This is a genomic window from Lysinibacillus sp. COL-1 (genome assembly GCF_059814265.1).
Map to the genome: position 1 here is coordinate 286230 of NZ_JCAWSJ010000004.1, position 115343 is coordinate 401572.

Genomic DNA, 115343 nt, shown 5'->3' on the forward strand with positions numbered 1-115343 from the left:
ATTCAGTTGAAGGTGAATTAGGGAAGGTAACAGTGAAATATGACGGCGGATGTAAAGCTGAGGTTCAACCAGTACCAAAATGTGAAAACTACACAATTGTTGTGAAAGATGATCAAGGTAATATTCGTACTAATATTTTAGAATTAACATTAAAGCAAGGTACTACAGTAGTGACAAAGGTATCTCCTGACGCATCAGGTAAGTTTATTGTTGAATCCAATCAAAACGATCCTACTAATGGTGTAAAACCTGGTGAATATACATTGTATGAGGGTAATCAATTCTTAGGTACAGTCACACTAACGTACAAGAAAAGCTGCGATTATGAATTTACAATTATACAAGCACCGAAGTGCGAAACATTCGAATTAACGGTCAAAGATGTTGATGGAGAATTAGTAGCAGATAAAACGGAAGTAACAATTAAAGATATAGATGGCAAGACGATAGCTACTGAGGAAACAAAAGACGGTAAAGTAGAATTAAAAGATTTAGAACCAGGTGTTTACGTAGTATTTGATAAGGATGGCAATAAAATTGGCGATTTCGCAAGTAATATTCATTGTCAAGCAACGGTTCAACCAAAACCGGCTTGCGAGCGCTTTACTGTAGCATTGAAAGATGAAAATAATGTGTTGGTTAAGGCTGGTAAAGATGTTGTCATTAAAGATAAACAAGGTAACATTATTTCAACAGTGATAGAAGCAGATGGTAGTATTACATTTATTTCTGAAGATGTACTTGCAGGAAAGTATGAGGTTTACGACAACAAAGTTTATTTAGGCGAAATTGAAGTTTCTTATAAACAAACTTGTAAAGCTGAATTACCTATTGCTCCAGCTTGTCCAAACTTCACATTAACAATTAACAATATGTATGGTCAGCCACGTGAAGGTGTGAAAGTTACGTTTACAGATGAAAATGGTAAAGCGGTAGAAGAGAATGGGTTAATAGAATTTGTTACAGATAGCAAAGGGCAAATTACGATTAACCACTCATTGATCAAACCGGGTAAATATATAGTTAGGGAGAATGGTAATACCATTATTGGGACAGTTACAGTAGGTAATACATGTGAGGCTAAAATACAGCCGACACCACCTACAACAGATCCAGGACAACCAGTGGAGCCGAACAATCCAAACCCAGATCCGACTAAACCAGTAGATCCAAATAACCCAAACCCAGATCCAACTAAACCGGTAGATCCAAATAAGCCAAACCCAGATCCAACTAAACCAGTAGATCCAAATAATCCAAATCCAGATCCAACTAAACCGGTAGATCCAAATAAGCCGAACACAGATTCAAATAAACCAGTGGATCCAAGTAAGCCAACGACAGATCCTAACAAACCAACGACCCCTGATAATGGTGGTACATCAGTACAAAATGTGATTGATCAAGGGAAGCAATTACCACCATATCATCCATCTAACGCTACAAAAGATACGTTAGATGCCTATAAAGATTTCCTTAATAGATATAGTAAGCTATCTAAAGACCAACAGGCAGAGGTAGCCCAAGCGATTGATATTAATCAAATCAAGGCAGACACAGCACGCTTAGAAGCGCTGCTAAGAGCACAAGGTAAATTACCACAAACAGATGGAGCAAATCAAACAGCTCTTGTCTTTGTTGGTTTACTACTTGTAGCTGGGGCAGTATGGTTTATGCGCCGCCGTGAAACAGAGGTATAATAAGAAAAAGCGTCATCCTTTTTAGGATGGCGCTTTTTGCGTATTGCTTGCATCAAAAGGTTCCTTTGGCATTTTCTAACGAGTAGCTTTGAACAAAATCTGCTTGTAATGCCAGTCGTTTAGAACCTTTTTCTGCACATGTAATCAATGTTAGTGTAGTTTGATTGGGAATATCGTCAATGATATAAACATCAGTTGCAGCAATGATTTTTTTCGTTGTTAATTTATACTCATAGACATCTTTCATATCCGTGATATAGATGATATCGCCAATTTGTGCTTGATAGAGTGGGCTGAATAAAATATCTTTTTCCTCAAAGTAGTGACCAGCCAATGCATAGTTCCCTTGACCGAGCTGTTGGTTGGGTTTCATCGTACCTGCTCCAATAGCAAGTACAGAATGGCCAACACCTTTTAAAATTGGTAGCTGCATATGTACACTTGGAACAGCAATACTGCCGATAACAGGCATATTACTAGCTTTTACTTGTGCTTGGAGTACCTCAGCGATAGATAATGATTGAACGGCTTCAAACTCAAAATCAGCTGCTGCTTTTTTGTTTTTTTCAATGTCTTTAACGCTGTAGTCAGTTGTATTTAATTGGTCACTCAAATGAGCGATAATAGCATGTTGAATCGGATTAATAAATATTAATAATAGGCCAAAAAGTAACACGCAAACGAGCAAGGTCAGTCTAAATTTATTCATTTTGTATAACACATCCTAGTTATTGAAATAACGGAACGATGATTGTCAGTTTAAAAATGGGTAGAGCTAAGATGCTCTACCCATCTTCATCTTATTTATCACTAAAACGAACGCCTGCAACCCCATAATGGTTTTTTGACATTTCTTCGATAAAAACTGTTACATTTTCTGCAGGTGCATTAACTGTACGCGAAACGGCCTCTGTTACTTCCTTTACAAGGGCGCGTTTTTGCTCCTCTGTACGACCTTCAAGCATTTTCACTGTTACGTATGGCATAATATTGCCTCCTTTATAGAATAATGTTGTATAGTTAGTTTATAAGAAAGTATAAACTTCTTACTTGCGTTGAGGCATAAGTGCGCGTTAGAAATAGTGTGTTATACGACAAAATACGCGATATGCTTTCCTTTATAATAGCAGAATGGAGGATATTTAAGTATGGCAAATGAAGAAAAACCAAAACAAAAAATGGGTTTTACCATTATAAAAAACGATCCAACAGATGGACATAAAGGGTTTGGAATTGGTTCACTTTCATTAGAGAATGTATCGCCCGTTATGATTGATGTAGAAGAGGGGACAGCTACTGTTGAAATTGGTGCCATGCATGCACGAAGTGATGTTGAGCGAGGTATTAAATTTACGATGGACCGTGCTGATTCAGAAGGTGGGAAATCCTATTGGTTAGTGTGGGTGACGGTAGACCATAAAGAAGATGGACCCTATTATGCGGGTGTAACAGCTTGTGAAATGGTCGTTAACCGTGAAAAGAGACGTGGCTATAAAATTCTAGCTGACCATGTGAACAAAATGGATAAATCCATGAAGCGTCAGATTATTGTAGAGCATATGGATGCACCGTCTAAAAAAGTGTTGGCTACATTCCTAGAGCAACTTAATCCAGATTTGTGGGGACGTAGTGATGAGCAACTGCGTCAAGACTTATTTGTCGAATAGACCAATAATGATTGAACAATCTGTGACATTTTGCGATCGCTTTCGATATTAGGTTGAAAGTGGGTTTGAAACAAAGTACACTTGATGCAGAGCTTACATTTTAGTAAGCTAGGACACTTGGTATCGCGAATATGATGAGCGCTATGCGGCATTTGAATAACCCAAACCCAAGCCAAATGCCCCATGATGCTCATACTTCGCGTACCATAAAAAAAGAAAAGCTTTCTGTTCCCACGGACACGTCTCCGGGGAAGAGAAAGCTTTTCTTATTTATTCGTCTATTAGTTACTTTGTCGAGAGCCTTCATAACATAGAACGAGAGCTGTTCAAAAAGGTTTCCGCATTATTGTTTATTTTTATCATCACCTTTAAAAAGTGAGAATGGCAGCATGTTCCAAAATTCTCCCCATGTATCACTGTCGAGAATATCGAAGTTTGTACATTTTTCAGTTGGTACATCCTTAGCTTCTACATAAACAAGACGTTGTTTTGGACAAGCATCAGTAGCGAGTTTACCTGTTTCGATATCAATGACAACGCCCTCTACACCTTTAGGTTTTTTGAAATCCTCATTTTTCGTTCCTTTGTTGACGCTCTCCATAAAGTCAATCCAAATTTGCTTAGTGGCAGCAGTATCTTCCTTCGTTGTAAGGTTTTTACCCTGATCATAGCCGTTCCACACACCAGCAGTTAGACTTGGTGTAAAACCAATTAGCCATTGGTCACTATTGGTAGAACCTGATTTAGCCGCATAGGTGTGTGTCATGCGGGAACGAATACTAATGCCTGTAGCAGGAGAATAATCACTGAAAACCGGGTCAAAAATACCTGTCATCATCTCAGTTAAAATGTATGCATTTTCTTTTGAAATGGCCGTTTCCGCCTTGCTTGAAACATCTTTATTTTCATAAATAACGTCTCCATGAGCATTTTTTATGGACACAATGGTTGTTGGAATGGTTTGCTGTCCCTGAGATGCTAAAATATTATAAGCATTCGTCATCTCATATAATGTCGTTTCAATTGTACCGAGTGCGATAGATAAATTATCTTTAGCACCAATCCCTACACTAAAACGGTTTGCCATATCATGAAATTCCTTGAAGCCAATGTCCTCTAATGTTTTTACGGCGTAAATATTGTCTGAGATCGCAATCGCTTGAGCCATCGTCATATCATGATCTGCAAACTGACCATTGACATTTTTAGGTGCATAAGTGCCACGCCCATTATCATAGGTAAAGGTTGTCTCACCAACATCTAAAAATGTAAGCGGTGTGTAACCATTTTCTAGTGCCGCTGCATATAAAATCGGCTTGATAGTAGAGCCTGGTTGACGTTTAGCCTGTGTGACACGGTTAAATGAACTTACTGAATAGTCACGACCTCCAACTAATGCAGTGACAGCACCTGATTTCGATTCCATACTAACGAATGCTGTTTGAAGATCATTGGCAGGCATGTTTTTTACTACTGCTTCTTCAGCGGCTTTCTGGTGTTCCAGATTAAGCGTTGTTTGAATTGTCCAGCCACCTTCGCTAATATCGAGATTTTTTGACTTTAAAATTTCGCTAGCCTCTTGCCATGCCACATCAAGGAAATAAGGGGCGACAGATTTTGTGGCAACCCAGCTATCATTTTTTAAGACAAGCTGTTCATTTTCAGCTCGTGTTTTTTCTTCTTGTGTAATGGCACCTTGATCCGCCATTAGTTTTAAAATTACGTTTTGGCGATTCGTAGCCTTTTCTAAATTGGCAATAGGTGAATAGATACTTGGTCCCTTTGGTACGCCTGTTAGCATTGCAGCTTCCGCAAGTGTTAAATCAGCGGCAGATTTACCGAAGTAAAATCGACTGGCTGCTTCTACTCCATACATGCCGTGTCCATAGTATACCGTATTTAAATAGCCCTCTAATATTTCGTCCTTGTCATAAAAAACTTCTAATCTATAAGCATACAGGGCTTCATTTAATTTACGTGTCCAAGATTTTTCATGGGAAAGATAAAGATTACGTGCATATTGTTGTGTAATGGTACTAGCCCCTTGGACTTTTCCGCCCGCCTTAATATCCACTAAAATGGCACCAGCAATACGTGAATAATCAAAACCACCATGTTTATAAAAATCTTTATCCTCAACAGCAACTACTGCTTCTTTTAAATAAGGTGACATCTCATCAAGACCAACCCAATAACGTCGTTGATTTGTAAAGTGATCTCCAATTTGGTTCTCATTTTCATCTAAGAAGATGGAAGCTTTCGGTACGGTTAAAGGCGGTGCACCAGCCACTTGAACATAGATGCGTAGAGCGACAAATGCTACGACAATTGCAGATGCAAAGGCGACAAAAAGAGTAAGGGATTTCCGTGTGCGCTTTACACGCTTTTGCTTTCGATGATAGCTTTTTCGTTTCATCCGACTTCACCTCGTTTTCTTACAACTTCTAATTTTAGCTTTAGTATGTGTTTGAACACTCATCTTTAATCGAAATTCTAACTAAAAACTATTGCACTTTATTCAAAAACATCTATACTTTTTTTGTACTACTTGAAATGCGAGCATTCGACAGAAAAATCACACCTTGTAGATTTTAATCGAAATTTGCTAGATGTTCCAATAATGTATACGAGGACGAAAGGATACAGGTTTCATTACAATCCTGTAAGCCATAATAGAAGAAGTTGAAGAGAATTGATAATCAATACAATTTGTTAATGATACGGAGGGCAAGCAATGAGATTTGATGAAGCTTATTCAGGAAATGTTTTTATAAAAAGTCATCCTACCTATGAGGATGCACAAGCCGTTATTTATGGCATGCCAATGGACTGGACAGTAAGTTACCGTCCAGGATCACGTTTCGGTCCACAGCGTATCCGTGAGGTATCGATCGGTCTTGAAGAGTATAGCCCATATCTAGATCGGGAGCTTGAGGAAGTAAAGTACTTTGATGCTGGTGATATTCCACTACCTTTCGGGAATGCACAGCGCTCATTAGATGAAATCGAAAAATTTATTGAAACATTATTAGCAGATGGCAAGATTCCTGTCGGTATGGGTGGGGAGCATTTAGTGTCTTGGCCAGTTATGAAGGCTGTCTCTGCTAAATATGATGATCTTGCCATCATTCATTTTGATGCACATACCGATTTACGTGTGGAATATGAGGGAGAACCACTTTCTCACTCAACACCAATTCGTAAAATTGCGGAACATATTGGACCGAAAAATGTTTATTCTTTCGGCATTCGTTCAGGCATGAAAGAAGAATTTGAATGGGCAAAGGAAAACGGCATGCACATTTCAAAATTTGAAGTGCTTGAGCCGTTAAAAGAGGTTTTACCAACATTAGCTGGACGCAATGTGTATGTAACGATTGATATTGACGTTTTAGATCCAGCACACGCTCCAGGCACTGGTACAGTAGATTGTGGAGGTATTACATCAAAAGAATTACTAGCTTCCATCCACGCGATAGCAGCTAGTGGTGTAAATGTTGTAGGCTTTGATCTAGTAGAAGTCGCACCTATCTATGATTCATCAGAAATGACGGCAAACACAGCTTCTAAATTATTACGAGAAATGATTTTAGGCTGGGTAAAATAAATAAAGCATTGAAAACAGATTGATTGGATGGGGTTAGCTATAGGCTTGCCCCATTTTGTATTTTCTATTGAAATGAAGAATAGCTATACGTCATAAATTTGAAACTTATTTTACGTAGTTGCGTAGATAAGTTAAGTAATAGTTTCTATTTTATAGAAGAGAGAAAAATTGATGAAACAACTGTCATCTATTGGTCAGTAGAATGTATGGTTCTTTAATTTAATTAGTGATAGGAAGGAGGAGTATTATGATTTGGTCACTTCTCATCAATGATTTATTCATCTTTGTCAGTACAATGGAATACTTTTGGCTATTAGCTTCTTTGGTTTTAACTGTGCTAAGTGTTCATTTGCATCTGTATCTGGTTAATAAAATAACTATTCAAGAAGTAAAGGACGAAGCGTTTGAAGTTGACTATAATATCACAAATACTTGGACTCCACCTATGCTAACGTGGTTTGTTCTATGTATTAGGACGTCGGAAAACAGTGAGGAAGAAAGTGTATCTCCTAGTTTCATGTAAACTTTTAAACTAGGAGGAATATCATTGTTAACCTTTTTAGCACAACCGATTATTTACTTCATTCATTTCATCCATTCATTTACAGGTAGCTATGCAGTGAGTGTCATTGGCATTACGATTGCAGTAAGATTAATTCTAATGCCGCTGTTTATTCAATCTGCAAAACATCAAAAGCGCTCGAAAGAACTAATGTCAGCCATTAAGCCTGAACTAGATGCGCTTACCACTAAATATAAGAACAGTCAAAATGAATCTGAAAAAATAATAGTACAACAAAAAATGCAAGCATTAACGTCAGATTCATTGAAAAGTTCTTTATTAGGCTGTTTACCTATTATTGTTCAATTGCCTGTATTATTTTCACTGTATTACGCGATTAAGTTAGATACCGTCATCGCAAGTGAAAATTTCCTATGGATGAATTTAGGTACGATAGATATTGGCATTTCGATCATTGCTTGTTTGATTTATTTGATGCAAAGTGTTTTCTCCTTAGAGAAAAGCCAACCACTTAATATGAAGATTATGGTGTTCATTAATCCAATCATGATCCTCATTTTTAGTTTGTTCAATCCAGCGATTATCCCTATCTATTGGACAGTTAGTGCTATATTATTAATAGTTCAACAATTAATCATTAAAAAATGGTATAGATAAAATGAAACTTCTCTCTTTCGATTATGTAAAGAGAGGAGTTTTTATTTATTCTCCATCTATATTTGTGAGATGCTTTACATGACTTCTATCTTGAAAAAACAGGAGTATTCATCCTATAATAAAAAGGTTATAGTAAAAGACTAAAAGGGAGCGTCCATTATGGCGAACGAAATAAGATCGCAAGTGAACATTAAGCTCATTTCTACAATTCGTCCAAGTGATGGAGAGTCCGAAAGTTATGAAATGTGGCTCAAAGGGCAGCTACTTGAAAAAGCAGGAAGCTTATATTTGAAATATGATGAGGTGCAGGAGGATAAAACTATCCGCACAACAATGAAATTAGGACATGAGAAAGCGCTAATTATGCGTGCTGGCTCGGTCAATATGCGCTTACCACTTAACATAATTGAGCAACAAAAAGGGCATTATGAAAGTGAGTTTGGTTCCATGCCACTCATTATTGACACGAAAAAAATGACCTTTACGAAACGGGCATTAAGCGGAGATTTCCATGTACAGTACGATTTACTAATGGGTGGGCAATCCGTTGGCAACTATACATTAGATATTACATTTACGGAGGTACAATGATGAACGCAGTAGAACAAGTACAACAGGCTATAAAAGCAGCAATAGCTAAGGCTGTTGAAAAAGCAGGCTTAGTTGAGGCTGGTACAGAATTATCGATTCACTTGGAATCACCAAAGGATAAAGCAAATGGGGACTATGCAACAAACATTGCAATGCAATTAACGAAATTAGCTAAAAAACCACCTCGTGCTATTGCGGAAGCTATTTTAGAAAATCTTGAAACAGCAGGTACAGATATTGAAAAAATCGACATTGCTGGTCCTGGCTTCATGAATATCACAGTACGTAAAGATTTCCTAACTGGGGTAATTACACAGGCTCTTGAACAAGGTACTGACTACGGCCGTTCAAATGCTGGTGCTGGGGAAAAGATTCAAGTGGAGTTTGTTTCAGCAAACCCTACAGGGGACCTTCATCTAGGACATGCACGTGGAGCTTCTGTTGGAGATTCATTATGTAATGTATTAGATATGGCTGGTTACAGCGTCTCTCGTGAATATTATATTAATGATGCGGGCAATCAAATTAATAACCTAGCTTACTCATTAGAAGCACGCTATAAACAAGCACTAGGTATGGAAGCGGAGATGCCAGAAGACGGCTATCATGGGCAAGATATTATTGATATTGCGGGTAAATTAGCGGAGGAGCATGGTGAAGCTATTTTAGCAAAATCAGAGGATGAACGTTTTGCATTCTTCCGTCAACACGGTTTAGCCTTAGAATTAGATAAATTAAAAACAGACTTAGCAAACTTCCGCGTGAACTTTAATGTCTGGTATTCTGAAACGTCTCTATATGAAAACGGTAAAATCGAAGTAGCGTTAGATAAATTAAAAGCAAATGGTCATGTCTTTGAAGAAGATGGTGCTACTTGGTTCCGCTCTACAACATTTGGTGATGATAAAGACCGTGTGTTAATTAAAAATGATGGTTCGTTCACATACTTAACGCCAGATATTGCTTACCACGAAGACAAAATTGTCCGTGGTTTCGATAAATTAATCAATATTTGGGGAGCTGACCACCACGGTTATATTCCACGTATGAAAGCAGCTATTCAGGCCCTTGGCTATGATCGTGATACATTAGAAGTAGAAGTTATTCAAATGGTTCAGCTTTATAAAAACGGTGAAAAATTCAAAATGTCTAAACGGACAGGGAACGCGGTAACAATGCGTGAGCTTGTAGAAGAGGTTGGCCTTGATGCAGTACGATACTTCTTCGTGAAAACTGCAGGCGATTCTCATATGGACTTTGACCTTGATCTTGCTGTATCACAATCCAATGAAAACCCAGTGTACTATGCACAATATGCACATGCTCGTATTTCATCTATTTTACGCTCGGCAAATGAGCAAGGATTTACTGCAGCAACAGATCATCTTAATCTGTTAACAGCAGAAAAAGAAATTGATTTACTGAAAAAGATTGGCGATTTCCCGAGAGTGGTAGCAGAAGCGGCGAAACACCGTACACCACACCGAATCGCTAACTATATTCAAGAGACAGCAGCAACATTCCATAGCTTCTACAATGCAGAAAAAGTATTGGATGCTTCCAACAAGGAGTTAACAGAGGCTCGTTTAGCATTAATTACAGCTGTACGCACAACAATTGCTAATGCACTACGTTTAATCGGCGTATCTGCACCAGAAAAAATGTAATACTTTTTAAGCCCCTAACATGACGAATGTTAGGGGTTTTTTAGTGGCTAGAAGGCCAAAAATGGGCGATAACATTCTAAAAGTGGTTGATAAAACAGTAAATGTGAAAGATAAAAAGGCACAAGGAACGGATAACACTAAAAATTAGCTGTTTCAAACTTAATTTTTCTGTTAATTTCGAAAATTTTGTTGAAGTTTACGTCAACGTCAATGATATACTGTTGACAATAAGGAAAGGGGAGATGATTTTGAAGACGATTCAGGAGGTAGCAAAGGAATTCAATGTGTCTACTCGCACAATTCGTTATTATGAGGAACTTGGTCTTCTTCGTCCCGATCGCTCATCTACCAATCAACGAACCTTTTCAAAAAAAGAATTGGCGAAGCTCAAGCTTATTTTCAGAGGCAAGCGTTACGGGTTCTCACTAGAGGAAATCAAAGAGATGGTTTTACTTTTTGATTTTGATCGCTCAGGTATTCAGCAATTAGAGCGAACAGTAGAGTATGGAGAACAAAAAATTCAAGAGATTGAGAGTAAAATTGCTGAGCTGACGCAAATGAAACAGGAATTACAGCAAATGCAAGGCATGTTTAGTGAAAAATTAGCTACTTTAAAGGGAGAGATGCATGATGAATAGTTCCAGTTTGTTAGCACGAAATGCCCGTAAGTATCCAAAAAATGAAGCCATTATTTGTCATGGCAGAAGAGTGACCTATCGTGATTTAGATGAACAAGTAACACGTTTTAGTCATGCTTTGCTAGAGCAAGGAGTAAGTCAGGATGATAAGGTTTTAATCTTTATGCCGAACGTTTTAGAGTTTGTTGTAAGCTATTTTGCTATTCAGCGTATCGGGGCAATCGTTGTTCCAGTCAATGCGAAATTTACATTGCAGGAAGTAGAGTATGTGGCACAGCATGCCGAAGCGAAGGCGATTGTTGTTCATGAGGCGATTTTTGCCGCAGTTGAACAGCTAGCTGCTGTACCATTAAAAATTAAAACCGGCCAAGAAAAAGCAGGTTGGCAGCATTACGAAACAATGCTTCAAAATGCGAGCACACAAACAATTGATTGCCAGCTACAAGAAGATGACCCTTCGACTATTTTGTATACATCTGGTACGACAGGAAAACCAAAGGGTGTGTTATTTAGCTACCGTAATATTTTAACAGTGGCACAAATGATTGCTGTTGAAATGGAAGTGAAACCTGAAAGCCGTATATTGCTCATGATGCCATTAACTCATTCAGCACCATTGCATTTATTTTTAATGGCGGGCGTATTTGTAGGGTCAACAAGCGTATTAACACCAACCTTTACACCAGACCTTTTTATCGATGCCATTGAGCAGGAAAAAACGACGCATTTCTTTGGAGCGCCTGTTGCTTATTTATTAACGGCTCAGATGCCGAGGCTACAAACGGCTGATTTGTCTTCCATGAAGTGGTGGGTATATGGTGGAGCACCATTATCTCAAAATGAGGTTCGCTTCATTCAACAGGCATTCCGAACAACTAATTTAACCTGTGTTTATGGATTAACAGAGGCGGGTCCGAGTGGCTCACTGTTATTTGGCAAGGAGCATGAAACGAAGGCTGGGAGTATTGGCCAACGGGCGCCACTTGGCACAGAGCTTCGTATTGTCAATGACAATGGAGAAGATGTAAATGTGGGCGAAGTAGGAGAAATTGTCTTATTTGGTGAGGGTAATATGCTTGGCTACTTCAAGGATGAAATAGCAACCAAGGCTGCTTACATTGATGGGTGGTTAAAAACAGGAGATCTGGCTCGGATGGATGAGGACGGCTTTATTTGGATTGTGGATCGCAAAAAAGATGTCATTATTTCAGGTGGTGTCAATATTTATCCGAAGGAAATTGAAGATTGCCTATTAAGCTTTGAAGGGATATTTGAAGTTGCTGTCATTGGTATACCACATCCGCAATGGGGGGAAACCGTGAAGGCTGTATATGCTACGAAACAAGACATAGATGAGGATGCATTGAAAGCTTATTTAGAGGAACGGCTTGCGAAGTATAAACTACCACGTATTTTCGAAAAAGTGGAAGCGCTACCACGCAATGCTTCAGGCAAAATTTTAAAACAATCCTTGAAAGGACAAGAGGTGAGATAGCATGAAGGTTTTACAGCAGGAAGAAATGCGTGCAACAAACTTTTTTACAGAGGAAGAAACGCTTCAAAAAGTGTTAGAAATGATGTTAGATAAAGAGTTTTTGTCTTATGCACACAGAGAACTGACAGATTTCGGTGAGTTATGTGCAGGTGATATTGACGTAAGGGCAAAACATACTGATCGGCAGGGAGAGCCCCGCCTTGAACGGTATAATGCTTATGGAGAAGAGGTATCAGAGGTTTGGGTGAATGACGGTTACAAAAAAACAATTGAAGAGACATATAATACGGGAATTGTTGGCTACGTGCACAAAGAAATTCCACAGTTAGGTCACAAAGGGAATTATGTCTATAGCTTTGCACAAGGTTATTTACTATCTCATGCAGAGCCCGGTTTTTATTGTCCCGTGACTTTGACGATGGCTACGGCTTATCTATTAGATCATTATGCTGATGAGGATGTAAAGCAGCGTTTCTTGCCACATGTTTGTGCAACAGGAGAGACGGAGCTATACGAAGGGGCAACATTTTTAACAGAACGTCAAGGAGGGTCAGACGTTGGGGCGAATGTTGTGGAGGCCAGAAAAGTAGGCAATGAGTACCGTCTCTATGGAGAAAAATACTTCGCATCCAATGCAGGTATGTGTGGCGTAGCAATGGTGTTGGCACGTTTAGAAGGCGCACAAGCAGGCTCTAAAGGGTTAACGTTATTTGCAGTTCCATGGAATAATGAAGATGGTACGGCCAATCATCTTCGTATTCGTCGATTGAAAGATAAATTAGGCGTTCGAGCAGTCCCATCGGGCGAGGTAGAGTTTGATGGTGCCCTTGCTTATATTGTAGGGGAACAAAATAAAGGGATTTATTACATGCTAGAAGCACTAAATCTTTCGAGAATTTGTAATGCAGTCGCATCGATTGGTATTATGCGTCGAGGCTTTTTAGAGGCAAAGCATTATGTGACCAATCGATATGCATTTGGCAAGCCCTTAACACAATACCCAATGATCCAGGATACATTAGGGAAGTTTGCTGCTAAGCTGCATGTGGAAGTAGCGACAGTATTTGATCTTATTCAATTATACGATAAAGTGACAAGTGGGCAGGGAACACAACAAGATCTCATTATGAATCGTTTATATATTGCCATTATGAAAAAGGAAACGGCAGAGCAAGCCGTTCATTATGCTAGTGAAGCGATTGAATTACATGGCGGTAATGGCTATATTGAAGACTTTGTGACACCACGCTTACTAAGGGATGCACAAGTATTGACGGTATGGGAGGGAACGGCAAATATTTTGGCTTTAGAACTTATTCGTTTAGTGGATAAATTCCATGCACATGAACTGTTTGTCCGTGAAATGGAGACAAGGCTAGAGAAGCTAGCGGATAGTCCACTAGTGCAAATTGTGGAAGAGCAGTTGGTAAATCTTGCGGCTACATTACAAATTTTTAGCGCTTTAGATGAAGCAACTAAAACTTTTGAAGCAAAAGATATAGCGAAAAAGATGGCCCATCTTTATGAAAGTGTTGTAGCGGTGGAATGGGCACTAAAATTTGGCGGGAAGTACGAAAAGCTAGCGGATATCTATTTAGAGCAAACGTGGTCATTGCGACAAATAGGTGCACAAATGAAAACCGTACAATATTTTTCTGAAATTGTATAATTGCCAAGGAGTCGTCTGGAATGGAGGCGACTTCTTTTATTTTCATGTATAATGAAATCAACTGAATATTATAAAGGTTCTTTACTTAAGTAAAGTGAAAAGGGAAGTCGGTGTAATTCCGATGCGGTCCCGCCACTGTAAGTGTGAGTTTTTTCAAATAATGCCACTGAAGATTTCGGGAAGGCTTGAAAAACGCAATAAGCACGAGCCAGGAGACCTGCCTTTATAGTATAGACATGACAGCCTACGAGGATAGGGTGGTGGATTTTGTATCAGTTTTTTGGTGCGATTTTGACCCCTCATCATTCGAAGATGAGGGGTCTTATTTTGATGGAGAAAATATTTCTAACCAATTGACGCACGGATCAACAAAGGAGGATTCATATGAAGAAATTTTGGAAAATAGGATTATCAGCATTTTTAGCAGTAGGTTTGTTAGCAGCATGCGGGCAAGAAGCCAAAAATGACAAGCCAGTAGCTACGGAGCAGCAAACACAGCAAGAGACTCCACAGGTGGATGAAGCAACATTCCCAATGACCATAACAGATGCCATTGGCAAGGATGTTACACTTGAAGCACCGCCTGAAAAAATTGTTTCTCTTATTCCAAGTAACACAGAGATATTATTTGAACTTGGTTTAAATGATGAAATAGTTGGGGTGACAGACAATGATGATTATCCACCAGAAGTCGCTGAAAAGGATAAAGTTGGGGGCATGGAGTACAATATTGAAAAAATTATTGCCTTAAAGCCAGATATCGTGTTTTCGCATGAATCTAGCATGTCCCTTTCAGAAGCGGCGATTGAACAGCTTGAGTCAGCAGGTTTGAAAGTATTTGTTGTAAAAAATGCACAAGACTTTAATGAAACTTACACAACGATTGAGCTGCTTGGTCGTGCAACAGGGAAATTACCAGAGGCTGAAAAAATTATTGCTAATATGAAGGAAAAAGTGGAAGATGTTCTGACAAAAGTAAAGGATGTCGAACCCAAAAAAGTGCTAGTCGAAGCATCGGATGAACCTACTATTTATACGGCGGGTAATGGCACATTTATGAATGCTATGCTGGACATGATTCATGCAGAAAACGTAGCGGCAGATGCGAAGGATTGGTATGAAATTAGTTCAGAACAAATTATTGCGAAAAACCCAGATGTCATCGTTGTGACATATCATTATGTACCAGATATTTTAACAAAAATACCACAACGTGCTGGTTTCGATACTGTTAATGCCGTGAAAAATAAGGCAATCGTTCAAGTAGATGAAAGCACAACAAGTCGTCAAGGTCCCCGTTTAGGAGAAGGTCTTGAAGAATTAGCAAAAGCTATTTATCCAGAGGTATTTAAGTGAAAAAAATAGCACTAGCCTATGTACTAACATGTACGCTTCTTGTCATTAGTATCTGGTGTGGCGTAGCGATAGGCTCAGTTCATATTCCGTTAGAAGTTTTATGGAATCAAGCAGTTGATGAAACAGCTGCTAATATCTTTTGGAAAATCCGTCTGCCACGCGTGTTGTTAGCTGGACTAGTGGGAGCTTCTTTGGCCATTGCTGGAGCAGCTTTCCAAGGGTTGTTAAAAAACCCATTGGCAGATCCATATACATTAGGCGTCTCGTCGGGGGCATCTGTTGGTGCTGTTATTACGATTTTTTTTAGTATATCTATACCGGTCGTAGGCTTGTATGCCCTACCCACTTTTAGTATGATAGGCGCAATCATCACGATGGTAGTGGTCATGAGCTTTGCTAGAATGGTAGACCGTTCATTGAAGATGGAAACGTTAATTTTAACAGGTGTTATTTTTAGCTCATTTCTAGGTTCTCTCATTTCATTAATGATCGCTTTATCTGGAGAAGAGCTACGCCAAGTAATTGGCTGGTTACTAGGTTCTGTGTCAATGCGTGGATGGCCATATGTCCAAATGATCACGCCATTTGTTATTGTTGGTTCCATTATGCTTTGGACGCAAAGACGAGAGCTAAATGTTTTGTTATATGGTGAAGAGCGCGCGAAGCATTTAGGTGTCAATGTGAAACGTAGTAAGTATTTGATTTTAGCGGGTGGCTCCATGTTAACAGGAGCTGCTGTAGCGGTTTCTGGCACAATTGGCTTTGTAGGATTAGTTGTACCGCATATGACAAGGATGATTTGGGGTTCTGACCACCGCCATTTATTGCCATTATCGTTTTTCAATGGCGCAACTTTACTCATTGTTTGCGATTTAGTAGCACGAACAATTATTGTGCCAAGAGAGCTACCTATTGGTGTTATTACGGCGTTTATTGGTGCACCTGTTTTCTCCTATATTTTTTATAAGCAACGAAGAAGTAAGGGGGTACGGGCATGATTATTGTCGAACATCTATCAGGTGGTTATGAAGATGTACCAATCGTCAAGGACATTAGTTTTACTGTGGAAAAAGGGAAAATTCTTGGTATTCTGGGACCGAATGGTAGTGGGAAATCCACATTATTAAAGGTAATGAGTGGGATATTACCAGCTACTGCTGGAACAATCACAATTGATGGACAAAATATCCTTTCTTATAATGCCCGTGCTTTGGCGCAAAAGATGGCTGTACTACCACAGCTTCATGCAAATGCTTTCTCAAACAGTGTAAGGGAGGCCATTTCACTAGGGCGCTACCCCCATCAAACAGGTTTTTTCTCAAGTTGGTCTGAACAGGATGAACAGGCTGTTCAGCATGCCATGCTGCAAACAGGTGTGAAACGCTATGAGCACACCCCGTTAGAATTTTTATCGGGTGGTGAACAACAAAGAGTATTTGTTGCCCAGGCATTAGCGCAAACAGCAGAAATTCTACTGCTGGATGAGCCAACCAATCATCTAGACATTGCACATCAACGGCAAATCTTAGATATGGTCAGGAAGGAAGCTGTGGAGTGTGGTTTAACGGTCGTTATGGTACTACATGATATGAATTTAGCCTCTCTCTATTGTGATGAATTATTGCTTATGGAGGGTGGGCAAATGAGAGCACTTGGAGTACCGCATGAAGTATTAATAGCCTCCCAAATTGAAGAAGTTTATCAAGCACGAGTGGCTACATATGCCCATCCCGAAATACCAAAACCTCAAATTACAATGATGCCCGCAACAACTGATTACCAGCAGCGAGCTGTCATCAAAAAAGAACATTTCATGATAACGGAACACTATATTCAACTTCAATCAGAGATTCCGTTAAAAACAGTGTCCTCTGCTGTTCATAACCCAGGTATTGGCTGGCATAATTGCTTGTTAAACCGCTCTGTACCTGGTGATTATGTGATAAGTGATGTAAAAAGAGAAGTTAGTGATTTTTTGCAAAGAGAGAATTTTTCCCCAACAAGTACTGTTGTGATGCTGACAGCAGTGCCAACAGCTCTTGTTGCCATCAATGAATTTTCAGCGCCTTTTGGCAGTATGATAGTAGCTGTAACAGCTGGTGTGGGCAATGCGGTTGATGTATCACGTGTACACGAAAGACAGGATGATCCATATATTGGTACTATCAATACATGGATCATAATCAATGGCTGTTTATCGGAGGAGGCATTTTTCCAGGCACTGATGACAGCTACAGAGGCGAAAACAAAAGCTTTGCAATCAGAAGATATTCGTGACGAGCGTAGTGGAACTATTGCTACAGGAACTGCTACAGATAGTCTGTTAATTGCAGCAACTCAAAAAGGGGAAGAAATGCTGTATGGTGGCCCGATTACGGAAGTTGGTAAAATGATTGCCAAGGGTGTTTATGAAACAACAGTTCAGGCCATCAGAAATTATAAAAATCAGTTTTAGGAGATGAGAGAAATGAAGCTTTACACGAAAACAGGCGATACGGGGAAAACAAGTCTAATTGGCGGACGCGTTGATAAAGATAGCTTACGTGTTGAAACATACGGGGCGATTGATGAATTAAACTCTTTTATCGGGAAGGCAGTAAGTGAATTAGATCAAGCACTTTTTAAGGATATTTTAACAGATCTTGAAACAATTCAGCATGAACTATTCGATGCTGGTGGTGACCTTGCCAATGTGATGAAAGAACGCCACTATAAATTAACAGAGCAACCGATTGAAGTGTTGGAAGCTCGTATAGATGCTTTATCAGATGAGGCACCACCATTACAACGTTTTATTTTACCAGGTGGCGCACCAGCAGCTGCAACTTTACACATTGCTCGTACAGTTGCACGACGAGCAGAGCGTGAAATGGTGACACTTATGAAAGAAGTGGAGGACGTGCCGAAAGTTGTACAAAAATATTTAAATCGATTATCAGATTATTTATTTGCAGCCGCACGTGTTGTAAATGCTCGATTAAACGTAGCGGATATTGAATACATTCGCAGTGGCAATGTCTTCAAAAAATAAACTTGTTATGTGGATGTCGCAGCTTTTATTAATTAAATTTTAAAAAAGAAAAGTAAAAAAATGCTACTTTGAATAAATTTCAGGGTGGCTTTTTTTCTTGTAAAGTGTAAGAATATAAAATTATCAGAAATATTTCCGTTTTATGTTGACTGAATGCTCACTCATTTATTAGAATAGGAATATATTGATATAGTGACGCACATTTCCGTATGAACTAGCAAATTTGCCGCAAAGAGAGAAAATTACGACAAACTAAAGGGGGGACCAACCATGAGTCCATTATTAATTGCTAACATAGTCTTAACAGTCGTGGTTGTGCTTTATGCAGTAGGATTGTTCTTCTATCTGTTGAAAACACGCTATAAGTATGTGCAATTGGGGAAAAAGGTTGAGTTTGATGAAAGTGTTAAAGAGCGACTACGCTATATTATGGTCAATGTATTTGGTCAAAACAAGCTATTAAAGGATCCAAAGAGTGGATTAATTCACGTGATGTTTTTCTATGGATTTTTGATGGTTCAGTTAGGGGCCATTGATTTAATTTGGAAAGGACTAGCACCAGGATCACATCTGCCATTAGGTATTTTCTATGGTGTCTTTACATTCTTCCAAGAGCTTGTAGTTTTAATGATTTTAGTTGCGGTAGTGTGGGCATTTTACCGCCGCTATGTAGAAAAGCTAGTGCGTCTAAAAAGAGGATGGAAAAACGGTCTTGTGTTAATTTTCATTGGTGGCTTAATGGTCTCAACATTAATCGCTAATGGTATGGGATTAATCTGGCATGGTGAGGGGTTAACTTATACGGAGCCTGTTGCTTCAAGCATTGCTGCTATATTTGGCTTCCTACCTGCATCAGTAGCTGCTGGAGTGTTTTATGTTATGTGGTGGGCACATCTTTTAATTCTATTAACATTCCTTGTGTATGTACCACAATCTAAGCATTTCCATTTAATTGTTAGCCCACTGAATGTTTACATGAATCGTTTAGATCGTGTGGGTACATTAACGCCTATCGATTTTGAGGCATTAGAAGAAGCAGGAGAAAATGCTGAAAGTGAAGAGGATATGCCTTCAATTGGAGTTGGACGCATACAAGACTTCACACAAAAGCAAATGCTCGATCTGTATTCTTGTGTGGAATGTGGACGTTGTACCAATATGTGTCCTGCAACTGGAACAGGAAAAATGCTGTCTCCAATGGATTTAATCGTGAAATTGCGTGATCATTTAACATTTACTGGTGCTGTTGTAACAAAGCAAAAGCCTTGGGTTCCTTATCAATTTTTTGCCAATACCAAGGGTAATCAGCTTGCGATGGCTGCTGGTGCTGAAGGCGTAGTAATTGAAGATATTTACAGCCCATCTTTAATTGGCGATGTGATTACAGAAGAAGAAATTTGGGCTTGTACGACTTGTCGAAACTGTGAGGATCAATGTCCAGTAATGAATGAGCATGTTGATAAAATCATCGACCTACGTCGCTATCTAACAATGACGGAAGGAAAAGTTAATCCTGATGCACAACGTGCCATGACAAATATCGAACGACAAGGGAATCCTTGGGGCTTAAACCGTAAAGAAAAAGAGAATTGGCGTGATCTTGATCCAACAATCCATATTCCAACAGTAAAAGAGTTAAAAAAATCTGGCGAAGAAATGGAATATCTATTCTGGGTTGGTTCGATGGGGGCATTCGATAATCGCTCTCAAAAAATTGCTTTAGCTTTCTGTCGTCTATTAAACGAAGCTGGTGTGAAGTTTGCGATCTTAGGAAATAAAGAGAAAAACTCTGGGGACACACCTCGTCGTTTAGGAAATGAATTTTTATTCCAAGAATTAGCTACAGCAAATATTGATGAGTTTGAGAAAAATGATGTGAAGAAAATAGTGACAATCGACCCTCATGCTTACAATATCTTTAAAAATGAATACCAAGACTTTGGCTGGAATGGCGAAGTGTATCATCATACTGAAATACTAAATCAGTTGATTGAGGAAAATCGTCTGGCACTCAATTATGAAGTTCATGAAACAATTGTTTTCCACGATTCCTGTTACTTAGGCCGTTACAATGATGTTTATGATGCGCCGAGAGAAATTCTACGCGGTATCCCGGGTGTGAAGCTTGTGGAAATGGAACGAAATCGCGAAACTGCTATGTGCTGTGGTGCAGGTGGTGGCTTAATGTGGATGGAAGAGCATGTTGGTAATCGCATTAATGTAGCTCGTACAGAGCAAGCTCTTGCTACTAATGCATCCGTTATTTCATCTGGCTGTCCTTATTGCTTAACAATGCTGGAGGATGGTACAAAGGCAAAAGAAGTGGAAGACTCTATTGGCACATTCGATGTAGCAGAATTACTAGAGCGTTCAGTGTTCGGTGAAAAAGTGAAGGCTGTTGATCCTTCATCTGAGGAAGCTGAAGAAGAAACATTAGAGGAAGTGGTAGCATCCGTAGAAAATATTCAACAGGACGAGAATACGGAAGCGAACGCAGAAAAATGATTGCTATTGTAGAAATATTTTAGTTATCTGAAAAATATAAATTGCACAATAAAAAATTGTTTTGTAGAATAAGATTAAATGGAAATGGGAGTTGCAACTAACAAGCTCCCATTTTTCATCGATAGAAGTCGAGCGAGCGTTCAGTCAATGAAATGCTATACTACTTCATCGAGTACGTAAAACAAAAGGGGTGTTTTACTTGAATAGAGCTGTCATTTTAGCAGGAGCAAGAACTGCATTTGGTAAATTTGGAGGTTCATTATCAACATTACATGCAAGTGATCTAGGGGCAATTGCAATAAAAGGTGCGCTAGAGAAAGCAAATATTGCATCTGACGAAGTAGATGAGGTTATTTTGGGCTCTGTTTTACAAGGGGGACAGGGGCAAATACCTTCGAGGCAAGCTGCGATAAAAGCCAATTTACCAACAGCGGTAAAAACAGAAACAATCAATAAAGTTTGTGCATCAGGGATGCGTGCAGTGACATTAGCAGATCAATTGATTCGATTAGGGGACGAAGAAGTGATTATTGCTGGTGGAATGGAGTCTATGTCCAATGCTCCGTACTATCTGTTAAATGGTCGAAGTGGCTTGCGTATGGGAGATTCCACAATGGTGGATGGCATGCTTTATGACGGTTTAACATGTGCTTTCGATAAAGCGAGACCGCATATGGGGAGCTATGGTAATGCAACAGCTAAGGAATTCTCGCTCAGTCGTGAGGAACAGGATGCTTGGTCTGTTCGCAGTCATGAGCGCGCACTAGCGGCGATTGAACAAGGTTACTTTGCTGAAGAAATCGTACAAGTGGAGATTCCACAACGTAAAGGACAACCACTGGTCGTCGATACAGATGAAGCACCAAGAGCAGGTACAACGTTGGAGGTACTAGCAAAACTGAAACCAGCCTTTGACAAGGATGGCACGATCACAGCAGGTAATGCACCTGGCGTTAACGATGGTGCATGTGCCCTCGTGGTTATGAGTGAGGAACGTGCCACACGTGAAGGAAGAGAGCCATTAGCAATAATTTTAGGTCATGAAGAGCTTGCCATCGAGCCAGAAAACTTCCCACAAACACCAGGTCTTGTTATTAATAAATTGCTGAAAAAAACCAATAAATCATTGGCAGATATTGATTTGATCGAAATCAATGAGGCCTTTGCAGCAGTCGCTTTGGTCAGCAAGCAGTTAGCTGATTTAGATGCTGAAAAGGTGAATGTTAATGGCGGTGCGGTTGCTTTAGGTCATCCTATTGGAGCATCTGGTGCACGTATTATTTTAACGCTTGCACAAGAATTGAAGCGTCGTGGTGGAGGCATCGGTATTGCTGCAATTTGTTCAGGTGGGGGTCAAGGTGATGCGATTATGATTGAAGTACCAAAAACAGGGGGACTGAACTAATGGGAATTCAAAAGGTAATGGTCATTGGTGCAGGGCAAATGGGCTCTGGCATTGCACAAGTTTGTGCACAAGCAGGCTATGATGTGAAATTGAATGATATCAAACAAGAGTTCTTCGAGCGTGGAATAGGAGTTATTACAAAAAATTTATCACGTGATGTAGAAAAGGGCCGTAAAACGGAGGATGACAAAGCGGCTGTTTTAGGTCGAATTAGTATGTCACTAGATTTACAGGATGCTAGTGATGTAGATATTATCATCGAGGCAGCTGTAGAGAATATGGACATTAAGCAATCCATCTTTAAGCAACTTGATGGCATTGCACCAGCACATGCCATTTTAGCTACGAATACATCTTCGTTGCCTATTACTGAAATTGCAGCGGTAACAAATCGACCAGAGCAAGTAATTGGTATGCATTTTATGAATCCAGTGCCAGTAATGAAGCTTGTTGAAATCATTAGAGGCTTAGCAACTACGGATGAAGTATACAAAGCTGTTGAAGCGATGACAGTCAAGTTAGCGAAAACACCAGTAGAAGTGAATGACTTCCCAGGATTTATTTCAAACCGTATTTTGCTACCAATGATTAATGAAGCAATTTATGCGCTTTATGAAGGTGTAGCTACGAAGGAAGCAATTGACGATGTGATGAAGCTAGGTATGAACCATCCGATGGGACCATTAACATTAGCAGACTTCATTGGCTTAGATACTTGCCTTTACATCATGGAAATTTTACATGAGGGTCTAGGAGATAGTAAATATCGCCCTTGTCCACTGCTTCGTAAATACGTTGCAGCTGGCTGGCTAGGAAAGAAATCAGGAAGAGGCTTTTACGTTTACGAATAATCCTATGGGGATGGGGTTATGTAGATGTTGCGGGACAACTTAGAGGGGTGACATTATAGATGCAATTGCAATTTACAGATGAGCAAATGATGATGCGCGATATGGTTCGTCAATTTGCTCAGGAAAAAATTCAACCATGGGTAGGGCGGATGGAAGCAGGAGAATTTCCACGTGAGCTTCTACAACAAATGGGTGAACTTGGCTTAATGGGGATTACGACACCAGAAGACTTAGGTGGCTCTGGTATGGATTTTACATCGTATATTATTGCGATTAATGAATTGTCAAAAGTAAGCGCTGTAATGGGGGTTATTTTATCAGTGCATACTTCGGTTGGAACAAATCCAATCATTTACTTTGGAAATGAGGAACAAAAGAAGCGTTATGTACCAAAGCTTGCAGCCGGGGAATATTTAGGCGCATTTTGTTTAACAGAGCCAGGTGCAGGCTCTGACGCAGGGTCTCTACAATCAAAGGCAGTACGAGATGGCGATGAATATGTGATTAACGGCTCTAAAGTTTTTATTACAAATGGCGGAGAGGCTGATGTATATATCGTATTCGCCTCAACCAACCCTGCTGAAAAAACACGAGGTATTTCAGCTTTTATTGTTGAAAAAGGAACACCAGGTTTAATCATTGGTAAAGATGAACAAAAGATGGGTTTACATGGCTCACGCACTGTTCAACTGACATTCGATAATTGCCGCATCCCAACCGACAACCTTTTAGGGGAAGAGGGAGAAGGCTTCAAAATTGCGATGGCGAATTTAGATGTAGGGCGAATCGGTATTGCAGCACAGGCATTGGGGATTGCTGAAGCAGCACTAGAGGCGGCTACTACTTATGCAAAAGAGCGTGTGCAATTTGGTAAACCGATTGCTGCTCAACAAGGAGTTGGCTTTACACTCGCTGATATGGCAACAGCTGTTGAATCGGCAAAACTATTAGTGTATCGTGCAGCAGATTTACGTGCAAAAGGTTTACCGTGTGGAGCAGAAGCTTCAATGGCCAAACTTTTCGCATCACGAACAGCTGTACAAACGTCAATAGAAGCGGTTCAAGTTTTTGGCGGCTACGGCTACACAGAGGACTATCCAGTAGAGCGATATTTCCGTGATGCAAAGGTCACAGAAATCTATGAAGGTACAAGTGAAATTCAAAAACTAGTTATTAGTAAACATTTACTGAAATAAAGCCTGATAATAGGCTATTCTCTTAGGGATGACTTATTAAAGTGGAGTAAAGACCTCATCAAGAATGGAAACTCGCTCCAATGCTCCAATAGGATTGACAATCGCTGAACCCAGAACAACACACAGGTAACATAGAACAGAGTCTAATTAAAAAGGGGAAATGGACAATGAACTTTCAGTTAACAGAAGAGCATGAACAATTACGTGAAATGATTCGTGATTTTGCTATAAATGAAGTGGCACCAACAGCTGCTGAACGTGACGAGAATGAAGAATTTGACCGTGCAATTTTCGATAAAATGGCGGAGCTTGGGTTAACTGGTATTCCGTGGCCAGAAGAATACGGTGGAGCTGGGTTTGACTACCTTGCATATGTCATTGCTGTTGAAGAATTATCACGTGTCTGTGCCTCCACTGGGGTAACATTATCAGCACATACTTCACTGGCAGGATGGCCACTGTACAAGTTCGGTACAGAAGAACAAAAACAAAAATACCTTCGTCCAATGGCAGAAGGAAAACATATTGGTGCGTATGGTTTAACAGAACCAGGTTCAGGTTCTGATGCGGGTGGCATGAAAACATATGCTAAACGTGATGGCGATGATTATATTTTAAATGGCTCAAAAATCTTTATTACAAACGGCGGAGTGGCAGATACATATATTGTGTTTGCAGTAACAGATCCAGAAGCTAAACACGGTACATCAGCATTTATCGTGGAAGCTGGATTTAAAGGTTTCTCTGTAGGGAAGAAAGAAAAGAAATTAGGAATTCGTTCATCTCCTACAACCGAAATCATTTTCGACAACTGCCGTGTTCCAAAAGAAAACCTGCTAGGAGCTGAAGGGGAAGGTTTTAAAATTGCTATGACGACACTAGATGGTGGACGTAATGGTATTGCTGCTCAAGCTGTAGGAATTGCACAAGGAGCGCTGGATGCAGCAGTTGACTATGCCAAAGAACGTGTGCAATTTGGTAAACCAATCTCTGCTAACCAAGGTGTATCTTTTAAATTAGCAGACATGGCAACTCAAATTGAAGCTTCTCGACTTCTTACATACCAAGCGGCTTGGTTAGAGTCTAATAACCTACCATATGGTAAGGCTTCTGCAATGGCGAAATTAATGGCTGGCGATACAGCAATGAGTGTAACGACAGAGGCGGTTCAAGTATTTGGTGGCTATGGTTATACAAAGGATTATCCAGTAGAGCGCTTTATGCGTGATGCGAAAATTACTCAAATTTACGAAGGTACGCAGGAGATTCAACGTCTTGTAATCTCGCGTATGCTAACGAAATAATTGATGACAGAAAAAGATAAAAGGCCCCAAGTACAGTCAACTGTAAAAGATGAAAATTTAATCGCCATTCGTCGTGAACAAATGATTCAAGGAGCTATTAAGCTATTTAAAGAAAAAGGCTTTCATCGTGCCACGACGAGAGAAATCGCAAAAGCTGCAGGCTTTAGTATTGGTACTTTATACGAGTACATTCGTACTAAAGAAGACGTTCTTTATCTTGTTTGTGATAGTATCTATCATCATGCAATGGAGCGACTTTCAAGTTACGAGATTAAAGCTGGAACAATTGATGAGTTAAAAGAAATGATTCGAGAATATTTCGTGCAAATTGATAGCATGGTTGATGAGCTAACAATCATGTATCAAGAAACAAAATCATTGTCAAAAGAAGCACAACGCTATGTCTTTAGTAAAGAGTTTGAAATGGTTGCCACTTTTGAACGCTTGCTACAGCGCTGTGTGCAGTCTGGGGAACTAACAATGACAGACAAGCAAATTCATTTAGCAGCCAATAACTTAGTTGTCTCAGGACAAAGTTGGGCGTTCCGCAAATGGGCATTACATCGTCAACATTCAATTGATGAGTTCATCGACATGCAAATCACCTTGTTCATTTCAGGCATAAAGGGGTTCTAATATTTCGTAAGGGGTTTGTCGGCAATTGCATACATCGACATTGCAATTGTCGGCTTTTTTCAATTCATTAAGGGGAGAGAGTGGGGATTTCATATGACAAAGGTAGAAGTATATCGTCCAAAAAATCACGTACGTTTTGTGACAGCATCAAGTCTTTTTGATGGACATGATGCTTCAGTCAATATAATGCGACGCATATTACAATCGAGCGGTGTAGAAGTAATCCATTTAGGGCATAACCGTTCTGTCGAAGAAGTCGTGAATGCCGCGATTCAAGAAGATGCACAAGGTATTGCAGTTTCTTCTTATCAAGGCGGGCATATGGAATACTTTAAATATATGTATGATTTGCTGCGTGAAAAAGGGGCACCACATATTAAAATTTATGGCGGTGGTGGTGGGGTTATTTTACCTCGTGAAATTAAAGAGCTTCATACGTATGGCATTGCAGGCATTTTCTCACCAGAGGATGGCCGTGTTTTAGGGCTACAAGGGATGATTAATGAGCAAATTAAAGGAACGGACTTTCCAACTGCAACAGGCAACTATTTAGATAAATTAGAGGCTTTAACGACAGAAACGCCTGAAATTTTAGCCAATCTAATTACAGCAGCTGAGTCAAATAAGGATGAAGCTACGAAAGAGATGTTAATTGAGGCACGAAAGCGTTCAAAAGGTACACCTGTCATGGGGATTACAGGAACAGGTGGCGCAGGGAAATCTTCATTAACGGATGAGCTGATTCGCCGTTTCCTGAAAGAATTCCCAGATAAACGTGTAGCCATTCTTTCGGTCGATCCAACAAAGCAAAAAACAGGTGGAGCATTACTTGGAGATAGAATTCGCATGAACGCCATCTTCAATAACCGCGTTTATATGCGTAGTTTAGCAACACGAGGCTCTCGCACTGAATTATCTGCATCTATTGGTGATGTAATAGATGTAGTACGTGTAGCGGGCTATGATTTAATCATCGTCGAAACAAGTGGTATTGGTCAAGGTGATGCCGAAATCACAAGGTATACAGATCTTTCCATGTATGTTATGACAAGTGAATTTGGTGCACCTACACAGCTTGAGAAAATTGATATGATTGATTTTGCAGATGTCATTGCAATCAATAAGTTTGAGCGTAAAGGCTCGGAGGATGCGCTACGTCAAGTACAAAAACAATACCAACGATCTCGTGAGCTATGGGAAGAATCACTTGATAGTATGCCTGTTTATGGAACAATTGCTAGCCAGTTTAATGACAAAGGGACCAATGCATTATTCGCAGCTTTAGTTCATATTATTAACGAAAAAACAGGCTACAATTGGGAAACTAGCTATGAGCAATTTGCTAAGACGCAAAAGCAAGATGTCATTATTCCAAACGATCGTCGTTATTATTTACGTGAAATTACTGACACGGTTCGTGGCTATCATAAAAAATCAGAACAGCAGGTGGGATTTGCTCGCCGTCTGTTCCAATTAGAAGGTGCTATTACGGCAGTTAAGGAAAAAGCACCAGAGGATGCACTTATAGCATCGCTTTCTTCTTTAGCACAAGGTGTCAGAGATGAATTATCAGCAGAATCCAAGCGTATATTGGATAATTGGCAAACTTTAAAAGAAGCTTATGCTGGTGATGAGTTTGTGACGAAGGTTCGAGACAAAGAAATTCGCACTATTTTAAAAACAACAAGTCTTTCTGGCACAAAAATTCCTAAAGTAGCATTGCCGAAATTTGAGGACTACGGTGAAATATTACGCTGGGTGTACAAAGAGAATGTTCCTGGTGAGTTTCCTTATACAGCAGGTGTTTTCCAATTCAAACGTGAGGGAGAAGATCCGAAGCGTCAATTTGCTGGTGAAGGAACACCTGAACGTACAAATAAACGCTTCCACTATTTATCGAAGGATGACGATGCGAAACGTTTATCTACAGCCTTTGATTCTGTAACTCTCTATGGGGAAGATCCAGATTACCGTCCAGATATTTATGGTAAGGTCGGGGAATCGGGTGTATCGATCTGTACATTAGAGGATATGAAAAAGCTTTATGCAGGCTTTGATTTATGTGCACCGTCTACATCTGTATCTATGACCATTAATGGTCCAGCGCCTATTATTTTAGCGATGTTCATGAATACGGCGATCGATCAACAAGTTAAATTGCGCGAACAAGAGCTAGGACGGACTTTGACAGTAGAAGAGTTTACCGAGACACGTGAAAACACATTGCAGGTTGTACGTGGAACAGTACAAGCTGATATTTTAAAAGAAGATCAAGGACAGAACACATGTATTTTCTCGACAGAGTTTGCTTTACGTATGATGGGTGATATTCAGCAATACTTTATTGATCATAAGGTGCGTAACTACTATTCCGTTTCTATTTCGGGTTACCATATTGCAGAAGCTGGGGCAAATCCTATTTCCCAATTAGCTTTCACCTTAGCAAATGGCTTTACGTATGTAGAGTATTATTTAAGTCGTGGCATGAATATTAACGACTTTGCACCAAATCTATCGTTCTTCTTCTCGAATGGACTTGATCCAGAGTATACAGTAATTGGACGTGTTGCTCGTCGTATTTGGGCCATTGTAATGCGTGATAAATATGGTGCCAATGAACGTGCGCAAAAGCTAAAATATCATATTCAAACATCTGGTCGTAGTCTACATGCGCAAGAGATTGATTTTAATGATATTCGTACAACATTACAAGCATTGATGGCATTACAAGATAACTGTAACTCATTGCATACAAATGCCTATGATGAAGCTATTACAACACCTACAGAGGAATCTGTACGTCGTGCCATGGCTATCCAAATGATTATTACGAAAGAGCATGGCTTGGCAAAAAACGAAAATCCTCTGCAAGGTGCATTTGTTATAGAAGAATTGACAGATCTTGTAGAAGAAGCGGTCCTTGAGGAATTTGATCGTATTAATGATCGTGGTGGTGTTTTAGGTGCAATGGAAACGCAATATCAACGAGGTAAAATTCAAGAGGAGTCCATGTACTATGAAATGTTAAAGCATTCAGGGGAGCTACCAATCATTGGTGTCAATACGTACCTGAATCCAAATCCACCTTCAGACGCTGCTATCGATAATATGGAAATTGCTCGTGCATCCACAGAAGAGAAGGAAACGCAAATTCGCAATTTACAAGCATTCTGGAAGACGCATGAAGAAGAAAGTGAAGCTGCAATCGCACGTTTACAAGAAGTTGCTGTTAACAATGGTAATATTTTTGCTGAGCTTATGGAATCAGTAAAAGTAGCAAGCTTAGGACAAATTACAAAAGCTTTATATGAAGTTGGCGGACAATATCGTCGAAATATGTAATTGTAGACATTCAAAACTGCTTTTTTTCTAACATTTTTTTCTAATTTATGTAACAAGCTTCTCTAGTTTCTAGTGTCTAGTCTTAAGATTAGGCACTTCTTTTTATTTTCGTTATAATAGAAATGTAAAAAAAGGGGAGGCGCAGTAGGGATGAAATCATTTATTCACTACATAATTATATTAGCTTTAGTATTGGTAGCCATTTTCCTGTATAATAAGCAAATTGGCGCTATTCCTATACTACTATTATCTGTTTATTTGTTTTATCTTGGAATAAAAAAAATGCGTAATATAAAAAACAGTAATTGAAGCTAGCAAAGGGGCTAAAACTTTGTATATAATGGGTATTATGCTTATGTATAGAAAGTACCTTTTGCGTGGCCTTTTTTGCTGCGCTTGGAAAATAAAGCACCATGTAATTTTAAAACGTCCATTGTGATGAGGGAAAGGAAGTGCACGAATTGAATTTTCGTGAAATGACAAAGGAACAATTAACGGAAGAATCGTTAATTAACTTAGCTTATGCAATTTTAAATGAAAAACGTGCCTCAGTGTCTTTTAATGATTTACTAAAATTAATTCAAGAGCTTGTGGGCTATAGTGATGCAGAAATGAAATCCCGTCTGTTACAATTTTATACAGATATTAATATTGATGGCCGCTTCTTATATAATCAAGAAGCAGGATGGGGCCTACGTGAATGGTTTAAAGTAGAGCAAATTGAAGAAGAAACAGCACCTTCTGTTAAGACTCAAAAGAAAAAATCTAAAGCTGCCTTTGATGATGAAGATCTTGATGAGGATGTAGATTTAGAAGAAGAAGATATCGACTTTGACGAAGACTTCGAAGAGTTTGTTGATGAAGAAGATATTGAAGAAGAGGACGAAGAAAAAGAAGAAATCGATTTTGACGATGAAGAAATCGAAGATATTGATGAAGAAATTGATGAAGACTTTATTGATGAAGAGGAAGAAGAGTTCGACGAAGAAGAGGAAGAAAACTAATACAGTACTCTTAGAATTTTCTTTCTATTAGGCATGGAGTAAAAAATCTTGACTTCTATCACGGTTCCGTTTAATCTTTTACTTGGGCTCCTTAAAAGAAGGAGAAAGACCGTGTATATAATACGCTCCCCCTGCAAACCTATGCAGGAGGAGCGTTTTTTTGTTTTTAACTATATTCAGTTCTCCCATACATTCATCCAGAAATGAATATAAAAGTTTGGATTTATTCATGATGTATAGTAAACGGTGACTGGATAAATGTTAGAGTTTTAAGGTTTAAAGGAAAGTGGAAAAGAGATAGAACCGATTACAGCTTCGAATCGACTACATTTTTTGTAGACATTCTCGGCTTTTCTTTTTTTAGGGTATTAGAATATAAAGGATTCTGTTCCCCCCTAAGCGAGCTAGTAATTTTAGAACATCATAAGGAGGAATTTATTCATGACGAAGTATATTTTTGTAACAGGTGGGGTTGTATCATCACTTGGAAAAGGGATTGTTGCAGCATCTCTAGGTCGTTTATTAAAGAACCGTGGTTTAGAAGTTACGATTCAAAAGTTTGACCCATATATCAATATTGACCCAGGTACAATGAGCCCTTATCAACATGGTGAGGTTTTTGTAACAGATGATGGTGCTGAGGCTGATTTAGACTTAGGACATTATGAACGTTTCATTGACATTAACCTAGGGAAACATTCTACAGTAACTTCAGGTCGCGTTTACCAATCTGTATTACAGAAAGAACGTCGTGGTGATTATAATGGTGGAACAGTACAAGTAATTCCTCATATTACAAACGAAATTAAAGACCGTATCCAACGTGCTGGTCGTGAAACTAATGCAGACGTTGTTATTACAGAGGTTGGTGGGACAGTAGGGGATATTGAATCATTGCCATTCCTTGAAGCGATTCGCCAAATGAAAACAAATTTAGGTCATGACAATGTGATGTATATTCACTGTACACTTATACCTTATATTAAAGCAGCTGGTGAATTGAAAACAAAGCCTACTCAGCATTCTGTTAAAGAATTACGCTCTTTAGGTATCCAGCCAAATATTATCGTCGTACGTACAGAACAAGAAGTACCACAAGATATGAAAGAGAAATTAGCATTATTCTGTGATGTGCAACCACATGAAATTATTGAATCTCGTGATGCAGAGCATTTATATGAAGTGCCATTAAACCTGCATGCACAAGATATTGATGATATCGTTCTTGATCATTTTGGCATTGAAGCACCAGAGGCAGATATGGAAGAATGGCGCGAGCTGGTAGACAAAGTGAAGAACTTACCAAATAAAAGAAAAGTAGCATTAGTAGGGAAATATGTGGAATTACAAGATGCTTACATTTCAGTAGTTGAGGCATTAAAGCATGCGGGCTACGCATTTAACTCTGATATTGAAATTGACTGGATTAATGCAGAACATGTCAATGCAGATAACGTTGCTTCACTATTAAAAGGTGCAGATGCCATTTTAGTACCAGGCGGTTTTGGTGATCGTGGTGTTGAAGGGAAAATTTTAGCGACACAATATGCGCGTGAAAATGATGTACCGTTCCTTGGTATTTGCTTAGGTATGCAATTAGCAACAATAGAATTTGCTCGTAATGTCCTTGGTTTAAAAGGTGCACATTCTACAGAGCTTGATGCAAATACAGAGTACCCAATTATCGACTTCTTACCAGATCAAAATGATAGTGTAGATATTGGCGGTACATTACGTTTAGGATTATACCCATGTAAATTGAAAGATGGTTCAAAGGCAAGCAATGCATACGGTAAAGAGCTTGTTTATGAGCGTCACCGTCACCGCTATGAGTTTAACAATGAATATCGTGAGGCAATGGAAGCAGCAGGTCTTGTCTTCTCAGGTACAAGCCCTGATGGCAAATTGGTTGAAATTATTGAGCTACCAGGTAACAACTTCTTTGTAGCATGTCAATTCCACCCAGAGCTAGTTTCACGTCCAAATCGTCCACAACCATTGTTCCGTGATTTTATCGGAGCAACATTTAAATAATCAAAAAGAGTTGTCTCTCTATTAATGAGACAACTCTTTTTAAATGAATGTTTATAGTTCTTCTTCATCAATACCAAGCATTTCATCATAAGCAATTTTCACTGCTTCATATACAAAAAGTCCAGCAATTGCATGTGGTACAACGATTCTTTGCCCTAAATCATTAGGCAATAAACCACCTTTAAGGCGTGTAGAAACATACGTATAGGCCAAATCTGCAAGAGGATTTTCCGTATTCGCTACTTCACTCGCAACAGCAGCGAAAGGAATAAACCGTTTATTTAAGTCTTGAGCTAAAGCCAGTGCCTCCTCATCGTGCGCACTGCGTGTAAAAATGCAAACACGATCAGCTTCAGTTAAGCTTGTACTCGAAGTCCAAGGAGCTAATTTGCTAAATGGTTCAACTGCTTGAGATGCATTGGATTCAATAACTTGCATTTCACCAAAGCAAGCGAAATACACATGACCTTCTCCAATGGCTGCTTGTGCAAGGAGTCTTGCTGTTTCCTCAATAGCCTCCTCTTCATTTTGTGTTATTCTTTGTAATAATCCACTTAATTGTGTTGTTAGAATTTTTGACATGTTCCCACCTCTAACCATATTATAGGGGCGGAAAAGGTAGAAAGCAAAAGCAGATAATTTATAATACTAGAAGGTATTAAGCTGAAAAAGGAGAATTATACATAATAAAGAAAGTTTTTGTGTAAGAATAAAACTAAAAAAGGGCGGAATGAAATGTGAAACGATTACTAATTGTCGATGATCAGCAGGGAATTCGTTTACTTTTAAATGAAGTGTTGAAAAAGGAAGGTTATCTTACATATTTAGCGGCTAATGGTTCAGAGGCATTAAAATATGCAGATGAGCAACAGATGGATTGTGTTTTACTGGATATGAAGATTCCAGGGATGGACGGTATTGAAATCTTGAAACGCTTAAAAGAAAAATTTCCGAAGTTACCTGTATTTATGATGACAGCATATGGCGAATTGGATGTAGTGCAAGAAGCTTTAGAATTAGGAGCTATTCGTTACTTTACAAAACCATTTGATATTTTTGAGGTGCGAGATGAAGTAAATAAGGCTTTACAGGTGTAAAAAACAGACAGTGGACACACGGTCTGTTTTTTATGTTTATTTTGAAAGAAGCGACAGGGTATTGCCTTCAATTTCAGTGTGTTGCACTATGCTGTCGTGTAGAAAATAAGAGCCTCTGCATTTCAGGTGCAAGCCTCTGTTGAGTTACACTCCACAACGGCAGACACTGTCGCTACGTTATACTGCGGCTATCGTGTAGAAAATAATAGCCCCTGCATTTCAGGTGCAAGCCTTCGTTGAGTTGCACTCCACAACGGCAGACACTGTCGCTACGTTACACTGCGCTATCGTGTAGAAAATAATAGCCCCTGCATTTCAGGTGCAAGCCTTCGTTGAGTTGCACTCCACAACGGCAGACACTGCCGCTACGTTACACTGCGCTATCGTGTAGAAAATAAGAGCCTCTGCTTTTCAGGTGCAAGCCTCTGTTGCGTTGCACTCCACAACGGCAGACACTGTCGCTACGTTACACTGCGCTATCGTGTAGAAAATAAGAGCCCCTGCTTTTCAGGTTCAAGCGCCGCCGTTACGTTGCACTACACTTTGGCGACACTGCCGCTACGTTGCCCTCCGCTTTCGTGTAGAAAATAATAGCCCCTGCTTTTCAGGGGCTATTATTTTTGCTATGATTGAGGGGCATGTTTATGTAAAGAATAGTCCTATGAGGAGGATTTTTAGTATGGCATTAGTATCTATGAAAGAGATGTTAATTAAAGCAAAAGCAGAAGGTTATGCGGTTGGTCAATTCAACATTAATAACCTTGAATGGACTCAAGCAATTTTACAAGCAGCTGAAGAAGAAAAATCTCCAGTGATTCTTGGTGTTTCTGAAGGTGCAGGTAAATATATGGGCGGATTTATTTCCGTTGTTCATATGGTAAAAGGTTTAATGGAATCTTACGGTATTACAGTTCCTGTAGCGATTCATCTTGACCATGGTTCTAGCTTTGCAAAATGTAAAGAGGCAATTGATGCAGGCTTTACTTCAGTGATGATTGATGCATCACATCACTCATTTGAGGAAAATGTAAAAATTACTTCAGAAGTAGTAGAATACGCACATGCTAAAGGCGTTTCTGTGGAAGCAGAATTAGGAACAGTTGGTGGAGATGAAGATGGCGTAATCGGTGGTATTATTTATGCTAATCCAGAAGAATGCCGCAAAATGGTTGAACTGACAGACATCGATTGCTTAGCACCAGCACTTGGCTCTGTACATGGTCCTTACAAAGGAGAGCCAAACTTAGGCTTTAAAGAAATGGAAGAAATCTCTAAATTAGCGGATCTTCCACTTGTCTTACATGGTGGTACAGGTATCCCAACAAAGGATATTCAACGTTCCATTTCATTAGGTACAGCTAAAATCAACGTCAATACTGAAAATCAAATTGAAGCAACAAAAGTAATCCGTGAAATTCTAGACAACGACAAAGTTGTTTACGATCCACGTAAATTCCTTGGTCCAGCACGTGAAGCCATTAAGGCAACGGTTATTGGTAAAATTCGTGAATTTGGTAGTGCACAAAAAGCATAATTTTTGCATTTAATATGTTACAAAAGCATAGTTAAATACACATACTAAGAGAAGTGTTGATGCTTTCAATCGACCTTCTCTTGTTTTTGAAATAATAAAATTTTGGAAAATATTTAATAATATAAGAAAAATGATCAGGAGGAAATAAAAATGAAATTTTTCATTGATACAGCAAACTTTGAAGAGATTAAAGAGGCACATGCATGGGGTATTTTATCAGGGGTTACAACAAACCCATCATTAGTGGCTAAAGAAGAGAATGTTTCTTTCCATGATCGTCTTCGTGAAATAGCTGAGCTTGTTGATGGCTCTGTAAGCGGAGAAGTTATTGCACTTGATGCGGAAGGTATGATTAAAGAAGGTTTGGAATTAGCTGCGATTGCTCCAAACATAACAGTAAAGTTACCAATGACACCAGCTGGATTAGAGGCATGTCGTTTCTTTGCAAACAAAGGTATTAAAACAAACGTGACATTAATCTTTAGTGCGAACCAAGCATTAATGGCTGCGCGTGCAGGTGCTACATACGTATCACCATTTATCGGCCGTTTAGATGACATTGGTCAAAATGGTGTCGAGCTAATTGAAACAATAGCAGATATTTTTACCATTCATAATATCGATACGCAAATTATTGCTGCTTCTGTTCGTCATCCTCAGCATGTTACAGCAGCAGCTTTAGCTGGCGCACATATTTCAACTACACCGTTTAAAGTATTAAAGCAACTTTTCAACCATCCATTAACGGAAAAAGGAATTGAAGGATTTTTAACGGATTGGAATACGAGAAAAGGCGAATAATAAGATTATAAAGTGAGCCAATTGCAAAAAATACTACTTTCCAATCATGAGGGAGAACGCAAAATGGATGTTTATAAAATTACTGGCGAAAATCGTCTACGAGGTACAATTAAAGTTAGTGGTGCAAAAAATAGTGCAGTCGCCTTAATTCCTGCATCAATTTTGGCGAACTCTCCAGTGACTATTGGGGGGATACCCGAAATTTCAGATGCTTGGACGTTAAAGGCTTTATTAGAGGAAATTGGTGGAGAAGTTTCATTTGAGGATGGCACAATGACAATTGATCCTACAGATATGATTGCATTGCCTTTACCAAATGGCAACGTGAAAAAGTTACGCGCTTCTTATTATTTAATGGGTGCTATGCTTGGACGTTTTAAGAAGGCAGTCATAGGGTTACCTGGAGGCTGCTTTTTAGGACCACGACCAATTGACCAACATATAAAAGGCTTTGAGGCATTGGGAGCTAAAATTACCAATGAACATGGAGCCATCTATTTACGTGCAGATGAATTGATTGGGGCAAAAATTTATTTAGATGTAGCAAGTGTTGGGGCAACGATTAATATTATGTTAGCAGCAGTGCTTGCAAAGGGACGGACTGTCATTGAAAATGCCGCAAAGGAACCTGAAATCATCGATGTAGCGACACTTCTGACGAATATGGGGGCCAATATTAAAGGTGCAGGTACAAGTGTCATCCGTATTGAAGGTGTAGAAGAGCTACATGGTACCGAGCATACGATTATACCAGATCGCATTGAAGCATCTACATTTTTGATAATGGCTGCAGCAGTTGGTGATGGTATTACCATTGATAACGTTATTCCACTGCATTTAGAAGCGATTATCGCAAAGCTTCGTGAAATGGGTGTGAAAATCGAAATTGGTGAAGAAAGTATTTATGTACCAAAAACAGATCTCTCGACATTACAGGCAGTGGATGTTAAAACGCTGGTATACCCTGGATTCCCAACGGACATTCAGCAGCCACTTGCGGTGTTAATGTCACAGGCATTCGGTTCTTCTAAAGTAACAGATACTATTTATACAGCTCGATTTAAACATATTGATGAGCTTCGTCGTATGAATGCAGATGCTCGTGTAGAAGGAAATACAGCTATTATTAAAGGGCCGAGTAAATTACATGGCTCAACGGTAACAGCTACAGATCTTCGCGCGGGTGCAGCTTTAGTTTTAGCTGGTCTCTTAGCTGAAGGCGAAACAGAGGTTCAGGATATCTATCATATCGAACGTGGCTATAGCTCACTTATTGAGAAATTACGTGATTTAGGCGCTGATATTCGACGTGAAACAATCATGGCACGTGTAGCTGAGACAAAGGAATAATGAGAGCTAAAAGTTTTCAGCCAATTATGTTACAATAGAGGTAATTTGAATGTTTTGGCATAAAAAGATGCCGATAACGGGAGGCAAAGCAACAATGGAACGTAGTTTATCGATGGAAGTAGTACGAGTAACAGAAGCAGCAGCAATCGCATCCGGGAAATGGATGGGACGCGGTTTGAAAATTGAAGCAGATGATGCAGCAACAACAGCGATGCGCAAAATGTTCGATACAATTCCAATGCATGCTACAGTAGTAATTGGTGAAGGTGAAATGGATGAAGCACCAATGCTTTATATTGGTGAAGAACTTGGTTTACGAAATGGTGGTCCAAAAGTAGATATCGCAGTGGATCCTTTAGAAGGTACAAATATTGTGGCAAAAGGTACGAACGGTGCCATGACAGTACTTGCTATTGCAGATAAAGGCAATTTGTTAAATGCGCCAGACATGTACATGGAGAAAATTGCTGTAGGGCCAGAAGCGGCTGGAAAAGTGGATATAAATGCTTCTGTCACTTATAACTTATTACAAGTAGCAAAGGCTAAAAATAAAGATATTTCTGATGTAGTTGCTACTCTTTTAGATCGACCTCGCCATCAAGCAATTGTTGATGAAATTCGTGAAGCTGGCGCACGTATTAAGTTTATCCAAGATGGCGATGTTGGCGCAGCAATCAACACCGCTTTTGATGAAACGGGTATTGATATTATGTTTGGAACAGGTGGCGCTCCAGAGGGTGTTATTTCGGCAGTGGCCTTAAAATGCCTCGGTGGGGACTTCCAAGCAAAACTAGTACCAGAGGATGAAGAGCAATTAGAACGCTGCACAAAAATGGGTGTAGATGTTGAGAAAGTGCTTTATTTAGATGACCTAGTAAAAGGCGATGATGCTATTTTTGCAGCAACTGCTGTAACAGATTGCGAGCTTTTAAAGGGTGTTCAATATAAAGGTGCTTATGCCCTAACACACTCAGTAGTTATGCGAGCTAAATCCGGTACGGTTCGCTTTGTAGAAGGCCGTCACGCTCTTGAGAAAAAACCTAGATATTAATGATATTTTCTTCTAAAATATACCTAGTACATCTATTGTGCTAGGTACCTTCTTCTTAAATTAACCATCCCATATTTTAAGGCAATGTTTAGTTGTATGGTAGAAAGTGTATCAGTAGTTATTATTAAACTCAGGCTACCATATAAGCATTAACAGAGCCTATCGAAAACTTCAATGATAACCCCAATAATTGTATTATATTTTGAAAAAGACTGGAGTTGTGCATATGTCTACATTGACAATCGCTCAATTAGAAAACATGACGTTAAAAGAGCTTTACGCCCTCGCACGCCAATATAAAATTTCATATTATAGCAAGCTAACGAAAAAAGAATTAATATTTGCTATTTTGAAAACGCGTTCAGAGCAAGAGGGCTATTTCTTTATGGAAGGCGTATTAGAAATTGTTTCGCAAGAGGGCTTTGGCTTCCTACGACCAATAAACTACTCACCAAGTAAAGAAGATATTTATATTTCTGCATCTCAAATCCGTCGCTTTGACCTACGTAATGGGGACAAGGTGTCTGGGAAGGTGCGACCACCGAAGGAAAATGAACGCTATTACGGCCTTTTACAAGTAGATGCTGTCAATGGCGAAGATCCTGAAGTAGCAAAGGAACGTGTGCATTTCCCTGCATTAACACCTTTATATCCTGATCGACAAATTAAGCTTGAAACAACACAGCGCAATTTATCAACACGTATAATGGATTTAGTGGCTCCTGTAGGTTTTGGTCAGCGTGGTTTAATCGTTGCACCACCAAAGGCAGGGAAAACATCTTTATTAAAAGAAATTGCAAACGCTATTACAACCAATCATCCAGAAGCTGAATTAATTGTCTTGCTGATTGATGAACGTCCTGAGGAAGTGACAGATATTGAACGTTCTGTAAATGCAGATGTTGTCAGCTCAACATTTGATGAAGTACCAGAGAATCACGTGAAAGTGGCAGAAATTGTATTAGAACGTGCACGCCGTTTAGTTGAACATAAGCGTGATGTTATCATTTTAATGGACTCTATCACGCGTTTAGCACGTGCTTTTAACTTAGTCATTCCGCCAAGTGGACGTACACTTTCAGGTGGTATTGATCCTGCTGCTTTCCATAGACCAAAACGTTTCTTTGGTTCAGCTCGTAATATTGAAGAAGGCGGTAGCTTAACAATTTTAGCAACAGCTTTAGTCGATACAGGCTCTCGTATGGATGAAGTCATCTATGAAGAATTTAAAGGTACAGGTAACTTAGAGCTTCATCTAGACCGTCAGTTGGCGGAGCGCCGTATTTTCCCTGCGCTTGATATTCGCCGCTCAGGTACACGTAAAGAAGAGCTTCTTCTTGAGCCAGAACAGCTTGAAAAACTATGGGCGATCCGTAAAACATTTTCAGATGCGCCTGATTTTGCAGAGCGCTTCCTGAAAAAGCTGCGCACAACAAAATCAAATGAAGAATTTTTTGAGAAATTGAACGAAGATATGAAAAAAGCCACAAAAGGTAAGGGGCTACTTTAACTTAAAATTTAGTTAGCTCTTCATATTGCTGATTATAATCTTCAAAAAAGAATCACCATTAACTAAAATTAGTTGATGGTGATTATGTTGTTGAAAAAAGGTAATGTCAACGGCATAATAAGCAGTTTTGTAAGGCGAGGGGTTGATTTCCGTTCCGCCAGCGTCCTTTCCAGGGGGCGTCCGATGAGCCGCTTCACTCACTGCGTTCGCTCCAGGGTCTCCTCTGTGACGCTAAATCCCCTAGGAGTGACGCTGGCTCCACTCCAATCAACCATTCTGCAAAAGTGTCTTTTCCTGAACAAAATAGCCCATTATTTATATTATAAGAGAGGATAGCCTCTTACTTTCAATGTGGAGAAGTGATGTGTGACAACACCCCACCATAAAAGAGTAGTGAATACCTTCACTTTTTTGCTAAAAAGTGAACATTTTTATGGATTGGAGTGGAAGGCTACTTGACTCCCGTGGGAATTGCGAGATAGGCGAGCCCCTGCACGGAGGAAGCGGCTCGGCGCTCGCCCACAGGAAAGCAAGTAGCCTGCAACGGAAATCCTTTTTCACCTTTCACATAAATTCTATGGATGGTTTTGTTTTTCAACACTATGATCACCATTAACTAAAATTAGTTGATGGTGATTTTTTGTGATATAAAAAGGAAAATATTGTAAAATTGTATAATCATTTTCCTAATACTATTTTACGATAAAGGGAGCTAGAAACTAAATGTATCAAAATAGAAACTATGAAATTTGAATTAAAAAACTACAATTTACCGTAAATGTATTGTATAATTATGTTATTATACATAAGGAATGGTGATTTTTAATGAGATTTTGCATAAGTTGTGGTGAAAAAAATAGTGAAGAAGTATTGTATTGTACAAATTGTGGTAATAGTCTTAGCGATGTACAAGATAAAACATCTATGAAAATTGAACCAAAACTAAGTGCTCAAAAGAAGCATCGTAAAAAAATGACTAAAAAACAGAAATGGATATTTTCTATCTCAAGTGTCCTACTATTAGTTCTTGCTATTACACATTTCGTTTTAAGTAGCATTTATGAGCCAACTAAGCAGATTAGTGCGATGAATGATGCGTATAATAATCAAGATAAAGATGCTTTCTTTCAAGAGTTTGAAGTTAAAGAGGGCACTGTAGCAGATGCTCAAAATTTTTATGCGATTGTTAAAGAGTACGGTTGGACAAATTTGAGAAATCAACTTACATATGAAGTAGAACGTATTATGAATAATGAAAATCCAGATATTATATACAATGGGGGTGAATTTATTTCTGTACATAGTAAACCTATTTTATTTGGGTTGTATGACAGGGTTGAATTCATCATTATTCCGACTGAAGTGTTTATTTATGCACCTTTTAAAAATATGACTTTACAGTTTGGGGATAAGGAAATTGTCAGTAAGAGTGATGAGGAAAATGTAGGATTTGGTCACTATATTCCAGGAGAGTATGCTTGGTCTTATAGTTATGAAGGTGGTTATATACCTTTAGCAGACGAAGGAAAACTAATGCTTGAAGCACAAGCCGACAATATTGCACAAATTGATGTAGACTGGGGTTTCCAAACAGTATCTGTAGACTCCGATTTAGAGGATGCGATTTTATATGTAAATGGAAAATCGACTGAAAAAAAAGTAAGTGAACTAAGAGAGCTTTATCCTGCGAAACTAAATAGTAAAATAGAAGTTTATGCACAAAGTCAAGATAAGGATGGTAAAACGGTAAAGTCAGATGTATTGCCACTAGATAGTGATACTATTTATTTACCATTTGAACATATTCGAACGGAACAAAAATTAGCAGAACATGAAGATATCATAAGGGATATTTATAAAAATTTCCGCTCAGACTATTCCTCTGCTATTCGATACACAAATTTTGATTACATAGGTGATTATTTCAGAGAAGGAAGTAAAATAAAAAAAGATTATGCGAAATTTGTAACGGATCATGATAATATTCCTGGCTATAACTATGAATTTTTGTTAAATGAAATAATATCATTTAATACATTATCAGATAAACAATTTGAGTTACAGTCATATGAAACTTTTAATTATTCTTCAGATAAAGAAGGTTCTATTAACTATGAACGTAAAAAGAAATATATTTTCTCATTTGAAAATGGAAAATACTTTATTGATGAAATTGTGGATTTAGATACGAAAAAGACAAAATTATAGTGAGGTATGTGTAGATGAAAAATTGTTTAACATGTGGACATTCGCAGGAGGATGGAAAATTCTGTGGGAAATGCGGGACTCCACTAGAAAGCGCTGCTCTTGAACAAGCAGCAACAATAAATAATATGACGGATTATCAAAATCAGCCGCAGCCACAAGCCGGACAGGCTGTTCAGGAAACTTCGCACAGTAGTGATCAAATTGAATTATTAAAAAAACAATCTAAATTATACTTTAATCATTTTCTAGAACAATTAAAAAAACCATCGGCAGGTTTTAATGTAGAAATAGCTTGGAAAAATAATCTTACTAGTATGATTATCTATGTTTTAATTACGGCTTTATCTGTATTTTTATTAATAAAAAGTTTCACTTCACGAACGTTTGGGCTTTTCGAAAGTTATGGACCTTCTATAATTCAAGTGATTCTATATGTGTCATTATTTCTAATTTTACTAATGGCGATAAACGTATTAGCCATATTCTTAACTTCAAAATTATTTTCTGAAAACCTCAGTTTTACAAATGTGATTAGTAAAATAGGAAGTTACTACGCTCTTCCTATTGCAGTTACGATTTTAAGTATTTTATTTAGCTTGTTGAAATCTTATACATATTCCATGATTATGTTATATATTGGATTTGTGTTAGCTATCGGGATCATACCTATTTTTGTTATGGTTAAATTATTAAGTAATACATCTAAAATTATTGATAATTTCTATAGTTTTATTTTTTATCTAGTTGTAACAGCTATCTTAACTTCAATTATCTTCTCTTTTATTATTGACTCAACAATAGGGGACTATTTAAGTTTTTTAATATAAGAAATTAATAGCTTCAAAGAAAATTATTGAAGAGAAGACAGTTCACAAATACGTATCCATATGGCACTAACACATGGACAAGTTATTTTATCAAAAAGAAGCAACCTTCTAGTATTGTTGTCTTGTTCTGCAACGAAGGACCCTCATTCATATTAGACGTTAAAATTTGGCGTCTGGATGATCCTTTGAATAAAAAGAGGCTTTAAAAACAATTGTTTGTTTAATACCTGCCAAGTTCGCGCTTGGCAGGTATTTTTGTATATGTTTTATTTTATAAATGTATATTGAAATTGATAATCATTATCAATATAATGAGGCTATAAAGTATGTTTATTGAAGGAGACGAAGATGAATTATGACGCTTATATGCTTCTTTGGCAAAATGCATTTATCCAGTTGAAGCAAATCGATTACATAAATAAATCAGATGTTCATGTGTCAAAGGTTTTAACATATAGCTCGTTTCTTATTGTCACAGGAGGTGGTGCACAGGTTGTCATTGATGATCAACCCTATCACGTGCAGCGCTTCAGTATTTTTCATATAGGAAAATCTCAATGCCTTCAGATTACAGCACAACAGAGTGTTAGCTACTTTCTCATTAGCTATAAGGGGGATGTCATGTACAAAGATGCTTTTATGCAACATTTGCACATGCATTATCAACCATTTCAAACACATTTTTCATGTGTACCCGCTAATCCGATCGTCATTCACAGTATCCTTCAAGATATGTACAGTAAATGGCAATCTGGTTCCATTCAGGAACATTTATCTGTAAGGGCCTCCTTCTATGAGCTTGTCTATCATGTCTTTCGAGAATTAGCGGAAGGGCAAGGTAAACCACATGAGATGGATAAGGCAGAAGCTGCACGATTGTTTATTAAGCAACACATTCATCAACCACTATCTATACAGACATTAGCAGATATGCTTCAGATTAGTACACGGCATTTATTACGCATCTTTAAAGCGCGTTATGAAATAGGTCCACAAATTTATTTACAGCAATTGAGAATAGAGCAAGCTAAGCAGTATTTATTAACCAATCAATATGGCATTAAAGAAATTGCCATTTCTCTTGGTTTTGAAGATGAATATTATTTTAGTCGTGCTTTTAAAAAAGCAACAAATATGGCTCCAAGTAGCTTTAGGCTGAAATATACAGCTAGTATGTCCGAAATTGCCATTACAAATGAGAATCATTTTCAATACAATAATAATCAGCTCGCGCAAGCAAAACGATTTGAGAATGGAGAAAATGAAATCATGATGAGAAAGATGATTCAGCATATAAAGCTACCTTTTTTACTAAGCCTGATTGTTTTACTGGCAGCATGTAATGAAGATACGAGCCAATCTAAGGTTGACGAACAAACTTCGTCTGATACGGCAGAGACTAGAACCGTAACAGATGATAGTGGACGCGAAGTTGAAATTCCAGTGAAGGCAGAGAGAATCGTAACCGATTGGTATCTTGGGCAAATTTTAGCGTTAGATGTTGTACCAGTTGGAGGCGTAACGGCTAACCTTGATTATGCAGCTTTCTTAAAGCAACACTATAAGGATGGGGAAATTACGAATATTGGTACAGATGGTAAGGTATCATTAGAAAAAGTTTTAGAGTTAAAGCCAGACTTGATTATTACTTGGAATGTGGAAGATGTAGCAAAATATGAAAAAATTGCCCCGACAATTGTCTTCGCTGAAGATGCTCATCAATCAGCGATTGAGGAAATTAAGGCAATGGGAAATTACTTAGGAAGACAAGCAGAGGCTGAAAACTTTACAAAAGAATTTGAAGACCGTATAGCAAAAGCTAAGGAAAAAATCATGGATGTGACTCCAGAAGGATCCACATTTACTATTTATGAAATGTTTGAAAAAAATGCAACAATTGTGGGGCAATCAAGTGTATCAGGCGGTAGAGCACTCTATCAAATTTTGGGCATGAAACCTCAAGAAAAGGTGCAGGAGATTTTTGATACAAAGGAAGCAAGTAATGGACGTTATGAGATTTCCTATGAAGTAGTAGGTGATTATGTAGGTGACTATAACTTCATGATTAATTTCTTTAACAAAGATGGCCAGTTGCCAGCAACGTGGACAAATTTAGATGTCGTTAAAAATAATCAAGTATTAGAGCTTCCATCTGAATATTATTTTGCTTCTGATCCGCTCTCTGGCTTACATCAAGCTGAAGAACTAGCTGACAAAATAGTTGATTTTACGAAGGCTCAGCAACAATAACTGTGAAAACATGTGAGCTATCTGTATGTAGAATCAGATAGCTCATTTATTAGATACGAAAATGACATTACCATAGGAGGTTGCAACATGTTATTAAGGCGCTTTTTTTCATATTATAAACCCTATAAAGGTTTATTCATTTTAGATTTTAGCTGTGCGATATTAGTGGCACTAATCGAGCTGGCATTTCCACTTGTTTTAAATAAAGTAATTGATGATATTCTGCCAGATGGGGAATTAAAATGGATTCTTATGGCAAGTTTATTGCTGTTTGGTCTATATATTTTCAATTCTATTCTTCACTTTATCGTATCGTACTGGGGGCATATGCTAGGGATTAATATTGAAACAGATATGAGGAAGGAATCTTTTAGCCATGTGCAAAAACTATCTTTCCGATATTTTGATAACAATAAAACAGGGCATCTTGTTTCTCGATTAACGAACGATTTAATGGATATTGGTGAACTTGCTCACCATGGTCCAGAGGATATTTTTATTGCGGCAATGACGATTATTGGGACGTTTGGGGTTATGTACTATATTGATCCAACCTTTACAATTCTTATTTTCTTACTTGTACCGATCATTTTAATTTTAACGATTATTTTTGGGAAGTTAATGTCCAAAGCATTTCGTCAAATGTTCGGAGATATCGCAGATTTCAATGCGCGAGTTGAAAATAATGTAAGTGGTATTCGTGTGGTACAGGCTTTCACAAATGAAGATCATGAGATTAAACGCTTTAAAGTAAATAATGAACGATTCCGTATGACAAAGCTGTTCTCCTATAAAGTAATGGCTTGGAATGAGGCTATTTCAGGCATACTCACTAAAGTATTATCACTCTTTACTTTATTTGTAGGAGCGTATTTTGTTTTAAATGGACATATAACAAATGGAGATTTTATCGCATTTATTTTACTATCAGGTATTCTTTTAGGCCCAATTAACAAAATTAATATGTTTATAGAAAGCTATCCGAAAGGTATGGCAGGATTTAGACGCTATATCGAATTTTTAGAAACGGAACCTGAAATTGCGGATCGTCCAGAGGCAAAAATGGTTGATGAAATTAATGGCGAAATTACTTTCTCCGATGTATCGTTTGGCTATGCTGCCAATAACCGTGCCCTACATCATATTAATTTAAAAGTAAATCCTGGCGAAACCGTTGCCTTGGTAGGTCCATCTGGTGCAGGGAAATCAACAATCTGTAGTTTATTGCCACGTTTTTATGAAGTCAATGAAGGATCCATTAGTATTGATGGTATGGATATACGCGATTTTAAACTGCATTCCTTACGTTCGCATATTGGGATTGTCCAGCAGGATGTCTTTTTATTCGATGGTACCATTCGTGAAAATATTGCCTATGGTGATTTAAATGCCAGTGAAGAAGATATTTGGTATGCAGCACAACGAGCGCAACTGACGGATGTCATCAATGCTCTACCTGAAGGTATGGATACATTAATTGGTGAGCGTGGTGTGAAATTATCAGGTGGTCAAAAGCAAAGATTATCCATTGCCCGTATTTTCTTGAAAAACCCAAAAATCTTAATACTAGATGAAGCAACATCTGCATTGGATACAGAAACTGAACAAGCTATCCAACAGGCATTAAATGAACTTTCCATTGGACGTACTACATTAGTGATTGCTCACCGATTAGCAACAATTAAGGATGCAGACAGAATTGTCGTTGTGTCGAAAAAGGGCATCATTGAAGAAGGTACACACGAGCAATTAATGGAACGCCAAAATGCTTACTATGGCTTGTATACAGCTCAATTTGGTTTACAAATGTAAGAGTGGAACGCATTCTCAAAAATGAAAGGAAGTTAAAGATGTCAGTACTCGAAATAGATCATGTTGCGATTGGTTATTCTTCAGCGCTCATCGTCAACGATTTAAGTGTGGAGATTCCTAAAGGGCAAATCTCCACAATCATCGGCCCAAATGGTTGTGGCAAGTCTACTTTATTAAAGGCTGTTGCCCGTGTATTACGAACACAAAATGGAGCTGTCTATTTAGATGGCAAGGCGATACATCAATTAAAAACGAAAGATGTGGCCAAAAGAATGGCTATTTTACCTCAAACAGCAACAGCACCCGGAGGATTAACGGTTTTTGAATTGGTATCATATGGTCGCTTTCCTCACCAAGTTGGGTTTGGTTCCTTGCAAAAGGAAGACTACGAATATATCCACTGGGCGATTGATGTAACGGGGCTAAGAGAATTTAGTGATCGACCAATTGAAGCATTATCAGGTGGCCAGCGTCAGAGAGTATGGATTGCTATGGCATTGGCGCAAGGCACGGATATTTTAGTACTGGATGAACCAACAACTTATTTAGATTTAGCGCACCAGCTAGATATATTATTGCTACTGCAAAAACTAAATAAGGAAGAAGGACGAACAATTATCATGGTCTTGCATGATTTAAATCATGCGTCACGATTCTCCCACTTCATAATGGCTATGAGAGACGGCGATTTAATGGTGAACGGTAGTCCAAAAGAAGTGATGACAAAGGAAAATCTACAAAAAGTATTTAATATCGATGCAGAAATGGCTGTTTGTCCATATAGTAAAAATCCAATCTGCCTATCTTATCAGTTGTACGACATGAAGGAATAAAAGTTTAATTGAAAGTTATGAGGAGGAAGTAAAATGACTACGTCGACAGGAGTAGGAGAGCTCAACGATTTAGAGGAGCTACAGAAACGATCTCATCCGATCCGTGGAGTAGTGGCTTTAATCGTAGGAGTAATTGGATTAATATTTGCCATTGGCTTATCGATTTCTTTTGGAGCAGCAGATATTTCATTGGGTACTGTTTGGACAGCAGTTACCCATTTTTCACCGGAATTAACAACACATCAAATTATCCATGATATTCGCTTACCTCGAGTACTTGGAGCAGCATTAGTAGGTGCAAGCTTTGCAGTAGCGGGTGCTATTATGCAGGGGATGACACGTAACCCATTAGCAGACTCGGGGCTACTTGGTCTGAACTCTGGAGCGGCCTTTATGTTAGCATTGTGCTTTGCCTTCTTCCCTGGTCTGCCTTACATGTATTTAATTTTATGGTCCTTTGTAGGCGCAGGTCTTGGCGTAGCCATTGTTTATGGTATTGGCTCACTGTCAAAAGGTGGCTTAACACCGATGCGGCTAGTTCTAGCAGGTGCAGCTGTTAGTGCATTGCTTGGAGCGTTAGGAGAAGGGATTGCACTTTATTATCGTATTGGACAAGACCTAGCATTTTGGTATGCTGGCGGTGTTTCAGGTACAAAATGGAGTCATCTACAAATATTATCCCCATGGATCTTTATTGCGATGATAGGAGCGCTTATCCTATCACGTTCAATCACTGTACTGAGCTTAGGTGAGGAAATTGCAGTTGGACTTGGGCAACGGACAGCAGTTGTAAAAGTATGGGGAATGATCATTGTTTTAGTTTTAGCAGGTGCAGCCGTGTCTGTTGTCGGTGCGGTTGGTTTTGTAGGGTTAATTATCCCTCATTTAACGAGATACATAGTTGGACATGATTATCGCTGGATTATCTCTTGTTCTATAGTATATGGGGCATTGCTTGTTGTGTTAGCTGATTTAGTGGCACGTATTATCAATCCACCTTATGAAACACCGATTGGCGCACTAATTGCCTTTATCGGTGTACCATTCTTCCTTTATTTAGCACGTAAAGGAGGGAAAGAACTATGAGTAACAGCTATTTAACACCGAGTCAGCTTAAGGCGAAAAGAAAAAATTTCTCCATCCTTGTTACACTCATTGTGTTAATCATTATTACCTTTATTATTAGTATGAATACTGGCGTTATTAAACTGACGCCAATGGAAGTTCTGCGCACACTTTTTGGTCAAGGTGATGCACAACAGCAACTTATATTATTTGAGTTTAGACTTCCTAGAATTGTGATTGCTGTGTTAGTAGGTATGGGCTTAGCGGTTTCAGGCGCTATTTTACAGGGCATTTCCAAAAATGCTTTAGCGGATCCAGGAATCTTAGGGATTAATGCTGGGGCAGGACTTGCTGTCATGCTCTATGTATCATTTTTCCCAACTACGAAAGCAGCACCTGTTTATTTACTGCCAGTACTGGCTTTTGTAGGGGCAGGTTTGACAGCTGTTCTGATTTATTCACTTTCTTATAGACGACATGAAGGTATTACACCAATGCGTTTAATTTTAACAGGGGTAGCTGTAGCAGCAGGGATTAGCTCGGCTATGATTGTGCTAACACTACGCCTATCACCAGAAAATTATCAATTTGTAGCGACATGGCTAGCAGGTAGCATTTGGGGCTCGAATTGGCGATTTGTGCTGTCGCTGTTACCATGGTTAATTATCTTATTGCCTTTTGTTTATGCAAAATCACGGGTATTAAACGTACTAAATCTAGGCGAATTAACAGCTGTAGGGCTAGGTGCCTCTATTGAAAAAGAGCGCCGTTGGTTATTGGCTGCTGCTGTTGGTTTAGCTGGAGCTAGTGTTTCTGTAAGTGGAGGCATTGGTTTCGTGGGTCTTGTTGCACCACATTTAGCTCGACAACTTGTTGGCGCTAAACATCAGTTTTTACTGCCAACTGCAGCTCTGTTAGGAGGATTTTTAGTGTTGATGGCAGATACAATCGGTCGTTCTATATTAGAGCCTTCAGAAATTCCAGCGGGGATTGTGGTTGCTGTTTTAGGAGCACCTTATTTCTTATATTTATTGGCGCGATTGAAAGAGTAACTATAGTTTGTGGATGGTGTGTGAATAGTATGATCCTCGTCGGAAAGAATAGACAGGCAGTAGCTTAACACAACCTCAAAACTGTATGATCGAATCGAGACAGAAGGGGATGGAGAACGGAAATGTCAGAAGAACTATATGATGTAACGATTGTTGGTGGTGGTCCAGCTGGGCTTTATACTGCCTTTTATAGTGGGATGCGAGATTTAAAAACGAAAATTATTGAATACAGCTCACAGCTTGGCGGTCGTATGTTAATTTATCCTGAAAAAATGATTTGGGATGTCGGCGGAGTAACACCTATTTTAGGGGGACAGCTGATTAAACAACTTGTTGAGCAAGCTAAAACATTCGATCCTACAATTGTTTTAAATCAAAAGGTGGAAAAATTAGAAAAGCAACAGGATGGAACATTTATGTTGACATCTTCTACAGGTGAGAAGCATTTTTCGAAAACAGTTATTTTAGCAGTGGGGTATGGTGTTCTTTCTATGCAAAAGCTTGAAATAGAAGGAGCAGACCGATTTGAAGTAACAAATTTACATTATACAGTACAGGAACTAGAGATTTTCCGACACAAGCATGTGTTAATTTCAGGTGGTGGTAATTCTGCAGTTGATTGGGCAAATGAGCTAGAGCCAATTGCTGCAAGTGTTACAGTCGTTCATCGCCGAGATGATTTTGGCGGCCATGAAAAAAATGTCTTGCGCATGAAAGAATCCTCAGTTCGTGTAAAAACGCCATATGAGGTTGTTCAATTGCATGGTGACGGTGATTTAATTCAGTATGTGTCCATAGTCAATAAAGAGACAGGTGAAAGTGAACGAGTAGAGGTAGATGCTGTCATTGTCAACCATGGTTTGAAATGTGATTATGGTGCACTTGAAGAATGGGGATTAAACATCCAAGATGAAGTAGCGATTGTCAATGAGAAGCGTGAAACGAACATTGAAGGTGTCTATGGAGCGGGTGATTTTATTGATCATCCTAGTAAAGTAAGATTAATAGCAGGTGCATTTGCGGATGGAATACTAGCATTAAATAGTGCCAAGCTATATTTGGAGCCAGATGCACCGAAAGTAGCCTATGTGTCATCACATAATATTCGCTTCAAAGAACGAAACGAGCAAATTGGGTTAGTAGACAATGATTATCGCGAAGTTCGTGGATAAGAAAGATGGAAGGTTCGTTTTTAATATTTTTTACTTGAAAATAATAAAATGACTATGCTATACTTCAAAAGTATGCAACGTGTACATATGTAGCTGACCCTTTCGACGCAAATTTTGTAGTCGACATATTCGGGCTATGTAAGGTACAGTTCGATAATACTCTGTTCCAGATGGTTCAGGGCGAGAGGAGAAAACGAATATGAAACAAGGAATTCATCCAGACTACAAAGAAGCAACAGTAACTTGCTCTTGTGGGAACACTTTCAAAACTGGTTCAGTAAAAGAAAACATCGTTGTTGAGTTCTGCAACGAATGTCACCCATTCTACACTGGCCGTCAAAAATTCGCGTCTGCTGATGGTCGCGTGGATCGTTTCAACAAAAAATACGGTCTTAAAAACTAATGTTAGTTTAATACCTGCCAAGCATGCGCTTGGCAGGTATTTTTTTCAGTAAATAATACACGTTGATGCAATACCTTTCAAAATCCACATTGACATAAAGAAAGGGAGAAGACAGAATGGCACAGCTATATTTTAAACATGGTGCAATGAATAGTGGAAAATCAATAGAAATTCTAAAAGTTGCCCATAATTATGAAGAACAACAAAAGCCTGTGATGATGTTTACTTCAGGTTTAGATACACGTGATGAGGTTGGCTTTGTTTCCAGTCGAGTAGGTTTACGCCAACAAGCCATCCCTGTTTATGAGGATACAAATATTTTTGAACTAGTGGAATCCAATACTGTCAAGCCATACTGTGTGCTTGTGGATGAAGTTCAATTTTTAAAAAAAGCACATGTTTTACAACTTGCTAACATTGTGGATAAATTGGACATCCCCGTGATGGGCTTTGGCTTAAAAAATGATTTTCAAAATGAGCTATTTGAAGGTAGCCAATACATGCTTACATATGCAGATAAAATCGAGGAAATGAAAACAATTTGCTGGTTCTGTCATAAAAAAGCAACAATGAATTTACGAGTAGATGAAAGTGGAAAGCCAGTCTACACAGGTGATCAAATTCAAATTGGTGGTAATGACTCGTATTATCCGGTTTGTCGAAAATGTCACGCACAGCCACCACTTTAAAGCCAATAGACAGGTGGATACGCTAAGAAAAAGTAGCATACATGCGAAATTTTTCTTATACTAAGTAGTGGAAATAAACATTGTAATTACTGAATAAAAGCTTCTTTGTCAAAAAGGAGCATACCTTAAAAAACTAAATAGAGGTGAAATCCATGTTTGATCGATTACAAGCAGTGGAGGATCGTTATGAAAGGCTAACAGAGCTTTTGAGCGATCCGGATATTGTGAATGATAGTAAGAAATTACGTGAATATTCTAAGGAACAATCAGATATCCAAGAAACAGTGGATACTTATCGTGAATATAAAAGTGTTAAAGAGCAGATAGTAGATACTCGTGAAATGTTAGATAGTGAAAAAGATCCTGATATGCATGAGATGGTAAAGGAAGAATTTAACCTATTAAAAGCACAGCAGGAAGAGCTAGAAGAACGTCTACGCATTTTATTAATTCCTAAAGATCCTAATGATAATAAAAACGTTATCATGGAAATTCGTGGAGCAGCTGGTGGTGACGAGGCCAATATTTTTGCGGGTGATTTATTCCGTATGTACTCTCGCTATGCGGAAACACAAGGCTGGAAAATTGATATTATGGAAGCTACACCAAACCCAATGGGCGGCTATAAAGAAGTAATCTTTATGATTAACGGACAAGGAGCCTATTCAAAATTCAAATTCGAAAATGGTGCACACCGCGTACAACGTGTCCCTGCTACCGAATCTCAAGGTCGTATTCATACATCGACGGCAACAGTTGCGTGTTTACCTGAAGTGGAGGAAGTAGATGTTGAAATCCATGAAAAGGATATTCGTGTAGATACATTTGCCTCTTCAGGTGCTGGTGGTCAATCTGTAAATACAACGATGTCTGCTGTTCGTATGACCCATTTACCAACAGGTGTTGTGGTTTCGATGCAGGATGAACGCTCACAAATTAAAAATCGTGAAAAAGCCATGAAAATTCTACGTGCTCGTGTTGCTGATATGTATATGCAAGAAGCACAAAAAGAAATTGATGCTACACGTAAATCTGCTGTAGGCTCAGGCGATCGCTCCGAGCGAATTCGCACATACAATTATCCACAAAACCGTGTAACAGATCACCGTATCGGTTTAACGATTCAAAAGCTAGATCAAATCGTCGAAGGAAGACTAGGCGAGATTATCGATGCCCTTATTTTAGAAGAACAAGCATCGAAGTTAGAGCGATTAAATGATGACTTATAAAAATGTGATGGAGGCCCTAGAGTGGGCTTCTTCTTTTTTAGTAGATAATGGTCGTGAGCAAACAGCAGCACGTATCGTCATGCAACATGTACTTGGTACAAGTTATTCAGAAGTTATGTTGCACTTACAGGATGAATTAACAGCAGCACAGCAAGTGAAATTTAAAGCGCTCATAGAAGAACATGTCAATGGCCGCCCTGTACAATATTGTGTTGGAAGTGAAGAATTTTATGGCCGCTCCTTCCTAGTCGATGAATCTGTCTTAATTCCTCGGCCAGAAACAGAGGAGCTAGTACTTGGTACAATCAATCGCCTGCCTAAACTATTTCCACAACAAACCCTGAAGTTGGCTGATATCGGTACAGGCAGTGGAGCTATTGCTATTTCGATGAAACTGGAATGTCCAGCGCTAACTGTTATAGCCACTGATTTATCACAGGATGCACTAGCGACGGCGCAAAAAAATGCTCAACGATTAGAGGCTGATATTGATTTTAGGTTGGGCGATTTAACAGCGCCACTTGCAGGAGAAAAATTGGATGTTGTCTTATCAAACCCACCGTATATTGCCTTTGATGAGGCACAGGAAATGTCGAATGTTGTACTAGAGCATGAGCCACATAGTGCACTATTTGCTGAGGAAGATGGTCTGATTTTGTATAGAAAATTAGCTGAGCAACTACCAGCCTATATGAATAAACCAGCATTGATTGGGTTAGAAATCGGTTATACACAAGGTGAGCAAGTAGCCAAATTCTTTCAAGATAGTTTTCCACATGCGACAGTTTCAATAGAAAAAGATATTAACGGTAAGCCTCGAATGATTTTTTGTGAGATTCATGTATAAAGTTTCTTAATCTTGCCAACAATGTTGAGCAAGGAGGGATTTATATGTTAAATGAATACAAGATTATTAGATTACCTAAACAAAATATCTTTCTAGCTTTTGCTAGACTAGTATTAATCGCGATTGCTTTACAATTATGTATTTTATATATTCCATCATTAGTAGGCTTTGCCAAGGAAGCTACCAATGATGAGCAAGAAAACGATTTTCGTATACGTGTTATTGCGAACAGTAATACGACACAAGATCAGCTAGAGAAAGAGCAGCTTGTCCAAGAATTAAAGCCATACTTTATGCAAGTAGCCACTGCTGGCAATGTAGGGAGTGAGCAAATTCTTTCGCTAAAACAACAAATTGAAACAGAATTGAGCGAAAATTATCCACAGATGGATACACAGATTGTCATTGGGGATAACTTATTCCCACCAAAAAGACAAGGTGCTGTACTCTATCCACAAAATGTGTATCACTCGATTGTTGTGAAGATTGGTGATGCACGTGGGGATAACTGGTGGTGCAGTATCTTCCCATCTATTTGTGAGCCTGAAAAAGAAGAAGTAAAAGAAGAAGTAAAAGAAGAAAAAGAGCAAGTAACATTCTTTATATGGGAATGGATTAAAGGACTTTTTGAATGAATTGTGCACAAATTCAGACAACTTATACACATTTTTTCGTAAGTTATAAACATTATGTGGATAATTCAGTAAAAACCAATAATTGAAGGTAGGTTTTAATGATGGAAACCGTTTGCAAGGTTGTGGACAGTAATGTGAATAGTCAGATTAATTATACACAAGCTGTGGATATCTTAAATGCGGGAGAGGTAGTAGCATTTCCGACAGAAACGGTTTATGGCTTAGGAGCAGTGGCCACAAATGATTTGGCAGTGAAAAAGATATTTGAAGCAAAAGGCCGACCTTCAGATAATCCTTTAATTGTCCATGTGGGGACAAAAGAGGAAGTAGCCATTTATATCGATCAAATTTCTGAAGTAGCCAAACAGTGCATGGATTTCTTTTGGCCCGGCCCCTTAACGCTTGTAATGCCAGCAAAGCCAAATGTTTTAGCACAAAGTGTCACAGCTGGGTTATCAACAGTGGGCATTCGAATGCCGAATCATCCAGTAGCACTCGCATTGCTACAGCAGCTTCAAAAACCGCTTGCTGCACCAAGTGCCAATCGTAGCGGTAAACCAAGCCCTACAGAGGCAGTCCATGTATTAGATGATTTGGGAGGATACATACCTTATATTTTGGATGGAGGTTCTACAGGCATTGGGCTCGAATCTACTGTGTTAGATGTGACACATGAACCTCCAGTAATTTTACGTCCAGGTGGCATTACAAAGGAAATGCTTGAGGCGAAGATAGGTCCCGTTATTCAACCAACCAATATAGAGCAGAAGCTAGAAACAACGCCTAAAGCACCAGGCATGAAATATACACATTATGCTCCAAATGCTCCTGTGTATTTAATAGATTGTCATTATGAGAAAGTCAGCGAGGCTGTTCAGCGAATGCAGCGAGAAGGACATGTAGTAGCATTGCTTGCACCAGTGAATTTTGAAGATATCAAAGCTGATTTTTACTTCTCAATTGGTGAAGTTGGAAGTAAACAAGAAATGGGTGCGAACTTATACAATGCACTTAGAGCATGTGATAAAACCGCCGCTACCATTATATTAGCAACAACAACCTCAACAGAAGGTGTAGGAGCAGCTATCATGAATAGACTTGAAAAGGCCTCTGGAGGCAAATGGTATTCATTATAAATGAATATAGTTCAGGTACATTAGCGACAAAAGACATTGATATAAAACATGTCTTTTGTCCTTTTTGTTTATCATTACAAAATATAAAAGAAAAACTATTGTGGACAATTATGATAATAATGTATTTTCGAGCATAAAATGATAAAATATTAGGGAGAGAAGGAGTGCGTTCTTGCAGGGAATTCTTGCAGGTATACTAACGTCTGTTGATGTGATTGGTCTATATGTCTTACTGCCAAATGTTAGATATCGCTTATTTTTGTCATTATGGACAGCAGCATTGCATATGCTTTTCCCGTTATTAGGCTTTGAGCTAGGAAGCTATTTAGTTCGATTTCTATTAGAATGGGGACAATGGATTTCAAGTATTTTATTATTTTGTATTGGTATGCATTTACTATTATTCTCTCATCGAGATGAAAAAGTAACAATATCACCTGTAATTTTGGCTGTGACTGCAAGCCTAGATACCTTTTCAGTTAGTGTTTCTTTTGGTATGCTTAACTTAGAAAAAACTATTTTTATCATGAGTGCAGGCTTGAGCGCTCTAATTTGCGCTTATGGTTCATTAGTCATTGCCCGTAGAAGCCAAGTATTTTTTGGCAATAAAATTCAAATAGCTGCTGGCGTTATATTTATTATCATGAGCATTCTAGCTATTCAACAATAAATGAAATTGGAGAGTGATAAGTGTGAAAATATTATTTGTTTGTACAGGCAATACTTGTCGCAGTCCGATGGCAGAAGTTATTTTAAAACATAAACAAATCAACAATGTAGAGGTGCGCTCAGCAGGTATTTATGCCATGCCAAATGCACAAATGTCAGCACATGCACAACAAGTGTTAAATGAAGCGCAAATGTCACATCAGCATTTTGCAACGCAATTATCAATGACAGAAATGGCATGGGCAGACTTAATTTTAACGATGACGACTGCTCACAAAGACGCCGTGATTTCAAATTATCCAGAAGCTGAACATAAAGTATTTACCTTGAAAGAATATACAAATGAGGGCAGTCTGGAAAATGTAGTAGATCCTTATGGTGGCAATAAAGCAATATATGAAGCAACATTTGCAGAATTAAAGGAATTAGTTGATCAATTAATACAAAAACTTGAAAAGAATTGAGGGGCCCTATGAAAAAACAATTTGGTTTACGGCTTAAATTGGTATTATTTGTTAGTGTACTTGCGCTTATCACCTACAGTGTCAGTTTTATATTCATTGAGTTTTTACAACCTACTTTCTTCCCAGACACGAATCGAATGGTTTTTGAGGTAATTACCTACGCATTAGGTATTATATGGTCAGGTATATTAGCGGCGTTGTTAAGCGTGATCTTAATCAAACCTTTACAGCAGCTCGAACATTCAGCAATCCTTGTAGCTGAGGGGAAAATTGGACAGGATGTACAAATGCCTAAAACAAATGATGAAATTCGATCCGTTGCTGAGGCGTTCCAACAAATGGTGTTAAATCTGCGTCAAATGGTGGAAAGTATCGATCAAAACTTTCAGCAAACAAATCAATCAATTATTCAGCTATCTGATGAGGCGGGAGTGGCAACTAGAAAGGCAGAAGGAATTGCCTCTACTGTGAAGCATATATCTGCAGGAGCAGAAGCATCTGCAACAGCTGTACAAGACACTGCCGAAGCTATTGAAGATGTGCGAGCTCTTGCAACAGAAGTAAATAGTAGAGCAGAAGCATCAGCATCACAATCAAAAGAGATTCTACATAATTTATCGACAACAACAAAGGCCATCGAAATATTAGTGAATAGTATTCAGCAAATTGCTACAGGTAATAATGAGGCACTAAAAAGTATTCATGCACTTGAAGAAAATGCTGGCCAAGTAGAACGGATTATTAGTTTAGTTGGTGACATTGCGGCACAAACAAATTTACTGGCATTAAATGCCTCGATTGAAGCAGCACGAGCAGGAGAGCATGGAAAGGGCTTCGCAGTGGTAGCTGAGGAAGTTCGCGGTTTGGCTGATGAAAGTGCGAAAGCTGTCCAAGGTATTACAGCTTTAATTCAGTCCATGCAGCAAAATGTAGAGGTAGTTGTTAAACAAATGAATGAACAAGTAGCATTTGCGACGAAGGAAGCTGATCGCGTTTCTGAAACAACGACAGCCGTTGAAGGTATGGCTTCCAACGTACATGAAATGGCAACAGCAATTGTTGAAATTTCCTCGTTAATTGAACAGCAAATGCATAATATTGAAACAACAGCTCGCCAATCACAAGAAGTTGCAGCTATTGCTGAAGAAACGTCAGCAGGTGCACAGGAAGTTCGTAGTGCCGCTGAGGAGCAAGCTTATGCTATCGAGCAGGTAGAGCATTTGGCTCAAAGTTTGAAAAAGCAATCGGAAGCATTGCATAAGATGATTCAACAATTTGATAGACAAGCATAGTTCTAAAGGCTATACATAAATGCGACGTAAAATCGGATTTATGTATAGCCTTTTTTATTAGAGAGCGTCCATCTTAAGATCACACTCTGTCAAAGCATTTATGTCCATCGTAAGTGAAAAGCTAAAAAAACTTCAGAAGATGGAATATTACAACAAAGGACCTTTATCCGAACTTATTAACATGATATTCACATTATCCACAGGAAAACGAGTTTAAAAGTGAATGTTTTTGTATTGGTGTACAATAAATGTTCGTCTTTCGGGAGAAATCAGCATAAAAAAACAAGAAAAATCATGTTATTCTTCAGAAAGAAGTGGTACACTAAGGGTGACTATAATTCGAAAAGAGGGAACCCAGTGAGAATAGCAATTTCTTCTGATCACGGAGGCAACAACTTACGTCGTGAGATTATGCAGCTATTAGATGAACTTCATATTAGCTACGAAGATTTTGGTCCACAATCTGCGGATTCAGTAGACTATCCTGATTATGCAAAACCTGTTTCTGAAGGTGTTGCTAATGGAGAATTTGATAAAGGGATTTTAATTTGTGGCACAGGAATTGGTATGTCCATTGCTGCTAATAAGGTGAAGGGCATTCGTTGTGCATTAGTGCATGATGTATTCAGTGCCAAGGCAACACGTTGCCATAATGACTCAAATATTATAGCCATGGGTGAACGTGTCATTGGTCCAGGCCTTGCACGTGAAATCGTCCAAACTTGGCTAGAAACAGAGTTTGAAGGTGGTCGTCATACACGCCGCATAGAAAAAATTGCCGAGCTAGAGCAATAATTGTTTCATGATTCCATATATGGCATTCGTCAAGGATGTCCTATATGGCATGATTTTATTGGATATAGATGAAGGAGCTGAGCTTAATGGTAGTAAAACAAATACGAACGCATTTGACTCAGTTACTCAGTGAGTTTGAAGAGCAGGTAACGTTACGACCTCATACAATTTTTGTTGTAGGGTGCTCTACATCTGAAGTGATTGGTCAGAAAATTGGCACAGCAGGGGCATTGGAAATAGCTGAAGCCATTTATGAGCCGTTACAAGAATTTGCATCGAAACATCAATTACATTTAGCATTCCAAGGCTGTGAGCATATTAACCGCGCTATTACTATGGAGGCATCAACGGCTGAACGATTTGGCTATGATGAAGTAGCAGTAGTTCCAGTACGTACAGCAGGTGGATCGATGTCTGCTTATGCCTATACACAATTTGCTAATCCAGTGGTTGTTGAAACAATACAGGCACATGCAGGTATTGATATTGGACAAACATTAATTGGTATGCATTTGAAAGCAGTAGCTGTTCCCGTTCGAACATCAGTGAAAATGGTGGGAGAAGCGATTGTTACGGTTGCAACAACACGTCCAAAGCTAATTGGCGGAGAACGTGCAATATATAAATAAGTACCCTTATTATTATAAGTGGTATAGATAATTAACGATACTTTAGGAGGCTTTTTCAAACATGGCATATGAAAAATTAGCAGTACAAGACAAAGCAGTATTAGACGGAATTCTTGCAGAAAAAAAACGTCAACAAGCAAATATTGAATTGATTGCATCTGAAAACTTTGTTTCCGAAGCGGTTATGGAAGCACAAGGATCAGTACTGACAAATAAATACGCTGAAGGCTATCCAGGTAAACGCTACTACGGTGGTTGTGAACATGTAGACGTAGTAGAAAATATTGCACGTGATCGCGTGAAAGAAATTTTTGGAGCAGAATATGCTAATGTACAACCACACTCTGGTGCACAAGCAAACATGGCTGTTTACCATACAATTTTAGAACCAGGTGACACAGTTCTTGGTATGAACCTTTCTCATGGTGGTCACTTAACACATGGATCTCCAGTAAACTTCTCTGGTATCCTATATAACTTTGTGGAATATGGTGTAACGAAAGAAAATCAAGTAATCGATTATGAAGATGTACGTCAAAAAGCATTAGAACATAAACCAAAACTTATCGTTGCTGGTGCTTCTGCCTACCCACGTGAAATTGACTTCTCTAAATTCCGTGAAATCGCAGACGAAGTGGGTGCATACTTCATGGTGGATATGGCACACATTGCTGGTCTTGTAGCTGCCGGTGAACATCAATCACCAGTGCCGTATGCTGATTTTGTTACATCAACAACGCATAAAACATTACGTGGACCACGTGGTGGTTTAATTCTTGCTTCAAAAGAGTGGGAGCAAAAATTAAATAAATCTGTATTTCCAGGAATTCAAGGTGGTCCATTAATGCATGTCATTGCTGCAAAAGCTGTAGCATTTGGCGAAGTATTACAACCAGAATTTAAAGACTATGCAAAGCAAATTAAAGCGAATGCCAAAGCTTTAGCAGAAGTACTAATTGCTGAAGGTGTTGAAATCGTTTCTGGTGGTACAGATAACCACTTATTACTGTTAAATGTAAAATCACTTGGTTTAACAGGTAAAGTAGCAGAGCATGCACTAGATGAAGTAGGTATTACAACGAATAAAAACACAATTCCTTACGATACAGAATCGCCATTTGTTACTTCTGGTATTCGTATCGGTACGCCAGCTGTTACTTCTCGCGGCTTTAAAGAAGAGGATATGAAAGAAGTTGGAGCAATTATTGCTGCGGTTCTTAAAAATCCTGAAGATGAAGCAGTTAAAGCAGAAGCAAAAGATCGTGTAAAAGCATTAACAGATAGACACCCATTATACGCATAATAGAAATGAGAGGGCTGTGTTTAAAGTACATTTGTTACTTTAAATACAGCCTTTTATTTTGTGAATTTAGGACTAAACTATAAAAAACATATTTTTTCTGAAAAAATAGAATAATCATCTTGTTTTTGAATAAATTTACATAAAATAAATAAGTAGGGTTTTATTATAATAGTTTAAGGACAGATAATGTCCTAGAAAAGAAGTTTTTTTTCATAAAGGTGAAAATTTATTTGAATTTTATGTACAATGGAAATGGGATGAAGTGATAGAGATGGAGGGATTGGATGGTCACTAAATCATTAGACATAGAAAATGATGTTTTATTAAGTAGCATTCGTAAATTAGGGGATAATTCGAAAGAAAGCTACGTTATTTTTGATGCGACAAATCATCATGGCATACTAGCGTGTAATGATTCATTTTGTATGCTTACAAATGCTTCGCGTTCACAAATCCTAAATACTGATTATTTTTCATGGCTCTCTATAGATGAAAAAAAGACAACCATAAAAATGATAAAAGAAAAAATACATAACGGCATAATGGTCCAGGCAAAGCTCTATCATAATGGCATTAATAAATCGCCCTTTTGGGCAGAGATACAAGCATTACCATTTTGCAATGAGGCTAATCGTACGAAATATGTTTTAGTGCTTGTGAAGGATGTAACGTATTACCGTACTGAAGACTTCCTCATGAGATTAGAAAATGATATGTACAAGGCCATCGAGCGAGATAGCACTCTTGAACAAAAGATGAAAATTATTTGCCGTGGACTGGATGATTTTTTTACGCCGAATATTGCAAGTATGGTTCTGGTAAAAACAGAGTCCAATCAATTACAAGTTTTCACAGGTAATGATCCGGAGGAAAGTGTGCCAAGGTGCTGTGAAAACAATGCATTTTTTATTGAAGTAATGCAATCAGGAAATGCTAGGCTCGTGGAAAATTTAGATGAAGTAAATATCCCTGAGGAACATAAACAATATGCTACATTATCTGAAAAGCCGTATGGATGGTTTGTACCTATACGCAATCAACAACGGCAAGTGATAGGGTTATTTTCGATCTATTTTCAAAAAACACGAAGCGACCAAATGTCTTTTAAAAATATGCTTCAAAAAATGGGGTCACTTGTTGCGTTGGCTGTTACCTATGCTCGAACTCAAAAAAAAATTTGGGATTTAGCCTACACGGATATTACAACGGGTCTACCTAATCGTCATAGCTTTGTTAATTCGATTGAAAAAGAAGTGGAACATGGTTTAAGTGGTTTTATCAAAATATTAAAACCAAGTGAATTTCATCAAGTGGTGGAACTTTACGGGCGTGAGGTTGGAGATGAGCTTTTAAGGCAACTCGCTAAAAGATTGGAGCAAGACAAGCCAGAAGATAATGAATATGTTGCTAGATTTACAAGCTCTAGTCTTATTATGTCTACGTTGGCACACAATGAAAATTTACAGGAGTATGATAAGCGGATAAAGGAAACAATTCGTCAGCCCTTTATTATAGGGGGAAAGCAAATCTATATCACGCTAAAAACAGGAATCGCTTCCTATAATAATGACACAAAAATCATTGATGCGATTCGCTTTGCTGATAATGCTCTTTCCTTTGCAATTGATAGACCAGGTACACATACTGAAATTTTTACAACAGAAAAAAATGATGTGCTTATACAGAAAATGACGGTTTTAAATCATTTATCACAAGCAATCAAAAATAAAGAAATTACAGTCCATCTACAGCCTAAGGTAGACTTACGTAATGGTGAAATACACAGTATTGAGGCACTGGCACGGTGGATTTCTCCAAAACTAGGCTTTGTGTCACCAGCCATCTTCATTCCAGTAGCTGAGAGTACAGGGAAGGTTCTGGAAATAGATGTTCTTGTTTTAGAAACTGTGCTTTCATGGCTTTCAGAACGTCAACGGCTAGGAAAGAAATTAGTGAAAATTGCAGTTAATATCTCACCTGATCATTTTTACTATACGCATTTCGTTCAGGATACACTGAAACTTGTTCAAAAATATAATATTGACCCTAGCTATATTATTTTAGAGGTGACTGAAAATATTGGTTTAGTAGATTTTCAATCTGCCTTTAAAATTATTCAGGAATTAAAAAGCTATGGTTTTAAAACATCAGTAGATGATTTTGGGACAGGTTTTTCATCATTAAGCTATCTACAACAGCTACCCTTCACTGAATTAAAGATTGATCGTAGCTTTATTAATGCGATTGAAGATGCGGCAACACTTGCGATTGTACGCTCCATTATTCAGTTGGCATTAAACTTAGGGATGATTTCAGTTGCAGAGGGCATTGAAACGGAAGAGCAGGTAGAAATTTTACGTGCACTAGGCTGTACAGTAGGACAAGGCTATTTTTATTATAAGCCAATGCCCATTGAACAAGTAGATAAAATTCTTGATCAATAGCTTATTTTTGACAAATATAAAATAACAAAAGGAGTCGTCTTAAATTAATTTTTGAGGCGACTCCTTTTTTCTGTTATACTAGTTGAGATAAAAATGAAATCCGAACGGTGAGGAGAGAATCCCTTTGAGCAAAGTCTATGTATTTGATCATCCACTAATCCAACACAAATTAACTTATATTCGCGACAAGAACACAGGAACAAAAGAATTTCGTGAGCTAGTAGACGAAGTAGCAACACTTATGGCGTTTGAAATCACACGTGATATGCCAGTAGAAGAAATTGAAATTGAAACACCTGTAACAATTGCCAAAACAAAAGTACTTTCTGGTAAAAAGCTTGCGATTGTACCAATTCTACGTGCAGGTATCGGTATGGTAGATGGCGTATTAAAGCTTATCCCAGCAGCTAAAGTTGGTCATATTGGTCTTTATCGTGATCCTGAAACGTTAAAACCAGTTGAATATTATGCAAAACTTCCAGCAGATGTGGAAGAGCGTGATTTCATCATTGTAGATCCAATGCTTGCAACTGGTGGTTCAGCAGTGGAAGCCATCCACTCACTGAAAAAACGTGGAGCTAAAAACATTAAATTCATGTGCTTAATCGCTGCACCAGAGGGTGTAAAAGCTATTCAAGAAGAACATTCGGATGTAGATATTTATATTGCTGCACTCGATGAAAAATTAAACGATCATGGCTATATTGTACCTGGTTTAGGTGATGCCGGAGACCGTCTATTTGGTACAAAATAAAAATCAATACATGTAATTTCCTCATTTAGGAAACTAATAACTTGTGAAAGCGTCCTTCAAATTGAAGGGCGTTTCCTAGTATGTGTAGGCAAGTACGCCTATTGATGACCATTAATAGATGTAGTTGACCATTTCATACAATAACAAAAAGGACGGTGCAGATCGTTTTGATAAAAAAATGGAAAGTAATGACGATTTTTGGTACAAGACCAGAAGCAATTAAAATGGCTCCTCTCGTTTTGGAGTTACAAAAGTATCCAGAGCAAATAGAATCTATTGTAACCGTAACAGCACAGCATCGCCAAATGCTCGACCAAGTATTAGAGACATTTAACATAACACCAAACTATGATTTAAATATAATGAAGGATCGTCAAACATTAATTGATGTAACGACAAACGCATTACAGGGCTTAGATAAAGTAATGAAAGAAGCACAACCAGATATCGTTTTGGTACATGGTGATACAGCAACAACCTTCATTGCGAGCTTGGCGGCATTCTATAACCAAATTGCTATAGGGCATGTGGAAGCAGGCTTACGTACATGGAACAAGTATTCACCATATCCAGAGGAAATGAATCGTCAGCTAACAGGTGTGATGGCAGATTTACATTTTGCTCCAACGGAAGTATCTAAAAAGAACCTGCTAGATGAAAATAAAAATCCAGACACGATTTTTGTGACAGGAAATACAGCCATTGACGCATTAGCAACAACGGTCAGTGAGCACTACACACACCCTGTATTAGATAAGATTGGCGAAGATCGCATGATTTTATTAACGGCACATCGCCGTGAAAATCTGGGTGAACCAATGCGTCATATGTTCAAAGCGATTACGAGAATATTAACAGAGCATGAGGATGTTCAAGTTGTATATCCAGTGCATATGAATCCAGCTGTTAGAGAAATTGCGAATGAAATCTTAGGAGACAATGAACGTGTACATTTAATAGAGCCTCTTGAAGTGTTTGATTTCCATAATTTTGCGGCAAATTCATATATGATTTTAACGGACTCAGGTGGCGTACAAGAAGAAGCACCTTCATTAGGGAAACCAGTGCTTGTTCTAAGAGATACGACAGAACGTCCAGAAGGCATTGAAGCTGGCACATTAAAGCTAGCGGGAACGGAAGAAGAAACAATTTATGCCTTAGCAAAGGAATTACTAACAGATAAAAATGCCTACGAAGTAATGGCGAAAGCATCGAATCCATATGGAGATGGGCATGCATCGAAGCGCATTGTTGAGGCACTGCTAGAATTTTTACAAAGAACTAATTAATGTACTATATTTAATTCGGAAAAATAAGTCTAATGTACCTATTGAAATGGGTAAGCTAATTTACGAGCATAATCATGTCGTAAATTAGCTTTTTTTTCGTGTGAGAAGGTTGAGAACTTTTGAAACTATGAAATTTCATACACAAATTTGTCAACAATTTGACAAGAGTATATAGGCTGTGAAGTTTTTCTCCTTTACCAATTGACTTCAAATATCACCTATTGTATGCTTACAAAGGGTAAGAATGATAAGGGTTTCAGTTCATAAATAGGACGTTGAAACACTTGTTATATCAACTTTCTACTAAATTGACAGTTCAAAATAAAACTGTCGATTTGCAACGTTTTGTGCGTTTCGGTTTTTACCGAGTCGGTAAGGGGTGTAAGTTATTTTTGGGCATTTACACCTGTAATTGAAATGACTCTCCCATTACTATTCCGCTGTGAGTAGTGTCTTTCACTGCTCTTTTCTGATTTCACATAGTGGTCAGCAAACGTTTTCATTACTCGAAAAAATGATTCAGGAGATTATAACCAATGCTAGATTTGCATCACATTTTTGCTGTGCAGAAGAGGGCGTTATTTTTTTTGCTTGCACTCTGCGCATTAGGCTGGGGATTTACTCCCTATCAAACTGTTTTTGCGGGCATCGCAATAGGTGCATTTTTTGGTACGTATAATTTTTGGATTCTAGTTCGACGTATGGAGAAGTTTGACAGATCCATTAGTGAAGGGAAGAAAATAGGCTCACTTGGTACAGCACTTCGCTTTGGATCAGGTGTTGCGGCAGTCGCAATAGCCATTTCGTTGCCAAACTATTTTCACTTAATTAGCACGGTTATAGGGCTAATGATTCCGTACGTTTTTCTCTTTGTCGAGAGAATTGTGTCACATGTAAGGAACCGCTAATGTGCTTTAAATTAGAAAGAGAGGTGAAAAATAACAATGAATCATGAAGCTCCGTTACTAGAAGTCGGTTTTTTAACATTTAACTTATCAACAGTTATGATGTTACTAGTTGCAGCAATTATCGTATTTTTAATTGCCTTTATTTCAACTAGAAGCCTAAAGTTAAAACCTACTGGTATGCAAAACTTTATGGAATGGATTATGGATTTCGTTAAGAATATTATTAAAAGCAACATGGACTGGAAAACTGGTGGACGATTCCACGTTCTAGCCATTACGCTAATTATGTTTATCGCAGTATCTAACTTATTAGGTCTTCCATTCTCTATCGTCTATGATCATCAGCTATGGTGGAAATCGCCAACAGCTGACCCTACAGTTACGATGACATTGGCAGCAATGATTTTAGTCTTAACGCAATACTATGGTGTTAAAATGAAGGGTACAGGTCATTATGTTGGTACATTCTTCAAACCAATGTCATTCATGTTCCCGCTGAAAATAGTAGAAGAATTTGCAAACACATTAACATTAGGTTTACGTCTTTACGGTAACATTTACGCGGGTGAGATTTTACTTGGCTTACTTGCAGGTTTAGCATCATCAGGTGCTGTGGGATTCATCGGGGCAATCGTTCCTATGATGGCATGGCAAGGTTTCTCAATTTTCATCGGCTTTATCCAAGCCTTTATCTTCACAATGTTAACAATGGTTTACATGGCTCATAAAGTGAGCGATGACCATTAATATAAAGCATATATCCTATGCTTGAATCACAAAAAAAACAAACAATTCCAAGGAGGAAATTTTCAAATGACAGGTTCATTAGGTTTATTAGCAGCAGCAATCGCAATCGGTTTAGGTGCACTTGGTGCAGGTATTGGTAACGGTCTTATCGTATCAAAAACAGTAGAAGGTATCGCTCGTCAACCAGAAGCTCGTGGCGTTCTTCAAACTACAATGTTCATCGGGGTTGCATTAGTTGAAGCCCTACCGATCATCGCAGTAGTAGTAGCATTCATCGTAATGAACAAATAATTCAGTTGAACACTGAATTTTACTAGTGGCGAAGCAGGATTCACCAGATGAAACTTCGCCCTTCATTTTGGAACGGATAAAAGCTATGTGTAAATATAGCTTTTTAAAATAGGTAGTTTTTTAAATCATTAAATTATGTTGAAGTTAAAGCTCTTGAAGGGAGTGAAACAATCGTGTTTTTAGATTATCTTGTACTAGGTGCAAGCGCTGGTAGTTTTAATAGCGGAGACATCATCGCAACATTAGTTATCTTCATCGTGTTAATGGTATTACTTAAGAAATTCGCTTGGGGTCCACTTATGGGCATCATGCAGCAACGTGAAGAATTAGTAGCGAGTGAAATCGAAGCAGCTGAAAAAGCGCGCAAAGAATCGCACCAATTTTTAGAAGAACAAAAGAGCCTTCTTAAAGAAGCTCGTACGGAAGCACAATCGATTGTTGAAGGCGCTAAGAAACAAGGCGAACTACAAAAAGAAGAAATTCTTACTGTAGCGCGCAATGAAGCAAACCGCTTAAAAGAATCGGCTTTACGTGAAATTGAGTCTGAAAAAGAAAAAGCTATTGCAGCAGTACGTGATGAAGTCGTTTCATTATCTGTACTTGCAGCATCTAAAGTCCTTAGCAAAGAGATTTCTGAGGCAGACAACCGTGCTCTAATTGAAGAGACGATTGCGAAGGCAGGCGAAGCTCGATGAGTAATTCAACTGTAGCAAAACGTTACGCTCAAGCGCTTTTTGAATTAGCGCAACAAAAAAACAATCTTACTGAAGTTGGAGCAGACTTAAACGAACTAACAAAAGTAATGAAAGAATCTCCTGATTTTTTAACGCTTTTAAGTGCGCCTAAGTTCTCCATCGAACGTAAAAAACAAATGGTAGCTGAAATCTTCACTGGTGCAACACCAGAAGTTTTACACACGGTTCAACTTCTAGTTGAGAAAAAACGTGTAAACGAGATTAAGCTAATTGCCAATGCATATGCTGAGCTTGCTGCACAAGCACAAGGTATGGCAGATGCAACAGTATTTTCAACACGTGCACTTTCTGCAGAAGAAAGCGCTAATATTTCGACAGCATTTGCGAAACTTGTTGGAAAACAATCATTAAACATTACAAACGAAATCGATCCAACTTTACTTGGTGGTATTCGTGTTCAAATCGGTAACCATATTTATGACAGCTCAGTAGTTAACAAACTAGAGCGTCTAAAACGTGAATTAATCGGTTAATAATTTAGAAATGTGAGAGGTGACATACATGGGCATCAAGGCTGAAGAAATCAGCAGTCTGATTAAACAACAGATTGAGAATTATGAATCTGAACTTAAAGTAAGCGAAGTTGGTACAGTTATCCGTATTGGTGACGGTATCGCTCTTGCTCATGGCCTCGACAACGCCATGGCTGGAGAGCTTTTAGAGTTCTCTAACGGTGTTATGGGTATGGCTCAAAACCTAGAAGAAGGTAACGTTGGTATCGTAATCTTAGGTCCATACACTGACATCAAAGAAGGCGATGAAGTTCGTCGTACAGGTCGTATCATGGAAGTACCAGTTGGTGAAGAACTGATTGGTCGTGTTGTAAACCCACTTGGTCAACCAGTGGATGGACAAGGTCCTATCAACGCTACAAAATCTCGTCCAATCGAAAGCCCAGCTTTCGGTGTAATGGCTCGTAAATCAGTACACGAACCACTACAAACGGGTATTAAAGCGATTGACGCATTAGTGCCAATCGGTCGTGGTCAACGTGAGTTAATCATCGGTGACCGTCAAGTAGGTAAAACATCTGTAGCAATCGATACAATCTTAAACCAAAACGGTGAAAACATGATTTGTATCTATGTTGCAATCGGTCAAAAAGAATCTACTGTACGTGGTGTTGTTGAAACTTTACGTAAACATGGTGCTTTAGATTATACAATCGTTGTAACTGCAGCAGCATCTCAACCTGCTCCATTATTATACTTAGCACCATTTGCTGGTGTTTCTATGGCAGAAGAATTCATGTTACAAGGTAAACACGTTTTAATCGTGTATGATGATCTTTCTAAACAAGCATCAGCTTACCGTGAACTTTCACTTCTTCTACGCCGTCCTCCAGGTCGTGAAGCATACCCTGGTGATGTATTCTACTTACACAGCCGCTTACTTGAACGTGCTGCGAAGTTAAATGAAACTTACAACTGTGGTTCTATCACAGCTCTTCCATTCGTAGAGACACAAGCTGGGGATATCTCTGCATACATCCCAACTAACGTAATCTCAATTACTGATGGTCAAATCTTCTTACAATCTGACTTATTCAACTCAGGTGTACGTCCAGCGATCAACGCAGGTCTTTCAGTATCACGTGTAGGTGGATCAGCTCAAATTAAAGCAATGAAAAAAGTTGCGGGTACACTACGTCTTGACTTAGCTGCATTCCGTGAGCTTGAATCATTTGCTCAATTCGGTTCAGATTTAGATAAAATTACACTTGCTAAACTTGAACGTGGTAAACGTACGGTTGAAGTGCTTAAACAAGACCTAAACAAACCACTTAAAGTTGAAAAACAAGTTGCTATCCTATATGCATTAACTAAAGGTCATTTAGATGATATCCCAGTACAAGATATCGTTCGTTTCGAAAACGAATTCTTAAGCTGGTTAGATTCAAACCACACTAACGTTCTAGATCATGTTCGTACTACAAAAGAGCTTGCTCCGGATGCGGATTATGAAGCAGCAATCAATGCATTCAAGAAAACATTCGCTAAATCAGAATAAGTTCTAGCTAGTCACTTGATTAAAAAACAAAAGGTGGTGAAATACCAGTGGTAAACTTACGCGAAATAAAAGGTCGTATTAATTCAACAAAGAGTACGAAACAAATTACGAAAGCGATGCAGATGGTTTCTTCTTCAAAGTTACGTCGTGCAGAGCAAAATGCTAAAGCTTACGTTCCTTATATGGAAAAAATCCAAGACGTAGTAGGCGCGATTGCAGCAGGTACAAAAGACAGTGGACACCCAATGTTAACTGCTCGTCCTGTAAAGAAAACAGCTTACTTAGTCATTGGTTCTGACCGTGGTCTAGCAGGTGCTTACAACTCAAGTATCCTACGTCAAGTACAACGTACAATTAACGAGCGTCATAAATCAAAAGACGAATACGTTATTTTAGCAGTAGGTCGTGTTGTTCGTGATTACTTTGTGAAACGTGATCATAATGTCATCAGCAGTGTTGTTGCTCTTCCTGACCAACCAACATTCGCTGATATTAAAGAAATCGCTCGTAATGCTGTTGGTATGTTCATTGACGGTACGTATGATGAGCTTTATATGTACTATAATCACTTTGTCAGCGCAATTGCTAACGAAGTGACAGAGAAAAAACTTCTTCCATTAACAGATATCGCACCTGTAAACAGTAAAGCTTCTTATGAATTCGAACCATCTGGCGAAGCAATTCTTGAAGTATTACTTCCACAATACGCGGAAAGCTTAGTTTATGGCGCATTATTGGATGGAAAAGCAAGTGAACATGCTTCTCGTATGACTGCTATGAAAAATGCAACTGATAATGCATCTGATCTTATTGCAGATCTTTCATTGCAATATAACCGTGCACGTCAAGCAGCGATTACACAAGAAATTACAGAAATCGTTGGTGGAGCTGCAGCCTTAGAATAGGCTCAGCTCACCAATGTCGTATAAGAATACGATAGGAGGGTACACAGTAATGAATAAAGGACATGTTATTCAAGTAATGGGTCCAGTTGTCGACGTAAAATTCGAAAACGGCCAATTACCAGCAATCTATAACTCATTAACAGTTAAGATTGAACGTCCTAATGAAGAACCAACAACTCTTGCATTAGAAGTTGCACTTCATTTAGGCGATGATTCTGTTCGTACAATTGCAATGTCATCTACTGATGGCTTACAACGTGGAGCAGAAGTAACAGACTTAGGAAAAGCTATCTCAGTACCAGTTGGTGAAGTGACACTAGGTCGTGTATTCAACGTACTTGGAGAAGTAATTGACTTAGGTGAAGAGATTCCAGCAGATGCTCGTCGTGATTCAATTCACCGCGAAGCTCCAGCATTCGATGAACTTTCAACTACAGTTGAAATTCTTGAAACAGGTATCAAAGTAGTAGACTTATTAGCACCTTATATTAAAGGTGGTAAGATCGGTCTATTCGGTGGTGCTGGTGTAGGTAAAACAGTATTAATCCAAGAATTAATCAATAACATCGCACAAGAGCACTCAGGTATCTCTGTATTTGCTGGTGTAGGTGAGCGTACTCGTGAAGGGAACGACTTATTCTTTGAGATGAGCGATTCAGGCGTTATCAAGCAAACAGCGATGGTATTCGGTCAAATGAACGAGCCTCCTGGTGCACGTATGCGTGTAGCTTTAACTGGTCTTACAATGGCGGAATACTTCCGTGATGAGCAAGGCGCTGACGTACTTTTATTCATCGACAATATCTTCCGTTTCACACAAGCAGGTTCAGAGGTTTCTGCCCTATTAGGTCGTATGCCTTCTGCGGTAGGTTACCAACCAACACTTGCAACTGAAATGGGTAAACTACAAGAACGTATCACATCTACGAACAAAGGATCTGTAACTTCTATCCAAGCGATTTATGTACCAGCCGATGACTATACTGACCCGGCTCCAGCTACAACTTTCGCCCACTTAGATGCAACTACTAACCTTGAGCGTAAATTATCAGAAATGGGTATCTACCCTGCGGTTGACCCATTAGCTTCGACTTCTCGTGCATTATCACCTGAAATCGTAGGCGCTGAGCACTACGCAATTGCTACTGGTGTACAACGTACAATCCAACGTTACCGTGAATTACAAGATATCATTGCAATCTTAGGTATGGATGAGTTATCTGATGAAGACAAACAAACAGTAGAACGTGCTCGTCGTATTCAATTCTTCTTATCACAAAACTTCCACGTAGCGGAACAATTCACTGGTCAAAAAGGTTCTTATGTACCTGTAAAAGAAACTGTTCGTTCATTCAAGGAAATCCTTGATGGCAAATGGGATCACCTTCCAGAAGATGCTTTCCGTCTAGTTGGTTCTATTGATGAAGTAGTTGAAAAAGCGAAAAGCATGGGCGTAGAGGTTTAATACTAGGGACGAGGAGGAAAAAATATGAAGACAGTTCAAGTCAATATTGTCACTCCCGACGGCCCAGTATACGATTCTGAAGTATCAATGGTAATCGCTAAAACAACTTCAGGAGAAATCGGTGTTCTTGCAGGCCATATTCCAATGGTTGCTCCACTTGCAATTGGTGCAGTGAAGCTGAAAAAAGAAAACGGTTCGACTGATATTGTTGCTGTAAGCGGTGGTTTCATTGAAGTTCGTCCAGAAAAGATCTCAATTTTAGCGCCTTCTGCTGAAATTGCTGAAAATATCGATGTTCAACGTGCTAAAGAAGCCGTTAAACGCGCTGAAGGACGTCTTCAAAGTAAACAAGACGACATTGATTTCAAACGTGCTGACCTAGCATTAAAACGTGCGTTGAATCGTATCAACGTTCATGAGGGTAATATCTAATTCATTTTTAACGGGCAGATATAGTATCTGCCCGTTTTTTAAGGTGAAGTAAATTGAAGGAGGGGTAGCATGGAACTGTATGAAGCGATAGGACAAGAAGCATTACTGGGCATTTTATCTCATCTGTTTTTTATTGCTATTACTTTTTACGCATTACAAGCTTTTATGGTGGAGAAACTATTTAAGAAGAATCGAGTATTTCAAATTCAACTTATTTATATTTTACTCAGTATTACGATAGGCTCAGCAGTATCTAATTTCTTTCTCCAAATATCTAGCTGGTCAGGCAAACTTCCCTATTTATTTTAAAGTAATCGTTGTTAAATACTATAAGATTTATGCACCTACATGCTTCAAAGGACTTTATAATACCATTTGTGTGGCCCTTTGAACTATGTATAAAAATCTTTCGTACCAGTTTTGCCTTGGCATCATTACAGCTTACGATGCGTCTGTTATTGGTAAGACGCACGCTAACAAAATATGTACATGATGCATTCATATAGTAAAGGGAATATTTTACTGAATGAAGATAAAATAGGTTTTTTGTGCATATATCTTTGGGTATGTATTGAAAGTGAACGGGTTATTGGTCATTCACAAAAAAAAAATGACAGCGTACAATAAATAAATAGCAAAATATCTAATAATGCCTTAAAATAGTGATTTGGACGCTTGAACGAGCGTTAGAAAAGTTGTACTATAGAGTTGTTTGTTTACTGATTATGACATTATACTTCTTTTTAAAATAAAAATTCGATAGGTTAATAGATTGAATTCGGAGGGACATAGGGTGGATAAAATAATAGTGACTGGCGGCCAAAAACTACAGGGAAAAGTACGTGTAGAGGGCGCAAAAAATGCAGTGTTACCAATCCTTGCGGCAGCTTTACTTGCTTCAAAAGGAGAAAATGTAATTAAAGAAGTCCCTAATTTAGCAGACGTCTTTACAATAAACGAAGTACTTAAAAGTTTAAACGCAGCAGTTACATATATACCTGAAGATAATGCCGTATATATAGATGCAACTAAAGAACTTTCAAGTGAAGCTCAATTTGAATTTGTTAGTAAAATGCGTGCATCTATTTTAGTGATGGGTTCTCTACTTGCTCGTAATGGATATGCTCGCGTGGCACTACCAGGAGGCTGTGCAATCGGTTCTCGTCCAATTGAGTTACACTTAAAGGGCTTCGAAGCTATGGGTGCAAAAATTTCATTTGGTCACGGATATGTAGAGGCAAAAACGGAAGGTCGTTTAAAAGGGGCTAATGTGTATTTAGATTTCCCTAGTGTTGGTGCTACTGAAAATATTATGACAGCCGCATCTTTAGCAGAAGGGACAACTGTAATTGAAAATGCTGCGAAGGAGCCCGAAATTGTCGATCTTGCAAACTTCATCAATAGCATGGGCGGTCGTGTAATTGGTGCTGGTACAAATACAATACGTATCGAAGGAGTCGATACATTATATGGAGTAGAGCACCATATTATTCCCGATCGTATTGAGGCTGGTACATTTATGGTGGCAGCAGCTATTACGAAGGGTGATGTAGTCATTGAAAATGCTGTTCCTGAGCATATGACAGCTTTAATTGCTAAGATGCGTGAAATGGGTGTAGAGATTACTGAACTGGATGAGGGAATCCGTGTACGTGCTCCTCATACATTAAAAGCTGTTGATATTAAAACAATGCCACATCCAGGCTTCCCAACAGATATGCAATCACAAATGATGGCATTAATGTTAACTGCGGAAGGTACGAGTATTATTACAGAAACGGTATTTGAAAATCGTTTTATGCATGTTGAGGAATTCCGTCGCATGAATGCTGGTGCTAAAATAGAAGGACGTTCTGTGTTTATCGAGGGGCCGGTTAATCTTCAGGGAGCTGAAGTAATGGCAACGGATTTACGAGCTGCGGCTGCCCTAATTTTAGCAGGTCTTGTATCTGAAGGAATAACACGTGTGACGAAGCTACATCATTTAGACCGTGGTTATGTTGATTTCCATGGCAAGCTAGCATCGCTTGGTGCCAACATTGAACGTATTACTGAACTTACTGAAGAAGTAGTGACAGTTGAAGACACAATAATTGAATTACCTACAAACTAAATGGATTTCTCAACCCTTTGCTTTTGGAGCAGAGGGTTTTTTGTTTGCTCATAACTTTAAGAGATCTAGCATATTATTCCTTATGAAAAAATGGATGATTAGTATAGGTGTCATTTGTTTGATTGGAGTATTATACATGCTTCCTGTTATAGGGCTTAGTGAAAGACGGGAGGCTGTCAAACCTCTAACTAGTGATGAGAATGCCTGTGAAATATTTATAGAAGTGGAGGGACAAGAGGAAAAAATCCCTTTGGAAACGTATATTACAGGTGTTGTTGCAGCGGAAATGCCTGTTTCTTTTAAAAAGGAGGCATTGAAAGCCCAAGCGATTGCAGCACGCACATACGCACTGAAAACGACAAATTACGGTAAAACTGCAATTGCTCCAACTGTGGCAAGGCAAGTTTTTTATGATGAGGAGCAAAGAAAGGCGAATTGGGCTAGCAATTTCCTGGGAAATGAAAAGAAAATTGTCGAAGCAATCAATGAAACGAAAGGACAAGTTCTTCTTTATAATAAGGAACTAATTACAGCCATGTTCCACTCGACAAGCAATGGTAAAACAGAAAGTGCCTTTGGCTATAGTGGGAATGATATTCCATATTTGAAAAGTGTTGCAAGTATCTCAGATCAAGCATCACCGAAGTTTGAGGCTCAGCAAGAATGGACATTAGCACAATGGAATAAGTTGTGGCCTGTACAGTGGCAAGCTAGTGATTTTAATCGTATCCAGCTATTTTACAATGAGTCAGGGCGAGTAGAGCGTTTGCAGTTAGGGAGCAATGTCTGGACTGGTAGAGAGGTTAGAACACTTCTTGGCATACCATCAACTGATTTTACAATTGTCTATGACGCGAAGACAAGAAAGGTCCATGTGACAACCCAAGGTTATGGTCATGGCGTGGGCATGAGTCAATATGGCGCTGAGGCAATGGCAAACGAAGGGAAAACGGCTGCCGAAATTTTACACTATTATTATCAAGATATTGAAATAAAAAAAATAGATGCATGTTTAAAATAACTTCTAGTTGTTCACACTGCAACTAGAGGTGATGAAAATGAGAGAGGATAAAAACAATAAAACTTCTCAAAACCAAAATCCAAATCAAAAGGAAAATGGTCAATTACAAAAGAAACCTTGGTTTTGGCCAGCAGTTTACACAGGTGGTGCACTAGTTCTAGCAGGATTGTTATTTGGTTACAATAGTCTCGTATCAAAAGTAGAAGAGGCTCCTTTACCAGATTTAGCGGAAGTTGATCCAGGTCCTGTAGTAGAAACAAATGCACGTACTGAAAACATGAAGTACCCATTCAAAGAAGAGAGTCTTAGTAAAGTACAAGTTTTACAAGAGTTCTACGAGTTAGAGGCAAATGAAGAGTCCCGTGAAAATGCACTAATGGTATTTAATCAAACATTTACAACGTCTTCTGGTATCTCTATCGCTATGAATGGTGAAGAATTTGAAGTACTAGCTGCTATGAGTGGTAAAGTACTAGAGGTAAAACTAGACGCATTTACAGGCAATAAGATTGTAATTGAGCATCCAAACGGTATGCAAACACATTATAGCTCTGTAAAGGATATCGCTGTTAAAGAAGGCGATGAGGTTACACAAGGTCAGGCATTAGGAAAAGCAACTGATAACGAGTGGAATCAAGCGGCTGGCGTCCACATGCATTTCGAAGTTCTTGAAGACGGAAAATATATTAATCCGAAAAAATTACTAGCTTTTTAATTCGAAAAGCTAGTAACGCATAAAAAGTCAGCATTTTATCAGGAAAATGCAAAAAATGTTCTGAATAGCTTTGTCCTTACATAAGGTGAAGAAATGCGCAAATGTGCATCTGATTGCCAAAGCATTTTGTGAAATTGTGTGGAAAGGACGAAGAAAGTGCATGAGCACATTCGGAAGCGCTGCATACGCCTCGGTGAATTACTGATTGAGACGCGTGAGACTGTGCGTGTCCTCGCGAAAATGACTGGTTATTCAAAAAGTACGGTGCACAAGGATTTAACAGAGCGATTACCAACAATTCATGAAGGATTAGCTGACCAAGTGAAAGAAATACTCGCCTACCATAAGGCCGTACGTCATATTCGTGGAGGAGAAGCAACGAAAAACAAGTGGAAAGAGAGAGCGAGTCAAGACTGATTCGTTCTTTTTTATTGTCTTGGAAATGTATTTATGACGAATTCTATGGAATAGTAATTCTATATTATAGCCGTTCATAACCTGAAAAGAAAACAGTCCCATTCACTAAATTTAGGTGAAATTACCAATAGAATATGATAAAATATTCTAGATAAAGAGATAAAATGAACGTTATGTAGTTGGAACTGGCGGGAAGGAGAAATTATAGAATGTTTTCGAAAGATATTGGCATTGACTTAGGAACTGCGAACGTATTAATCCACGTTAAAGGTAAAGGAATCGTCCTAAATGAACCATCTGTGGTGGCGATTGACAAAAAGACAAACAAAGTATTAGCGGTAGGGGAAGAAGCTCGCCAAATGGTAGGGAGAACGCCAGGTAATATTACAGCAATTCGCCCACTAAGAGATGGAGTCATTGCAGATTTTGATGTGACAGAGGCGATGTTAAGACATTTCATCAATAAATTAAATGTAAAAGGATTTTTGGCGAAGCCACGAATTTTAATTTGCTGTCCAACGAACATCACAAGTGTTGAGCAAAAAGCAATCCGTGAAGCCGCAGAAAAATCTGGCGGTAAAAAAGTATATTTAGAGGAAGAACCAAAAGTAGCTGCTATCGGTGCAGGCATGGATATCTTCCAACCAAGTGGTAATATGGTAGTCGATATAGGTGGCGGAACAACAGATATCGCAGTTCTATCAATGGGTGATATTGTAACAAGTGAATCCATTAAAGTAGCAGGAGATGTGTTTGATAACGACATTTTGCAATATATTAAAAAAGAATATAAATTGCTAATTGGTGAACGTACAGCAGAAGCAATCAAGATGACAATTGGTACAGTTTTCAAAGGTAGTCGCAACGATACAATGGATATTCGTGGTCGTGACATGGTAACAGGTTTACCACGTACTATTACAATTCATTCCGAGGAAATTGAACGAGCATTGCACGAGTCTGTAGCGATGATTGTCCAATCAGCAAAAAATGTCTTAGAAAAAACACCACCTGAGCTATCAGCCGATATCATTGACCGTGGCGTTATTATTACGGGTGGCGGTGCACTATTACATGGAATGGATCAGCTATTAATAGAAGAGTTAAAGGTACCTGTCTTCGTTGCAGAGAGACCTATGGATTGTGTAGCAATTGGTACGGGAATAATGCTAGAAAACATTGATCGTGTGCCAGCATCCTTATAAAAATAAAATGAGGTGATTTCTTTGTTTAAAGGGTTTTATACAGTTGCAACAGGTATGATCACGCAACAAAGAAGAACAGAATTACTAACAAATAATTTATCAAATGCGAATACACCAGGATTTAAAGCAGATCAATCAACTATTCGCTCATTTCCAGACATGCTAATGTCTAGTATTGGTAAAACAAATGCTCCCGCCAATCAACAAGCAGGCGCTGAATATATGAGTCAAGTAGGAGCTTTAAATACAGGAACATATTTACAAGAAACATTGCCAAATTACATACAAGGCCAAATCTATAGCACTGATTTTACAACAGATATGGCGCTAATTGATGGAAACTTACCACAAAACGAAGATGGGATTACGGGGTCAATTTTCTTCCGTCTAGAACATCCAGCTGGTGGTGAGGCCTATACACGTAATGGTAATTTCACATTAGATGGTCAAGGCTATTTAGTAAACGGGCAGGGTCTATACGTACTCAATGATGCAGGACAACGTATCCAGCTTCCAAACGATGATTTTCGCCTCGATGAAAATGGAGCCATTTTTGTAAACGATCAGCAAGTAGCACGAGTTGGCGTATCATATGCTGCTAATCCGAACATGCTACGTAAACAGGATAATGGTCTTATTCGTACAGAAAATGGTGAGAACTTACCAACAGCCTATGGTGCGAATGGCGTTTCCTTTACGCTACGTCAAAACTTTTTAGAAGGTTCAAACGTAGATTCTGGTCGCACAATGACAGATTTAATGACAGCCTACCGAGCATTCGAAGCAAATCAAAAAGTATTACAAGCTTATGATCGCAGCATGGAAAAGGCAGTGAATGAAATCGGGAAAATCTAACGGGCGAACAGGAGGCGTTTTATAAATGCTACGTACAATGATGACAGCAACGAACACAATGGGTCAATTACAAAATAAACTAGATACAATTAGTAATAATATTGCTAATAGTAGTACAACCGGTTATAAAACGAAGGAAGCATCCTTCAATGAACTACTTTATCAGCAATTTAACAATGATAAGCAGGACCGAGCTGAACGCCAAACACCAGTTGGTATTCGTTATGGATCTGGTGCCATGCTTGGACAAATTAAATCCAATGAAAAGCAAGGCTCATTACAAACAACGAATCGAGATTTAGACTTTGCTTTCACAAAAGCAAAACAATATTTCAATATTTTAATGCCAAATGGTGAAAATGGAACTGAAACAGTGTATACTCGACAAGGTGACTTTTATTTATCTCCGTTGAATAACGGAACAGTAATGCTCGTAACGGCAGAGGGTTATCCCGTAGCCAATGCAGCAGGACAAGCTATTACATTACCAGATACTGTTCAAAAGTTTGCCGTTCGAGATGGTGGCGTTTTAGAAGCATCTTATCCAAATGGTGATATCATTCGTACGGATTTAGCTGTAACAGAATTCCAAAACCCACAATTAATGGAACATGTTTCTGGTTCTTATGTTGGTTTACCAGACAATCTAGCTGAACTTGGCTTTACACAAGCGGAAGTTCTGACAGAGCTTGTGGGTGCGAACCGTCAGCAAATTGGCATGCAAAGTGGTACACTAGAAATGTCCAATGTAAACCTCTCAAAGGAAATGACAGAACTAATACAAACTCAACGTTCTTATCAGTTCAATGCAAGAGCGGTTACATTAGCAGATCAAATGCTAGGACTAATTAACGGCATTCGATAAAAAGTCATCCAAAAACACATAGTTAGGAATGAAGAGGAGTACAATCTATGACAAACGATTCACGTCGACGTTCTGTGCCGACACAAGAAACCGATACGCAACCAGAAAAGAAAGAACGCCGCTCAAATGGAGAGCAACGCGAGGTTCGCTGGGTGCAAATCCGACTGATTCCGATTTGGTTACGCATTGTAATTGTTCTCGTCTTAGTCGTTGCTGCCGCAGCATTAGGCGCAATGTTTGGCTTCAGTGTGATTGGAGAAGGCAATGCTATGGATATTTTTAAAAGGGACACATGGCAGCATATATTTGATATTATGAACGGTAAAGAATAGCAATATTCTTTACCTTACTTTGTGTATACATACTTAATTTCGAGGGGGAAATTACATGTTAACAGCAGAACAAATTCAAGCAATTTTACCACATCGCTATCCTTTTTTATTCGTTGATCGCATTGTTGAATTAGATGAAGGTAAACGCGCAGTAGGTTTAAAAAATGTTTCGATCAATGAAGACTTCTTTAATGGACACTTCCCAGGCTATCCTGTAATGCCAGGTGTATTAATTGTAGAGGCATTAGCACAAGTGGGTGGAGTCGCTTTATTAAATGCAGAAGAATTCAAGGGACGTTTAGCCTTTTTAACAGGTGTGGATAATTGTCGTTTCAAGCGTCAAGTAGTTCCTGGCGACCAACTTAAATTGGAAGTAGAATTTGTTAAACTTCGTGGCGCAATGGGTAAAGGTCATGGTATAGCGACTGTAGATGGAGAACTTGTATGTGAAGCCGATATTCTATTTGCGATTGGACCTGAACAGCCTAAACAAGCCTAATTTGCATTTGTAGACCAAAAGATATAAAATAGATAAAGTCAAGTTAAAAGTTGATTAGTAGGTTCTTAAATTGCAGTGGCGAAAAAGCGTTTGGGAATTGAAATAGATGTAATTTTTAGGTTTTACAAACGTAGGAGGATTATTAAGATGTATAAGGAATTGTCTTCAGGTATTAAAATTAGCATTACTCGTTCGATTTCGACATCTTTTGAAGCATACTTAGCAAGTATTGGTTGGGATGAAGAGCGCTTTTCTATGGAAGACTTCATTGCAAGCTGGCAGACTTATTTTCAGGAGAATGCCGCATGGATCGAAAAAATCCCTGCTGATATATTGTTGAGTGCACAGTTTCATGAAGAGATGGCACAAAAAATCGATGAGGTCATTGCTAAAATTTTAAATGAAGAACCAACAGCGCAGCAGATCGAAACAATCGAGGCATTGCAAAAAGAGCTAGGCACAAACTATAGCTATGACTGTAAAGCAGAAGCAGCATACATTGAACAAGTATTAAAAGAAAAACAAAAATAGTTTGTACAAATATCGGATAGTTCCCTCCTTTCCCGGGCAATCTATGTAGGATCACAAATACACACGATGTATTTGCTGACATAGTACCCAAGAAAGGAGGTTTTTTACTATGTGGAAAATGTCATTTTTAACCATTATTCTTGCAACTGTATTCCTTGGAGGATGTAACTGGGGAAATAATGCAGTCGAAGATCACCCTGTTCGAGACGTCGAAAATGACGTTCGTCGTGGTGTAGACAATGTGGAAGATGCATTAGACCCGAATAATCGTGACGATGCATACGATCGCAACGTAGATGGTACTAACCGAGGTACTGTTAACGAAAATACAACATTGCCTGAAGCGACAACACCTGGATCAAATGCCGATATCAACAGTACAAACGGCTATGACAACGTACCAAATGCTAATGGTGTAAACGGTGTTGAACGTAATGACAACGTAAACAATAATAATGATATTGTCGACGATAAAGTCAAAGACACTGAAAAGTACCGTGATGGTATGAACAACCGATAACATAAAAAAGAGTGTTTCCTAAATGGAAAACACTCTTTTTTGATAAAAAGAAGCGAATACTCGCGGAAGGAAGGTGAATACTCGCGGAAGAAGAGTGAATACTCGCGGAAGAAGAGTGAATACTCGCGGAAGAAGAGTGAATACTCGCGGAAGAAGAGTGAATACTCGCGGAAGAAGAGTGAATACTCGCGGAAGAAGAGTGAATACTCGCGGAAGAAGAGTGAATACTCGCGGAAGAAGAGTGAATACTCGCGGAAGAAGAGTGAATACTCGCGGAAGGAAAGCGAATACTCGCGGAAGAAGAGTGAATACTCGCGGAAGGAAGGTGAATACTCGCGGAAGGAAGGTGAATACTCGCGGAAGAAAGGTAAATACTCGCGGAAGAAAAGCGAATACTCGCGGAAGGAAAGTGAATGCCTCATGAGCGCTGCAAATACTCTCGCCAGAGAAGCGAGCCAATCAATCCTCAAAAAAATCTCTTCATGTAATCCAATAAATTTTCAGGTAAATGGTAAACACGATTTTTATAGGTTCCGGTATAAGGGAACTGAAATTTCTGAAGCAATCGTGTAGCTGTATCGATAGAATCAATTTTGAAAAATTTACGTAACTGTTGATTAGTAATAGAATGGCTAACCAATAGTTGATAATCGAGCATGGCTTCTGCAAAAATTTCTATACTCCGATAATGACAAAATGAACATTTCCAAATGCCCCGATAGAAATACATATTATGTTGATAGGAACATTTAGGACAAAGCACACCATGCCGAAATCGTGATGGGGCAATCGAAGTTTGAATGTGAGGGATCGTTTGTTTGGTGAGAAGCCCTTGAACCAGTTGAGCTAATTGATCATCTGTTAGCATTTTGTGTGGATGCTTTTTAAAAAGTGACTGGAGATGTTGATGAAGGCCTGACACATGAAAAATAGGGAGCGCTTTAGAAGGATTAACGATAACCGCTGAAGGGTTTGCTATAACAACGGCACCTTCAATGGGGAGTGAGTAAGAAAGACTTTTAAGAAAACGTATATGACGCTCAGTTTGGGTAAACGCATTTGGAAATCCTTCCACTGTGCCATCTGCCTTTGTGCGTGTACATTGATGTGTGAGTTGATTAAATTCTAGTCGACCATGAATATTTTTAATTTCTAAAACGAAGATAAATTGAGGGCAAATAAAAAGTGTATCAAGCTGATGCATATGTTGAGCAGTGTTCTTGAGACACAAATTATGTAATACGAAAAAAGTATTTGGACATAGTAATTCATGCCATTCGCGGTCCACTTTTTGTTCACCAGCAAAACCTGCATCCAGTCGGCGATATTGTTCCTGATAATAGTGAAACTCAACATCATTCTTTAAAAGCCTCCTCATCACAGCCTCAAGCCATAATAATTTTAAAGGCTTCTCTCTGATAGCAATAACCAAATGTAATGCTCCTTTTTAAATAGTATTGTACTGAAAAAAGGCAGCTTGTCCAATAAAAAAACGATGCAAAATTCGCATCGCTAATCATTTTTTAATTTTGGTCGCTGCTTCATATCTTTCGTAAAGCGCTCCAGTAAATCCTCTAGGGATACACCCTCAGCAAGTAGCTCGGAAAGCAATTGTTCAGCATATTTAGAGCGTTTAATTTTGAGTGTTCCTTTTAATAGTACTGAAACATGATCACCAATTTCTTGAACTGTATGTACGATTACCTGAAAAGGAGCGGGTTCATTATCTGGAAATGAAATAACTGCACGGACATTGCAGATTGTAGCATTTACTAAGAGCTCATCAAAGGTTGAGCGATATTGTTTTTCCATAAACAATTCTAGTATCCAAGATTGATGGCTGTTTTCCTGATTAATAATAATGCCATCGACTAAAGGGAATGGTTGTACGCCATCTTTCGTGACAAGGTCAAAGGAAAGCATTTTAAATGTTTTCATTATGTATATTCCTCCTAAGTCTGTCATTCTTTTATTATAACACATGAAGTAGTGACTGTTTGTTATGTGCACCTGTGACGATATTTCAAAACCTGCGAAAATGCTGATTTCATGAAATAGCATTTGCCATTACAGCCCAAAGCATTCAACTAGAAAATTAAAAAAATTAGCAAATTAAAAATGCTAATTTACCCAATTTATGCTGCAAAACAGAAGGAAATTTATAATATCGGATTTTGCCAATGCGGATATCCTTTTGTAAGATGAAAGCAATCCAACAGAAAGGTGGTGAACGAATGAATCAAGTCGGACTGGTCGGAAGGTTTACGAAAGATCCGGTGTTACGTTACTTATCTGGAAATCGTGTACAGACTCATTTTTCATTGGCCATTAACCGCAATTTTAAAAACAATCGTGGAGAAGTAGATGCAGACTTTATTTTCTGTACAGCTTGGGGAAGGCTGGCAGAACATATCGTCAAATATTGCGGTAAAGGCTCTTTAATCGGTGCAAATGGTCGTATTCAAACAAGATCATTTGTAAATGAAGAAAACACTAAGATTTTTATGACAGAGGTGGTCGTAGAAGATATACGATTTTATCATCTCAAACAAAGGAATAGTGACGAAACGGCTATTGTACCGCCACAGCCACCGAATGAACAGGAAGACTTAAAAGATTTTGTCTTACCATAGACAAGCTATTTACATACGGAGCAAGAGAAATATCGTTGTCTGATCCGCCATTCTCCTTATATTTCTTGCACCGTAGCAACAGAAAGGAATGATGTATACACATATTAAAAAGACATTGCTGAAGACCGCACAGCAATGGATGTTTTGACACAACTAAATAAGAATGTTTGAAGTAAGTAGGGATAAGAAGTAACGAGGTTCCACTAAAAGAGCGCCAAGAACAATGTAGCTCTTGGCGCATCTAATTACTATATGTCCAATGTTATTAGATCACGAAGTTCTTGATCTTCTAACTCGGTCAACCACTGGCTTGATTGAATGAGTTCTTCGGACAATGCAGATTTCTGCACCAGCATTTTATCAATTTTTTCTTCAATTGTACCGATCGTTACAAATTTATGGACCTGCACAAATTGTGTCTGCCCAATGCGATAAGCACGATCAGTTGCTTGATTTTCGACAGCGGGGTTCCACCAGCGATCTGCATGTAAAACGTGATTAGCAGCTGTTAAATTAAGACCTGTTCCACCTGCTTTTAAGGAAAGAATAAATATAGGGAAGTCTCCTGCCTGAAAAGCCTCTACTAAGCGGTCACGCTGCTGCTTAGGCATAGCACCAGTTAAAAACGGTGCATCCACATTGTATAGTTCACTTAAACAATGCTGTAGCAATTGCCCCATTCCGATATATTGTGTAAAGATAAGGCATTGCTCGCCATTGTCCACAATCTCTGCTGCCATTTGTACAATGCGCTCTAGCTTAGTCGAACGTGCAAGCATTGTTTCGGCATCCTCGAAAGATTCCTTTAAATATAAGGCAGGATGATTACATAGTTGCTTTAACTTACTAAGCATCTTTAAAACACGTCCCTTTTTTTGAAAACCTGTTAACTGCTCTAGCTGATCGAGTGTTTCTAAAATATAGCCTTCATAGAGAGAAGCTTGCTCGGCTGTTAATGGACAGTATTCGTTCGATTCTAGCTTATCTGGTAAGTTAAGCTGTAAATGTGGATCACGCTTTGTACGACGCAATAAGAAAGGTTGAATTTTAGCTCGTAACTTCTGCTTATGTGATTCAGACTCATCTCGTTCAATAGGCAAAATAAATTCTTCATTGAAGCGGCCAAAGCTACCTAAATAACCCTTATGAATGAAATCAAAAATAGCCCATAGCTCAGATAAGCGGTTTTCTACAGGTGTTCCTGTAAGGGCAATATGATGGTCTCCTAACAATTTACGAATAGCTCTTGATTGTAAGGTCTGCATGTTTTTTATATTTTGAGCTTCATCGAGCACAACAGTTGCCCATTCTATATTCTGTAAAAATTCAGTATCCTGTGACACAGTACCATAGGTTGATAAAATAACATGTGGTTTTTCGGCAGTCACTAGCTCTTTAAAATCCTCATCCTTAGCTCGATTTGTCTGATAATGCGTATGCACAATCAGTGAAGGGGCAAATCGAGCGAGTTCTTTTTGCCAGTTACCGAGGACTGAGGTTGGACAAATAATAATGGTTGGCTTCGTATAATCAGCTGCTGTCTCATAAATATGAAGTAAATAGGTGATTAGTTGCACCGTTTTCCCAAGTCCCATATCATCGGCTAGACATGCTCCAAAACCTTGTTCGCGCATAAAGATTAACCATTCAAAGCCCTCTTGTTGGTAAGGACGTAATTCGGTTTGTAAGGATAAAGGAATCGGTACTGCTGGCAAGCCCTTCTTCTCCAAAAGCTGCTCCATATATGATTTTAATGATTGTTGTATTTCCAGTGCGAAAATTGGATCATCTCTTAGCGCATCATCGGCATCTTCTTCGAGAGGCGCAGACAAGTCTTCGGGTAATTCTCTAAACAACAATTCTCGAACAGTCCAACTTTCATCTTCTGCCTGCTGCATTAGTTCACGCATTTCGTGCATCCAATTGGCATCGACTCGGAACCATTCCGTACCTATACGAATAAATTCACGTTTCTCATCCACCAGCTTTTTAAATTGCTCAGCTGAAATCGTTTGCCCATTCATAGAAAATTGCCATTTAAACGTTAAAATATCATCTAATCCTGCTACCTTCTTTGTGGAGACATTGTTAGTTGTTACACGTACACGTAATTTGGATTGTTTTAAATCTTTTAGCCATGCAGGGAGTACAACATCAAAACCAAGTGCCTGTAATCTGGCGAGATCCTCACGTAAAAAAGACCGTACTTCTGAGTCCTCCAATGTCACACGAATAAAGGTATCACTTCTGATATCGTCATTGGATAGAAGATTCACAATTTGTTGTTGCTGTTGTTCAATTTCAGTGGCGAACATTCGCCATTTCGTAGGAAGCGCCTCTTCAATTGGTAAGGATTGCTTACGAATAGCAGGAGTCCAGTAGTTTTTTGTCGTAGCAGTGCTGAGCACTGTTTCTAATAACCAGACATCGGCTTCATCTTCTGGCTCACTTAACCGTAAAGAAACTGAAACTGCACCGGCTTGACGAGCTTGATCCAATGGCCAGCCACCACGTAAGAAAAAGGGTAGAAGTTTTGGTAAGTCAGCTAGGATTAGACCAACTTGTGAAAGCTTTTGCTGAACAGCTATTTCTAATAATGCTGTATCGACGTGATCAATAGGAAAAGTTAGCGTAGAAAAATCTTCCGCAATGACAGCGTATGACCAAAGTGAGGGCTCCTGCCAGTATTCCTGTAACGCCAGTACTTTTCCGAGCCATTCCTTACTTTCATCATTTGCACCAAGCCAATTAATAAAGGGATGTTGGAAGCTTGATGAAAAAATATCAAGTAATTCAGCAGTAGAAACCTCAATCGTGAAATCAGTCCGATTGGTTAATAAGCCATAGACATTTGCTTCATAGGTAAAGAATAATGAAGAAATTAATGTATCGGCGTCGATTGTCGTACCATTTGCAGTAAAACCCTGCAATGTAAAATATCCTTCCCGTGCTACATCAATACGAAGCTGTTGAGTTTGGGAAAAGGGGGAAGGAGCATTTATTGTCATCATACTAAGTTTCCTTTCTCAATTTCTTCTTGTAACGCACGTAATCGTTTATATTCTGCACGAATGGTTTGCATATATGTTTCAAAATAAGCTGTTTTGCCAGCTCGTTTTGCGGCACTACGCATACTTTTCCAAATACGCACAGCTTGCTTATAATTCATACGTGATTTTTGTGAAATTTCAGCCATTGCATAGACATGGTATAAAGGTAAAACAGTAGCTGGTTCAATCTGTAAGACGTCCTTTAATCCACACATTTCTAAATAGGATAGAGATGAAGGATTTAATTGATGGAGAGCAGCCCATTCACGGTAACGTCCTTTTTTAATTAAAAACGATGAAAATGGCTGAAGCCCATACACACCAAATGCACTGTATAACATTGCTTCCTCTTCCTCAGTAAGCTGTATGTCATCAAATAAAAGCTGAAATTGCCTTACGTACTGGGCTCTTTGAACGACTGGTACGACTTCCTGTAGGAAGGCTTCAGTCAAAGGTAATATAGCTCGTAAAATGACAGCTAATGAATAGGACTCACCAGCACGTTGAGCAAAAGTAGCCAGTTCAAATAAATCCTGCATTTGCGGTAAATCAATCTGTGCCAAATTTTCGAGCAGCAGATCCTCCTTTTGTAATAACACATAAAATAATAGCTTTAATGATTGCAAAGAAATTTCTTCCGAACGGTTTTCTAGATTATTTAAATAAGTTAATTCCTGCTCGCGTCGAGGCTTCTCATAAAAAAGCACTGCCCAAAGCAGCATATATAGACGAAGTCGATGGGCAAACAGCCCTTGTCGTTCTAATAAAAATTCCCTTACTAGCTCTTGAATGGCATCATAAAAAGGATCAGTCGCAAAAAGACGTGACCGATTCGTTAACTCAGTAAGAATGCTTTCAAAGGATTGCATGCTTTGATCGATAAAGTATTTCATATATGGAGAATCTAATGAATGCCCAGCTGTTGCATTTAAATGCCGCCATATAGTATTAAAAATAGCTAATTCCATATAGAGCTTATAAAGGGGCTGCCATTCACGTTCAAAGGGCATATGCCGGCGAAGACGCTCCAATGCATCTGTTCTTACAGCAGAAAGCCCATAGCCCTCTAATACTCGGCCAGATGGTAATAAGCGCTTCATTACTTCATCAACCATCATCGACCAGCTTTGTGGTCTACGTTCTTCTGCTAAGGTTTTTAGCTGGACCGATTTTTGAGCACGCCAAGCACTCGACCAATTTTGCACGGAGTCAAAGTATTGGTAGAGAGCGAGTAAAGCACCTACTTGATGTCGACACCATTTAGGTTGTGGACAGTTACAATGTAGCTCTTCCTTGTAAAAATCAATTTCAACAGAAGCGGGTCTGACATCCTGAACACTTGCATATAATATAGAACTTGTTCCATTAAAACGTTCAAAAACAATGGATTTATTTCTTACAGAAAAGACAGCACGACGCACTAGTTCTTCATCTTCCGTAGAGGAAGGATGTAGCCCTTGTTCAGCTTCTTTTAATTTAGTCAGCACAAATACTTGATGTTCTTTAGCTATTTGCGATATAGACAATGCCATAACCTCACTCCTTTCATCATGTATGGCTATGTTTAACATTGTTAATTGTAAGAATGAAAAAAAGACTGTCCTTCCATTATACGATTAAAATGCAGTAATGATAAGCTGAATGATCAGAAAGAAAAAAATGAATTCAAAGATAGTTAACAAGCCAATTGATTTGTGTTAAAATCTGAATAATCAGATAACTAAGGAGGGATGAAGGATGATGCAAGTTCAATACATGAAGCCGTTTTACACAAAAGTTACTGGAGACAAATTACGTCTCGTATTTGCTTATCAATATTTCTCTATTTTAAAAGAGAATGAGATTTTCCATTTCATTCCCATAGAAGGTAAAGAGATGATTATCAACATGAAGACACAGCAAATTGAAAATTTATCTGAGGTTTTTGTTTTCCAAAAAGGAAATCGTTTTATCCGATTACCACTTTATCAACTACTGCTTATTACGAATGTTCATGAGCATCTAGCACCAATACTTGAAAGCGCAACACCGAAGAAACAAATTCCACTTGTTTCATCTGTGACGGTTGGCGAAATCGATCAGCTTATCGCAGAATTAGAGGAGAAAAATTTTGATTATTTAATTGATCAAACATTATTGGAGAACGATAAAGAACTCTTTTTCGAACTGCTACAGCAAAAGAGCCATCAACTTGGAGGTTTAACAATTGAATAGATGGAATGCCCAGTAAGCACCTACTTTTCAGAAATGATAAGCAGGTGCTTTTACTAAAATTTGGCATGTACCTCCAGAAGGAGAAGAATTGTATTCCAGCACAAGCTACGATAGGAGAACACCTTCATTAAACGTCTGCTACTATTCTATTGCCACAAAGCTGAATGAGCGACTTGCAAGTCAGCTAATCATCATCGCTCGTAATGACTATAGGTTCACTAAAAAATCTGGACACCATTAAGCTGAAAGGAGTCATTTACCTATAAATTGTTAATAATACATAAAAAATTAGCAACGATTTCCATAATGGTGATTAATAGAATAGAGAATAGGCCGATATACATATTAAGAAGGTGGTGAAAGCATGCTTGGTAAGTGGTCAGCTACGGGGATGTCGATCCTGAATAATATGAATCGGCATCAAAGTGCGATGAGTAAAGCTATGCTACGTATTTCGTCAGGTTATCGAATCAATAGTGCTGCGGATGATCCAGCTGGATTGGCGATTTCTGAAAAAATGCGTTCTCAAATTAGGGGATTGAATATGGCGGCTAAAAATATACAAGACGGCATTTCTCTCGTGCAGACAGCAGAGGGGGCATTGAATGAGACACATGCGATGATTCAGCGCATGCGTGAATTAGCAGTGCAGGCAGCCAATGACACATTAACCGATGATGATCGTGAAAAATTAGAGCTGGAGTTCCAAGAATTAAAGAAGGAAATTCAGCGCCTCTCTACGGATACAGAATTTAATACGAAGACATTACTCAATGGAGATCATGAGACAAATAGCATTAAAATTCAGGCAGGGGCCAATCCAGGGCAGCATATAGAATTATTTATCAATGGTATGGGCTCTGAAGCACTTGGTTTGAAGGATGTGTCCATTGCTACTCGTGAGGATGCGGATAAAGCCATCTCTTCAATGGATGAGGCTTTAAAACGTGTATCTAATGAGCGTTCTCGTCTAGGAGCGTACCAAAATCGTTTGGAACATGCTTATAATGCTAATGTTAACACCGCAGAAAATTTACAAGCAGCAGAGTCTCGTATTCGAGATGCAGATATCGCTAAAGAGATGATGAATATGGTGAAGGCTCAAATTTTGATGCAGGCCAGTCAATATGTCTTAGCTATGCATATGCAGCAAGCACAGTCTGTTTTAAAATTATTAGAAATCGGAAAAAAATGATGAATTTCAATATTAATTGAAATTCATCATTTTTTCATGTTTATTGTGAAAAAACCTCAATGGCTAATTTCGCCGTTGCTGTTGCTTCATTTTGTAAGGGTATGATAGCCTGACGCATATTTTCTTGAACCGTCGTAAATGATTCAAGGATTGTGACGGCTTGTTCAAACAATGTCACACCGTTCCAATCATCTGCTTCGACATGACCAATAACTGGTTGACTGACAATGTCAGCAAACGCATCGATTTTTGGATCGTACGAGATGGCGATAAAAGGAGTCGCATAGATTGCAGAAAAAATGAGAGAATGTAGTCGCATCCCAATTAATAATTGAGATTGTCCAATTACTGCGATTTTCTCCTCTATGGATAAATCGGCTGGCGCAATCAAACTTTTCTCCTTCATTAGTGCAGCTACTTCCTGTGATGTTTTTAAATCATGCTCACCATGCATAGGTAAGAAGACAATTTGCTCACCTTGACGTACTAATTCGTCTAGGCTATGCGCAATTTTTTCTTTGTACGCTATGGCGGATGGCCAGTCACGCACACTTACAGAGATATAGCTATCTGCTGATAATGTGACACTTTCGAGCCATTCACTATGAAAGTCACTGCCGTTAAGCCCCATAACAGGGTCTGGCACAAGCTTAGCCTCTTTTCGCACACCAATCTCTGTTAGAAGAGCTTGAGAGGCTTTATCTCGGACTGTAATTTGCTCTACCTTATTAAAGACAGAGCGAACAATGAATTTACTTAGAGAGTGATTAATCGGGCCCATGCCTTGGGCGTAAACAAATACTGGTTTTTTCAACCATTTTGCTATTTGAATAACGCCCGCATAGTAAGGAATGGTTTTCATTCCTGTTTGATCCTGCATAAGGCTACCGCCACCGCTGATAAGTCCATCTGCCCTTTTAAGCAATTGGCGTATTTCTTTCATTTTCCAACGATTCACGGCTTTGACACCGTATGTTTGCTCAGTAGCTGCTGGATTATTGGATAATACCGTAATTTCTATATCATGCTGCCACTTTTTTAGAGAGTGGATAATGGACAGCAGGATGGCATCATCGCCAACATTATCAAATCCATAATAGCCAGATAAAACAACGTGCATTATGACCACCTCGCGATTGCCTTAGAAACCCAACGATAACCAATTTTGAAGATGAAGATAAACACTAGTCCTATTACAAGGCCAAGAGATACGCTGTATAGTGTACGCAAGACAGAAACAGCTACTGGGATGTGTAGGTGGGTAAATGTATTGACGATAGATAGGAATCCGATAACACCTGGTACAAGTAGGATACTACCCCATTTGCGATTAATCCCCATTACATATAACGCTAAAATAAAGAATGGGAAACCAATTAAAAATTCCTTCGTTCTTGGTCGAACATACAATGTATTTTCGAGCCATTGTCTAAAGGCCAATTCCATATCACTGACAGAGCCAGAGTTACCTGTACGGCTAATGTAAAATAAACCGATACCTGCGACAACCACTAGTAATAGCACATGCCAATATTTTAGTTCTTTGTTTAACAATGTGACGGTATTCGATAAAGATTTTTTGATGTTTTGCTCAGCTAGTCGGTTGATCTTAATTACAGTAAATAATAATACACCCATAATTGGAATGAGATAAACAAGCTTAACCCCTTTAAATACGGCAAATCCTGTCATAAAGGCATTACCATTTAATAAGCCAATGACAATGATAATCCCAATAAGGCTAATGGCTACGGCCTTCACATATTGCACCAAGATTTTAGACATTTTCGTAGAGCCTTGCGCTGATTTGATGACTGCATAGGTTGGTGCAAGGACTGCAATAATTAGTGCAAAAGCTTGTAAGAATAGAGTACTTTTTAGAATAAAGTACGCAATAGCTAGTAACGCCATAAAGCCAACTGCCGCTAAACGAAGAGGCATCCATTTTACTAACTCTGAAACGATAAAGGTAAATAAAATACCTGCTAATAATACGGTTGCTGTGACCCATGCTGGAACGGCAACTTTATCAAATAGCTTTGGTTCACCTGGTTGGAAATGATCGGGCATTGTCTCATGAACACCATTTAAGTATTCAATCGTGTCTTCTATATTATCTTTGGCATTGCCTGTTGTTTTAATATGATAGAAGATGGAGCGAATATTACGCTCTTTGACAGCTCGTGTTGTACGGTCAATACTTGCATTTAACTTTAATTTTGTTTCTCTGTTGACATTGATACTATGCAAACGAATCATATGATAATCCGTCATTTGAGCGATTTTACTTTCGCCTTTGAGCGGGTTGCTTTCAATTGTGTAGAAGTAATAGCCAGCACCACTTAATTTTTCAACTAATTGATTGCCATCTTCTTGTCCAAATCCAATGGCTTCATCGCCTTGGCCAAGCAAACGACCAGCAGAAGCATCTTTTAACGCTAGTAATTGATTTACTATTTTTTCATTAGCTACTTCATTATCTGCATTTTCCACTTTAAAGATGTGGGCTAGTCCATGCTTACTAATCATATCAATCGCAGGCTGATCGTAACCAATTGGTGTTTTTAAATCAAAATTGTGGTTAGAAGCAGGGAGGAAATAAAAAGCTTCTTCTCCTATTTGTACTTCCTCTGGTTCCATGCTTTCCATGATAAGCTTCTGATAACTTTCATTTTCAGGCACTCGAATATAATAGCCACCCTTAGTGATATCAACAGCATCTTTATAAGGTGTAAATAATAATTGCGCTGCTAATTCGCTTTCTTTATAAACCGTAATTAAGTTTTGCTTTTCCATTTCCTTTAATGTTAAAGGCTCTAGACTTACCGTATTCAGTCCAGCATCCTTTAAGGAGGAAAGAATTTCATCCATTGTTAAATCGCTATTTTTTTCTGCGGTTTGTATTTCATGATAGGGAATGACAATTTCATAAGCATTATTCGATTGCTCTGCATTCCACCTCATCATCATACCTGTGGAGGAAACGATGAGTAAAAGAACAATGATTCCCCAAAGCCATTTCTGTTTCGACATAAGTGTCCTACCTCTCTTAATTATGAAAATCTTTTTCCGATAACAGGGATTTTCTTTAAATCTTGTTTATGGATTGCTTTCATCATCCATAGAAGAAGGAAATAAAGAGCTCCTCCCACTATGATTGCAACAGTTAAATAACCCATCGCCAACATTCGAGACCAATGTGTAAAATCAAGCCAAAGCGTTGGTAAACCAACGGCTGCCCCCATTACAATGGAAGACACAATCATTTTTACCGTATCTTTTCCAAGAACAGTGAAGCGAATCATACGATAAATAAAGACAGAATTCACAATAAATAACACTAAGTACACCAACAACGTTGCATATGCAGCACCATCTAAACCGAATTCTTGAATAAAGAAGATGTTCGCAAACACCTTAAGGACAACTCCACTCAAAATAATGATGGCTCCTGTTTTGGCAGCGTTCATGCCCTGTAAAATACCTGTTCCAAGTAATGTCAGGGATGTAAAGACCGAGCTAAGGTTAATGATGGCTAACATTAAGCTTCCCTCTAAGTCTTTGAAAAGAGCTAGATTTAAAGGCAAGGTTAAGGCTAGCAACCCGATAGCAGCTGGCCAAGAAATAAGATGTGTCATACGATGTGTTCGTTCAATAATACTGCGTGTTTCATTCAATTTACGTTCTGCTAGCTTCGTTGTAATCAGCGGCACAAGTGGTAAGATAATTGAAGAAGCGAAAACCGTTGTGATTTGAACTAATGTCAGTCCTCGACCATAAATCCCGTAAAGGAAGCTAATCTCACTTGCATCTGCTCCAGCATTTCTTAAGCCATATGTGACCGTGAAGGAGTCAACGAAATTAAAAAGCGCCATTGTTACAGAACCAATTGCAATGGGTATGGAGATTTTTAAAATGGTTTTACTGTATGTGGAAAAATCCTTACTACAATATTTCTCCTTGCTCGTCACTTTTACCGAAGAACGGAAATATTTAAAGAGTAAATAGAAAAGTGATCCAAGTGCACCTAATACAGAACCTGCCATAATACCACCAGCTACGATATCATTTGAATAATCCATCGCAACTAAGAAATACGCAACAATTAAAATTAAAGCGACACGTACTAATTGCTCAATTACTTGTGAGATGGCAGTAGGTCGCATATCCCCAAAGCCTTGGAAAAATCCTCGATAGACAGCCATATAGGGAGCAACGAGTAGTGTTAGGGCTACAATGATTAATGCAATCTCCGTTGAAGGGCCGCCAAGTGCATTCGCTATCTGCTCTGAAAAGCCGTAAATGATTGTAAAACTAATGACGCCAAAGGATAATGCAAGGATTCTTGCAGTCACATAAATTTTCTTAATTTTGGCAGTATCCATACTCGTCCTAGCTTCCGCAATCAGCTTAGAAATAGCGATAGGGATACCGGCAACGGATAAATACAGTGCCACCATATAGACAGGATAAACAAGACTAAAGATACCGAGTACTTCATCACCAGCAATATTTTGCAGCGGTATACGGAAAATACTACCGATTACTTTAGAAAGTAATGTTGCAATTGTTAAGATAAGTGTACTTTTGACAAAGGTTGACTGACTCATTTTGTTTTGCCCTGACCTTTAAGCTTTAATGCAAAAACCTTTAAAGCAAAGCGAGGGAGAACGAGCATTCTGCCAAAACGACTTGGCTGACGCAGCACTCGGTAGAGCCACTCCAAGTTTAACTTTTGCCAAATGACTGGAGCACGCTTTACAGTGCCAGCGATCACATCGAAGGAACCACCTACACCGATAAATACACCCTTTGAAAACTTATCCAGATTTTCTGTAATCCATTTTTCCTGTCTTGGTACACCTAATGCTACAAACACGAGATCAGGCTGTAATGTCGCGATTTCATTTGCAAAATCATTATTATTCCAGTCGAAGTAACCATCATGATAGCCAACGATATCAACATTTGGGTAGTTTTTATGAATATTCGCAACCGTCTTTTCGATTGTTTCTTTTTGTGCACCTAATAAATAAATTTTAAAACGCTTCTGCTGACCTACTTCCAGCAGTCGTACCATCGTATCATAGCCTGTTACACGCTCTGGCAGTGATTCACCAAGGATTTGTGCAGCTTTAACGACACCAATGCCATCCGCACAAATGTAGGTCGCCTGCTGTAAATAATTCATTACAGTGGCATTTTCGTTTGCCTGCATAACAACTTCTGGATTGGCTGTTACAACGAAAGTCTTTTCTTGCTGTTCAATACGATGAACGAGTAAATCAACAAACCCTTGCTGATTAATATGTAAAAAGGGTACGCCCATAATTGTTACATGCCTCATATAGTGTTCAAACCTTTCTGTAATTCCTTTTTCACTGCAATCTATCATACCATAAAAGCAATATTGACAGGAAATTTTCGTATAGGGGTTTAGTCGTTATGGAAGAGGGTATATCTCAGACAAGGGAATGAAAGCGGAAAGGGATGTCGATAGTCATAGTCGAGTAGCGCCTATTACTTAGCATGATCGATGAAACAGCTGAATAAGCATAAAATTGTACTAAATTTTAGGAGAATTTTTTCATAATCCTAACATATAATTTCGAGTTTCTTCTATTATATAGCGATCAAATAGTAGGACAAAAATGAACAATAAAAAGAGTGCGCAGCAATGTCGCACTCTTTTTTAGATAATCGCAATCGAATCATTTTTTTACAATATAATCACCATGCACCCAGCCTGTTTTGCCGTTGTAGATTACCTGATACCAGGCACCATTTTTTATGAACTCACCTTTGTCATCGACTTCACCAATAATAAAGCCATTCGGTTTCACTGTTCCTAAAATAGCGCTTGTAGTGGAAGGTTCACTTCTGACATTGAGGGTGATATTCATGTTAACAATCTGTAGACCATTTTCAAGCATGACATAATCATCAAATACCCAGCCTTCTTGTCCATTAACACTTACTTTGAACCAGCCACCATTTTCGCCAAGGACTTTAAAGGATGTATCCTTTGGTAAATTCGTAATGATTGAAGCATTATCAGTTGTAGTCGGGTATGTTCTCATATTGAGATTAATCGTAGCCTTGCCTGTTGCTCCAGCTAAACCTAAATCCAACGCATATTGCTTCGTTGGGCTTGGTAATGATGGCGCGGAAGACTGACTTTGATAAGCAGGTACATCAAACACCAAATTAGTTGTTGTATGAGCACCAATTAATTCGTAGATGTCATAAATCTTTTTCGCCTGAATGACTGCCCACATCACATGCGTAGCATATTGGTGAACGGTTGGATTTTCAGGATTCCAACGCATTTTATACAATGTGTCTTGCCCCTTGCTAATATACTGATCCTTTACAAATTGAGCACCACCAATAATAGCATCCTCAACAGTAAACCAACCATTTGCATAGGCACGCTCAGCACCATACTTATTAGCATCTGCATCAATAGCACCAATACCATAAGCATTGTAAGTTTTCTTAATCGCTGTTAATTTTTCACGATTTTCTACGGTCACCATCATCGGTTTACCATTAGTATCTAAACCAACATCGATACCTTTAATGAGTGAAGAGCCACCATTGGCTGTTTCATGTAAGGCATGGGACACCAAATAAATGGCATTGACATTGTTATCGACACCCGCCTTTATAAAGGCATCAGCTGTATTCGCTAAGCTTCCTTTATTCGCAAGTACCTTATCATTCAGTTCCTTTGCACTAAGGTTATTCACCACAGTAGATAATTTTAAAAATTGATAATAAGATGGGCTATCCTGCATAAAGCTTTTTGGGTGCACATAGTATGACACTAGTGCCTCGCTAGCCGTGAAAATGCCTGCACCATCGACCTTTGGATTATTCTTCGCCTGATTACGTACCACCGTTGAGTAATCGTCTGAGTAGTTCGTCGTAGTGTATTGCTTACCACCTGTTTCAGGTGCTTCCAAATGGATTAAACGATAGAGCACAGTAGCTGCCTCGGCACGAGTTGTTTGAGCAAGAGGTGCAAATTGATTATTAGGCTTCCCGACAAGTAGTCCTGTCGTGACGACAGCTTGTACATCTGCATAGGCCCATTTGGCAATACGAGCATTATCACTAAACGTAATAGGGGAGGAAGTTGTGTTGATGTTTTGATAATGGAGAGCCCTTTTTAACATAGCCGCCATTTCCTGACGGTTAATATGATCATTCGGGTTAAACTTACCTTGCTCATCACCTTTGATCAGTCCGTGATAGCTTGCCTGTTCGATGACCCCGTAATACCAGTCACCCTTCTTAACATCTGAGAAGGTTGCATTACTAGAAGCAGCTGGCAGATTAAGTGTTCTAACTAGAAATGCAGCAAACTCAGCACGAGTAACAGCATCATTCGGACGATAATTGCCGAATTCATCACCTTTCATTAAATCGTTGGTAATAAGATAGTTCATTTCATGGTAGGCCCAGTGCTTCGAAAGATCTTCTGCTGAAGCGGAAGTAGGCGCCAGATATAACATTCCGGCAAGCACGGCCCCGTAAAGAGGAAATTTACGTTTCATTTTTTTAGCTCCCTTCAATAGCTGATGATGTTCTATCAAACTATCAAAAGTGTAGCATAAAAATAGCCAATCTATCATTACAACATGAGGACAGATAGAGACTGCTTTTCATTAATATAGTAGAAACTCTTGAAAAGTCTGGATTTTACAGAAAAGTACAAACAGTATTACTGTAGCTTTACAATTATTACTAAATTATTACGGGAGTCTTTAATTTTTGACAATTTAGTAACCATTCTAGAAAACACTTGGTTATTAAGGAGAGTCAGGTATAATAGGTAACGGAACTATATGTTACCAATCCAAATAAGGGGATAAATAGATGGGAGATTTCCTACTGCTATAAAATACCACACTAGGTATGGTAAAAAAATCTTCTATAACTAAATTTATGTCCCAGTGCTTGAATTATGGAAAAAAGAGTGTTATATTATTGTAGAAAGTGAATAAGCTTACTAGAATGGTATTCTACTACTCTTTTTCTAGTAACTTTACTAAGAAAATTTGCTTTAGTTTTGAATTATTCAGGAAAGCTATAATACATAAATTTAGGCAACTAATTATGGTGGTACTATAGTTTTCATTGGAATAATATCAATTTTTAGGAATATTAGGGAGGAATACAAATAATGGCAAAGCAAAACAAAGGCCGTAAGTTTTTCGCGGCATCTGCAACAGCTGCATTAGTTGCATCAGCAATCGTTCCTGTAGCATCTGCAGCACAATTAAATGATTTCGATAAAGTTTCAGGGTACGCTAAAGAGGCAGTTCAAGCTTTAGTTGACAGTGGTGTAATTCAAGGAGATGCTAACGGCAACTTCAACCCAACTAGCACAATCACTCGTGCACAAGCTGCAACAATCTTCGCAAATGCTCTAGAATTAGAAGCTGAAGGTTCTGTAGACTTCAAAGACGTAAAAGCTGACGCTTGGTACTACGATGCAATCGCTGCAACTGTAGAATACGGAATCTTTGAAGGTGTAAGCGCAACTGAATTTGCTCCTAACAAACAATTAACTCGTTCAGAAGCAGCTAAAATTCTTGTTGAAGCTTTCGAATTAGAAGGTGAAGCAGATCTAGGTCAATTCGCTGACGCTTCAACTGTTAAACCATGGGCTAAATCTTACCTTGAAATCGCAGTAGCAAACGGCGTTATCAAAGGTTCTGAAGCAAACGGTAAAACAAACTTAAACCCAAATGCTTCAATTACTCGCCAAGACTTCGCAGTTGTATTCTCACGTACACTTGATACTGTAGATGCAACTCCAAAAGTTGACAAAATCGAAGTAGTTGACGCTAAAACTTTAAACGTTACTTTAACTGATGGTACTAAAGAAACTGTTACTTTAGAAAAAGCTCTAGAGCCTAACAAAGAAACAGAAGTTACTTTCAAAATCAAAGACGTTGAGTACACAGCTAAAGTTACTTATGTTGTAACTACAGCTACTGCAGTTAAATCTGTATCTGCAACTAACCTTAAAGAAGTAGTAGTTGAATTCGACGGTAAAGTTGATAAAGAAACAGCAGCTGATAAAGCAAACTACTCTTTAAAATCAGGTAAAGTAATTAAATCTGTTAAACTTTTAGACGATGAGAAAACAGTTGTTCTTACATTAGAAGATAGACTAAACAACAATAAAGTTGATGCAGTTAGCGTTTCTAATGTAAAAGCTGGAACTTTAACTATCACAGCTAAAAATGTAGAATTCAAAGCAGTTGATAACGAAATTCCAACTGTTAAAGAAGTAAAATCTTTAGGAACAAAAGCTCTTAAAGTTGTATTCTCAGAACCAGTTGATGATGTAAAACAAGGAAACTTCACTTTAGATGGTAAAGCTTTCTATGGTAAAATCACTGTTACTGGAAATGAAGTTGTATTAACTCCTTATAGCACTTCAGCATTAGCTGTTGGTACTCATTCATTACAAGTTTCTCAAATTAAAGACTTTGCAGGATTCACTTCTCTTACATCTACAACTGAATTTACTGTAGTGGAAGATAAAGATGCTCCAACAGTAACTGAGTCAAGTGCTACTCTTGAAACACTTACTTTAACATTCTCAGAAGATGTTGATCCAGACTCTGTTTCAGCTTCTAAAGTATTCTGGAAATCAGGTTCTGATAAAAAAGCTGCTAAATCTGTAGAGCGTGTTGAAGGCAATAAATATAAATATACTTTTGAAGGAGTAAACACTCTTCCAACTGGATCTGTAACAGTTTATGTTGAAGGAGTAAAAGATTACTCTGGTAATACAATTGCTGCGGATACAAAAGTAGTTGTTTCACCACAAGTTGATCAAACTCGTCCAGAAGTTAAGAAAGTAGAAGTGAAAAATGCAACAACTTTAGTTGTGACTTTCTCTAAAACATTAGGTTCTTCAGCTGCAAACAAAAACAACTATACTGTTCTTGATAAAGATGGAAAAGTTATTTCTGTTAAAGAAGCAGTATTATCTAACGATAAAAAATCTGTAACAGTAACTTTATATAAAGAGTTATCAGATGGTAAGAACACATTAGAAGTTAAGAATGTAAAAGATAACACAAAATTAGAGAATACAATGTTAGATTATAAAGAAGTTATTGAAAATGCTGACAGAGTAGCTCCTACAATTGATTCAAAATCATGGAACACATCTGAAAGACGAGTAGTTATTAAATTCTCTGAAAAAATGGATGTTGAAACATTATCTAACTACTCTAACTATCTTGTAGATATTAATGGACAATTACGTTCATTAAACAGCGATATTGCTAATATCGATGTATTACATGATGGAACTACTGTTGCTATTACATTCGTTGAAAAAATTGGTAATGAAACTGTTGAATTCGGAACAACTAATAGTTCAGGTAAAGCAATTGTTAAACAATTACGAATCCTTTCAGTTAAAGATGTTGCTGGTAATGTATTAAAAGAATTCACTGAAAATACTAACGATAACCATATCAACTTTAATGCAGTAGATTCAAGTTTAGCACTTGGTGACTATAAAACAATTAGTGGCACTTCATATGCTGCTGCTTTAGTTGATAGCAAAACTGTTGAAATCAAATTTAATTCTGGTATCGAAGATGTAAAATCTGGTGGTATTACTTTAGTAGCAGGTAGCACAAATACAATTTCTTCAATTGAAGCAAATGGTACATCAACTGTAAAAGTAAAATTTGATAAAGATATTAATGCTGATGCTTCTAATATTGGTTTAGAAGTAGATTATTCTAAATTAGTTACTTTAGCTGGTACTTCATTTACAGGTAAAGCATTAATTGCTAAAGATCCATCTGCTGCGCCTGCTGGTACTGAAAAAGGTAAAGTATTAGATAAAGTTGCTCCTTCTGTTGCTGGAGATGATAATTATGCTACAAATCAAGCTACTAAAACAATACTTGTTCCATTCACTGAGGAACTTACACTAAATGGGGCTACTCCTGCGTTAGCTGCAAATGATTTTAAAGTTGTACGTTATTCTGATAGAAAAGAACTAACTGCAGGTTCTGATTATACTGCAGAAGTTTCTGGTGATGGCAAAGGTGTTTTAATTACAATTACAACAGCAGATACTACAGTAGGTGGTTCTGTTTACTTAGTTGATGTAAAAGAAAATGCTAAATATATTTCTGATACGTCTGCTGCTAAAAACTTCATTGCTGCTGAATCAACTCGTGAATCTAAAAACAAACTTGACTTTGGTTCTACTTCTGTAACTGCTACAGTTACTGGAACATACAAAGGTAACGATGTTACAAAAATTGAAGCTGGTGAAACATTAGTATTTACTTTCAATACTGAAATTGATTCAACTGTTATTGCTAACCTTGAAGCAGAGTTCGCAGGTATTTTCACTCCTGGAACTGCAGATGAAGGATTTACTGTAGCTTCATCTACAAATGCTTCTGGAAACACAGTTGTTACTGTAACAGCTGAGGCTAGTTTTGTAGCTGCTGACATTCTAAATTTCAATACAAATGGAACAATTACTATTTCTAAAGCTAATCTTAAAGATAAAGCTACAGGAAATATTCCTGCAAACGATTTAGTAATTGATTTCAAGTAATAATTTTAATAAAGGAATGTGACTAGCATTTCTTAATAGAAAGGTTTTGTAGAGAGTTACTCTCTACAGAACCTTTTTTTACTCCTAAAATTCATTATTGGAATAGTACCCCTAAGTTCAAGTTCAAGCTGATAAAATACTAGTGATAAACTTATAATCCATCTTTTAAAAACATCATAAAAGTTAAAATACCAAACTTTGTAGATGAGGGTCTTATTAAAGTTTGATTCAAATAGCCAATCTGTAAAGTAAAAGTCTTTGACAATGTTCGAGGTATTTTAGATGTTAAAGGTAAGTCTATTTTTGTTTAGGAATATGTGAAAAAGGAAAAACCAAAAATATTGCAGAAGATCAATATGTATAATAAACTTATTTCCCAAAGATGAGGCTAGTACAACTTTACTGTATAGTATTATTTTAAAAAAATGGATATTCAAGTATTAAATTCTTATAAGTTTAATTCCTAGGAATTTAATACTTGAATACTTTCGATGAAAAAAGAAGATGAATAAGTAAAAATCATTAGGTAGTAGGTTTAATATGGAATTTTATAAAGAAAAAGAAATCTTTTGCTACAGTTGCCGTAAAAAACCTATATTTACTTATAGAGATATACATAGAAAGAACGGGGTAGACAGTCATTGTAGTGAATGTTCTGGTATTTGATTTGAATGGCAAAATAGAGCTGTTGAGAGGGAAATGGAAAAGTGGATTGACTATAATAAACATCATGAATATAATAAGCCTCTTGGTAAAAATAATTTATTACTTAGTCTAGTTAAAGGTTTAAGCCTAATAGTTAAATGTATAGATTTTTTAAATAAGGTAATACTGTTCATGTGAAGTGCATCTCTAATAGATTAAATGCTTTTAAGCAGATAGAATCCTATTATCGTATTATTGATAATAGCAGACATTATTTCGACGTCTAATTTCATCAACAACTTCTTTAACTTCAATATTTCTACAATTTCTATCTTTTACTATCTCAGAACAATTCTTCCGATAGATAAACTATTATAGTATATGGATTGAAGAAGTAATGATTCACTCTAATCAAGGTGTTTTGTACATATCTAGGTTAGGAGAGGTGTGTGAAAGAAAAGGGGTTGCTACAAACGATGTCTTAAAGAGGAAAATGCACAATGATTCCTTCTTTGATCATTTTATTTTCAAGAGGCAGGAAATTTAGCAGAACTACATATAATAGTGATGGATTATGAAAGCAATGGACCTAAAAAAAGATGGCTACGGCTACTTACCGAAGTCATCTCATTGTGTCATAATCAATAACTACATCTCTTTTTATTGAAAGGCAGGCTATAAAATAGGACCATCACCGAACCCTGAATAGTGGACACCACAGACAAATTGAAGCGAGTGCAAATATCGCTTCAATATATGATCGTGGCATTCAATATACAGCAGAATTCAAATGAAAAGCTGTTCAAGAGGCAGCCCCAATTTTTAGAGAAGCCGGATTTGATTAGATTGTTTAAGAAATATATATTATAAATGTTTAACAGGACAGCTATTCTAATTCAGCAGCTCTATCTGCCCTCCAGTTATTGCTTTATGTTGGAGAATAATAAGGTAAAAGACCTTATAGACAAAGACATTTATTTATCCTTTGTTATAGTATTAATTTTTGAATTTTTACCTAATTTAAATGCAAATATTAATAATAATATGAGTATTAAAATCCCACATATCCAGTAATATATTGTGTAGTCATTATTAATTTCTACAGCAGTTGCATTTAATTCTTTTGCTTCTTCCCTATCAATCGTAAATGATTTTATCCATTCCCAATGCTGATTACCGTTAGTCGCTTGCATTTCTAATCTATACGTCCCAGGATCAAACTCTCTATTATCCCAACTAACAGCAAAATTAAAGTTAGAATTTGGAGCTACTTTTATATGTTTTTTTTGTGTTTTAAATAATACTTTTTTTCCCTTTTCCTTATATACCTTTGCATCTACATTTAAGTTTCTTATCATATTGGGTTTTATATTTTGCAAATTCGCATTTACTACATTTCGTCCATTTATTTGGGTGGGATTGATTTCATTCAATTTCATTTCGGGCTTAACTGCCACATTTGTTTCGCTTAATACAACACCAACGACATATGCATATTTATTTTCGATTTGTAAATTATCTGATTTTTTATCTTTTTTAGTAGACTCTTTTTCTTTAAAATATAGACCTCCAAGGATAATACCATCAAACTGTTCTTTTGGCATATTTATTTGAATATCAATTGTAATTGTACTGTTTGCTGGAATTTCCGTTTCCTTTTCAGCTTTAGCGATTTCTGAAAAGGGTATTTGAAGTGTTGAATCCAATTGTGGATCAATCATCGTATAATCTACGACACCGTTATTATTTGTAATTGCAGTATTTGTATAAGTTTCAACTACAATATCTTTATTCGTATCATTTCTTAGCTGTACTTGAAGGACTTGTTTTTGTCCAGGTAACATTTTTAGATTAAAGTAAGTTAGATTTTTATCAATTTGATTTTCTGGAATCACAGTTTTTACGGAGAACTTCATTTCAGCTGCATGTGATTCAATATTAAAAATAAACATAATAAATACTAGAATTATGAAACAACTGGAAACCTTTTTTATATTCATTATAATGCCTCTCAAAGTTAGTAATTAATAGAATAACAAAAGAAAGAGATAATAGATATGATATTTACCCTTATCTCTTTTGGTATATACTTATACAGTTTTACGCAAGTTAATTAAAATTAAATTGGTGTATCTTCTAGTATCCAAGTCAATGATGTTGAATATAATTCATCTTTTACAATAGATGTACCAGTCGGAACAAACAAAGAAATACTTTCTTTACCCACTTCATTAGAATTACCATATGCAATTGTCCAAGTCCACATTCCTTTCCCTTGTGCTGCAGTAGCCACTTCTTGAACCGCACCTGCTGGATCTAATGTTACTGCTTGTGCTACTGGTGCGAATTCTTGATCAGTAGAGGAAGCAACAGATGGATTAGTTAGTTTTAGCTCGGCATTTGTTAATATTTCATTACTAGCTGTTTCAAATTGACCATTTTGCTTAACTGTTAATTTCCATCCTACGTTTGTACCTCGAGTATCTGTTACTTGTACATAGTTTGGCACTTGAATTAGATTATCTTGACCATCTGTAGTCTGTACAGTGTCTAGTTTTGCATAATAGATATTATTTCCTTTTATAGTTTGAGAGCCGAAATGGATATTTGATACATAATCAATACTTAATGGACCAGCTGTTCCTGGTTTGTGAGGATCATTTGGATTCGGTTTAACTTCTTGATCAGGATTAACAGGATTAATTGGTTTAACTGAACCAGTGTTTTCTACAAATGTTACATCCGCAAGAGAGTCCATTGCGCCTCCATCTTTAACCTCTTCTGCAAAAACAGGTGAACTTGTTGCTAATAAAGAAAGTGATAATGATCCTACAAATATTAATTTTGACAATTTCATATTATTTTCCTCCTAATTTTTTTCGTATGTTTTCAATTAATATTGAATTCTTAGATTGGAGTATCAGTGAGTGTCCATTCTAATTTTGCTTGATACATCTTATTAAGTTTTATATTTTGATTTGGATATAGGCGCAATCGTATGCCATCTGAATCTAACCAGTTAATTAAAAAATCATTATTATCTTCTGAAATGTGACTATAGATTAAATAATTTTGATCATTCAATATGGTGTTTTTTCCATTTTGACTATAAACAATTGCATCTGGTAGTACATCACTCTCTAAAGTTGTTAAAGGAGTTATTTGTTTTACATAGAGTTGCCATTCATTTTTATTTTTTCGTGTATCAGAAACAACGATTTTTCCTTGAGTTTCGTTTCGATTATAAAATACCTCTTTAGGTTGGATGTGTACTTTTCCAAAAGAAATTGTTTGTGGTACATTCTTTAATTGTAAGGAGTCTCCAATGACAGTAACTTTAATATTTTTTTCAACATCACTAATTTTTAATTTTACAGTATAAACTCCTGTCGCATTTGTTAATCCACCCATACTTTCTATCTGTACTAGATTTGTTAGATCAGTTCCATTAGGGATTTCCCAAGCTTTAATGCCAGCTTCATTAAAAATTAGACTTTTTAAAGCAGGTTCATTGTTTGGTACATCATACTCTGAAATTGAAAAGTCTTTCCCTTGTAAAGCAGCATTTGTTCCTACTTGAACCTCACTATCTGTTACAATAACTGGAATACCAATTACTGCGTTATTTCCTGCTACATCTGTAAGGGTGATTTCTGCTTTAACAAACCCTAATTGAGAAGTGTCAGGAAACTTAGTAATTTTGTATGAGATATTGGTATCTGAAACACCTGCGTTATCATAGACATTCGTTACATAATTTTTAGCATTTGTAGATAATGATTCTCCAAGAATAACTACTTGAGTAACAGGATCAGCTGTTGGAGGTAATGTATCTATTACAGTAGTAATTTCAGATTTTAAACTAACATTTCCAGCTGAATCTGTGGACGTTACATAATATTTTTTTCCAGGTATTAGAGGTCTTTTATCAATAGGAATTGTAAAAGCATAAGTTCCTAAACTGTTTGTTTTAATATCCCCAAAAACTACAGTATCTTCTACACTGTATATAGTAATATTTGAATTTGCTTCTGCCTGTCCTTCTACTATTGTCGAAACATCTTGCAATGAATTTATAGTAGGTTTATTAGGTGCAGTTTCATCTTTAACAATTGTAGTTGCTGAATCTGACTTCCCATTTAGAAAGGCATATGAACTAACAGTATTATAAGCTGTTAAATACGTCCCTTTAGGTAGTTCAAATCTATATCGACCACTACTATCTGCAATAACATGAAATTTCATTGTACTATTTTCGTCTTGAGAAGCTATGGTTGGACTTGGGATTGCTGGATCACCTGATAGTGTTACTGATGCACCAGGATTTGTGATACCGGTAATAATATAACTATTTTTGTTGCTTTCATTATCGGATAGAGGATCTATTGAGACGTCAACATCAGGAATATATTCAAATAATAATCTTTCGAAATTCTGGGTTTTAAAATTAGCTTTGAAATCATTTTGTATAATGGGGCTTATTGAGCTACCTTCTATGGATGTTACATTTCCTAGAGAATAAGATATCGTCATATCATACATTGGATCCCAGTTATATGATGGATTCGTATCATCAAGTGTTGAAGGACTTCCTTTTATCCAAGCTTTAACATTTTGTATATCAACTTGGAGTTTACCGGAGCTGGATGCCATATATATTAAATTACTTTTTACATGTTCATTTAATTTTAAATCTATTCTTTTAGCATTTTCAAAATTGAAAATAGAAGAAGTACCCATGTGTATAAGGTTTTTTGCGTTTTTCCCATCAATAGATGCCTCAAAAATAGATTTTTCTCCAATAATAAATGAAGTATTGTTACCAGTTAATAAAGCTGGTGCAGTAGAAGTACCCGAGTTTGATATATCAATTTTTAACTTAGCGTCATTTAACACATTAAGTCTTGCATTATTTGCTAAAGTTATTCCAGCTCTAGTATTACTTATGACCCCTCCTATGAAAACATTTAACTCTGCATTAGAGGAGATATTTAAGTTACTTTCACTACTAGTAAGTTTAATTCCACCTTTATTACTGTCTGGTGATGTATATACATTTACATTTGCGCCATCATGAACAAAAAAACCACCTTCTACTTCGATAGCTGCATTAGGTGTTCCTCCACCTGTACCGCCAGCGACAACAGTAATATTTACATTTTCCCCAACATTTACTATTCCGCCTTTTTTTAATTGAAATACTCCAGCATTCTGTGTAGTACCTGTATACTGGGCATTTTTAAGAAAATATACATTTGTAGCTTCAATGTTTTCTTGGTTTATTTGTGTTTTAACGATTTTCCCATCGACTGTGGATGTATATTCGTTGATGGAGTTAACAAATACCTTACCATCAAATATAATATTAGCAGTGTAAGACGCGGTAAGTTGTGAGCCAATATAACTTATATCTTGATAAAATATATTACTACCGTTATTGGTAGTAGATGTAAACATAAACGGACCATAATAATTACTTCCATGTAATTTTATATTTTTAATAGTAAGATTCATTTCTGATTTCGAGGTATTAAACCTTGCACTCATACCACGGAAATCAATAGTATGTCCGTTTCCTTCAATAACTAGGTTTGATCTAACTGGGAAATCAACAAAGCTATTGGCAGTTTGATTCACTACAAAGCTACTAGTAATATTAATCTTCGCAGTCAGTTCATTCTTTAATGCTGCTCTTAATGTTACATCATCATATACATCAACTACTTCGATTGCTCTTGGCTCATTTATAAGCATATCTTGAGTCGAATCATCTTGAGTACACGAATCATCTTGAGCCGAGTCATCTTGAATACACGAATCATCTTGAGCCGAGTCATCTTGAATACACGAATCATCTTGAGCCGAGTCATCTTGAATACACGAATCATCTTGAGCCGAGTCATCTTGAATACACGAATCATCTTGAGCCGAGTCATCTTGAATACACGAATCATCTTGAGCCGAGTCATCTTGAATACACGAATCATCTTGAGCCGAGTCATCTTGAGTACACGAATCATCTTGAGCCGAGTCATCTTGAATACACGAATCATCTTGAGCCGAGTCATCTTGAGTACACGGATCATCTTGAGCCGAATCATCTTGAGCACACGAATCATCTTGAGCCGAGTCATCTTGAATACACGAATCATTTTCTAATTTAATGTCATCATTAACAACTGCAGGATTAGCTTCCAACGTAATATTTGGTGTTAGTGTATTTTCCGCATAAGCAGTGTTTGTGTAAACAGTTGGGACATTAAATTGAGCAAATACAAATAATAAAATCAAAAGAATCCTTAATAATTTGTTAGTGTGTTGTTTTTGTTTTTTTTTCCATCTCATCATATCCTTTCCTTTCCTTTCGATACCATCTAATGATAACTATTTATCACGAATTAAAAAAATCAACATTTTCTGTAAAGAGGAAATAAATTGAGATTTATATATGAAATTAGACTTATTAAGCATTAATAAGTATCTATCAAAAGAAATTTAGAATTTTAAACGGTCTGTCAATATTTTCATGAAGAAGGAATTCAAACTTTTTTCTTATAGTTCTATCATTCTGTTTGAAAAGAATGTTTTATTTTATCACTCAAATACTGCTTCAAGTGCTTAATACACCAGAAATAAAAAGAATAACTTCTTTGACACCACTTTCTATGGATATTTACTATTGGTTGTATGCAGATTCAGTTGGTGTAATTATGTAAGCTAGGAAGTCCCTTGAACCATCCTCACGATTACTAACAGCTTCTTTGTATATCGTTTCACCCCTCATTAGAATATAGGAGATGCTACTAAATAACTCCAAATGTCACTTAAATGTATGAAGGTTTATTAGAGGACACTAAATGTTTTGTTACCGTTGGATAACTAACATTTTAAATGAATGAAGCGAGGGCTTCTTTTCATTTGCCTTATCTTATAGGTAGCACTTAATTTCCCAGTTCATCATCTAGATAATCATTCACAAGAGGGGATTTGTAAAAAAATCCGTCTATCTAATTAAATAGCCTCTAAATATTAGTAATTTAACTTATTATATTCACCAAATGAATACCTTTTTTTGTGTTATTAAAAAAGCTAAATTATTTTCTCAAACATTACTTTGATAAAATAAAAAAATGATTTCTATATAAAAGTTTAAAGTGCTATATTGATGTTTCCATTATTTCTATAAAGCAATCTTGTTTATATTTACGCTAATCAAAATACTAATTTGAGATATTTTTTATTAAGGGGGTTTAGAAGGGAGTATAGCGAGACATAATATTCTAATAAAGAGTATATCCAATTAATAACAATACAAAAAATAATAATTAATTTTCGAGGTGACCTTATGTATAATTTTTTAAGTCGTCCAACTCTAAAAAAAGTACAAGTATTAAATTTACTACATACTGAAGGGCGATTTATTTCAAGTATAGAGTTAGCTCAAGAAGTAGAATTATCAGAAAAAACTATCATAAAAATAATATCGGAGCTATCAGAGGATTTGAGCTCGCTTAAAGAACCCGCGTATATAAAAGAAATTAAATATAAACAATTTAAATTAGAGTACGAAGATTATTTTTCAATAAAATCTATCGAAAGATTTTATTTACAAAACTCAATAACTTATAGAGCTTTTGATATGATTTTTTATAATGAATTAAATGATATAAATATGTTTGCTATTGATAATTTTATAAGTTTAGCTTCAATGTATAGATATATAAATAAAGTTAAACCTATGTTAAAACAATTCCAGTTAAAATATTCTTCTCAAGATGGAGTCACTCTTAAGGGTACAGAAACACAATTTCGATATTTCTTTTATTTGTTTTATTGGAATTCATGTTGGGGAGAAGCATGGCCATTTACTCTGGTTTCCAGAAGTGAGATTCAAAAATTAGTAAAACAATTAAAATTAGAACTTCCTGAATCAGTTTTATATTGGCTAGCAGTGTGTATAACAAGAGCAAAAATGGGCTTTATAATTGATGCTAATCCCATATATAATAAATTTTCAAAACATCATTATCATTTTGAGGAGTTTACTTCAGGGTTTAAATACTTATTGACTAAGTTAACAACACTAACTGAAGAAGAAATTGAAAAAGAAACAATGTTCTCTTTTTCATTTTTAGAATGCCTATATCCCTATGAGAAAAAAGATACGTCTGTATCCTTGATGATGAATTTTGCTCAACATCATAATAAAGAAATTTTTGTTCAAGCAACCTTATATTGGATTGAAAAATTTATAAGTTATTTTTCAATGGAGTTAGATGTAGAGGAGTATAGTGTACTTTTTGTTAATTTAATGAATCTACATTATTTTACGTTGAATTTTATAGGTCCTTCTTTGTTGTTTAAAGACGATTTTTATAAAAGACAATTGAATAGTCAAGATACAACTCAGGTAGAAATAATGGATCAATTTTACAATACATTATTAGAAAATCAAATATATAATAAAATCTTTAGACAGAGGGATTTTTTAATAGGTAGGTATCATCAACTTTTAAAACAATCTATAGACATTGTAAATAGAGAAAAAGTAAAAATCAAAATTATATCAATGATAAATGACGTTCCATTTTTATTTAAACAAATAAAACGCGTATTTTTGCATGTTGAATACTGTTCCAGAGATGAAGATGCTGAGTTAATAATAACTGACCGAATCTATTTGAATATTTCTAAAGAAAAAAAGGATATATTTGTTTGGGAAACGGTTCCTAAACGTAAAGATTATGATAGACTCGCAGCAAAACTTCAAACAATTTATTTTAATAAAAAACAAAAGCCAAATCAACTTCTATTAAAAACTTTATTAAGTGAAGTATAAAAGGTTCAATGGAACTAATTTATTCCATTTTCAAAAATTGCAACTTATAAAAAATGTCTAAAAAAGAAATATTTTACTATTTAATTGAAAATATTAGGTTCAATTAAAAGGGATTAAGTAGAGAATTTTAGTAGAAATAAAATCATTTAGAATTTTACTGAATTGAAAATGAGGGGTTTAAAATGTGTAAAACACAACTTCCAATTGAACTGACATATTATCTAAGATTAACAGACGCTGTTATGATTTTCGATAATAACTATATTATTATTGATGCCAATTTTCAATATGAAAATATATCAGGTTTTAAGAGGCAGGAAATTATTGGAGTTAGTATTAATAGATTAAAATCAAAAATGTTGCCCTTGCTTAGAACTAAAGAATTGAAAGATGCGTTAAAGAATAATAATCCATGGTCTGGGCTGCTTGTTAAAAAAAACGAAAATGAACTATCAAAATTAATATACATTTTAGTTACGATTACTCCAATTAAATTACATAATAAGACATATTATCTTTGTATAATGCGATTGACTGATCAATTAACGGAAGAAAAAAACCAAAAGCTAAGGAAATCTAAAGACTTAATTAGAGTATTAGCACTTTCCAGCGAGAACCGTGATTCAGGAATTGCTGAACACCTTTTGGAAGTGCAAAAACTAACGGAGAGATTTTTACATGCTTTAAAGGAGAGTAGTAAATACAAATTAAATGAAAATTATATAAATAGGATTATTCATTATAGTGTATTGCATGATATCGGTAAATCCGGGATACCAGAATCAATTCTATATAAACCAGGGCCTCTTACTATTTATGAAAAGAAAGTAATGGAAATGCATCCCTTGATTGGTGTAGATACTTTACAATATCTTTCTAAAGAATTAAATGGTACTTTCGAAAATATAGATATTGCCCAAAATATAATTCAATACCACCATGAAAAATGGGATGGGAGTGGCTACCCATTTGGATTAAAAGAGGAAGCTATACCTTTTGAGGCTAGAGTTATTGCGATTGTTGATGTCTATGATGCTTTAGTTAGTAAAAGAGTTTATAAGGATTCTTGGTCAACTGAACAAGCTATAGCATACTTAAAAAATCAGAAAAGTATTCATTTTGATCCAAGTCTAATTGATATCTTTGTTGAAAAAGTAATTGGAGTATGAGAAAAAATCTAACTATTTAAATATAAAGGGCGTTCAGTACAATGATTATGAAAGGTAAAAGCATACTTATTTTAGAACAGAATTTACTACTCAACATGGGATTAACAAGAATCCTAGAAAAAAAATATACGGTTTATACTGGAATAGATAAATCAGAAGGACTTTTTGATTTAGCAAATAATTACAAACCTGATGCTATTATAATTAGTGACCTAAGCGAAAGTAATATAATCGACATAGAAAAAATTAAAAAGGATTTTTCTCATAATATATCCATATTATATTTCACATCTAAAATTATTGATTTAGATATTTACAAGGCGCTTAGAGCTGGGATTTCGGGTTGCATTTTACAAAATATAAATTCTGTAGAAATTGAACATGCTATACAAGTTATATTAAACGGCGAATATTATTTTAGTGATCCTATTATAACCTTTTTAATAAAGGAATATATAAATTTTATCAAGGGAGATTATTTTGATTTTTATAAAAATATACCTTTTCATGTCCTTACTAAGCGAGAGTATGATATTCTCCAGATGTTGGCTAAAGGTAAAAGTAATTTGGAAATTAGCTACGCACTAAATGTTTCTGAAAAAACTATAAAAAATCATATAAGTCACATATTCTCAAAGCTCTCAGTAAAAAATCGAACACAAGCAGTTTTGGTGGCTATAAAAAATAAATGGGTTTATATCTAATTATTGAACTTTAAGTAAAATTTATTGGTACACTTTTCAGATAGTCTTGGTGCAATCTTCCCCCAAAAAGCAATCTAGTAGCGATCAATTATCGATGATTCATTAGTATCTGTAAGATGTGCATTGGATACCTCGAATACGAGTGTTTGGTAATAGTTTTATCATCCCTTAGATTCTCTAACATTTGTGTAAGTGTACGATTCTTTTTATCCTTTGCTATCACCTTGTATGGAGTAAAAGCGAACTACCGTATTACGAATATACTTATCCTTGCTATAAGGGGCGTTTTCTCTTTATTATTTGCTTTAATTGCTTTCGCAGCAGATGAGACTGAACAAATACATACTAATTCTTTTATTCAAACTGATTTCAAGTTACATATACTTGAAAATGAAAATAACATTAGATATAACACTCATATTTTTACGGATAAAGAAGTTAACAAAGGAAATGCATTTCCGGACGCAAATTCTGAAAAACAATATAAAGAGGTATTTTGGGTAGCTTTTGGTGAAAATGAGGAACAGATTGGTGTTCATTCTAAATTCTATACTAATTGTGTAATTCGTGGTGTCTCTATGAATTCTATAGATAAGGTGGATCGATACCAAACGACTTTATCTTACTCACCTACGATGAATGGTTATGAATACACAAACCAAACACCATT

Annotated in this window: 97 protein-coding genes and 1 riboswitch (2 of these 98 cut by a window edge); of the genes, 81 read left to right on the plus strand and 16 right to left on the minus strand. The window is 37.6% G+C overall.

All coding sequences use genetic code 11. The annotated features are described in order from the left end of the window. Positions 1–1700, plus strand: the 3' portion of a protein-coding gene (locus AC6BKE_RS09770) for a collagen binding domain-containing protein (RefSeq protein WP_499856701.1). It extends 3490 nt beyond the left edge of the window; only the last 1700 of its 5190 coding nucleotides appear in the window; its start codon lies beyond the left edge, outside the window; its stop codon occupies positions 1698–1700. Between the two features lie 52 nt (positions 1701–1752). On the opposite strand, the gene AC6BKE_RS09775 is transcribed toward AC6BKE_RS09770, so the two are convergent. Both AC6BKE_RS09775 and thmT read right to left on the minus strand, forming a co-directional pair. Continuing rightward, on the minus strand, positions 1753–2409 hold the full coding sequence (locus AC6BKE_RS09775) for a class A sortase (protein WP_036121527.1): 657 nt from the start codon (positions 2407–2409) through the stop codon (positions 1753–1755). A gap of 91 nt (positions 2410–2500) precedes the next feature. Beyond that, a complete protein-coding gene (gene thmT, locus AC6BKE_RS09780; protein WP_004231516.1) occupies positions 2501–2686 on the minus strand; it encodes a 2-hydroxymuconate tautomerase in 186 nt (61 codons plus the stop codon). 162 nt (positions 2687–2848) lie between these two features. Between thmT and AC6BKE_RS09785 the strand changes: the two genes are divergently transcribed. Next, a complete protein-coding gene (locus AC6BKE_RS09785; protein ID WP_036121521.1) occupies positions 2849–3367 on the plus strand; it encodes a YwhD family protein in 519 nt (172 codons plus the stop codon). A gap of 343 nt (positions 3368–3710) precedes the next feature. On the opposite strand, the gene AC6BKE_RS09790 is transcribed toward AC6BKE_RS09785, so the two are convergent. Continuing rightward, on the minus strand, positions 3711–5783 hold the full coding sequence (locus AC6BKE_RS09790) for a transglycosylase domain-containing protein (RefSeq protein ID WP_271912331.1): 2073 nt from the start codon (positions 5781–5783) through the stop codon (positions 3711–3713). Positions 5784–6101: 318 nt separating this feature from the next. Between AC6BKE_RS09790 and speB the strand changes: the two genes are divergently transcribed. From speB to pyrG, 21 genes are all read left to right on the plus strand, one after another. Continuing rightward, on the plus strand, positions 6102–6974 hold the full coding sequence (gene speB / locus AC6BKE_RS09795; protein WP_036121512.1) for an agmatinase: 873 nt from the start codon (positions 6102–6104) through the stop codon (positions 6972–6974). Between the two features lie 247 nt (positions 6975–7221). After that, positions 7222–7497: a hypothetical protein gene (locus AC6BKE_RS09800; RefSeq protein ID WP_330493600.1), complete on the plus strand. Its 276-nt coding sequence runs from the start codon at positions 7222–7224 to the stop codon at positions 7495–7497. A gap of 24 nt (positions 7498–7521) precedes the next feature. Continuing rightward, the gene (locus AC6BKE_RS09805; protein ID WP_101966469.1) at positions 7522–8154 is read left to right on the plus strand and encodes a YidC/Oxa1 family membrane protein insertase; all 633 of its coding nucleotides are present in this window, start codon (positions 7522–7524) and stop codon (positions 8152–8154) included. A 159-nt stretch (positions 8155–8313) separates the two neighbouring features. Next, entirely contained in the window at positions 8314–8745 is a 432-nt protein-coding gene (locus AC6BKE_RS09810) for a YwiB family protein (protein WP_330493599.1), read from the plus strand. Then, positions 8745–10412 carry an arginine--tRNA ligase gene (argS, locus tag AC6BKE_RS09815; protein WP_499856705.1) on the plus strand — a complete coding sequence of 556 codons (1668 nt, stop codon included), beginning with the start codon at positions 8745–8747 and terminating at the stop codon, positions 10410–10412. Before AC6BKE_RS09810 ends, argS begins: the two co-directional genes overlap by 1 nt. 248 nt (positions 10413–10660) lie before the next feature. Then, positions 10661–11050, plus strand: a complete 390-nt coding sequence (locus tag AC6BKE_RS09820) for a MerR family transcriptional regulator (protein ID WP_036121497.1) — start codon at positions 10661–10663, stop codon at positions 11048–11050. Beyond that, on the plus strand, positions 11043–12545 hold the full coding sequence (locus tag AC6BKE_RS09825; protein ID WP_036121494.1) for a class I adenylate-forming enzyme family protein: 1503 nt from the start codon (positions 11043–11045) through the stop codon (positions 12543–12545). The genes AC6BKE_RS09820 and AC6BKE_RS09825 overlap by 8 nt, the downstream gene beginning before the upstream one ends. Before the next feature lies 1 nt (position 12546). After that, positions 12547–14214 (plus strand): acyl-CoA dehydrogenase family protein, encoded by a 1668-nt coding sequence (locus AC6BKE_RS09830; RefSeq protein WP_249645818.1) that lies wholly within the window; start codon positions 12547–12549, stop codon positions 14212–14214. Positions 14215–14271: 57 nt separating this feature from the next. Further along, a riboswitch (cobalamin riboswitch) is annotated at positions 14272–14453 on the plus strand. Between the two features lie 145 nt (positions 14454–14598). Then, entirely contained in the window at positions 14599–15570 is a 972-nt protein-coding gene (locus AC6BKE_RS09835; protein ID WP_089933021.1) for an ABC transporter substrate-binding protein, read from the plus strand. After that, positions 15567–16568 carry a FecCD family ABC transporter permease gene (locus AC6BKE_RS09840; protein WP_058844294.1) on the plus strand — a complete coding sequence of 334 codons (1002 nt, stop codon included), beginning with the start codon at positions 15567–15569 and terminating at the stop codon, positions 16566–16568. The genes AC6BKE_RS09835 and AC6BKE_RS09840 overlap by 4 nt, the downstream gene beginning before the upstream one ends. Further along, positions 16565–18025: an adenosylcobinamide amidohydrolase gene (locus AC6BKE_RS09845; RefSeq protein ID WP_036121471.1), complete on the plus strand. Its 1461-nt coding sequence runs from the start codon at positions 16565–16567 to the stop codon at positions 18023–18025. The genes AC6BKE_RS09840 and AC6BKE_RS09845 overlap by 4 nt, the downstream gene beginning before the upstream one ends. A 12-nt stretch (positions 18026–18037) precedes the next feature. After that, a complete protein-coding gene (locus AC6BKE_RS09850) occupies positions 18038–18601 on the plus strand; it encodes a cob(I)yrinic acid a,c-diamide adenosyltransferase (RefSeq protein WP_036121468.1) in 564 nt (187 codons plus the stop codon). A 270-nt stretch (positions 18602–18871) separates the two neighbouring features. Continuing rightward, positions 18872–21106, plus strand: a complete 2235-nt coding sequence (locus AC6BKE_RS09855) for a heterodisulfide reductase-related iron-sulfur binding cluster (protein ID WP_036121464.1) — start codon at positions 18872–18874, stop codon at positions 21104–21106. Positions 21107–21305: 199 nt separating this feature from the next. Further along, a complete protein-coding gene (locus AC6BKE_RS09860) occupies positions 21306–22511 on the plus strand; it encodes an acetyl-CoA C-acetyltransferase (RefSeq protein ID WP_036121462.1) in 1206 nt (401 codons plus the stop codon). Then, positions 22511–23362, plus strand: a complete 852-nt coding sequence (locus AC6BKE_RS09865; protein WP_036121460.1) for a 3-hydroxybutyryl-CoA dehydrogenase — start codon at positions 22511–22513, stop codon at positions 23360–23362. Before AC6BKE_RS09860 ends, AC6BKE_RS09865 begins: the two co-directional genes overlap by 1 nt. Positions 23363–23421: 59 nt before the next feature. After that, positions 23422–24558, plus strand: coding sequence for an acyl-CoA dehydrogenase (locus AC6BKE_RS09870; protein ID WP_340812543.1), 1137 nt, complete (start codon positions 23422–23424; stop codon positions 24556–24558). A 167-nt stretch (positions 24559–24725) separates the two neighbouring features. Beyond that, a complete protein-coding gene (locus AC6BKE_RS09875; protein WP_036121450.1) occupies positions 24726–25862 on the plus strand; it encodes an acyl-CoA dehydrogenase in 1137 nt (378 codons plus the stop codon). Between the two features lie 3 nt (positions 25863–25865). Next, positions 25866–26498: a TetR/AcrR family transcriptional regulator gene (locus AC6BKE_RS09880; protein ID WP_036121448.1), complete on the plus strand. Its 633-nt coding sequence runs from the start codon at positions 25866–25868 to the stop codon at positions 26496–26498. Positions 26499–26591: 93 nt separating this feature from the next. Next, on the plus strand, positions 26592–29840 hold the full coding sequence (icmF, locus tag AC6BKE_RS09885) for a fused isobutyryl-CoA mutase/GTPase IcmF (RefSeq protein ID WP_499856710.1): 3249 nt from the start codon (positions 26592–26594) through the stop codon (positions 29838–29840). Positions 29841–30301: 461 nt separating this feature from the next. Beyond that, positions 30302–30844, plus strand: a complete 543-nt coding sequence (rpoE, locus tag AC6BKE_RS09890) for a DNA-directed RNA polymerase subunit delta (RefSeq protein WP_058844289.1) — start codon at positions 30302–30304, stop codon at positions 30842–30844. Between the two features lie 441 nt (positions 30845–31285). Then, positions 31286–32878 carry a CTP synthase gene (gene pyrG, locus AC6BKE_RS09895; protein WP_036121444.1) on the plus strand — a complete coding sequence of 531 codons (1593 nt, stop codon included), beginning with the start codon at positions 31286–31288 and terminating at the stop codon, positions 32876–32878. 51 nt (positions 32879–32929) lie between these two features. On the opposite strand, the gene AC6BKE_RS09900 is transcribed toward pyrG, so the two are convergent. Then, positions 32930–33460, minus strand: a complete 531-nt coding sequence (locus AC6BKE_RS09900; RefSeq protein ID WP_499856714.1) for a DUF2529 family protein — start codon at positions 33458–33460, stop codon at positions 32930–32932. A gap of 155 nt (positions 33461–33615) precedes the next feature. Here AC6BKE_RS09900 and AC6BKE_RS09905 point away from each other — a divergent pair, with 155 nt between their 5' ends. The 50 genes from AC6BKE_RS09905 to AC6BKE_RS10150 all read left to right on the plus strand — a co-directional run bounded on the left by AC6BKE_RS09905 (position 33616) and on the right by AC6BKE_RS10150 (position 82604). Next, positions 33616–33975 carry a response regulator gene (locus AC6BKE_RS09905; RefSeq protein ID WP_036121440.1) on the plus strand — a complete coding sequence of 120 codons (360 nt, stop codon included), beginning with the start codon at positions 33616–33618 and terminating at the stop codon, positions 33973–33975. Positions 33976–34654: 679 nt separating this feature from the next. Beyond that, positions 34655–35509: a class II fructose-bisphosphate aldolase gene (locus tag AC6BKE_RS09910; RefSeq protein ID WP_036121426.1), complete on the plus strand. Its 855-nt coding sequence runs from the start codon at positions 34655–34657 to the stop codon at positions 35507–35509. A 150-nt stretch (positions 35510–35659) separates the two neighbouring features. After that, positions 35660–36310 carry a fructose-6-phosphate aldolase gene (gene fsa / locus AC6BKE_RS09915; protein WP_036121423.1) on the plus strand — a complete coding sequence of 217 codons (651 nt, stop codon included), beginning with the start codon at positions 35660–35662 and terminating at the stop codon, positions 36308–36310. 63 nt (positions 36311–36373) lie between these two features. After that, positions 36374–37660, plus strand: a complete 1287-nt coding sequence (gene murA / locus AC6BKE_RS09920) for a UDP-N-acetylglucosamine 1-carboxyvinyltransferase (RefSeq protein ID WP_036121421.1) — start codon at positions 36374–36376, stop codon at positions 37658–37660. A 94-nt stretch (positions 37661–37754) separates the two neighbouring features. After that, positions 37755–38711, plus strand: coding sequence for a class II fructose-bisphosphatase (glpX, locus tag AC6BKE_RS09925; protein ID WP_036121428.1), 957 nt, complete (start codon positions 37755–37757; stop codon positions 38709–38711). Between the two features lie 226 nt (positions 38712–38937). Next, positions 38938–40221, plus strand: a complete 1284-nt coding sequence (rho, locus tag AC6BKE_RS09930; protein ID WP_036121419.1) for a transcription termination factor Rho — start codon at positions 38938–38940, stop codon at positions 40219–40221. 825 nt (positions 40222–41046) lie between these two features. Continuing rightward, a complete protein-coding gene (locus tag AC6BKE_RS09935) occupies positions 41047–42429 on the plus strand; it encodes a TcaA 3rd/4th domain-containing protein (RefSeq protein WP_036121417.1) in 1383 nt (460 codons plus the stop codon). Positions 42430–42443: 14 nt separating this feature from the next. Beyond that, complete coding sequence (locus tag AC6BKE_RS09940) at positions 42444–43256, plus strand: hypothetical protein (RefSeq protein WP_499856718.1); 813 nt, start codon at positions 42444–42446, stop codon at positions 43254–43256. A 348-nt stretch (positions 43257–43604) separates the two neighbouring features. After that, entirely contained in the window at positions 43605–45506 is a 1902-nt protein-coding gene (locus AC6BKE_RS09945; protein ID WP_499856720.1) for an AraC family transcriptional regulator, read from the plus strand. 87 nt (positions 45507–45593) lie between these two features. After that, a complete protein-coding gene (locus AC6BKE_RS09950; RefSeq protein ID WP_036123690.1) occupies positions 45594–47318 on the plus strand; it encodes an ABC transporter ATP-binding protein in 1725 nt (574 codons plus the stop codon). A gap of 38 nt (positions 47319–47356) precedes the next feature. Beyond that, positions 47357–48151, plus strand: coding sequence for an ABC transporter ATP-binding protein (locus AC6BKE_RS09955; RefSeq protein WP_036123689.1), 795 nt, complete (start codon positions 47357–47359; stop codon positions 48149–48151). 33 nt (positions 48152–48184) lie between these two features. After that, positions 48185–49237, plus strand: coding sequence for a FecCD family ABC transporter permease (locus AC6BKE_RS09960; RefSeq protein ID WP_036123687.1), 1053 nt, complete (start codon positions 48185–48187; stop codon positions 49235–49237). Continuing rightward, positions 49234–50268 (plus strand): FecCD family ABC transporter permease, encoded by a 1035-nt coding sequence (locus AC6BKE_RS09965; RefSeq protein WP_036123683.1) that lies wholly within the window; start codon positions 49234–49236, stop codon positions 50266–50268. The genes AC6BKE_RS09960 and AC6BKE_RS09965 overlap by 4 nt, the downstream gene beginning before the upstream one ends. A 122-nt stretch (positions 50269–50390) precedes the next feature. After that, on the plus strand, positions 50391–51440 hold the full coding sequence (locus tag AC6BKE_RS09970; protein ID WP_058843794.1) for an NAD(P)/FAD-dependent oxidoreductase: 1050 nt from the start codon (positions 50391–50393) through the stop codon (positions 51438–51440). A 199-nt stretch (positions 51441–51639) separates the two neighbouring features. Next, a complete protein-coding gene (gene rpmE, locus AC6BKE_RS09975; RefSeq protein WP_004269457.1) occupies positions 51640–51843 on the plus strand; it encodes a 50S ribosomal protein L31 in 204 nt (67 codons plus the stop codon). A gap of 116 nt (positions 51844–51959) precedes the next feature. Beyond that, positions 51960–52532, plus strand: coding sequence for a thymidine kinase (locus AC6BKE_RS09980; RefSeq protein WP_036123677.1), 573 nt, complete (start codon positions 51960–51962; stop codon positions 52530–52532). Between the two features lie 152 nt (positions 52533–52684). Beyond that, complete coding sequence (prfA, locus tag AC6BKE_RS09985) at positions 52685–53761, plus strand: peptide chain release factor 1 (protein ID WP_036123674.1); 1077 nt, start codon at positions 52685–52687, stop codon at positions 53759–53761. After that, on the plus strand, positions 53748–54608 hold the full coding sequence (gene prmC, locus AC6BKE_RS09990; RefSeq protein WP_036123672.1) for a peptide chain release factor N(5)-glutamine methyltransferase: 861 nt from the start codon (positions 53748–53750) through the stop codon (positions 54606–54608). Before prfA ends, prmC begins: the two co-directional genes overlap by 14 nt. 44 nt (positions 54609–54652) lie before the next feature. Further along, entirely contained in the window at positions 54653–55243 is a 591-nt protein-coding gene (locus AC6BKE_RS09995; RefSeq protein ID WP_036123670.1) for a stage II sporulation protein R, read from the plus strand. 101 nt (positions 55244–55344) lie between these two features. Further along, a complete protein-coding gene (locus tag AC6BKE_RS10000) occupies positions 55345–56379 on the plus strand; it encodes an L-threonylcarbamoyladenylate synthase (RefSeq protein ID WP_089933130.1) in 1035 nt (344 codons plus the stop codon). Between the two features lie 172 nt (positions 56380–56551). Then, a complete protein-coding gene (locus AC6BKE_RS10005) occupies positions 56552–57049 on the plus strand; it encodes a manganese efflux pump MntP (protein ID WP_036123667.1) in 498 nt (165 codons plus the stop codon). A 22-nt stretch (positions 57050–57071) separates the two neighbouring features. After that, positions 57072–57512, plus strand: coding sequence for a low molecular weight protein arginine phosphatase (locus tag AC6BKE_RS10010; RefSeq protein ID WP_036123665.1), 441 nt, complete (start codon positions 57072–57074; stop codon positions 57510–57512). An 8-nt stretch (positions 57513–57520) separates the two neighbouring features. Next, on the plus strand, positions 57521–58804 hold the full coding sequence (locus AC6BKE_RS10015) for a methyl-accepting chemotaxis protein (protein ID WP_058843798.1): 1284 nt from the start codon (positions 57521–57523) through the stop codon (positions 58802–58804). Between the two features lie 357 nt (positions 58805–59161). Beyond that, positions 59162–59599 carry a ribose 5-phosphate isomerase B gene (gene rpiB, locus AC6BKE_RS10020; protein ID WP_036123645.1) on the plus strand — a complete coding sequence of 146 codons (438 nt, stop codon included), beginning with the start codon at positions 59162–59164 and terminating at the stop codon, positions 59597–59599. Positions 59600–59685: 86 nt separating this feature from the next. After that, positions 59686–60228 carry a TIGR01440 family protein gene (locus tag AC6BKE_RS10025; protein WP_101966466.1) on the plus strand — a complete coding sequence of 181 codons (543 nt, stop codon included), beginning with the start codon at positions 59686–59688 and terminating at the stop codon, positions 60226–60228. 61 nt (positions 60229–60289) lie between these two features. Continuing rightward, positions 60290–61531, plus strand: coding sequence for a serine hydroxymethyltransferase (glyA, locus tag AC6BKE_RS10030; RefSeq protein WP_036123640.1), 1242 nt, complete (start codon positions 60290–60292; stop codon positions 61529–61531). 284 nt (positions 61532–61815) lie between these two features. After that, positions 61816–63975 (plus strand): EAL domain-containing protein, encoded by a 2160-nt coding sequence (locus AC6BKE_RS10035; protein ID WP_058843802.1) that lies wholly within the window; start codon positions 61816–61818, stop codon positions 63973–63975. A gap of 124 nt (positions 63976–64099) precedes the next feature. Beyond that, positions 64100–64729 (plus strand): uracil phosphoribosyltransferase, encoded by a 630-nt coding sequence (gene upp, locus AC6BKE_RS10040; RefSeq protein ID WP_004269470.1) that lies wholly within the window; start codon positions 64100–64102, stop codon positions 64727–64729. A gap of 167 nt (positions 64730–64896) precedes the next feature. Then, the gene (gene wecB / locus AC6BKE_RS10045) at positions 64897–66018 is read left to right on the plus strand and encodes a non-hydrolyzing UDP-N-acetylglucosamine 2-epimerase (protein WP_036123633.1); all 1122 of its coding nucleotides are present in this window, start codon (positions 64897–64899) and stop codon (positions 66016–66018) included. Between the two features lie 536 nt (positions 66019–66554). Further along, the gene (locus AC6BKE_RS10050) at positions 66555–66926 is read left to right on the plus strand and encodes an ATP synthase subunit I (RefSeq protein ID WP_036123631.1); all 372 of its coding nucleotides are present in this window, start codon (positions 66555–66557) and stop codon (positions 66924–66926) included. A 36-nt stretch (positions 66927–66962) separates the two neighbouring features. Continuing rightward, positions 66963–67673: a F0F1 ATP synthase subunit A gene (gene atpB, locus AC6BKE_RS10055; RefSeq protein WP_036123628.1), complete on the plus strand. Its 711-nt coding sequence runs from the start codon at positions 66963–66965 to the stop codon at positions 67671–67673. A 66-nt stretch (positions 67674–67739) separates the two neighbouring features. After that, complete coding sequence (gene atpE / locus AC6BKE_RS10060) at positions 67740–67964, plus strand: F0F1 ATP synthase subunit C (RefSeq protein ID WP_004269474.1); 225 nt, start codon at positions 67740–67742, stop codon at positions 67962–67964. Between the two features lie 173 nt (positions 67965–68137). Further along, positions 68138–68659: a F0F1 ATP synthase subunit B gene (atpF, locus tag AC6BKE_RS10065; RefSeq protein ID WP_036123625.1), complete on the plus strand. Its 522-nt coding sequence runs from the start codon at positions 68138–68140 to the stop codon at positions 68657–68659. Further along, the gene (locus AC6BKE_RS10070) at positions 68656–69192 is read left to right on the plus strand and encodes a F0F1 ATP synthase subunit delta (RefSeq protein ID WP_036123623.1); all 537 of its coding nucleotides are present in this window, start codon (positions 68656–68658) and stop codon (positions 69190–69192) included. Before atpF ends, AC6BKE_RS10070 begins: the two co-directional genes overlap by 4 nt. A 28-nt stretch (positions 69193–69220) precedes the next feature. Then, entirely contained in the window at positions 69221–70729 is a 1509-nt protein-coding gene (atpA, locus tag AC6BKE_RS10075) for a F0F1 ATP synthase subunit alpha (RefSeq protein WP_036123620.1), read from the plus strand. A gap of 47 nt (positions 70730–70776) precedes the next feature. Then, complete coding sequence (atpG, locus tag AC6BKE_RS10080; RefSeq protein WP_036123615.1) at positions 70777–71634, plus strand: ATP synthase F1 subunit gamma; 858 nt, start codon at positions 70777–70779, stop codon at positions 71632–71634. Between the two features lie 49 nt (positions 71635–71683). Next, positions 71684–73099, plus strand: a complete 1416-nt coding sequence (atpD, locus tag AC6BKE_RS10085; protein ID WP_036123612.1) for a F0F1 ATP synthase subunit beta — start codon at positions 71684–71686, stop codon at positions 73097–73099. A 24-nt stretch (positions 73100–73123) separates the two neighbouring features. Beyond that, positions 73124–73531: a F0F1 ATP synthase subunit epsilon gene (locus AC6BKE_RS10090; RefSeq protein ID WP_036123609.1), complete on the plus strand. Its 408-nt coding sequence runs from the start codon at positions 73124–73126 to the stop codon at positions 73529–73531. A 69-nt stretch (positions 73532–73600) separates the two neighbouring features. Next, positions 73601–73840 (plus strand): DUF1146 family protein, encoded by a 240-nt coding sequence (locus tag AC6BKE_RS10095; protein WP_036123606.1) that lies wholly within the window; start codon positions 73601–73603, stop codon positions 73838–73840. Between the two features lie 484 nt (positions 73841–74324). Beyond that, a complete protein-coding gene (gene murA / locus AC6BKE_RS10100; protein ID WP_036123602.1) occupies positions 74325–75644 on the plus strand; it encodes a UDP-N-acetylglucosamine 1-carboxyvinyltransferase in 1320 nt (439 codons plus the stop codon). 82 nt (positions 75645–75726) lie between these two features. After that, entirely contained in the window at positions 75727–76665 is a 939-nt protein-coding gene (gene spoIID / locus AC6BKE_RS10105; RefSeq protein WP_036123651.1) for a stage II sporulation protein D, read from the plus strand. A gap of 37 nt (positions 76666–76702) precedes the next feature. Then, a complete protein-coding gene (locus AC6BKE_RS10110; RefSeq protein WP_036123599.1) occupies positions 76703–77380 on the plus strand; it encodes a M23 family metallopeptidase in 678 nt (225 codons plus the stop codon). A 156-nt stretch (positions 77381–77536) separates the two neighbouring features. Next, positions 77537–77797 (plus strand): sporulation transcriptional regulator SpoIIID, encoded by a 261-nt coding sequence (locus AC6BKE_RS10115; protein ID WP_025114760.1) that lies wholly within the window; start codon positions 77537–77539, stop codon positions 77795–77797. A 209-nt stretch (positions 77798–78006) separates the two neighbouring features. After that, the gene (locus tag AC6BKE_RS10120) at positions 78007–79002 is read left to right on the plus strand and encodes a rod shape-determining protein (protein WP_036123595.1); all 996 of its coding nucleotides are present in this window, start codon (positions 78007–78009) and stop codon (positions 79000–79002) included. Between the two features lie 21 nt (positions 79003–79023). Then, on the plus strand, positions 79024–79857 hold the full coding sequence (locus tag AC6BKE_RS10125) for a flagellar hook-basal body protein (RefSeq protein ID WP_058843804.1): 834 nt from the start codon (positions 79024–79026) through the stop codon (positions 79855–79857). 25 nt (positions 79858–79882) lie between these two features. Then, on the plus strand, positions 79883–80722 hold the full coding sequence (locus AC6BKE_RS10130) for a flagellar hook-basal body protein (RefSeq protein WP_499856732.1): 840 nt from the start codon (positions 79883–79885) through the stop codon (positions 80720–80722). 47 nt (positions 80723–80769) lie between these two features. Beyond that, positions 80770–81054, plus strand: a complete 285-nt coding sequence (locus AC6BKE_RS10135) for a DNA-directed RNA polymerase subunit beta (protein ID WP_036124463.1) — start codon at positions 80770–80772, stop codon at positions 81052–81054. A 55-nt stretch (positions 81055–81109) separates the two neighbouring features. After that, the gene (gene fabZ / locus AC6BKE_RS10140; protein ID WP_036124465.1) at positions 81110–81553 is read left to right on the plus strand and encodes a 3-hydroxyacyl-ACP dehydratase FabZ; all 444 of its coding nucleotides are present in this window, start codon (positions 81110–81112) and stop codon (positions 81551–81553) included. Between the two features lie 147 nt (positions 81554–81700). After that, positions 81701–82084: a hypothetical protein gene (locus AC6BKE_RS10145; protein ID WP_036124467.1), complete on the plus strand. Its 384-nt coding sequence runs from the start codon at positions 81701–81703 to the stop codon at positions 82082–82084. Positions 82085–82193: 109 nt separating this feature from the next. Beyond that, positions 82194–82604, plus strand: a complete 411-nt coding sequence (locus AC6BKE_RS10150; protein WP_036124468.1) for a hypothetical protein — start codon at positions 82194–82196, stop codon at positions 82602–82604. Positions 82605–83070: 466 nt separating this feature from the next. On the opposite strand, the gene AC6BKE_RS10155 is transcribed toward AC6BKE_RS10150, so the two are convergent. Both AC6BKE_RS10155 and AC6BKE_RS10160 read right to left on the minus strand, forming a co-directional pair. After that, entirely contained in the window at positions 83071–84036 is a 966-nt protein-coding gene (locus AC6BKE_RS10155; RefSeq protein ID WP_499856735.1) for a nuclease-related domain-containing protein, read from the minus strand. A gap of 80 nt (positions 84037–84116) precedes the next feature. Next, the gene (locus tag AC6BKE_RS10160) at positions 84117–84542 is read right to left on the minus strand and encodes a YwpF family protein (RefSeq protein ID WP_499856736.1); all 426 of its coding nucleotides are present in this window, start codon (positions 84540–84542) and stop codon (positions 84117–84119) included. A 296-nt stretch (positions 84543–84838) separates the two neighbouring features. Between AC6BKE_RS10160 and AC6BKE_RS10165 the strand changes: the two genes are divergently transcribed. Beyond that, on the plus strand, positions 84839–85237 hold the full coding sequence (locus AC6BKE_RS10165; protein WP_036124475.1) for a single-stranded DNA-binding protein: 399 nt from the start codon (positions 84839–84841) through the stop codon (positions 85235–85237). A gap of 248 nt (positions 85238–85485) precedes the next feature. On the opposite strand, the gene AC6BKE_RS10170 is transcribed toward AC6BKE_RS10165, so the two are convergent. Together AC6BKE_RS10170 and AC6BKE_RS10175 are read right to left on the minus strand one after the other, a co-directional pair. Beyond that, positions 85486–88248 (minus strand): DEAD/DEAH box helicase, encoded by a 2763-nt coding sequence (locus tag AC6BKE_RS10170; protein ID WP_499856737.1) that lies wholly within the window; start codon positions 88246–88248, stop codon positions 85486–85488. Continuing rightward, positions 88245–89819, minus strand: a complete 1575-nt coding sequence (locus AC6BKE_RS10175; RefSeq protein WP_499856739.1) for a hypothetical protein — start codon at positions 89817–89819, stop codon at positions 88245–88247. The genes AC6BKE_RS10170 and AC6BKE_RS10175 overlap by 4 nt, the downstream gene beginning before the upstream one ends. A 205-nt stretch (positions 89820–90024) precedes the next feature. Between AC6BKE_RS10175 and AC6BKE_RS10180 the strand changes: the two genes are divergently transcribed. Beyond that, the gene (locus AC6BKE_RS10180; protein ID WP_036124322.1) at positions 90025–90501 is read left to right on the plus strand and encodes a transcriptional regulator; all 477 of its coding nucleotides are present in this window, start codon (positions 90025–90027) and stop codon (positions 90499–90501) included. A gap of 364 nt (positions 90502–90865) precedes the next feature. Continuing rightward, complete coding sequence (locus tag AC6BKE_RS10185) at positions 90866–91696, plus strand: flagellin N-terminal helical domain-containing protein (protein ID WP_499856742.1); 831 nt, start codon at positions 90866–90868, stop codon at positions 91694–91696. Positions 91697–91736: 40 nt separating this feature from the next. Here AC6BKE_RS10185 and csaB read toward each other — a convergent pair whose 3' ends face one another. The 5 genes from csaB to AC6BKE_RS10210 form a co-directional block, all read right to left on the minus strand. Further along, positions 91737–92816 (minus strand): polysaccharide pyruvyl transferase CsaB, encoded by a 1080-nt coding sequence (gene csaB, locus AC6BKE_RS10190; RefSeq protein WP_036124317.1) that lies wholly within the window; start codon positions 92814–92816, stop codon positions 91737–91739. Further along, positions 92816–94729 (minus strand): DUF5693 family protein, encoded by a 1914-nt coding sequence (locus AC6BKE_RS10195; RefSeq protein ID WP_499856744.1) that lies wholly within the window; start codon positions 94727–94729, stop codon positions 92816–92818. Before AC6BKE_RS10195 ends, csaB begins: the two co-directional genes overlap by 1 nt. Positions 94730–94749: 20 nt before the next feature. Beyond that, positions 94750–96306, minus strand: coding sequence for a putative polysaccharide biosynthesis protein (locus AC6BKE_RS10200; protein ID WP_058844997.1), 1557 nt, complete (start codon positions 96304–96306; stop codon positions 94750–94752). Beyond that, a complete protein-coding gene (locus AC6BKE_RS10205) occupies positions 96303–97043 on the minus strand; it encodes a WecB/TagA/CpsF family glycosyltransferase (RefSeq protein WP_231745119.1) in 741 nt (246 codons plus the stop codon). The genes AC6BKE_RS10200 and AC6BKE_RS10205 overlap by 4 nt, the downstream gene beginning before the upstream one ends. Before the next feature lie 364 nt (positions 97044–97407). Next, positions 97408–99258 (minus strand): S-layer homology domain-containing protein, encoded by a 1851-nt coding sequence (locus AC6BKE_RS10210; protein ID WP_499856748.1) that lies wholly within the window; start codon positions 99256–99258, stop codon positions 97408–97410. Between the two features lie 629 nt (positions 99259–99887). Between AC6BKE_RS10210 and AC6BKE_RS10215 the strand changes: the two genes are divergently transcribed. Continuing rightward, positions 99888–103316, plus strand: a complete 3429-nt coding sequence (locus tag AC6BKE_RS10215) for an S-layer homology domain-containing protein (protein ID WP_499856750.1) — start codon at positions 99888–99890, stop codon at positions 103314–103316. 1619 nt (positions 103317–104935) lie between these two features. Here the strand turns inward: AC6BKE_RS10215 and AC6BKE_RS10220 are convergent. From AC6BKE_RS10220 to AC6BKE_RS10230, 3 genes are all read right to left on the minus strand, one after another. Continuing rightward, entirely contained in the window at positions 104936–105961 is a 1026-nt protein-coding gene (locus AC6BKE_RS10220) for a WxLIP family cell surface protein (protein ID WP_499856752.1), read from the minus strand. A 119-nt stretch (positions 105962–106080) separates the two neighbouring features. After that, positions 106081–106818, minus strand: a complete 738-nt coding sequence (locus tag AC6BKE_RS10225; RefSeq protein WP_499856754.1) for a WxL domain-containing protein — start codon at positions 106816–106818, stop codon at positions 106081–106083. A 50-nt stretch (positions 106819–106868) separates the two neighbouring features. Continuing rightward, complete coding sequence (locus AC6BKE_RS10230; RefSeq protein WP_499856756.1) at positions 106869–110306, minus strand: pectate lyase-like adhesive domain-containing protein; 3438 nt, start codon at positions 110304–110306, stop codon at positions 106869–106871. 1000 nt (positions 110307–111306) lie between these two features. On the opposite strand from AC6BKE_RS10230, the gene AC6BKE_RS10235 reads away from it, so the two are divergent. From AC6BKE_RS10235 to AC6BKE_RS10250, 4 genes are all read left to right on the plus strand, one after another. Then, positions 111307–112800 (plus strand): helix-turn-helix domain-containing protein, encoded by a 1494-nt coding sequence (locus AC6BKE_RS10235; RefSeq protein ID WP_499856758.1) that lies wholly within the window; start codon positions 111307–111309, stop codon positions 112798–112800. Between the two features lie 182 nt (positions 112801–112982). Continuing rightward, positions 112983–113969 (plus strand): HD domain-containing phosphohydrolase, encoded by a 987-nt coding sequence (locus AC6BKE_RS10240; RefSeq protein ID WP_499856760.1) that lies wholly within the window; start codon positions 112983–112985, stop codon positions 113967–113969. Between the two features lie 41 nt (positions 113970–114010). Continuing rightward, entirely contained in the window at positions 114011–114673 is a 663-nt protein-coding gene (locus AC6BKE_RS10245) for a response regulator transcription factor (RefSeq protein ID WP_499856762.1), read from the plus strand. Between the two features lie 146 nt (positions 114674–114819). Continuing rightward, positions 114820–115343, plus strand: partial view of a hypothetical protein gene (locus AC6BKE_RS10250; RefSeq protein WP_499856764.1) — the 5' portion only. The gene runs 190 nt beyond the window's last position; 524 of the gene's 714 nt are visible here — the first part of the coding sequence; the start codon lies at positions 114820–114822; its stop codon lies beyond the right edge, outside the window.

Coding starts and splice junctions, on each gene's coding strand:
- AC6BKE_RS09775 (WP_036121527.1), bottom strand. CDS start 2,409: ATGAATAAATTTAGACTGACCTTGCTCGTTTGCGTGTTACTTTTTGGC.
- thmT (WP_004231516.1), bottom strand. CDS start 2,686: ATGCCATACGTAACAGTGAAAATGCTTGAAGGTCGTACAGAGGAGCAA.
- AC6BKE_RS09785 (WP_036121521.1), top strand. CDS start 2,849: ATGGCAAATGAAGAAAAACCAAAACAAAAAATGGGTTTTACCATTATA.
- AC6BKE_RS09790 (WP_271912331.1), bottom strand. CDS start 5,783: ATGAAACGAAAAAGCTATCATCGAAAGCAAAAGCGTGTAAAGCGCACA.
- speB (WP_036121512.1), top strand. CDS start 6,102: ATGAGATTTGATGAAGCTTATTCAGGAAATGTTTTTATAAAAAGTCAT.
- AC6BKE_RS09800 (WP_330493600.1), top strand. CDS start 7,222: ATGATTTGGTCACTTCTCATCAATGATTTATTCATCTTTGTCAGTACA.
- AC6BKE_RS09810 (WP_330493599.1), top strand. CDS start 8,314: ATGGCGAACGAAATAAGATCGCAAGTGAACATTAAGCTCATTTCTACA.
- argS (WP_499856705.1), top strand. CDS start 8,745: ATGAACGCAGTAGAACAAGTACAACAGGCTATAAAAGCAGCAATAGCT.
- AC6BKE_RS09825 (WP_036121494.1), top strand. CDS start 11,043: ATGAATAGTTCCAGTTTGTTAGCACGAAATGCCCGTAAGTATCCAAAA.
- AC6BKE_RS09830 (WP_249645818.1), top strand. CDS start 12,547: ATGAAGGTTTTACAGCAGGAAGAAATGCGTGCAACAAACTTTTTTACA.
- AC6BKE_RS09835 (WP_089933021.1), top strand. CDS start 14,599: ATGAAGAAATTTTGGAAAATAGGATTATCAGCATTTTTAGCAGTAGGT.
- AC6BKE_RS09845 (WP_036121471.1), top strand. CDS start 16,565: ATGATTATTGTCGAACATCTATCAGGTGGTTATGAAGATGTACCAATC.
- AC6BKE_RS09850 (WP_036121468.1), top strand. CDS start 18,038: ATGAAGCTTTACACGAAAACAGGCGATACGGGGAAAACAAGTCTAATT.
- AC6BKE_RS09855 (WP_036121464.1), top strand. CDS start 18,872: ATGAGTCCATTATTAATTGCTAACATAGTCTTAACAGTCGTGGTTGTG.
- AC6BKE_RS09865 (WP_036121460.1), top strand. CDS start 22,511: ATGGGAATTCAAAAGGTAATGGTCATTGGTGCAGGGCAAATGGGCTCT.
- AC6BKE_RS09870 (WP_340812543.1), top strand. CDS start 23,422: ATGCAATTGCAATTTACAGATGAGCAAATGATGATGCGCGATATGGTT.
- AC6BKE_RS09875 (WP_036121450.1), top strand. CDS start 24,726: ATGAACTTTCAGTTAACAGAAGAGCATGAACAATTACGTGAAATGATT.
- AC6BKE_RS09880 (WP_036121448.1), top strand. CDS start 25,866: ATGACAGAAAAAGATAAAAGGCCCCAAGTACAGTCAACTGTAAAAGAT.
- icmF (WP_499856710.1), top strand. CDS start 26,592: ATGACAAAGGTAGAAGTATATCGTCCAAAAAATCACGTACGTTTTGTG.
- pyrG (WP_036121444.1), top strand. CDS start 31,286: ATGACGAAGTATATTTTTGTAACAGGTGGGGTTGTATCATCACTTGGA.
- AC6BKE_RS09900 (WP_499856714.1), bottom strand. CDS start 33,460: ATGTCAAAAATTCTAACAACACAATTAAGTGGATTATTACAAAGAATA.
- AC6BKE_RS09910 (WP_036121426.1), top strand. CDS start 34,655: ATGGCATTAGTATCTATGAAAGAGATGTTAATTAAAGCAAAAGCAGAA.
- fsa (WP_036121423.1), top strand. CDS start 35,660: ATGAAATTTTTCATTGATACAGCAAACTTTGAAGAGATTAAAGAGGCA.
- murA (WP_036121421.1), top strand. CDS start 36,374: ATGGATGTTTATAAAATTACTGGCGAAAATCGTCTACGAGGTACAATT.
- glpX (WP_036121428.1), top strand. CDS start 37,755: ATGGAACGTAGTTTATCGATGGAAGTAGTACGAGTAACAGAAGCAGCA.
- rho (WP_036121419.1), top strand. CDS start 38,938: ATGTCTACATTGACAATCGCTCAATTAGAAAACATGACGTTAAAAGAG.
- AC6BKE_RS09935 (WP_036121417.1), top strand. CDS start 41,047: ATGAGATTTTGCATAAGTTGTGGTGAAAAAAATAGTGAAGAAGTATTG.
- AC6BKE_RS09940 (WP_499856718.1), top strand. CDS start 42,444: ATGAAAAATTGTTTAACATGTGGACATTCGCAGGAGGATGGAAAATTC.
- AC6BKE_RS09945 (WP_499856720.1), top strand. CDS start 43,605: ATGAATTATGACGCTTATATGCTTCTTTGGCAAAATGCATTTATCCAG.
- AC6BKE_RS09950 (WP_036123690.1), top strand. CDS start 45,594: ATGTTATTAAGGCGCTTTTTTTCATATTATAAACCCTATAAAGGTTTA.
- AC6BKE_RS09955 (WP_036123689.1), top strand. CDS start 47,357: ATGTCAGTACTCGAAATAGATCATGTTGCGATTGGTTATTCTTCAGCG.
- AC6BKE_RS09960 (WP_036123687.1), top strand. CDS start 48,185: ATGACTACGTCGACAGGAGTAGGAGAGCTCAACGATTTAGAGGAGCTA.
- AC6BKE_RS09965 (WP_036123683.1), top strand. CDS start 49,234: ATGAGTAACAGCTATTTAACACCGAGTCAGCTTAAGGCGAAAAGAAAA.
- AC6BKE_RS09970 (WP_058843794.1), top strand. CDS start 50,391: ATGTCAGAAGAACTATATGATGTAACGATTGTTGGTGGTGGTCCAGCT.
- rpmE (WP_004269457.1), top strand. CDS start 51,640: ATGAAACAAGGAATTCATCCAGACTACAAAGAAGCAACAGTAACTTGC.
- AC6BKE_RS09980 (WP_036123677.1), top strand. CDS start 51,960: ATGGCACAGCTATATTTTAAACATGGTGCAATGAATAGTGGAAAATCA.
- prfA (WP_036123674.1), top strand. CDS start 52,685: ATGTTTGATCGATTACAAGCAGTGGAGGATCGTTATGAAAGGCTAACA.
- prmC (WP_036123672.1), top strand. CDS start 53,748: ATGATGACTTATAAAAATGTGATGGAGGCCCTAGAGTGGGCTTCTTCT.
- AC6BKE_RS09995 (WP_036123670.1), top strand. CDS start 54,653: ATGTTAAATGAATACAAGATTATTAGATTACCTAAACAAAATATCTTT.
- AC6BKE_RS10000 (WP_089933130.1), top strand. CDS start 55,345: ATGGAAACCGTTTGCAAGGTTGTGGACAGTAATGTGAATAGTCAGATT.
- AC6BKE_RS10015 (WP_058843798.1), top strand. CDS start 57,521: ATGAAAAAACAATTTGGTTTACGGCTTAAATTGGTATTATTTGTTAGT.
- AC6BKE_RS10025 (WP_101966466.1), top strand. CDS start 59,686: ATGGTAGTAAAACAAATACGAACGCATTTGACTCAGTTACTCAGTGAG.
- glyA (WP_036123640.1), top strand. CDS start 60,290: ATGGCATATGAAAAATTAGCAGTACAAGACAAAGCAGTATTAGACGGA.
- AC6BKE_RS10035 (WP_058843802.1), top strand. CDS start 61,816: ATGGTCACTAAATCATTAGACATAGAAAATGATGTTTTATTAAGTAGC.
- AC6BKE_RS10050 (WP_036123631.1), top strand. CDS start 66,555: ATGCTAGATTTGCATCACATTTTTGCTGTGCAGAAGAGGGCGTTATTT.
- atpB (WP_036123628.1), top strand. CDS start 66,963: ATGAATCATGAAGCTCCGTTACTAGAAGTCGGTTTTTTAACATTTAAC.
- atpE (WP_004269474.1), top strand. CDS start 67,740: ATGACAGGTTCATTAGGTTTATTAGCAGCAGCAATCGCAATCGGTTTA.
- AC6BKE_RS10070 (WP_036123623.1), top strand. CDS start 68,656: ATGAGTAATTCAACTGTAGCAAAACGTTACGCTCAAGCGCTTTTTGAA.
- atpA (WP_036123620.1), top strand. CDS start 69,221: ATGGGCATCAAGGCTGAAGAAATCAGCAGTCTGATTAAACAACAGATT.
- atpD (WP_036123612.1), top strand. CDS start 71,684: ATGAATAAAGGACATGTTATTCAAGTAATGGGTCCAGTTGTCGACGTA.
- AC6BKE_RS10090 (WP_036123609.1), top strand. CDS start 73,124: ATGAAGACAGTTCAAGTCAATATTGTCACTCCCGACGGCCCAGTATAC.
- AC6BKE_RS10095 (WP_036123606.1), top strand. CDS start 73,601: ATGGAACTGTATGAAGCGATAGGACAAGAAGCATTACTGGGCATTTTA.
- spoIID (WP_036123651.1), top strand. CDS start 75,727: ATGAAAAAATGGATGATTAGTATAGGTGTCATTTGTTTGATTGGAGTA.
- AC6BKE_RS10110 (WP_036123599.1), top strand. CDS start 76,703: ATGAGAGAGGATAAAAACAATAAAACTTCTCAAAACCAAAATCCAAAT.
- AC6BKE_RS10120 (WP_036123595.1), top strand. CDS start 78,007: ATGTTTTCGAAAGATATTGGCATTGACTTAGGAACTGCGAACGTATTA.
- AC6BKE_RS10130 (WP_499856732.1), top strand. CDS start 79,883: ATGCTACGTACAATGATGACAGCAACGAACACAATGGGTCAATTACAA.
- AC6BKE_RS10135 (WP_036124463.1), top strand. CDS start 80,770: ATGACAAACGATTCACGTCGACGTTCTGTGCCGACACAAGAAACCGAT.
- fabZ (WP_036124465.1), top strand. CDS start 81,110: ATGTTAACAGCAGAACAAATTCAAGCAATTTTACCACATCGCTATCCT.
- AC6BKE_RS10145 (WP_036124467.1), top strand. CDS start 81,701: ATGTATAAGGAATTGTCTTCAGGTATTAAAATTAGCATTACTCGTTCG.
- AC6BKE_RS10150 (WP_036124468.1), top strand. CDS start 82,194: ATGTGGAAAATGTCATTTTTAACCATTATTCTTGCAACTGTATTCCTT.
- AC6BKE_RS10160 (WP_499856736.1), bottom strand. CDS start 84,542: ATGAAAACATTTAAAATGCTTTCCTTTGACCTTGTCACGAAAGATGGC.
- AC6BKE_RS10165 (WP_036124475.1), top strand. CDS start 84,839: ATGAATCAAGTCGGACTGGTCGGAAGGTTTACGAAAGATCCGGTGTTA.
- AC6BKE_RS10170 (WP_499856737.1), bottom strand. CDS start 88,248: ATGATGACAATAAATGCTCCTTCCCCCTTTTCCCAAACTCAACAGCTT.
- AC6BKE_RS10175 (WP_499856739.1), bottom strand. CDS start 89,819: ATGGCATTGTCTATATCGCAAATAGCTAAAGAACATCAAGTATTTGTG.
- AC6BKE_RS10180 (WP_036124322.1), top strand. CDS start 90,025: ATGATGCAAGTTCAATACATGAAGCCGTTTTACACAAAAGTTACTGGA.
- AC6BKE_RS10185 (WP_499856742.1), top strand. CDS start 90,866: ATGCTTGGTAAGTGGTCAGCTACGGGGATGTCGATCCTGAATAATATG.
- csaB (WP_036124317.1), bottom strand. CDS start 92,816: ATGCACGTTGTTTTATCTGGCTATTATGGATTTGATAATGTTGGCGAT.
- AC6BKE_RS10195 (WP_499856744.1), bottom strand. CDS start 94,729: ATGTCGAAACAGAAATGGCTTTGGGGAATCATTGTTCTTTTACTCATC.
- AC6BKE_RS10200 (WP_058844997.1), bottom strand. CDS start 96,306: ATGAGTCAGTCAACCTTTGTCAAAAGTACACTTATCTTAACAATTGCA.
- AC6BKE_RS10205 (WP_231745119.1), bottom strand. CDS start 97,043: ATGAGGCATGTAACAATTATGGGCGTACCCTTTTTACATATTAATCAG.
- AC6BKE_RS10210 (WP_499856748.1), bottom strand. CDS start 99,258: ATGAAACGTAAATTTCCTCTTTACGGGGCCGTGCTTGCCGGAATGTTA.
- AC6BKE_RS10215 (WP_499856750.1), top strand. CDS start 99,888: ATGGCAAAGCAAAACAAAGGCCGTAAGTTTTTCGCGGCATCTGCAACA.
- AC6BKE_RS10220 (WP_499856752.1), bottom strand. CDS start 105,961: ATGAATATAAAAAAGGTTTCCAGTTGTTTCATAATTCTAGTATTTATT.
- AC6BKE_RS10225 (WP_499856754.1), bottom strand. CDS start 106,818: ATGAAATTGTCAAAATTAATATTTGTAGGATCATTATCACTTTCTTTA.
- AC6BKE_RS10230 (WP_499856756.1), bottom strand. CDS start 110,306: ATGAGATGGAAAAAAAAACAAAAACAACACACTAACAAATTATTAAGG.
- AC6BKE_RS10235 (WP_499856758.1), top strand. CDS start 111,307: ATGTATAATTTTTTAAGTCGTCCAACTCTAAAAAAAGTACAAGTATTA.
- AC6BKE_RS10240 (WP_499856760.1), top strand. CDS start 112,983: ATGTGTAAAACACAACTTCCAATTGAACTGACATATTATCTAAGATTA.
- AC6BKE_RS10245 (WP_499856762.1), top strand. CDS start 114,011: ATGATTATGAAAGGTAAAAGCATACTTATTTTAGAACAGAATTTACTA.